Below are 95,057 nucleotides of genomic sequence, written 5' to 3'. Positions count from 1 at the left end.
TACCCCGCGAAATATCCTCACGCTCAGCCAACGTCAACCCGCGACCACGCATCAACACTCTCCCTCACCTGGAACCACACATCATCCCAAGCGAGGCACTGACCCCTTTACCCCAAGCAACGACAACCCTCCGACCGACATTAACCCGGAAGAACTGAACCGCTGGCTCTTCAATGCTGACACCGTCGATAAAGTCCTCAAGCAGCTGATGGAGCAAGGGCACAAGGTTGCCGGTGGGGATCGCCTCGGAAAGACGATAATTTTTGCTAAAAACGCCGAACATGCTGAATTTATTCGCGATCGTTTTGACCGTGCTTATCCTGAATACGCTGGCCACTTTGCTCGCGTCGTCACCTACCGTACTGAGCACGCTGATACCTTGATCGCAGACTTCGGCGACCCAACTAAATCCCCCCATATTGCAATCAGTGTTGACATGCTCGACACCGGTATCGACGTACCAGACGTAGTGAACGTGGTTTTCTTCAAACTTGTCCGGTCAGCCTCCAAATTCTGGCAGATGATTGGTCGGGGAACCCGCTTACGACCTGACATATTCGGACCTGGATCTGATAAAAAGAACTTCTATGTCTTTGACTTTTGTATGAACCTCGAATATTTCAGTCAGCCCGGAGCCGGGTCCGAAGGGTCAGTGCAGAAATCGCTCGGTCAACGGCTCTTTGAGGCGCGCTTAGGTCTGGTGTCAGCGCTAGACCAAGCAGACCAGGACAAAGAATTACGTGAAGAGACCGCACGTCATCTACACGGCATTGTCGGAAGCATGAATATCGACAACTTCGTTGTCCGGCCTGAACGGGAATGGGTAAGGCGGTATGCAGCTTGGGAAGCCTGGCAACACCTGACTGTGGCGGAGGCGGGGGAGGTCGCGGCACACCTGGCTGGCTTGCCATCCGCGGTGCGGGACGACGATGAAGACGCCAAACGTTTCGACCTGCTGATCTTAAAAATGCAACTGGCTGTGCTTGACAGTGACCACTTGGCCATGGAGCGGCTGCGACGGCGAGTGCAAGCGATCGCCGCTACGCTGCTCGCCCAGACCACTATCCCGATCATCGCTGAATGCCAGGCGTTGCTCGCCGAAGTCGCCGATGATGAATGGTGGGTCGACGTCACGTTGCTAATGCTTGAACATGCCCGGAAGCGACTGCGCGGCTTAGTCCGACTCATGGAAAAAAATCATCGCTCTATCGTCTATACGAACTTTGCTGACGAGCTTGGCGAAGTGTCCATCGTTGACTTGCCCGGTGTCGCCGTCGGCACTGATATGGAGCGGTTCCGAGCAAAAGCTCGGGCCTATTTGAAGGACCATGACGATAATGTCGCCCTGCAGAAACTGCGCCGCAACAAACAGTTGACCCCTACCGACCTCGAAGCGTTGGAAGCGATGCTGGTCGCATCGGGGGCGGGCGGACCAGAAGATATCGCTCGAGCTGGCGAGGAAGCCCAGGGGCTTGGCCTCTTTATCCGCTCCCTCGTAGGACTAGACCGTCAGGCAGCCACTGAGGCATTCTCAGAGTTCTTGACTGACTCCCGATTCAGCACCGTCGAAATCCGGTTCATTCAGCTGATCGTCGAGCAACTCACAGCCAACGGAGTGATGGAGGCCCGCCGACTCTATGAGGCGCCCTTCACCGACGTTGCCCCCACCGGACCCGACCTGCTCTTCAACGACAACGACATTGACCGCATCGTGTTTGTACTTGACCAGGTGCGACTGCATGCTGCGGCGGAGGAGACAGTCGCCTGAGGTCTCCGCTCAGCGCGGATTGCGAACTATTCATACGCTTTCGCGAGGTGATCCACAGCCCGTCCTGAACAGCATCAATCGTCCACAGCTGTGGAACCTCGCGTCCCCGTGACAGCGGGGATTTATTGCCACGGTGGGCGGCATGCGACCGATGAGCGCCACCCCACCTCCGGCTGACCGTGTCGAAGCGCTGCTGCGTGGCGCTGCCGATCAAGGCCGTCGACGTACCACTGATGACGAGATCATCGAACGGCAACAGTGTCGACTGTGCGGATACGCCATAAAATATCAAAGCTAAGGCTCACTTCTTCTCTTGCGAAAGAGGAGGCCTACTCCCATCCAGGTGAAAAACTGCCGATCAGGATCCTGATTTTTCCCATGATGTCATTCCTCTTCGCGTTAAATTCCGGTAGGCGCCTCGAGGGGCATGTGCACTGAAGTCGGTAGTTGCGGCGGCGAAATCCCTGAAGAGCTGCGCCTCTGTGAGGGTGGTCAGGTGGTCTGTCCGGTACGCCGAGATGTACTGCAACCCAGCCCAAGTGTCCGCCATCAGGCACGAAGACGGGGCCGTGCCTGACCGAGTCGACTCGGATGTCCTCCACAACCCTCCTGAACAGCATCGATCATCCACAGCGGTGAACCCCGCGTCCCCGTGACAGCGGGGATTTATTGCCACGGTGGGCGGCATGCGACCGACGAGCGCCACCCCACCTCCGGCTGACCGTGTCGAAGCGCTGCTGCGTGGCGCTGCTGATCAGGTCCGTCGACGTACCACTGATGACGAAATTGTCGACCTGGACGACTCGGCTGCTGAGGTGGCCAGACCAGCGTTGCAGGTGCGTCGGGTCGCTGAGCAGCCGCCACCACGACTCCATCTCCCTGAGGTGATTCGCGCGGCGCGGGTGCGTCCCGCCTGGGGGGCAGCTGCTGGGGTCGCTGTGATCGCGGTCGTGGTTGCGGTGGTCTTGGGGGTGCGCGTGTGGGTGACCCGCCACGATGCCACTCCGACACCGATACCTGCTGCGAGTGGCGCCACCGCTGGCGCGCTGGCCTCCAGCAAAGCGGCTGCTACGGCGACTGCCAGCGGCGGAAACACCGGAAACACCAGTAACAGCGTGGTGGTGCACGTCATCGGTCAGGTCGCCACCCCCGGCGTGGTCCGTCTGCCTGCCGGGTCGCGGGTATCTGATGCGCTCAAAGCCGCTGGTGGAGCGACCACAACGGCTCGTCTTGACGCCGTTAACTTGGCGCGGGTCCTCACCGACGGTGAGCAGATCGTCGTCCCTGCCCCCGGGGAGAGCGTCCCCCCGCCAGCAGCGCCCGTCGGTGGCGCGGCCCGGCCCGGTGGGGGCGCCCCAGCAGGCGGGAAGATCGACCTCAACACTGCCGACGCGGCCGCCTTGGATGCGCTCCCTGGGATTGGCCCGGTCACCGCCGCCCGCATCGTCGATTGGCGTCGCGAGCACGGCCGATTTTCCACAGTGCAGGAACTGCAAGAGGTCCCCGGGATCGGCCCGAAATTGTTTGCGCAGGTCGCACCGCTGGTCACGGTATGAATCAGGTGGCCGCCGTTGACCCGGCGACCCGACTTGACCTGCGGTTGGCGCTGCCAGCGGCGATCGCGTGGGCATGCAGTGCTGCGCTGTTGCCGACCGGCCCGACAGTGATCGTCGCCGCAGCGGTCAGTGCGGCCGCGCTGGCGTTCATCGCGTGGGTACGTCGGCGTACCGGACGGCGGACGTCACTGATCACGATCAGCGGCGCTGTCACCGCGCTGGTCTTGACTGCTGCGGCAGCACAGACTGCTGTCAGTGACGCCGGGGGTGTGCGTGAGCTTGCCGCAGTGCGCGCAGTCGTCACGGTCGAAGGCCGCGTCGGATCTGACCCGCGTGTCCTGCGGGCTGGTCCGGAACGCCGCGCCGACCGGGTCCTTTTCAGCCTCGACGTGGATTCCGTTGACGGGCGCGGACGACGTACGCCGGTGGCCACGCGAATCCTGGTCAGCGCCGACCCGAGTTGGGCGACTCGGCGGTGGCGCGAAAAGATTCGCGTCACTGGGCGCCTCGCTCCACCCTCGGATTCCACCGACGTAGTAGCTCTGTTCACTCCGACCGGTGCTCCAGAGATCCTCGCTGGACCCGGAGCGGTCGTCGATGTCGCCGACCACGTCCGAGGGCGGCTGCGGGAAGCGACTGCGGTGCTGCCAGCTGACGCTGCTGGGCTGCTTCCTGGCCTGATAGTGGGGGACACCAGCGCCACCCCAGATGTCCTGCTTGAAAACATGAAAACCACGGGGTTAACCCATCTGTCTGCCGTCAGCGGTTCCAATGTCGCGGTGGTGCTATCTGCCATCACCGGATTGTCCGGGTTGCTCAGAATCCCACGCCGCTATCGACCAATCTTGGCTGCGATCTCTCTCGCCGCGTTTGTCGTGCTGGCCCGTCCCGACCCCAGCGTGATCCGTGCGGCCGTGATGGGCACCATTGGCTTGGTGGGGATGCACACTTCACGGCGCGCAGCGGGCATGCCCGCCCTGTCGGGAGCCGTGGTCCTCCTCCTGGTCATCGACCCCTGGTTGGCTCGGTCGTTTGGCTTTGCGTTGAGCGTCCTCGCGACCGCAGCGTTGCTGATCCTGGCGCGCCCGTGGGGTCAGGCGCTTGGCGCGCGGTTGCCGTCACGATGGGCTTTCCTCGGGGAAGCGGTGGCGATTCCAGTGGCTGCTCAACTGGTCTGTGCGCCATTGATTGTGGTGCTGTCCGGTCAGATCAGTGTGGTGGGGGTCGGCGCCAACCTGCTCGCGGCTCCGCTGGTGGGTCCGGCGACGCTGGCGGCGGTGGCGACGGCGGTGGTGGCGGTCGTTCATGTAGGAGCGGCAGCACTGCCTGCCTGGGTGGGTTGTCTGCCCGCGTGGGGCATCGCCCAGGTCGCGCACCTGGGGGCGAGCCTGCCGTATGCGACGGTGCCGTGGCCGGCTGGCACCGTCGGGGCGTTGTCTTTGGCGGCGCTCACTGCAGTCGGGTTGGCTGCGGCCCCACGGATTATGTGGTGGGTCCGGCGCCGTCGGGGCGCCGCCGTCGGAGCTCTGCTGGTGGTGGCAGCTGGGGTGGCTCCAACCCCGACTGCGGGGTGGCCGTTGCCGCAGTGGCGGTTTGTGGCCTGCGACGTCGGTCAGGGGGATGGGCTGGTCATTCGTTCTGGGGAACGCTCCGCAGTGGTGGTGGATGTGGGGCCACGCGGCGGTGACATCGCCGGGTGTTTACGTCGCCTCGACGTAGATCGGATCGACGCGGTCCTGCTCAGCCACCTGCATGAAGACCACAGCGGGGACCTGGAGTCGGTGCTGGCGGGCTGGCCGGTACGGGAACTATTTGTCAACCCCGTCGATGAACCAGCCGCTGACGCCCGACGGGTCCGGGAGCTCGCGGCACGGCACGGTTTGCCGGTGCAACGAATCACCGGCGGTGACTCCCTCACCTGGGAGCAGGCCCACGCGACGGTCCGCACCCCCCGGCGCCGTATCGACTCGGGGTCGGTCCCTAACAACAACTCAGCGGTCCTGGACGTCGACGCTGCCGGATTGCGGCTGCTGTTGATGGGTGATGCGGAACGAGAAGAAGCTGCCGACGTACGACGTGAATTGGTCACGGCAGGCGCTGACGGACCAGTGGATGTGGTGAAAGTCGCTCATCACGGGTCGGCGAACGCTGATCACGAACTGCTGCGCCGTCTGCCCACCCGGCTGTTTGTGATCTCAGTGGGCGCTGACAACACGTATGGGCATCCGTCGCCGTCAGTCATGAGTGTCATCGGGGGCACCGGCAGCCAGGTACGTCGTACCGACCGAAACGGTGACGTGCTGGTCGGGGTCCGTGCCGGGGAGATGGTCGTGACCGTACGCCGGTGAGTGGCGATCAGGGGTCAGACCGCCGCACTGTGGCGGCAGCTGATCCGGGTAGCGCTTTCAGTCAAGGCCGTCATCGTGGCTTCCACCGCAGGCACCCGCCGCAGGTCAGCGGTGGTCACTGCCCATACGGTACGCCGCGAAGCGGGCTTGATGGGCAGGACCGTGACGCCAGGATTGGAGGCGGAACTGAGGATGAGATCAGGGATCAGGGCCACCCCTAATCCGGCTGCGACAAAACCGAGGACAGCGACGTAATCCTCCGTTTCGAAGGTGACCCGTGGGGCGAAACCTGCGTCCTGGCAGACCTGCACCAGGTGGCCGCGGCAGCGGGGACACCCGGCGATCCACAGTTCGTCGGCGAGATCAGCAATGTCTGCGCTGTCCTGTCCTGCCAAGCGATGATCCGCTGGGACCACCAGATGCACCTCGTCGTCGAGGAGCCGTTGTGACTCAAATAGGTCGAGGTCGGTTTCGCCGCGGCCGAGGTCGGTCCCTTCATAGGTGAACGCCACCGCAATATCGCAGTCACCGGCGCGCAATGCCGCCAACGATTCGGGGGGCTCAGCTTCTGCAAAACGCACGCTGACGTCGGGGTAGCGCCGACGTACCAACGCCAGCGCTTGTGGCACGAGCGTCGCTGAACCGGAGGGGAAAGCCATCAGACGCACCCGACCGGTGCGTAAGCCTGCGATGGCGGCGACTTCTTCCTCTGCGGCGTCGATGGCTGCGAGGACACTGACGGCATGACGGGCGAGCACATGCCCTGCTTCGGTGAGTCGGACACATCGTCCGACCCGTTCCACTAACGCGGTGCCGGTGCGTTGTTCGAGACGGCGCACCATTTGGGAGATCGCGGGCTGGGAATAGCCCAGCGAAGAGGCTGCGGCCGTGAAGCTGCCTTCGTCAGCGATGGCCTTCATCACTCGGAGCCCAGCCGCATCGATCATTGGCCGAGGATAACCCAGGGGGTCAGGCATGGTGAGGACGTGCGATGCCGCTCTCGGCGGGGTCACATTCGTCGCAACACTGCTGTGACGCGACCCAAGATCGTTGCCTGATCGCCGAGGATCGGTTGGTAAGCGTCGTTGTGGGGGATCAGCCAGACGTGACCGTCTCGTCGACGGAAGGTCTTCACTGTGGCCTCGCCGTCGATCATGGCAGCGACGATCTCTCCGTTTTCGGCTGCGGGCTGGTGACGCACCACTACCCAGTCGCCGTCGCAGATAGCGGCATCCACCATGGAATCGCCGCTGACCTGAAGCAGGAAAAGTTCTCCGTCTCCGACGAGTTGGCGGGGGAGCGCGAAGACGTCCTCAATGCTCTGCTCGGCGGTAATGGGTGCGCCAGCGGCGATCCGACCGACCAGCGGGACGAGGGCAGTGGGGGACTCACTGTCTCGAGAGGGGCGGTCTTCCCGGCGAGAGGTGTGGCTGCTCGGGCGAGTTTTGGTGGCACTAGCACGAGCGACGGGTACGCCGGTGTGGACGATCTCGATGGCGCGCGGCCGGTTGGGGTCACGGCGCAAAAAACCCTTGCGCTCCAGGGCAGTGAGTTGATGGGCGACGCTGCTGGGGCTGGTCAATCCGACGGCCTCCCCGATCTCCCGCAGACTCGGAGGGTATCCGCGACGGTCGACAGCGTGCCGGATCACGTCCAGGATTTTTTTCTGGCGTTGAGTGAGTCCGACCCCGGGGTCGCGCTCCGGGAGCCGGTGGATCTTCGCCATGGTTTTCTCCTGCGCACCAGTACGTGTCGTCGTCGGTCAAGGCCTGCCCAGGGCTGAGATCACCGGCAGGGTCACCGCCTGAATCATAAGACATCAGTTCGATCATGCCCGTCGACGAGGCTGCTTGCGGCGTGGTCTTATTCGTATGCCTGTTCGATCGTACTGATGTTCGATGATGCGGTGTGAATTCGAGGTGCCCCTCCGGCTTTCGAAGGGCTGGGGAGCTGGATGGTGAGTGAAGATCTTCCGGGTGCCCAATTTCTCCGCGGGGAGTCCTGATCGTGGCATGCTGATGCTGGCCTGATCCGACGGGGCGACACGCCCGGTGGCGTCATCGCAACGGGGGGTCTGGGGTGTGTCATGGGTGGCTGCGGGGTGATCTGAATGGTGCTGATGGTCATGGGAATCGGGCTGTTTGGGGGTCCTTTGGTGGGCTGCTGAGGATCCGCGAACCGCTGAGCGGCAAGCTTGCTCTCACCGAGCCAGACCCCTACGATCACTAGATGTAGTGGTGACATCGATGTGAGTCATCCACATGTAGTCCCCAGAGAATGTCGAGTTCTCCACAGGATGTCCACAAGGCCATCCACAGGCGTCATCCCGCCGAGATCGTACGACGAGGGGGCGTCCCGACACGCGCGACAGCTTCGCCGTACGTGCGTCGAGATGCGTCCGGGGAGTACGTCGTCATGCCCGAATGCACCCGTCCGGGCCGGTTCAGCAAGGAAGAGGAGGGGCCGTGCACTGTCCGTTCTGTCGTCACACCGACAGCAGAGTCGTGGACAGCCGTACCACCGACGACGGCACCGCCATTCGGCGTCGTCGCCAATGCCCCTCCTGCGAGCGCCGATTCACCACTGTGGAGACCGCCAGTCTGGCGGTGATCAAACGCTCCGGGGTGAACGAACCTTTCAGTCGCAGCAAGATCGTCACCGGACTACGCAAAGCCTGCCAAGGACGGCCAGTCAGTGAAGACGACCTGGCACGACTGGCGCAACGCGTCGAAGAATCAGTTCGTGCTCGCGGGCAAGCTGAAATTGATGCCCACGAAGTCGGCCTAGCTATCCTCCCGCCGCTGCGGGAACTCGACGAAGTGGCCTATCTGCGCTTCGCCTCGGTCTATCAGGCCTTCGACAACCTTGAGGACTTTGAGAAAGCCATCGCTCTGTTGCGCGCCGAACGCGCCGGTGCCGATGACCTTTGAGGTCGAAGACCCCACCTGCACAGACAACACCATCACAGGTCGGAGCTGCGCCCTGACCTGCCCCGCCCACATGAAGTCGCAGATGTCGACGGAAGGATTCACACGATGACGAAGACGACAGGCGCGCGCGCCGCAGCCAAACAGGCCAGCGGCAAGGGGGTGCGCGTGGAGCGCATCTTCACCACCGAAGGAGTGCACCCCTACGACCAGGTCACCTGGGAAAAACGAGACGTCGTTCAGACCAACTGGAAGACCGGCGAGACGATCTTCGAGCAGCACGGCGTGGAGTTCCCTGATTTTTGGTCGGTCAACGCCAGCACGATTGTCACCACGAAATATTTCCGGGGCGCGGTGGGCACCGACCAGCGTGAAGCGTCGCTGAAAACGCTCATCGACCGAGTCGTGAAGGCCTACGCCGCTGCTGGCCGCACTCACGGTTATTTCGCGACCGACGCTGACGCGCACATCTTCGAGCACGAACTCACCTACGCGCTGCTGCACCAGGTCTTCAGCTTCAACTCGCCCGTGTGGTTCAACGTGGGGACGGCCAGTCCGCAGCAGGTCAGCGCCTGTTTCATCTTGTCCGTGGAGGACTCGATGGACTCAATCCTTAATTGGTACAAGGAGGAGGGGTTCATCTTCAAGGGCGGTTCCGGCGCCGGGTTGAACCTGTCTAGGATCCGATCCAGCAAAGAACTGCTCTCCTCGGGTGGCACCGCGTCCGGCCCAGTGAGCTTCATGCGTGGCGCTGATGCCTCCGCAGGGACGATCAAATCCGGTGGCGCCACCCGCCGTGCCGCAAAAATGGTGGTGCTGGATATCGATCACCCGGACATTGAGGAATTCATCGAGACCAAAGCGCGCGAGGAAGACAAGATCCGCGCGCTGCGGGACGCTGGTTTCGACATGGACCTCGGCGGCAAAGACATCGTGTCTGTGCAGTATCAGAACGCCAACAACTCGGTGCGAGTCTCTGATGAGTTCATGCGGGCGGTGGAGGCTGGTTCCGCGTTCGGTCTGCGCGGCCGCATGACTGGTGAGGTCATCGAGGAAGTCGACGCACGTGGCCTGTTCCGCAAGATCGCTAAAGCGGCTTGGGAGTGCGCGGACCCCGGCATCCAATACGACGACACCATCAACGCCTGGCACACCAACCCAGAAACGGGTCGGATCACCGCCTCCAACCCGTGCTCGGAATACATGTCGCTGGACAACTCCAGCTGCAACTTGGCCAGTTTGAACCTGTTGAAATTCCTCCGCGAGGACGACACCTTCGACGCTGTCACCTTCGCGAAGGTCGTCGAACTGGTCATCACCGCGATGGACATTTCGATCTGCTTCGCGGACTTCCCCACTGAAGCCATCGGCCGGACCACCGTCGACTACCGTCAGCTGGGCATCGGTTACGCCAACCTGGGCGCGCTGCTCATGGCCACCGGACACGGATACGACTCCGACGGGGGGCGCAGCCTCGCCGCGACCATCACCAGTCTGCTCACCGGCGCGGCGTACCGTCGCTCTGCGCAACTGGCCGGGGTGGTCGGGCCGTACGCCGGATATGCCCGCAACGCCGATGCCCACCAGCAGGTCATGCGGAAACACCGGGAAGCTAACGCTGTCCTGACCACCTTGGACGGGATGGACGGGGCCATCCACGCCGAAGCCACCAAAGCCTGGGACGACGTCGTCACCATCGGTGCCGCCGACGGATTCCGCAACGCTCAAGCGTCAGTGCTCGCCCCGACCGGGACCATCGGCTTCATGATGGACTGCGACACCACCGGCATCGAACCGGACTTCTCCCTGGTGAAGTTCAAAAAACTCGTCGGCGGCGGATCCATGCAGATCGTGAACCTGACCATCCCGCGAGCGCTACGCAAACTGGGCTACCAGGAAGAGCAAGTCGAAGCGATCGTCGAATACATCGCCGAAAACGGCCACGTCATCGACGCACCCGGGCTGAAGTCCGAACACTACGAGGTGTTTGACTGCGCGATGGGTCGCCGAGCGATCTCCCCGATGGGCCACGTGCGGATGATGGCGGCCTGTCAGCCATTCCTATCCGGCGCGATCAGCAAGACCGTGAACCTGCCCGAGACCGCGACAGTTGAAGACATCGAAGACGTCTACCTGCAGGGATGGCGCTCGGGCGTGAAAGCGCTCGCGGTGTATCGGGACAACTGCAAGGTGGGTCAACCGCTGTCCGATGCTAAGGCGGAGAAGAAGACCGCCGCTGCGGATGAGGTCGTCTCCGGGCAGGTCGCCGTAGAAAAGATCGTGGAATACCGCCCGGTGCGTAAGCGCCTGCCGAAGCGGCGCAGCTCGGTGACGACGTCGTTCACTGTTGGCGGCGCCGAGGGTTATTTGACCGCGTCAAGCTACCCCGACGATGGTTTGGGGGAGATCTTCCTGAAGTTCGGGAAGCAAGGGTCAACGCTGGCTGGGTTGATGGATGCGTTCTCGTTGGCGGTGTCCGTGGCTTTGCAGTACGGCGTGCCGCTGGAGACGTACGTCGAGAAGTTCACCAACCTGCGCTTTGAACCTGCAGGATTGACTGACGACCCGGACATCCGCATGGCGCAATCCATCATGGATTACGTTTTCCGCCGGTTGGCGCTGGACTACTTGGACTTTGAGACCCGGTCGTTCTTGGGGATTCACACCGCGCAGGAACGGTCCCGCCAGTTGGAGACCGGTTCTTATGCACCTCAGGTCGGTGAAGATGATGAGGAAATCGAAGAGGAGCTGGAGAACTACTCTCAGACCGTCGCGGAGAAACCGCGCCATGAGAAAGCCACCAGCAAGGCTCGGTCATTGGAGATCACGTCCGGTAGCGGTGTCGCGGCGGCCCGGGAAGTTGATGCGCGGATCCACAGTTCAGCTGAGCTGATGGAACGGTTCCAAGGCAAAGGTGCAGATGCGCCGATGTGCATGACGTGTGGCACGAAGATGCGTCCAGCGGGAAGCTGTTATGTCTGTGAGGGGTGCGGTAGCACCTCTGGCTGCAGCTGATAGCGAGCCATATTCTCAACGGATGCAACGGTGGGGCCGTCCCGACATGGGGCGGCCCCACCGTTCCGTTACAGATCTGATGCCCGAATCACCCATCCACCGTTGTGGACACGTGAGCTCATCGCGGGCACGGTGTCACGCGGATGTCACCGATCGCCCGCAGCGTACCCAAGGTCTCGCACGAGGTCGCACGCCTGGGCCGGACACTGAATAAACGCTTCAGCGACATCCTGGCCCTACTTCGGATGACCCTGGCACCAGCAACGACCCCACAAAAGCCATCAATGGCCGTCTGGAACACCTGCGCGTCATCGCCCTAGGCTTCCGCAATCTCACCCACCACACCACCAGCAGCATCCTCGAAACCGGCGGGTTCAAACAGCACCTTCACCGTTGATGGGGAAGAGCCTGATTACTGCTAGTAGCAGTAGGCTGGATAGCATGAACATATGTTTGACACCCATTGACTCCGACCTCGACTCCGAAAACATTGTCGAGTTTCTTATAGGCAATCAATTCCCATATCATGTTGTGGAGCAACCCGCTGAGGAAGATGCCCGAGCCTTCCTGGCGAGTGGCGTTTTTAGTCGGCCGGAGAACGCTGCCTTCTGGATTCAGATCGATTCTAAGCGTGTGGGAATTATCAACTTCCAAGATATGCTCGATGGCAATCCAATGATTGACATTCGCCTCGATGGTCAATGTCGAGGCAAGGGCATCGGTGCCATTGCTCTTGGCGTGGGAACCTCCTGCATCTTCACTGAAAACCCTAACATTGATAGAATCGAAGGAAACACGCGCATCGACAATGAAGCGATGCGCAGGATCTTCACCAAAAATGGATACGTAAAAGAAGCGCACTACCGCGATGGGTGGAGAGTTGAGGGCGCCATGCCCCTTGATTCGGTGTCCTACGCGATAATCCGACGGGACTGGATGACAGGGGTGGTCACTCCGGTCAATTGGAACTCCTGACGGGCAGAGTCGCTACGTCCGGCAGCTGCGCTTCCGACCGCCCGGGTGATGTCGTCCCATGAAGTCATGGTGACGAACCTATGTCATGGGATCAGGCGTCATCTTGAACGAATCGGACGCTTTGCCTCAGGGGCCGAGGGCCGCGGAGGCTGCGGGGTCACCATTGGACGGATTAGGCCGCCAGATTTCTTCAGAACGCCACCTGAGCAGGTCCTCGCGGTGACACAGTGGAAGCCACGGCCCGTCGACGGCGTACGTCGATGACAGGTGACGTGTGTGCGTCTCCCTGCCCTCTCGTTCTGCTGTGCCCCTGGGGCCGTCCTGGCGTCCACTTCCGAGGAGCATCAACGGCGATGTCCTACGACCTGATTGACCTGAACCCGCACCCGCTGGTTCGCGCACTTGACAAACCAGCTGAAGAGTTCACTAAAGCTGACATCATGACATATGTGCGTAGCGCCGGGATTCGCATGATTAACTTGCGATATGTGGCCGGGGATGGGCGGTTGAAAAAACTGAACTTCGTCATCAACTCTGCGGCACATCTTGACCGGATCCTCAGCATGGGTGAACGGGTCGATGGGTCTAGTCTTTTTACGGCGATCAGCGCAGACAGCAGTGACCTCTATGTCATGCCTCGGTATCGGACGGCGTTCCTTAATCCTTTCACTGAAGAGCCCACTCTCGACCTGTTGTGTTCATTTTTTGATGCTGATGGACAGCCGCTCTCTAGTGCCCCGGAGCAGATCGTCCGAGCAGCTCAGAGTAGTTTACGGCGGCGTACTGGGGCGACCATGGAAGCGCTCGGCGAGTTGGAGTATTACATTTTTTCTGAGGTTGATTCGATCTATCCGATCGTGGAGCAGCGTGGATATCACGAGTCGCATCCGTTCTCCAAGTGGGGAGTGATTCGTCGAGAAGCGATGATGCATATCGCCAGCATCGGCGGCCAGATCAAATACGGGCACGCCGAAGTGGGCAATATCGTCCACGACGGCGTCGAAATGGTGCAGGGAGAAATCGAGTTCCTCCCGGTCCCTGTGGAAGATGCTGCTGACCAGTTGGTCCTCGCGAAATGGGTGTTGCGGGAGGTGGCTTACCGCAACGGTTTAGAGGTCAGTTTTGCCCCGAAAATCATCGTTGGTCAGGCCGGTAGTGGGCTGCATGTGCACACCCGATTGGTGCGTGACGGCCGGAATCTGTTGACCACCCCGGACGGTCTCAGCGACGATGCATTGCGGGTGATCGCTGGTTTCCTCGACAGCGCACCGAGCCTGACCGCCTTCGGCAACACGGTACCTACGTCGTACCTGCGGTTGGTGCCGCACCAAGAAGCACCGACAAATATCTGTTGGGGCGACCGGAACCGGTCGGTGTTGGTGCGAGTCCCGCTGGGATGGAACGGGATCGGTGCATCCATGGGGCAGTCGGCAAATCCAGGCGAACCTGCAGAGTCGTTCACGGCACCGGTTTGTGACCCGCAAACCGTTGAGTTGCGCAGTGGCGACGGGTCAGCCCACGTCCATCTCTACCTCGCGGCGATGACTGTCGCAGCCGCCCACGGACTGACCGACCCGGGAGCGCTCGAGGCAGCTCGCGCCTGGTACGTCGATCGGGACGCCAGCCAGGTGGAGGGTTTGGCGCAGCTGCCAGATTCCTGTGCCCGCTCAGCAGAAGCCTTGTCGGCCCACCGGGCGCGCTATGAGCAGGACGGAGTGTTTCCGCCAGAGGTCATCGACGCCACGATCCGCACGTTGCGGGCGTACGGCGACGACCGACTGTCTGAGCGGTTGTACGGCGATGCCGGAGCCCTTAACGCCTTAGTCCGGGAGCATCTGCACTGTGGCTGACACCCCGCTCGTCACGGCTGACACCCCGCTCGTAACCGTGAGCTCCGTTGAGGCGTCACGGAGTTGCTCGCGGCATCGTTATGCTGACGGGGGTGACGTGCACCGACGCACGGCCCACGAAAGGTGACGACATGGCCAACAACCGTCTCCCGGTGCCCGAGGGGTGGCGTAACGCGGACCTCTATCTGGAGCCCGCCCTGGACCGGGTCTGGACCGCACTGCGCGACACGCGCACCCCGGAACGTCTCGCCCGGTATTACTCCCCGGACGCCAATTTCGCCGGATCGACCTTCCTCTATCACGGCGAGTCCGACCCAGAGGATCTCACCCATGAGGACCTACTGGCCGTCACCTTGCTGGATGTGAAGATCCCACCTCGGACGGTGCGTTCGCTGCTGGAGTCCGGTCCGACCCGCAATCGGGTCCTGGAGTTGCTCAGCGCGGACCGCTTGCCGTTGGACGCGAAACTTGAGGAGGCCACCCCCGAGCTCCTTGAGGCGATGGTCCAACTCTACGAATTCCTTCGGGGGTTGGTGCCGCCGACCCGTGACCGGTATGAAGTGAACTGGGCCACAGCTGCCAAGATCTGCGCCCGCAAACGCCCCAACCTGTTCCCGGTGCGTGACGAAGTGGTCTGCCGCTATCTGCGGTTGTGGCCGTCGCGCTACCAGGTCGACTGGCAGGTCTTCGCGTGGATCATGGGGCATGACGATGTCCGGGACCAGCTGGAAAAACTGATCCGACGTACCGCTGACGTGTCGGGCACTGATGTGGGCGACCCCGGCACCCTGCTGCGGCACCTTGACGTTGCCGTCTGGATGCACGCACCACATCGCTTCTGAACGCGGAATGACCCCCGGGGTGGTCGCTGTCGAGGAGGCAGCGTCCCCCGGGGACTTTCTCCTCAGCGATGCTCGCCGTGCGAGGTCCCGCGGGATGAGCTGGGAGAGCTGCGTCGGGGTAGCGACGTCAGCCGGGATAGCCGGGACTGCTGCTCCGCTGTGAGTCGGTCTCGTTCCCGGGCGCGTTCCTCCACGTCCAGATTTCGCAGCACACCTTCTACGCCAGCGAGCACTGACCCGCGGAGCAGCCACGCCGCTGGATTCTCCCGGCCGTCGACGAAATACAGGTCGGTGAGGATTGCTCGGGTCTCCCGCAAAATCTCCAACGTCTGCGCCAACGATTCCTCCGCCTGCTCCTCATGGCCTTCCGCTTCGGCAACGACCAAAGACCCGAACGCCTCCACCGCGTCCCCCATATCCACCAGCACCACGGCAAAAGCGGACCGTAACTCTTCGTCGTAGCCGACATGTCTGGCTGACGGATGACCCGCAGTGACGGGGATCTCATCCTCCAACGAGGCATACATCGTGCGCAGCGACAAGATGGTGCGCTCCAACGCTGCCAGCCCAGATCGCAACCGAGGGACCACATCCATGCTCCCCAACGCTCGTGGATTGAGCCGACGGTTCTCCTCGACTTGGCTTACCGCCTCCCCGGCCCGATCCACCAACGGCAAGAGCGCCGCTGTGTCCTGCTGCCACCGGGACACTCGGTGGCGGTCGATGCCCTCGGTCATCTGCTCACCCGCTCGTCGTACGGTGCGGGCGATGCCTCGGGCGACGTTGTGTACGGCCTGACCGGCTCCGGCGGGGGCCACCGAGGGCGGCAAGATCATGGAGAACGCCGCGCCGACCCCAGCACCGATGAGGGTGTTGAGGATTCGGGTCTCCGCAGCCAGGTCGTGGGCAGACACTCCGAGGATCAACATGGCGCTGATCGGAGCTTCGAGAAGGTTGTCTCCTAATCGCAGGACGTGACCGATGAGCAGAGACGCCCCGATCACCAGCCCGAGACTCCACCAGGACAGGCCGACCCAGCTGGACACGGCGATGGCGACGAGTACCCCGGTGAGGACCGAGAGGATCCTCAGCACACCCATCTTCATCGTCGCGTAGGTATTGGTCTGCACGACCAGCAGCGCGGTCAACGGCCCAGTCAGGTCGCTCAGGTTGGGAGTGACGGTCACGGCGAGGAGATACGCCAAGACCGCAGCACTGGTGAGCCGGGCCACAGTGACCACGACCGGGGCGCTGCGTCGGGGCAGGACATCGTCGGTGGCGTGGTCGGTGCGCCATCCTGGCCGCAACGCTCCACGGAGGTGTCGCAGTGGTTCAGTGAGCACACGCGCAGGATCCCACGGCCACTTGGGAGAATGCGGGCATGGCCACCATCGCCCTTTCTGAAGCAGACGAGGAACGACGTCGAGGATTCGTCCGAATGAGACGTGTCGCGACCGGTCTGCTGATCGCTGCTGCAGCGGTATTCGTGATCACTTTGCACCAGGATGGGCTGCTGGCTTATGTCAACGCCGCCGCCGAGGCGGCCATGGTGGGGGCGCTGGCTGACTGGTTCGCGGTGACGGCGTTGTTCCGCCACCCGATGGGCATCCCGATCCCACACACCGCACTGGTTCCCAAAAAGAAAGACACTTTCGCTCACGGACTGGAAGATTTCGTCACCGGGAACTTCCTCACCGGGGAGGCTGCGAGGGAACGGTACGTCGCTGCGGATGTCACTCGGCGGCTGGGTGTGTGGTTGGACGACCCGGCGCATTCGCGGCGGCTTGCCGACGAGACCGCGGGTCTGCTCGCCCGAGCGTTGACCCGCGTGGAACCCGGCGACGTCCGTGGGCTTGTGGAGCATTCCCTGGTGCCTCGGTTGGTCGCTGAACCGGTCAGCCCGTTGGCGGGAGCGTTGCTAGGAGAGGTTGTTGACGACGGGATCCACCACTCGCTCGTCGATATCGTCGTCATTGAGGCGCATACCTGGCTGGTGGAAAACCCGGAAACGTTCATGGCGATCATCGGGGAACGGGCGCCCACCTGGATGCCGAACTGGGTCAACGACATCGTCGCTGACCGGTTGCATCTGGAGGCGGTCACCTGGATCCGGGATGTGCGCGACAATCGCGGCCACCGGGTCCGGCAGGCTCTTGACGACCTGCTGCGTGATCTCGCCCGAGACTTGCAGGAAGACCCTGCGACGATGGCGCGAGCCGAGACCATCAAGGAGCGCCTCCTGACGCACCCGCAGACCGCGGACACCGCGATGTCGGTGTGGGAGGTGACCCGCACCGCCTTGCAGCGCGCTTTGGAGGAAGAGCACAGCGTGTTGCGGGAACGCATCGCCAAAGAGCTTCGCCGGTTGGGGGAGCGGCTCGTCGCCGAACCTGAGCTGCGCGCTCGGGTCGACGAACGAGTCGGAGACACCGTGGCCGACCTGGTTGACACCTACGGCGCAGAACTTGCTCCGATCATCTCCCAGGTCATTGCCCGATGGGATGGCAAAGAGGCTGCTGAGAAGATCGAGCTGCACGTGGGGAGGGACCTGCAGTTCATTCGGATCAACGGGACCGTGGTGGGTGGGCTGGCCGGTCTGGTTATTCACACCGTCAGCAAGCTGCTAGCGCCCTGATGCACCGACCTCGGGGGCAGTTCGCGGACGAGCCGCCCCGAGGGTCTCGGCGTTAAGAGGTCACCGGGGCTCGGCGTACATCTCCTCGATCAGGTGAAGGTAGTGCTCTTCCACAGCGCGCCGACGAACTTTCAAGGTGGGGGTCAGGTCGCCCGATCCCATGGTCAGCGGCGCGGGGAGCAGCCGGAATCGTTTGATCTGTTCGTACGGCGCAGCTTCTGCGCCGACCGCGCGGATCAGCGCGGCATAGGTTTCTTTCACTTCGTCACGCTCGATGAGGGTGGGCAAGTCTTCCTCCGGCCAGCCGCGGTCGCGGGCTAGCCGCTGCAGGGTTTCGACGTCTGGTTCGATGAGGGCGACGAGGTAGCGACGATCGTCACCGACGATGACTGCCGAAGCGATCAGTGGGTCAGCGGACAGCGCGGATTCGATGGGGCCGGGGGCGACGTTTTTGCCCTGCGCGGTAATGATGAGGTCTTTGATGCGGTCAGTGATGTAGAGGTATCCGTCCTGGTCAAGGTGTCCCACGTCACCGGTGCGGAACCAGCCGTCAGTCCAGGATTCCTCGGTCAGATCGGGGCGCTTCCAGTAGCCGTGGCAGACGTTGGTGCCGCGGACGTGGATTTCTCCGTCGTCGGCGATGCGTACCTCACAGCCGGGAATTGGCTTGCCTGCTGACCCGATTTTGGTGCGTCCCGGAGCATTGCAACTGACCATCGGGGAGGTCTCAGTCAGACCGTAGCCTTCGTAGATGTCCAGACCTGCGGCGAGGAAGAATTCCACGACTTCCCGACGTAGCGGTGCGCCGCCGCAGGCCATCACGGCTTTGCGGCCGCCCACCGCATCCCGCACGTGATGCAGCACCATTCGGTCCGCTAGTCCGTTCGCCAGTGAGAGGTACGTCGGGACCGGACGTCCCTGACGGATCCGACGTTGGGTCGCCAACCCGATGGCGACTGCCCGGTCAAACAGGCGACGTCGCGGCCCGTCACCGGCCATGTCCTGAGCGACGGTGAAGACTTTTTCGTAGAGACGTGGCACCGAACAAAAGACGTCGGGGCGGATTGTCACCATGGCGTCAGCCACTGACCGTGGGTCTGTGACATAGACGTTTTCCACGCCGCAAGAGAGCACCACATAGGTCCACCCGCGTTCGTAAGCGTGCGACAACGGCAAGAAGCACATACTGCGCATGCCAGGTTCCAGCCGGTAGAGCTGGTGGATCGCCGCAACCTGGGCGAGCATATTGCCGTGGGACAGGCAGGCGCCCTTGGGTTCTCCGGTCGTCCCGGAGGTGTAGATGATCGTGAACAGATCGTCCTCGGCGAGCTGCGCGGTACAGGCATCCAGGTCGGACAGCTCCTCAGCGGTGGGTTCCGGACCGTGGAACGCCTCAAGGTCACTGAGGCCCACCACGTCACGCAGGGTGGGGATCTCAGCGCGCACCTGAGCCAGCCGGTCAGCCTCGCTGTTGCCGCCCACGAAGGCGAGCACAGCTTCGGAATCGTTGAGGATATGCCGCACCTGAGCTGCGCTGGACGTCTGGTAGAGCGTCACACTGATCGCACCGACCTGGAGCAACGCCAGATCGACGAGGGTCCATTCTGGGCTGTTTCCCCCGAAGATCCCGACCCGATCGCCTTTTCCTACCCCGCAACGCCGCAAAGCGACCCCGAGGTGTCGAGCCCGGGCCCACATCTGGGCGTACGTGAGCTGTGTCCCGGATTCACCTGCGGGCAGACTCAAGGCCCGCTGGTCGGGGTGGGTGTGCACGGATGCAGCGATCAGCGCAGGCAGGTGGGAGAAGGCCATGGGTACCTCGATCTCGGTCAAGAACCTATCTACGGAACCGTAACCTACGTGAGCGTAAGTTGTATTGCCCTTCCCATCACACCGTGGTTGTCAACAGGTGGCGGCCGCAGGTCTTACGATCGTTCGAGTCCCGCGTGAGGCGGGCTGAAGCCAGGGAGGACAGGCATGACCGGACGGTCCCGACGAGCGCACACCCGTGCGGTGGCACTCGTGACGACGGGCGTCACCGCAGCAGTCCTGGCAGGATGCTCTGCCGGCGCCGACCCCGAAGGCACCAGCAACGGCGACGGCGCCGGGCTGACCGTCGGCATGGCGCTGGCACCACCCACCCTCGACCTGGGTGCCACCGACGCCGCATCAGTCCCCCAAGCGTTGCTGACCAACGTCTACGAAGGACTCGTGCGCGTCGACCAGAACGGGCGTATCACCGGCAGTCTCGCCAAAGCGTGGCAGGTCTCTCCGGACCGGTCGACCTACACCTTCGAGCTCGTCGACAACGCCAAATTCTCCAACGGCGCCGTCTTCACCCCCGAAGACGTCAAGTTTTCCGTGGAACGCGCCAAAAACCGGTGGACCAACGCTGCCGCAGCCACCATGCGCAACGTCAAGGACGTCAAAATCCTCTCGGGTAAAACCGTGCAGATCGTCCTCGAAAAACCCAGCAACGACTGGCTCTACCGGATGGCAGCGACCCGTGCCGGCGCGATGTTTTCTCGTACTGGCGTCACCGACCTCGCCAAGAAACCCGTCGGCACCGGCCCCTATACCGTTTCCAAATGGGTGCCCGGACAATCGCTCACGCTGAACCGTAATCCCGACTATTGGGGACAACGCCCCCACTATGAGCGGGTCACCTTCAAATACATGACCGACACTTCAGCGCTCACCAACGCGATGCTCTCTGGTGGGATCAACATCCTCTCCGTCGTCCAGCCAGACGCCCTACCCCGGTTCTCCGACACCGGCCGTTTCCGCACGATCGAAGGCACCACCAACGGCGAAGTTGTCCTGTCCTTCAATAACGCTAAAGGGGCCTTCGCCGACAAAGCTGTCCGCCAAGCCGCCCGAGCAGCCATCGACCACCGCAGCCTCCTCGACAAATGTTGGGGCGGCAAAGGCACCCTCATCGGCAGCATGGTCCCTCCCACCGACCCCTGGTATGAAGACCTCACCGGAGTCGCCCCGTACGATCCTGACAAAGCCAAGTCACTGCTCGCCGACGCCAAAAAACCCCACCCGGCCATCCGGCTGCGCATTCCTAACGCGCCCTACGCCGTCTCGTGCGGGCCTGTGGTAAAGAGCCAGCTCGAACAAGTTGGCTTCACCGTGACCATGGACACCATGGAATTCCCCACCTGGCTGACCAAGGTCTTCCAAAACAGTGACTACGACGCCTCCATCGTCGCCCACGTCGAACCCCGCGACATCGGCACTGTCTTCGGGAACTCCGACTACTACTTGCACTACCAAAATAGCGCCGTTACCGACGACCTCACCGCCGCCGACACTGGCGACGAAACGACCCAAATCACCAAAATGAAAGAAGCCGCCAAAATCATCTCCGAGGACGCCGCCGCAGATTGGTTGTTCCTCATGCCCAACCTGATGGTCACCGACACCTCCGTTGCCGGACTGGCCAAAAACCAGCTCACCGAGTCATTCGACCTCACCGCACTCAGTCGCGACTGAACCCGACATGGCCTGGACCCTGGGACGACGTGTAGGGGTGCTGCTGGTGAGCTTGCTCGCCAGCAGCGTGATCGTCTTCGGCTTCATGAACATCCTCCCCGGCGACCCAGCTCGCGTCAGCCTGGGAGTCTCCGCGACCGAAGAATCAGTAGCCGCACTCCGACACGACTACGGCCTCGACCGTCCCCTCATCCAGCAATACCTCAGCTGGATCCAAGGACTCGCCACCGGAAACCTCGGACACAGCTACGTCTCCGGCGACCTCATCGCCCCACGACTCCTCGACGCGCTCGCCGTCACCACCTGGCTCGTGCTGACAGCTCTCCTCATCGCCCTCCTCATCGCCGTACCCACCGGCACCCTCATGGCGATACGCCGACGCCACCTTGACGGGGCAATCCTGACGGCCCTGTCACAACTAGGCGTCGCCATTCCCGCCTTCCTCGCCGCGATGCTGCTCGTCGCCCTCCTATCAGTGCACTGGCGACTTCTCCCCTCCTCCGGATGGGTCGCACCGTCCACCAACCCCATCGGCTTCCTACGACACCTCGCGCTCCCCGCGTTCTCCCTCGGACTCGTCCAATCCGCTGTCCTCTCCCGCTACCTACGCAGCGCCGTCCTCGATGTGCTCCGCGAGGATTACCTACGCACCGCCCGCGCCAAAGGGCTCACCTCAGCCCAAGCGCTGATCCGACACGGACTGCGCAATGCCGCCGTACCAGTCGTGACGATCGTCGGGATCCAACTGTCCGCCATGCTCGTCGGCGCCGTCGTCATCGAACGCGTCTTCGTCGTCCACGGCATCGGTAGCCTCCTCCTCGACGCTGTTGGTGCCCGCGACCTCATCCTCGTCCAGGACATCGTCATGACCCTCGTCGTCATCGTCTTGACGGTGTCCTTCATCACCGACCTGCTCTACACCCTGCTCGACCCTCGCTTCCGGGACGCGTCATGAGCCGCCGGCCCGCCCACACCAACATCCCCCTGACCCTGGGGCTGATCCTGGTCAGCTCGCTCGTGCTGATGGCCATGACCTCCTGGCTGTGGACCCCCTACGATCCGATCCTGGTGGACAACACCCCACGGCTCCTCCCGCCCTCCACAGAGCACTGGTGCGGCACCGACACGCTCGGCCGAGATGTGTTTAGCCGACTCATGCACGGCAGCCGCACCACCCTGCTCGTCGGAGTGGTCTCCGTCGGCGTCGCCGCCCTCGTCGGCGTCCCCCTAGGCGTCCACGCCGCAATGAGCCGCCACCGATTCCTCGAGCAACTCGTGATGCGCACCAACGACATCCTTCTGGCCTTCCCCGCCCTCCTCCTGGCCATCATGTTCGCTGCAGTATTCGGCGGCAGCACCACCATGGCCATGCTCGCCATCGGTATCGCCACCATCCCCGCCTTCGCCCGCCTCGCCCGATCGGGCACCCTGCACGTCATGAACACCGACTATGTGCTGGCCGCCAGAGTCGCTGGTCGACGCCCCTGGCGAATCGCCCTCAGCCACGTCCTGCCCAACATAGCCGGGACCGTCATCGTGCAATCCTCGGTGTCCTTCGGAATGGCTGTCCTCGCCGAAGCAGGCCTGTCCTACCTCGGCCTGGGCACCCCACCCCCCACACCCAGCTGGGGCCGCATGCTCCAAGAAGGCCAGGACTACCTCGCCACCCAACCCCTCCTGGTGCTCTTCCCGGGCGCTGCCGTCGCACTGGCCGTCCTCGGCTTCAACCTCCTCGGCGACGGCGCCCGCGACCTCCTCGACCCCCGAATCGACGACCGGCCATGACCCACCCCGCACCAAAGCCGTTGCTCACCGTCCGGGGGCTCACCATCACCCACCGCGACACCGTCCTCGTCGACAGCATCAACCTGTCTATCGCCCGCGGTGAACGGGTCGGCCTGATCGGGGAATCCGGCTCCGGCAAAACCCTGACTGCGCTCGCCGTGATGGGTCTCCTGCCCGAATCGCTGCGGGCCACTGGGACGGTGGAGTTACAGGGTGAAGGAGGTGACCTCCTCGCCCGTACCGAGCGTGAACTCGCCCCGCTTCGGGGGCGACGCCTCGGGATGGTGTTTCAGGAACCGATGACAGCGTTAAATCCGACCATGCGGGTGGGTAGGCAGGTCGCGGAAGCGTTGCGCATCCATGGCGACGCGTCCCGGGGTGGGCGTGACGAGGTCGTTGCTCTGCTGCGCGAGGTACGGTTGCCCGACCCAGAGCAGGCGGTGCGCGCCTACCCCCACCAACTCTCTGGAGGACAGCGGCAGCGCGTGGTGTTGGCCATGGCTTTGGCTCATTCGCCGGATCTGCTCATCTGTGACGAACCGACCACCGCCTTAGATGTGACAGTTCAAGCGAATGTGCTGGACCTCATCGTGGCCGGAGTGCAGGAGCGTCACACGGGGCTGTTGTTCATCAGCCACGACTTGGCGGTGGTGGCGACGACCTGTGAACGCGTCATTGTGATGCGCGACGGAAAAATCGTCGAGTCCGGTGAGGTAGGGCAGGTGTTGACCTCACCTCAACATGAGTACACTCAGGCGCTCGTTGCTGCCTCTGATCTGCGAGATGTCGACGAACGCGGCCGCCTTCGGGTCCTTCGCCCTGGTGATGTCGCGGTGGCCCCTCCGGTGACAGCTTCGGTGTCATCCGTTTCCGCGGACAGAGATACGCTGCCCGCTCCGCTGCCCGGGCCGGGTGATGAAGCATCGCCGTACGTCGAGATCAGCGGGTTGACTCGCGTCTATCGGCGACCGCGAACTGCGTGGCGCGGACCGGCTCCCCAGGTTGTGGCATTACGCGATGTCGATCTGACCATGCGTCGCGGCGAACGGTGGGGGATTGTCGGGGAATCAGGGTGTGGCAAATCGACCTTGCTGCGGCTGTTGGCCGGTCTGGATCGTCCAACGGCCGGGACGGTTCACGTCGACGGGCAGCTGGTCAGCGGTCGCCCGGAGTCCGGGTTGGGCTTCTTGCGGCGTCAGTTGCAGATGGTCTTCCAGGACCCCAGAGGGTCGTTCGATCCACGGCGCACCGTGCAGTCCAGTCTGCGTGAACCGCTGGTCGCGGTGGGATCCGCCGACCATCACGCGCGGATTGTTGAGGTGTTATCCGCGGTAGGGATCGATCCGGTGTCGGCGCAGCGATATCCGCACCAGTTTTCTGGGGGGCAGCGCCAGCGGCTATCGATCGCTCGGGCAATTGGTCCCCGTCCGCAGATCTTGCTTGCCGACGAACCGGTCAGCGCGTTGGATGTGTCGGTCCGTGCGCAGGTATTGAATGTGTTGGCAGACCTCGTCGAGGAAATGGGCCTGACGATGGTGTTTGTCTCGCATGACCTGTCCGTTGTCAGACATGTGTGCGAGCGTGTGGCTGTGATGAAAGCTGGGCAGGTCGTCGAAGTGGGGACGACCGAAGAGATCTTCACCGCGCCGCAGCAGCCATATACGCGGCGACTGTTAGCGAGCGTCCCGACAGTGGAGCGGGCGTTGGCTGGGGTGAGCGCGGCGGATCTGGCTGCGGCGCGGGAGCAGGAGCACCCCGGCGGGGAGGGCTGAGATGTTCGCCCGAGGCGGTCGGGTGGTGCTCTCGCCGACGGATCTGAGCACGTTCCTGGGGTGCGCGCATGCGTCGTCATTGGATCTGCAGGTGGCTCGGGGCGAACGGTCACGTCCTGCGGTCGGGGTGGACGAGCAGTTGCGATTAATTGCCGATCAGGGGATGGCGCATGAACGGGCCTATGTGCAGCGGTTGCGGGATCGTGGGCTGGAGGTCGTGGAGATTCCTCGCGATCAGGATCTCGAGCTTGCGGAGTCTTGGACGGTCGCAGCGATGCAAGCGGGGGCGGATGTCGTCTACCAGGGCACGTTGTTTGACGGGACGTGGTTGGGCTATGCGGATTTCTTGATCCGTCGGGATGGGGTGCCCTCGTCTCTGGGTGACTGGTGTTACGACCTGGTTGATACAAAACTGGCGCGTCATCTGTCTGCTGCTGCGTTATTGCAGTTGGCGACGTACGCGCGCCGTGTGGAGACGTTGCAGGGTCGGCCGCCGGTGTCCTTGACGGTGGTGACTGGGGACGGAGTGGAGCGACCCTTCCGGGTTGATGATGTGGCGGCGTATGCCGCCCGGGCCCGGGCCGGCTTGGAATGGTTTGTCGCGGCAGGTGACCTGTTGGGGATGGATGGCGACCTCGCGGTCGGGAGCGCCGATCAGCTGCAGACTCGTCCGGAGCCGGTGGCGCAATGTGCCCGTTGTCGTTGGCATGATGAGTGTGCGGCGAGGTGGCAGGCGCAAGACGACCTGTCTCTGGTCGCAGGGATGCGTCAGGGACATCGAGCTGCGTTGCGAGCGGCTGGGATTGACACCGTTGCGGCGTTGGCGGCTCATCCGGGGGCGCAGGAGGCCCCAGTGCCGGGGATCTCTCGGGCGATGGTTGACAAGTTGGGGGCGCAAGCGCGGATCCAGGTGGCAGAGCGGATCGACGGTCGGGCCAGGTATGAGTTGCTTCCGCATGTGCCGGGGCGAGGTCTGGCTCGATTGCCGGCGCCTGATCCGGGAGATCTGTATCTGGACTTTGAAGGTGATCCTTTTGCCGGAGACGGGGCTGGGCGGGAATATCTGGCCGGTGTTTATGACCGGGAGGGTGGTTTCCACACCTGGTGGGCCCATGATGAGGCGGCTGAAGCGGAGTTAGTGTCCGGGTTGTTGAGATTCCTGGTTGAGGCGTGGCAGCAGCATCCGGGGATGCATGTCTACCACTATGCGCCGTACGAACAGAGCGCATTGAAGCGGCTGACTGGCAGGTATGGCGTGGGAGAAGCGGACCTGGATGCGTTGCTGCGCGGTGGCCGGTTTGTAGATCTGTATCAGGTGGTCAAACAGGGGCTGATCATCGGGAAGCCGTCGTACTCCATCAAAAAGATGGAGGACTTGTATTGGGGTCATGTGCGGCATGGCGAGGGGGACGAGGTCGCAGATGCCTTGAGCTCGGTGGTGGAATATGAGCGGTATCTGACCAGTGGTGATGAGCAGATCTTGACCCGGATCGCGGAGTACAACCGGGAGGATGTGCGGTCGACGTTGGCTTTGCACGACTGGTTGGAGGAGCGTCGGGACGAGTTGGTAGCGCACGTCGCTGACGTCTCGGGGCCGCCGGTGGAACGGCCGGTGGAGGTGGAGTCCACGACGGCGGGGGAGTCACCGGCGGCCGCCGCGGAGCGGGATCTGGCGGATCGGCTGGTGGCCTCGGGGCATGACTTGTTTGCGGGGTTGGTGGGATGGCATCGTCGTGAGGACCGGCCGGACTGGTGGGATTTTTTCCGCCGGGCGGAATCCTCCGATGACGAATTGGTCGACGATGCGGCGGCAGTGGGTCGGGTGAGTGCGCCGGAGCCAGCGGGGGAGAAACTGACCAAAACGGGGCGGGTGAGTAGCCGGCTGTGGCGGTATGGTTTCCCGCCGCAAGCCGCTCGGCTCGAGGTCGGCAAAGCGTTGTACGACGTGGATGCGCGGTCGAGTTGCGGCACGGTTGTGCGAGCCGATGGGGACGCGGGATGGGTGGTGCTTGCTAAGGCGGCATCTGCGGATCCGGCGGTGCCCCGTGGGCTGATGCCGCCGGGACCGATCGACAATGCGGTGTTGCGCGAGTCCTTGTCTCGACAAGGTGAGGCGTTGTTGGCCGGGGGGCGACCGGCGGGGGCGGCGTTGGTGGACCGGATTGTCCCGTCGGGGTTGGCCTTGTTGCCGGGGGAGAGCCCCGCGGAGGCTGTGGTGCGGGTCGGGTCGGCCTTGGATGGGGAAGTGTTGGCGGTGCAGGGGCCACCGGGTGCGGGAAAGACGTATGCGGCATCTCGGCTGATTCGGGCGTTGTGGGAGTCGGGTTTGCGGGTGGGGGTGACGGCTCAGTCTCATGCGGTGATCCGCAATCTGCTGGGGGAGATTGGTTTGCCTGCGTGGCACAAGGTCGGTGGTGCGGTCGCTGCGGACCAGGATCCGTCAGGGGTGGTGGAGGTCGCTGACAATGGCGCGGTGGCTGCGGGGTTGGCGGATGGTTCGGTGCGGCTGGTGGGGGGGACGGCGTGGTTGTGGGCGCGTCCGGATCTGGCGGAGTCGGTGGATGTGTTGGTGATCGACGAAGCGGGTCAGTTCTCGTTGGCGAATGCTGTCGCGGTGGCTGGGGCTGCCCGGTCGGTGGTGTTGTTGGGGGATCCACAGCAGTTGACGCAGCCGACAAAAGCAGAGCATCCGTACGGCGCTGGGGTGTCGGCGTTGGGGCATCTGATCGGGGATCATGAGGTGATTCCGCCGGATCGGGGATTGTTCTTGGATGTGACGTATCGGATGCATCCGGTGATCACGCAGTTTTGTTCGACGGTCAGCTATGAGGGGTTGTTGCGGTCCGCGCCGGGTCGGGAGCGGCAGCGGGTGGATGCGCCGGGGGTGTTGGCTGGATCGGGGCTGCGGCAGGTGCCGGTGGTGCATCACGGCAATGTGCAGGACAGTCCGCAGGAGGCCCAGGTGGTGGCGCGTCTGGTAGCGGATCTGTTGCAGGGCTCATGGGTGGACGCTGAGGGGGTGCGTCATCCGATGGGCGGTGATGATGTGTTGGTGGTGGCGCCGTACAACGCGCATGTGGATCGGCTGCGGGCGGCGGTTCCTGCGGGGGTGCGGGTGGGCACGGTGGATGCTTTTCAGGGGCAGCAGGCGCCGGTGGTGATTTATGCGACGGGGAGTTCGAGTGCGGCGGAGGCGCCGCGGGGGGTGTCTTTCTTGTACGACGTGCATCGGTTGAATGTGGCAGTCTCGCGGGCGCGGGCGTTGGCGGTGTGGGTGGGGTCACCGGCGTTGTTGGAGGCAGTGGTGGGGACCCCGGAGCAGGTGCGTCTGGTGAATGCGTTGTGCACGTTTGCGGCGGGTGCGTCGGAAGTGTCTGTTCCCTGATTGTTCAGGGTTGCGTTGGGGCTGTGGGGTGTTGCTGTCATCGAGGGGGCTCTTTGCGCCACCCACCCTTGCATATAAATGCAAGGAGCCGCATAATCATTGCATGACAAAGGTGCTCACATCCCTGCCCACCGGCCACAAGGTCGGGATCGCATTCTCCGGAGGCCTCGACACCTCCGTGGCGGTCGCCTGGATGCGTGAGAAGGGCGCTGTGCCCTACACCTACACCGCCGACATCGGCCAGTACGACGAGCCAGACATTGCCTCCGTCCCGGGGAGAGCCCGACGATATGGCGCGCAAGAGAGCCGGCTCGTCGATTGCCGACAGGCCCTCGTCGAGGAAGGGCTGGTAGCCCTCGTCTGCGGTGCCTTCCACGTGCGCTCCGCCGGGCGGCTCTACTTCAACACCACCCCCATCGGCCGGGCCGTCACTGGGACCATGCTGATCCGGGCAATGATGGCCGATGACGTTCAGATCTGGGGCGACGGATCGACCTTCAAGGGCAACGACATTGAGAGGTTCTACCGTTACGGTCTGCTGGCCAATCCTCAACTGCGGATCTACAAACCGTGGCTAGACACCGCATTCGTCCACGAACTCGGTGGTCGCCATGAGATGAGCCAGTGGTTAGGCGAGCGTGGGCTGCCCTACCGCGACTCTCAGGAAAAGGCCTATTCCACAGATGCCAATATTTGGGGAGCTACCCACGAAGCCAAACGGCTGGAGCATTTAGACACCAGCCTGGAGGACGTCGTCGAGCCCATCATGGGGGTGCCCTTCTGGCGTGATGACGTCCAGATCGCCACTGAAGACGTCTCAGTGACCTTCGATCGGGGGCGGCCGGTGGCGATTAACGGCCAAGAGTTCACCTCAGCGGTCGAGCTGGTCCTAGCCGCCAATGCCATCGGTGGCCGGCACGGCTTGGGGATGTCCGACCACATCGAAAACCGCGTCATCGAGGCCAAATCCCGGGGTGTCTATGAGGCGCCCGGGATGGCGCTGCTGTTTATCGCCTATGAGCGGCTGGTCAATGCGATTCACAACGAAGACACCATCGCTACCTATCACGCTGAAGGCCGCCGACTTGGCCGCCTTATGTATGAAGGTCGCTGGTTGGATCCGCAGTCACTGATGTTGCGAGAGTCGCTACAACGGTGGGTGGCGTCAGCAGTGTCTGGGACGGTGACGGTGCGGCTTCGTCGAGGGGAGGACTACTCGATCGTGGACACCCGCGGCACGACGTTCAGCTATCACCCGGACAAGCTGTCTATGGAACGCACCGAATCCTCGGCATTCGGACCGACGGACCGGATCGGACAGTTGACAATGCGCAATTTGGATATCGCTGACAGTCGTTCCCGATTGGAGCAGTACGTCGCGATGGGGTTGTTGGGCACTGCCCAGGCAGGCGGGTCAGGCCTGGGACTGGCGACGACAGACCTGGTGGGTCGGTTGGAGCCGGGCGGGGCCGAAGCCATTGCGACCCGATCAGCGAAGGATCTGCGGGACGATGAAGCTCTGGATGAGGCGGCGATGGAGTTCGGCGCCGACTGAGCAGCCAGGTCAGTAGAGCGGGCCGACCGGTGGCTTTAGGGCTGAGGGCCGGCCCGCTCAGGGAGGTGAATGCCTGATCAGCGGGGGAAAGCCCGCACCAGAGCCATTCCGGTCAGGGCGGCAGCGACCGCGAAGCGGATCAGCCGATCATTCATCGTGGTCCGAGACCAGGCCGCGACCGTGCTGGCCACGATCCCAATCGCAATGACCAGCGTGAGGGCGGCTCCGACGCCTCCGCCGATGATCAGCCCGACCACGGCGACAGCTAGAGCTACCGCGCCACTGATCGCCACCAGTCGTTGGCGATTCCGATGGCTATCGACGGCATGCTCATGGGCATCGGTACTGCAACAGGCCGGAGCAGGTGCGGGGACAGGCGGCAGCTCGTCCGGCAGGTCGCTGGGGCGCGGAACGGCGGGGTCGGTCACGGGCGTCAGCCTACTCATCGTGCTGCGAGGCATCAGCGGTGTCTGGGACACTAGTTTCACCATGACCAGTGCCCTCGCGGATCCTCCAGTTCCTGACCCTGCTCCCACCCCAGTTTTGCCTGCGTTGCGGCTGGGTCGGGTGGTCGTCCCGACTCCAGTGATTTTGGCGCCGATGGCAGGGATTACGAACCGGGCGTTTCGTCGATTGTGTCGGGAGTCAGTCGCCGAGCATGCCGCACACACCGGGATCGACGGTTCAGGATGCCTCTATGTCAGCGAGATGATCACGACCCGAGCGTTGGTGGAACGCACCCCGACGTCAATGCGGCTCATCACCCACGACCCGCAAGAATCACCACGGTCAGTGCAGTTGTACGGCGTCGACCCGGCGACAGTGCGGGCCGCCGTACGAATGATCGTGGAAGACGATCTCGCCGACCACATCGACCTGAATTTCGGGTGTCCGGTGCCGAAAGTGACCCGAAAAGGCGGCGGTGCGGCGCTGCCGTGGAAGTCGACACTCTTCGGTCAGATCGTCTCAGCAGCGGTCGGCGCCGCGCAGGCCGCCGATATCCCAGTGACCGTGAAAATGCGTAAAGGCATCGACGAAGACCACCTGACATATCTGGAAGCTGCCCGCATTGCCGAAGATGAAGGGGTCGCGGCGATTGCCTTGCACGGCAGGACCGCATCGCAGCATTATTCAGGTCAGGCAGATTGGACTGCGATCGCCCGCTTAAAAGACGCCGTAACTGGTACCCCAGTATTAGGGAATGGCGACATCTGGTCCGCAGAAGACGCACTGCGCATGGTCCAGCAGACTGGGTGCGACGGCGTTGTTGTCGGGCGTGGCTGCCTGGGGCGGCCGTGGCTGTTCGCTGATCTCGCCGCCGCTTTCCAGGGGTACGACGTGCGGGTGCGTCCCAATCTGGGCGACGTAGGCCGCACCCTGGGCCGTCACGCCCGGTATCTCGTCGATTTCCACGAGGGCAACGAATTCAAAGCATGCCGGGATATCCGCAAACATATCGCCTGGTATCTCAAAGGTTTTCCCGCCGGTCACGACGTACGACACCGGTTGGCATTGGTAGAAAGCCTCACCGATCTGGACGCATTGATTGACGACCTGGACCCTGACCAGCCCTGGCCGGGCGCAGACGCGGAGGGACAGCGGGGAAGAGCTGGATCAGCCAAAGCGGTCAGCCTCCCCGAAGGCTGGTTAGACGGTCGTGAACTCAGCCCAGCTCATGAAGCTGCGTTAGCCCAGGCCGAACTATCCGTCTCCGGGGGCTGAAAAAGATCAGCCCAGAGACGCTTCCACAGCCCGCCCGGCGCCGGTCTCCACCGGACGGGACGGATCAGTGATCCAGTCCGACCACGATCCGACATACATCGCCGCAGACATGTCCAACTCACACACCGCCAGGGCCAACGCGACCAGGCTAGAAGCTACCCCGGAACCGCAGTACGTCGCGACAGGACGAGACCCGTCCACGCCCACCTCAGCAAAGCGCGACCGTAACTGATCGACCGGCAGCAAAGTGCCATCTGCGGCGAGCAAAGACAACGCCGGCAGATTGACCGCGCCGGGAATGTGACCACGAATCAGATCGACAGGGTCGCTTTCCCCACGGAATCGCTCCGGGGAGCGGGCATCAATCAGCACCCCTTCAGCGGCATACAAGGCGGCCTCGTCAGCGTCCACCACCCGGCCTACCCCACGGCCCAGATCAAAATCGCCTTCTTCGATGGTGCGCAACCCGCTCTCCACCGGCAACCGATGCGCAGTCCAATGACGCAACCCACCATCAAGGACCGCCACATCAAACTTCCCAAAGTGACGCAGCACCCACCAGCAGCGGGCCGCAGCCACACCGTGGCCATCGTCGTACACCACCACCATGCGACCGTTGTCCACCCCGGACTCGGCCATGTCCAATTCAAAATCATCGGGGTGGGGCATCGGATGGCGACCGCCGTGACCATCGGAAGCGGTGCCAGACAGGTCACGTTCCAGGTCGACGAACAACGCACCAGGCAAATGCCCCTGCATATAGTCATCAAACCCGGCGTCGTAACCCAATGACCATCGCACGTCGAGCAGCAACGGGGCGCTGCCCGGGCCGCTACGCAGCAGTGCAGCGAGTTCGAGCGGTGAGATCAAGGGACGCTGGTCCATGCGGTAACAGTAAACGGGCAGGTCCACCGGAACCGAACACCCCACGACGCCGCGCGCGCCGGTGTCGCCGGACGGGGCCCTCCCGGCGCTAGAACACGACATCCGCAGGTCGTACGGCCCCGTTGTCGCCCACCCCCTCTAGAGTGCGGGACGTGACCGTGTACGACGCAGCGGACCGGGCTCGTTGGCTGCCCGAAGATCCAGCACAGAAACGCTCCGACCGCGACGACTTCGCGCGCGACCGAGCACGATTGGTGCATTCCGCAGCATTACGACGCCTCGCCGATAAAACCCAGGTCCTCCAACCCGACACCGACGACTTCATCCGCAACCGACTCACCCACTCCCTGGAAGTGGCCCAGATCGGCCGGGAACTCGGTGGCGCACTCGGGTGCTCAGCAGACGTCGTGGACACCGCTTGCCTCGCCCACGACCTGGGACACCCACCGTTTGGCCACGAAGGCGAACGGGTGCTACATCAGCTCAGTGCCACCATCGGCGGATTCGAAGGCAACGCCCAAACCTGGCGCCTACTGACCCGCCTGGAAGCAAAGCGCTTCCGCGCCGACGGACGCTCCGTCGGACTGAACCTGACCCGGGCCAGCTTGGACGCCGTCACCAAATACCCCTGGCAGGCAGGCCACGGACCAGCAACCACCCACAAATTCGGCGTGTACGACGACGACCTGGACGTCTTCACCTGGACCCGAGCAGAGACCCCACCGGCCAGCCCCGACACCATTCCGCCATCATGCCTCGAAGCACAAGTGATGGACTGGGCCGACGACGTGGCCTACTCAGTGCACGACGTCGAAGACGGAGTCGCCGCTGGCCTCATCGACCTCCGCATCCTCGACAGCCCCCTCGACCTCCAGCCGGTGTACGAGGTCGCCCGCGACTGGTATGACCCCACCCTGAGCGACGACGCCCTGCAGGACGCCACCGATCGCATCCGCGCCAGCGGCGCCGTCCCCGACCAGCCTTATGACGGCTCCCGGCGAGCGCTCGCCGCATTGAAAGACATGACCAGTCGATTCATCGGGCATTTTGTCGCCGAGGTCGAAGAAGCCACCGTTGCGTCGTACGGACCTGGACCGCACCGTCGATACGCGGCCCAACTGGTGATCCCCGTGTCGACCCGCACCGAATGCCTCCTGCTGAAAGCGCTCGCCGCGCATCTGGTGATGCGTTCTCCGGAGCGACAGGCAGTGGTGGCGCGTCAGGAGGACATCATCGGGGAGTTGCATGGATTCTTCCTGGCTGATCCGGTGCGGCGAGTGGATCCGGTGTTTCGCGTGGATCTGGAAGAAGCACAGGACGATGCGGCGGTGCATCGGGTGGTCGTGGATCAGATTGCGTCACTGACTGACTCTCGGGCTGCTGCCCTGTGTGCGGTGTCGCGGCAGGGTCGACTTTAGACTCGCCCCAGGACCAGGAGGTGGGTAGGTGACCGGACGCATCCGTGAGGAGGATGTCCAAGCCGTCAAGGAACGGGCCGATCTGGAAGCGGTGGTCCGGGAACATGTGACCTTGCGCACCGCGGGGATCGGGTCGTTGAAGGGGTTGTGTCCGTTCCACGACGAGAAAACTCCGTCGTTCACGGTGCGCCCTTCGGTCGGCAGTTGGCACTGTTTTGGGTGTGGCGAGGGTGGGGATGTCATCGCCTTCGTGCAGAAGATCGATCATCTGACGTTCCCTGAGGCGGTGGAGCGCCTCGCTGGCAAGAGTGGCGTCGAGTTGCATTACGAGGAGGGTGGGCCTCCTCGTGAGGAAGGTGTAGGTCGGCGTACTCGTCTGGTGGAGGCGCATCGGGTCGCGGAGGAGTTTTACACCGAGGTGTTGCTCCGGGGGCGGGAGGCGCGGCCGGGCCGTGATTTCTTGCGGGCGCGGGATTTCAATTCGACCGCAGCGACGCGTTTTGGGATGGGTTTTGCACCCCGGGGTGGGACGGTCCTGGTGGCGCACCTGCACGGGAAGGGTTTCTCTGAGGAGGAGATGGTCACTGCGGGACTGGTGGGTCGCGGTCAGCGGGGGCTTTATGACCGGTTTCGGGGGCGGCTGCTCTGGCCGATTCGGGATATCACCGGTGACACCGTCGGTTTTGGGGCGAGACGCATCTTTGAGGATGATCGGATCCAAGCGAAGTATCTCAACACTGCGGAGACCCCGATTTATAAGAAAACTTCGGTGTTGTACGGCTTGGATTTGGCTAAACGCAGCATCGCTCGGGACCGGACTGCGGTGGTTGTTGAGGGGTATACCGATGTGATGGCTTGCCATTTGTCCGGGGTGGAGCATGCAGTGGCGACCTGTGGCACGTCGTTTGGGGTGGATCACATCAAGATGCTGCGGCGCATCATGCGTGATGAGCAGGGCGGTGCGCCGGCGCGGACGATCTTCACTTTTGATGGGGACGCGGCAGGTCAAAAAGCCGCGATGAAAGCTTTTGAGGAGGACCAGCGCTGGGCCAGCCAGAGTTATGTCGCGGTCGCGCAAGGCGGGCAGGATCCGTGTGAGCTGCGTTTGAGCGGTGGGGATTTGGCGGTGCGGGGGCTGGTGGAAGACGCGGTGCCCATGTTCGAGTTCGCGATGCGGACTGTGCTGGGACGACATGACCTGCGAACCGCGGAGGGGCGGGTCGCAGGGATGCGGGCGGTGGCTCCGGTCATCGCCCGCATCCGGGACCAGGCGTTACGCCCGGAGTACACCCGCACTGTCGCCGGGATGATTGGGGTGGACATTGAGCAGTTGGCGATGGAAGTCGCCAAGGCTGCTCGGCAGCCCATTCCGTCGAGTGGCGCGGCTGTCGTTCCTGAGGCAGCGCCGGTCGTGGACCCGTCAGATCCATTCCCTCCGCCTGATGTGCGGGTGCCGGCGGTGGCAGTGGCCCAGCTGTTGTTGCAAGTGTTGCTGCAATATCCGCGTCAGGTACCGGTGGCGGAGGTGCAGCAGATCGAACCGGGCTCTTTTGTCTCACCGGCCCATCGTGCGGTGTTCGCCGCAATGCAGCAGGTGGGCTGGCAGCAGGCTCAGATCGATTCAGGAGCAGCGTGGGTGGCTCATGTGGTGGCGGCCACTCCGGAGCCGGTACGTCAGCTGGTGGTGGCGTTATCAGTGGCGGAGGTGCGTACCCGTCGGGATCCGCAGACTGGTGAGGTGGATCAGCGGTACGTCGACGACATTGTGTTTCGGATGCAGGAGATGACGTTACGGCGGGCGATCGATGATGCGACGGTGGCCTTGCGCCACTTGGAGCAGCATGACCCGCAGCAGGCGCGGGCAGTGGCGATCGATTTGACGGCGCGACAACAGCAGTTGGCGCAGCTGCGGTCCAAGTTCGGGTGAGGCGAGGAAGGCCGGTGCGGTGGGTGTTGTCGATGGGTGAGTGTGCAGCGGGCGGCGCGTGTGGGGGGTGGTTTCGGTGAAGTTGCCGTGGCGTCGGGTTCCGCCGTTACCCCAGGAGGTCCTCGACCAGTTGGCTTTGGGGCCAGGGGACCGTGTGTTGGCGTGGGGGGTGGACACCGCGACCCAGGCGTGGGTTGTCGCCTCGGTGTATGCGTTGCATCAGGTGCCTGCCGGGGTCGGCGACGGGTCATCGCCGTCGGCGGTGGCGGCGGCAGGGTCACTGCGGTGGCGTCGTCCGTGGTGGCACGTTGCTGCGGGAGCGTGGGAGCCACGCACGCGGACGATCACGGTGACGTGGGCTGACGGAAGCCGACCTTCGATGTGGTCGTTTGAGGGCGAGCGGGTGGTTCTGGCTGCGGTGGTGCAGGACCGCGTCACAGCGAGCGTGGTGGTGAGCGTGCCAGCCGCAGCGGGGGAGCGAGAGCTGGGGCGAGTCTCGTTGCGAAAGGACCTCGAGCGCGGGACGCTCATCGATCAGGTGGTGCCCCGTCGTGGCGTTGACGTCACTGACCCTGAGGTGCGGGCAGCTTTCGATGCGATCGTCGCTGACCTGCGTGAGCAAGCCGGTATCTGAGATCCGCTGAGGTCGGGGACAGTTGCTCGCAGACCAGGGCATACGTTGAAGGCCCGGACACCATGACGGTGGCCGGGCCTTCACTGTTGCTCCCCCAATTGGACTCGAACCAATAACCCTTCGATTAACAGTCGAATGCTCTGCCAGTTGAGCTATGGGGGACTGACAGCAGTGAGACTCTAACAAAAGTTCTGCCCAGTCGCGAAACTGAGCTGATCCCATCGGCCCGATCATGCTCCTTGTCTGCTCTGACCTCGTCTCATGTCGCGTCCCTTGGCAGCGTCGGGGCGGATCTGCCATCCGGGGGGTGTCCCTGCGCGCAGAGCCCAGCACGCCTGCTCCTCGACCACGAGACCTTCCTGCGTCCTCGTCCTCGCGGGCCGTGCCACTCCGCGGCCTCGCTCACAGTGCTTCCCGCAACTACCCCCACCGCAGTGACCCCAATCCAGATGATTTCAAACATACATTCAGGGAAAACTCAGATATAGGTAGACAAACGATCAATAATTGTGGATTCATCTATCTGGGATTTTTGTTGAAAGTGATACACGTTGCCGTATTTGCTGTTATTGTTCCTGCAATGCGCATGGTTGCCGGAGAGCAACTATGTGGGTGCCGTTAATTTTAAGGCGGCTGAAGGGATTGGTGTCACGGATTTTTATATGCTTATTTTTAGTATTGTAAAGTGTTTCATACTATGACAAGTAGGTTCACCTTGAAGCCATCGACGCAAGGCGTTTTCTATGTGTTTTCTTTCCTAGTTCCATTCACTATGGTAGCTGGTTTTCAGAGCTTCAGGGGGAACCATGAGTGGGATCAAAGGACTTGCATTCTAGGAGCCATTGAGGGCGTGTTAGGTTTGCTGATGTTCCTTGATAGTGGGGGATTGCGGCATACTCCCAGCCAGGGGACTACGAAAGCTAGGGAAGAAGGTGCTGTGAAAGAGGAGGCACCCGGGAGTTGATGAGAGTCTCTATGTGATGGCATGGAAGAAGTCAATTCCATGGGGGGCAATGTTGGTGCGACGCGGCGTCGCGTCAGCATTGCCCCCAGCGCAGGTGCATATCGCCCCCACTGCAGGTGAACAGCGCTCTGGCCTGCTTGTGTGGGGATAGGGGAAGTGTGCGACTGCAGCCAGGGTGGTGAGGGCTTGGTGGGGCAGGCGATCAGCCGTCACCAGTTCCGGTAGCACCTCATCACGGGCGTATCGACAGACGGATGTGATCTCCGTCAGTTTCTTCCGCTCCGAACTGCTGACATGGCGGATGCGGAGAGGGCCTTGTCCGTTTCTTGTCCGCAGAGAAAGTTCGTCAGGATCGATTCTGAGCGCGGGGAAGCCAACGGGGGGCTGCGGAGATCATCAGAAGTGACCAAGGAGGCCGACGGTACTGATGGGACCCACGTCGCTAGGGTGACACACATGCGCACAGCGAATGTGATGGTGATTGGTGCAGTGTCGGTGCTGGTGCTGACTGGATGTGGGGGAGGGGAGGCGTCGTCATCTCCACCACCGCCAGCTCAGGCGGCGTCCTCCACTGGCGGGTCGGCTGCTGGGTCTGCGTCGACCAGTGCAGCGACGGCGGGGGGTGCGCCAGTCGATAAATCGAGTGCTGCAGCGACCTTTGGGAAGACCGTCACCAAAGACAAGGTGTCATATACAGTCAGTGCGCCTGTGGCTGGCAAGCCGGGAGCATCGTCAGTGTCTGACGGCACTACTAAGCCCACCAAAATGGCGGTAGTCAATGTCACGGTCAAAAATGACAGCGCGCAAGCGATCAGTCCTACGTCGTTGACTATCAAGGCGACGTCAGGTGGGGAGACGCTGCGGGCAGTCCTAGACGCTCAGCAGCAGATCAAACCGCCGACAGCTGAGATCAAACCTGGTGGCTCGACCACATGGAAGGCGGCTTTCGTGGCGGATGTCACAGCGCCGATTGCAGTCCAGGTGTCGATGATCATGGACACGGTGGCGGTCTTCCGTCAGTAGCCAGCTGAGGTGTCTGGTGTGGGGGTGCGAGGTGCTCTCTGTCATCGACTGCCGGGTGCCTTGCCGTAGCATATCGAATATCGTTAGTATCGATGATCGATATGTCGCAGAGTGAGGAAGTCGCATGTCCTCAGTACCTCAGGACGGCCCGCTGATGGGGAAGAAGAGCCGTTATCGCACTGAAAATATCCGGAGCATCAGTGTCGTCACGCTCTTGGTTGCCGGGGTGGTGGGGCTGTATGCCGCTGGTGTCATGTGGGCAACCCTGACGTCAGGGGTGTGTGTTCTGAGTTTGTCGTCACCTGCGTTGCCTGACCCTGCAACTACACCACGGTGGGAGGGAGCTCCAGGAGCAACGCTCATGTGGCCCTACCATGTCGGAGTTGATGTCAGTCGTATTCCTGGCGTGATCGCGGTCGTCGTGCAACTCGGCGCAGCACTGACTCCGGCCTGCTGGGCCCTATCGCTAGCCGCCCTAGGCGCATTCATGAGGCAGGTCGCGCGCGTTCGCTCAGTGTTTGATCCATCAGTAGAGCGGGCCTTGCGGATTTTCATGTGGTCGGTGATAGGAGTGGCATTGGTGCCGACTGGGCTCACTCTGCTGGGTTCACAGTTGGCAGTGAACTCCCTGGGGTGGCACTCGGCGGTATCGACCGACCTCAGCAGTATCTGGCTACCCCTCGGGTTCTTCTATCTCAGCTGGGTCTTCATGTTCGTGCTGCGTCATGGACGTCGATTGGTAGATGAGCTTGACGGGGTGATCTGATGCCAGCAGAAGAGTCCCGAATCATCTGCAACATCGATGCTCTCCTGAGCGAGCGGGGCATGACCCTGGCTGAACTCTCAGATCAGGTGGGTATCAGTGTGGTGAACCTGTCAGTCCTGAAAAATAACCGCGCGAAAGCGATCCGTTTCAGCACGCTCACTGCGATCTGTGACGCTCTGAATGTCAATCCTGGTGATGTGCTTAGTGTGGATCCGTCACCGTGATCGAGGCTCTGCCGGTCCAGGGCGAACTGTGGTGATGATCGCCCTTGCCATGCTCATGAGCTAGATTCATGATGAACGCATCCCACGCTCTGAACGAGCCGACTCATATTGCTGATATGGGTGGCCCTTTGTGGCAAAGATTCTTCTCCAGGGAGGGGACCGCCGTAAAAAACGGTCCACCCTGGGTGGGTGATGGTGGGCCAGGTCGGGCTTGAACCGACGACCGACGGATTATGAGTCCGCTGCTCTGACCGACTGAGCTACTGGCCCATGCATGCTGAGCAGGCGTAGGGGACCTGACCAGCCTCCGACGCCGGATGACCTCAGGGAGGGTCGGACGTCGGGTTCAGAGCCTACCTCGTCCGCGCGCGCTGCGACGCCACCTGTCCAAGAGCGTGATCGGACCCCCACCTCATTGCCCGTCCTTAAACCGGTGGTGTCGACAGGACCCGTCGGCGTACTCTCGCTCTTCGGATCACATGGGCCCTGCAGGTGAAGGACATCGGGGGGGGGTCGGGCTGCGACGCCGTACCAGGGGGCTTGATGCCCTGCAGCGTTGCCGCGATCTGAGTGGACGGAGGAAAATGAGGATGATGACGACGGAATTCCCGGTGTCGCTGCCCGGAGCACCGCAGGTGTCGATGTGGGCTCACCCGGAGGACGTTGAGCCAGCTGCTCAGCAGCAGCTTCGCAATATCGCTGCGCTGCCGTGGACACATCGAGTGTCGGTGATGCCAGATGTGCACTTGGGTAAAGGCGCCACGGTGGGCAGTGTGATCGCGATGAAGCAGGCGGTGGCGCCGTCAGCGGTCGGGGTGGATATCGGATGCGGGATGACGGCGGTGCAGACGTCGCTGACCAGCAGCGACCTGCCAGATGATCTGCGATCGCTTCGGATGGGCATCGAGCAGGTTGTGCCCTTGGGGCCGCACGCCCACGAGGGGACTCCAGCGTTGTCAGCGAAGGACCGACAGGTGCGCGCAGCGGCGCAACGATTGTTTGACGGGTTTGCTTCGTTGCGGGCGCCGAGGATTGCTGATCGGGAGTTTCGCGCAGTGCACCAGTGCGGCACTCTCGGTGGAGGCAACCATTTCATTGAGGTCACTGTCGACGACAACGACCAGGTATGGGTGATGCTGCATTCGGGGTCACGCAATATTGGCAAGGAGATCGCCGAACGGCATATCGCGACGGCCCGCACCTTGGAACACAATCTGGGCCTGCCAGATCGTGATCTGGCAGTGTTCCTCGCCGGGAGCGAAGAGATGTCGGCGTACCTCCATGACGTGTACTGGGCGCAGGAGTATGCCCGCATCAACCGGGCCGTGATGATGGAGTTGGTGCAGCAGGCCGTCGTTCAGGTCCTGCCGCAGGTGACGTTCGGACAGGTGGTGTCCTGCCATCACAACTACATCAGCGAGGAGACGTACGACGACGTGGACGTCATCGTGACCCGCAAGGGCGCGATTCGGGCTGGTCGAGGCGATCTTGGATTGATTCCCGGTTCGATGGGCACCGGGTCGTACGTGGTTCGTGGCATGGGCAACACTTCGGCGATGAACTCGGCGTCACATGGTGCAGGGCGGCGCATGTCGCGCTCGGCGGCGCGACGGACCTTCACCGTCGAAGACTTGGTGTCGCAGACCGCCGGGGTGGAGTGCCGTAAGGACGCCGGGGTGTTGGACGAGATCCCTAGTAGTTACAAGGACCTCGAGGCAGTCATCGAGGCGCAGACGAGTGGTGAGCAGCCACTGGTTGAGGTAGTGACCCGTCTGCGCACCGTGTTATGCGTCAAGGGGTGATCTGCCCGGAGATAGACCAACGGCCCGTCGCCTCCCCGCAGGGAGACGGCGGGCCGTCTGGTGTTCCGGTCGCCCGGAGGGTGATCACGCGTCGGCGAGTGTCAAGCCGATCGTCGAGAGCAGTTCGTACGGCGGGATGTTGGTCCCGCCAGCTGCAATGGCCAGCAGCGCCGAGGCGAGGCTCGCCATGGCACTGGTCAGGATCAACGGATCCTGGTCTTCCATTTCACTGCGCAGCAGCTCGACGTACTCGTTGACACTGCATCCCCCGTCCATGCTCTGGACGCGCGCCGTCAAGATCGCCATGGCACTCTGCATACCTGGTGCCGGCGCCTGAACGAAGCCGCTCATAGGCCCCCATTTCCTCATGCCGGTCGCTCACTTCCCAGGGTGAGTTCCCGGCTCTTATCCCCAATGCCGCTAGTGAACCTTGATCTTGAGCGGTTGTCCAACTGGGACGGGTGCATGGATGCAAGGCTCCATGGGATGCCGTTTTCACCTGCGGTTCTGTCGAGCGGGACCGTCTCGGGGGGAGGACATGTGGGAAAGCGCCGTCGTGTCGCGGGGGTGTGTCTTGGTGTGTCCGGACCCCTCGGGCACAATGAACCGGATAAGCGCACATAGTTGTTCGTACGCCGAAGGGCCATTGGTCACGTTTTTGTCGTACGTTGGGTGAGCGTCGCAGGACACGACGTTCTCGGTGATGTTGCAGGCCGTTGGGGAAGACGTCCCTCGCAACTCACAGGAGGATCCGGATGTCTGTCGCGGCGCACGCTGCCCTGACCCAGGGCGTGGTGTATATCCACTCCACGCCTAGCTCGTTGTGCCCGCACATTGGCTGGGCGATCGAGTCGGTCCTCGGGGCGTCGGTGAAACTGTCGTGGACTCAGCAGCCGCTGGGTCGCACGTTGATGCGTGCTGAGCTCACGTGGTCTGGGGTCCCGGGCACAGGAGCTCACCTGGCGAGTGCGCTACGCCGCTGCCAGGATGTTCGCTTCGAGGTGGTGGAGGATCCCAGCGCGGGAGTAGACGGAGCGCGCTGGACGTACACGCCGTCGCTGGGCGTGCATCACACCATCGTCTCCACCAATGGCGACACTTTGATCAGTGAGAACCGGCTGCGTGCCGCATTGGCGGCAGGTGACCCGTCCAGTGTGCGGCGCGAGCTGGAGATCGCGTTGGGTTCTCCGTGGGATACCGAACTGGAACCATTCCGCCATGCCGGGGACAATGCTCCCGTGCGCTGGCTCCATCGAGTCAGTTGAGTGTCGTCGTCCCGGTCCGGTCTGGGCGGTGACGACGGTGGCAGTCTGGCTTGATGGGCTGCGCAGAGGGACCGGCCCCATGGGGATGGGGGCCGGTCCTGTGCGTGTAAGGGAGTGGGATCGGGTCAGCGGCAGCGCCGGAACGCCAGTGCGACGTTGTGACCGCCGAAACCGAAGCTGTGATCCAGAGCGACGATATCGCCGTCAGGAAGGGCTCTGGGGGTGTCGGCAACGATATCCAACGTGATGTCCGGGTCACGATGGTCAAGGTTGATGTGCGCCGGGGCGGTCCCTTCGTGCAGGGCAAGGATCGTGAAGATCGCTTCGAGTGATCCTGCAGCACCGAGCAGGTGTCCAGTCATGGATTTGGTGGCGCTGACGGCGACCTGATCGGTGTGTTTCCCTAAAGCGGAGCGGATGGCTTTGCTTTCGGCACGGTCACCTACTGGGGTGGAGGTGGCATGCGCGTTGATGTGGGCGATGTGGTTGATGTCGATGTTGCCGGTGCGGATGGCTTGGGTGATGGCAGCGGCGGCTCCGATGCCTTCAGGTTCGGGTGCTGCGACGTGGTGGGCGTCGGTGGTCACCCCGGCACTGACCAATTCGGCGTAGATGGTGGCGCCTCGGGCGATGGCGCTGTCGTAGCTTTCGAGGACGACGACGGCGGCTCCTTCACCGATGAGGAAGCCATCCCGGTCCGTGTCGAAGGGCCGGGAAGCTCGGACGGGGTCGTCATTGCGGGTAGAAAGTGCCTGCATAGCGGCAAACCCGCCGATGGGAAGTGGATGGATCGCGGCTTCGGTGCCGCCAGCGACGACGACATCGGCGCGGCCTTCTCGGATCATCTGCAGCCCTTGGGCGATGCCTTCAGCTCCGGAGGCGCAGGCACTGACAGGGGTGTGACCACCGGCGCGGGCGTCGAGTTCAAGGCTGACGGTGGCGGTGGGGGAGTTCACCAGCAGCATCGGTACGGCGAGCGGGAAGATGCGGCGCGGCCCCTTGGTTCGTAGGTTTTCCCACTGGTCGACGAGGGTGTGTACGCCGCCGACGCCGGTGCCGATGGAAACGGCGAGGCGTTCCGGTGCGACGTCGGGGGTCCCCGCGTCGGCCCAGGCCTCTCGTGCGGCGATCAGGGCGTACTGCGCGCAGGGGTCTTGTCGGCGGGTTTCCACTTTGGTGAGACGTTCCGCGGCTGGTACGGCGAGCGTGGCGCCGATGGTGACGGGAAGGTCATAGGTCTGGACCCAGTCGTAGGGCAGGGTGCGTGCGCCAGAGGTCCCGGCGAGCAGGGCTTGCCAGGTGCTGCGGACGTCACCGCCGAGCGGGGTGGTCGCTCCGAGGCCGGTGACGACGACACGTGGGGGCGTGGTGGGGCTCATGGAGGTACTCCTGGTCGCTGCGGTGGGTGAGCTGCGCGTCGTGGTAGCGATGCGGTGGTGCTTGGTCGGGATGTCCGGGTGTGGACACGACCGGGTACGGCGTGCTCGGCCTGACGGTGTCGTCATGACCGGGCACGCCGTGGGCACCGCAGCGTTTCAGCCCTGGGCGGAGCTGATGAAGGTGACGGCGTCGCGGACGGTTTTGAGGTTCTTGACTTCGTCGTCGGGGATTTTCACGCCGAACTTTTCCTCGGCGTTGACGACGATGGTCATCATGGACAGCGAGTCGATGTCCAGGTCTTCAGTGAACGACTTGTCCAGTTGGACGTCGTCGGTGTCCAGTCCGGTTTCTTCGTTGACGATGTCCGCTAGTCCGGCCAGGATTTCCTGTTCGTTCATGCCCATGTCGTTCTCCTTCGCTGGGCCCTCGTGGGGCGAGGGCGAGTCAGTGGTGCTGTCGGTGCCCGATTGACCCGTCGGGCGGCGGGAACTTGTCAGGGCAGCTGGACGACCTGGGCGGCCCAGGTCAGTCCGGCGCCGAATCCGATTTGCAGGGCAAGGTCTCCGGGGTGAGCCCGGCCACTGCGCAGCAGAGCCGCTGTGGCTAAAGGAATCGAGGCGGCTGAGGTGTTGGCCATGTCGGTGATGTCATCAGCAATGACGACGTGGTCTGGGAGGCGCAGTTTCTTGACCAGGGTGTCCACGATGCGCGTGTTGGCTTGGTGGGGGATGAAGACCTGGATGTCCTGGGCGGTCACACCGGCGGCAGCAAGGGCACGTTCACACAACGGAGCCACCGCAGTCGCTGCCCATCGGAACACGGAAGGACCTTGCATGTCGATGAACGGCCAGAGCGAGTCGGTCACGGTGGCGTCTGGCCGAGCGGGATCTCCTGGCATGTCAAGGGAAGCAGGAGCGTAGCGTTCTTGCGCTTCGGTCCAGCTGACTGACTGACTGATCATGGCGGACCCGGAGCCATCGGATCCCCAGGTGGTGGCGCTAATCCCTGGTGTGGCTGAGGGCCCAATCACGGCAGCGCCAGCGCCATCTCCGAAGATGAAAGCGGTGCCCCGGTCGCCCAGGTCTCGATAGTCGGAGAGTTTTTCCACCCCGACCACGAGGACGTGTTCGGCTCGACCTGATCGGACCATGTCGTCAGCGACCGCGACGCCGTAGCAATATCCGGCACAGGCCGCGGACAGGTCGAAAGCGGCGGCATTCTTGGTGCCGAGTCGTTCGGCGATCATCGGCGCCGCTGCGGGGGTCTGGTAGGGGTGGGTAATCGTCGCGCAGATCACCGCGTCGATGTCCGAGCCGGTCAGGTCGGCGTACGTCATCGCGGCGCGCGCTGCCTGGGTGCCCATGTCGACGACTGATTCGTCAGGCGTGGCCTGGCGGCGTTGCTGGATTCCGGATCGATCCTGGATCCACTCATCGGTGGAATCGATGTGGCGACACAATTCTTCATTGCTGATGATCCGAGCGGGCCGGTAGTCACCGATGCCCAGGATGCGGGTGTACGCCGGCCCGCGCAGGGTACGCAGTAACACCACGTCAGCGCACCACGGACAGACCGCTGTGTTCCAGCACCACCGCACGTGCAGCGTCGAGGTCGTCAGGGGTATTGACTGCGACGGTTTTGACGCCTTTCATGCCTCGTTTGGCTAGTCCACTCAAGGTGCTTGCCGGGGGTACTTCAATGACCGCAGTAATCCCACTATCCAGCAACGTCTGCATGACTAAATCCCATCGCACAGGTCGAGCGACCTGTGCGACCAGTCGGGTCACCAGATCCTTGCCGTCGCGGACCAGCTGGCCGTCTCTGTTGCTCACCACTGGAATCACGGCATCGCGGACGTCGTGGATGGCGGCAGCAGCCTGCAGATCAGCAACCGCAGGAGCCATGTGGGCGGTGTGAAATGCCCCGGCGACTTTCAGTGGGATGACCCTGCTGCGGGTCGGTGGGTTCTGGGCGAGCGCTTCTAGATCTGGCAGGGTCCCGGCCGCGACGACTTGACCGGCCCCGTTGATATTGGCTGCGGTGAGCCCTCGCTGTTCTAGGCAAGCAAGGACCTGCTGGGGGTCGCCGCCGAGGACAGCGCTCATCCCGGTAGGAGTGTGCGCGGCGGCTTTTGCCATGGCCCGACCTCTGGTGGCAACCAAGCTCAGCGCCTGATAGGGGCTCACGGCACCTGCTGCGGCGAGGGCCGTGAATTCGCCAACGGAGTGCCCGCTGTAGCAGGCTGGTTCAGGAGTGTCCGCGAGGAGCAATGGCAACACTGCTAGCCCTGCTGCGACAATCAATGGCTGGGCGACCGAGGTGTCTTTGATGGTTTGTTCGTCGGAGACGGTGCCGTGCGCGATGAGGTCGGTCTGGGCCGCGTCGGACAGGATCGACAGTCGATCGGAGACTCCGGGGATGTCGAGCCAGGGCTGGAGAAAACCGGGGGTTTGTGAACCTTGTCCCGGACAGATGATGGCGAACACGCGTCCAGCCTGTCCTAGCGATCGCCGGACCCGCAGGTGCGACAGACACAGGAAAACTTCAGCATCTTTGGAGGAACCCGACAAATCTGCCAGTTGAGGGCCGACGATCTCGCTGATGAAGCGCTTCAGCTGGACATCGTCACTGGTGGGGTGACTCTTTCCTCAGAAAAGGCCATGTCAACAACTTTTATAGTCGCGATGACAATCCATATAGTTGAGGTGACTCATGCGTAGGGCTAAGGAGTCCCCAACCTGTGGTGGGGCCGTTGCGTGTTGTGGTGCCGATAGCAATTGGGTTGACCGCAGCGCTCTTCGCTGTCGTTCACGCTCTGCTTCTGGCTGTGTCTTCTCATCAGGTGGGAGTAGGGAGGTCCTCGGCATCGGATGATGCGGATGTGGCTGCCTCGTCAAGACGTCCCACAGCCAGTGCGGTTTGCAGGACATACGCCTCACGGGGCGCCGTGGGGTCATATCCGGTGAGCGCGGTGATCCGGCCCAGCCGGTAGCGCACCGTGTTGGGGTGGACAAACAAGGCCCGAGCTGTCGCTTCGAGGCTTCGCCCGCAGGCGAGGTACGTCGTACAGGTCTCTTCGAGGCTGGCTCCGCTGGCTTTGCGTAGCGGTGTGAACACATGCCGGATGAGATACGACCGGGCGCCGGTGTCTCCGACAAGGACCCGTTCGGGCAGGAGATCATCGCTGCGCACTGGGCGGGGAGCTCCAGCCCAGGCCGGTGCGGCGCGTAACGCGGCGGCAGCTGCTCGTGCTGATCCGCGGGCGGAATGCAGCCGAGAGACGCGAGGACCGACGACGACCGGACCAGGTCCAAACGCTGGAGCCAGTGCGGTGGCGATCTGCTCGGGGTCGGTGACGCCACCGGCGATGACAATCAGACGGCTTTCCTGCGCTGAAATCAACAGGTCTACGCCCACCCGTCCAGCAGCTGTGCGCATCCGCTCAAGAGCACGCTCACCGGCATCGGTGGGGACGGCGCCCATCACCACGACGACGCCTTCGGTGCGATCCCAGCCGAGTGCCGCCGCGCGGCTGGTCAGTTCATCAGGACTTTCACCGCGAACCACAGCGTCGACGACCAGCGACTCCAAGCGAGCATCCCACGCCCCTCGGGTTTCGGCTGCTCCGGCGTATACCTGGGCGGCAGCAAAAGCGATATCCCGGCTGTATCGCAAAACGTCTTCGCGGAGTGCGGTTTCTTCACCGGCTGCGGCAAGTTCGGGAATGTGGTCCTCGACGACGTCGACGACTGTACGCAGTAAGTCCAAGGTCTGACGCAGCGAAATGGTGCGGGTCAAGCCGCGGGGGGCAGCAGCGAAGATTGACGCCGTGGCGTGATCATCGGTCTTGTCGGTGTCAGAGTGCACATACCAGTCGACGAATGATGCGAACCCTGACTGGACAACAGTGCCGACCCAGGACCGTTCTTGGGCGGACAAGTCGAGATACCACTCCAGGTGGGATTCCATATGGCGGTACGCCGCCGTGGTTAGCCGTCCCGCAGACCGTTCGACGGCACGGCTGGTCTCCTCACTGGCGCGTGGACTCCCCATTGGCAGGAGTGTACGGCGCGCCGGTAGCTGAGCCACCGGCGCGCCGTAGGACACTTCATCCTGAGGGATATCTCAGGCGTCGCCACCGGCGTTGCCGGAATTGCCAGCTGTCACGTCGAGCAGGCGGTATTTCTCAGCGGCTGCGGCTGGGACACCAGCGTCGATCTTGCCTTGGTCGGCGAGGAGCTGCAGGGCCCGGACGGCCATTGAGGGGCCGTCGATGTGGAAGAACCGGCGCGCTGCCTGGCGAGTGTCGGAGAATCCGAACCCGTCAGCACCTAGTGGGGCGAAGTCGCCTGGCACCCAGCGGGCGATGGCGTCCTGCAGGTCGGTCGCGAAGTCGCTGGTCGCCACCACCGGGCCGGACCGCTCGGCGAGCCGACGGGTGACATAGGGCACCTTCGGCGTGTCGCCGGGGGTGAGGAAGTTTTCCTCGTCACACGCCATGGCTTCGCGGCGCAGCTCAGTCCAGCTGGTGACCGACCACACGTCAGCGGTGACGCCCCAGTCGCTGCGCAGCAGGTCCTGCGCCTCCAATGCCCACGGCACGCCCACGCCGGAGGCGAGCAGTTGCGCCCGAGGAGCCTCGTCAGGATTGGACCCTTCGGGCAGTTCGCCTTCCTTGAGCAGATACATGCCCGAAAGCAGACCCTCAACGTCCAGGTTCTCTGGCTCGGCGGGCTGCACGATGGGCTCGTTATAGACCGTCAGGTAGTAGATGACGTCTTCAGCGTTGTCGCCGTACATCCGACGCAGACCGTCCTGAACGATGTGGGCGATCTCGTAGCTATAGGCCGGGTCGTAGTGGACGACAGCAGGGTTGGTCGCCGCGAGCAGCGGGCTGTGACCGTCCATATGCTGCAGTCCCTCACCGGTGAGGGTGGTCCGCCCGGCGGTGGCTCCGATCAGGAAACCTCGGGTCATCTGGTCAGCGGCGGCCCAGATCGCGTCGGCGGTGCGCTGGAATCCAAACATCGAATAGAAGACATAGAACGGCACCATCGGCTCACCGTGGGTGGAGTACGACGACCCGGCGGCGGTGAACGCTGCCAACGATCCCGCCTCGTTGATGCCCAGGTGCAGCATCTGACCCTGTGGGGATTCCTTGTAGGCCAGCATCAGCTCCGCGTCGACCGAGGTGTATTTCTGGCCGTGCGGGTTGTAGATCTTGCTGGTGGGGAAGAACGAGTCCATCCCGAAAGTACGGGCCTCATCCGGGATGATCGGGACGACCCGCTTGCCGAATTCCTTGTCCCGCATGAGTTCCTTGAGCAGCCGCACAAACGCCATGGTCGTGGCGACCTGTTGCTTGCCGGAGCCCTTCTTGATCGCGGCGTACGCCGAGGTGTCAGGCAGGTGGATCGATTCAGTCGGGACACGCCGCTGGGGGACTGCGCCGCCCAGTTTGCTCCGCAGCTCGAGCATGTAGTCGATGCGCTCATCGTCCGTTCCCGGGTGGTAGAAGGGGGGACGGTACGGGTCGGCTTCGAGCTGTTCGTCGCTGATCGGGATGTGCAGGGTGTCGCGCAGGTCCTTAAGGTCCTGCAAGGCCAGCTTCTTCATCTGGTGGGTGGCGTTACGCCCCGCGAAGTGCTGGCCGAGGGTGTATCCCTTGATGGTGTGGGCCAGGATGACGGTGGGCTGGCCGTTGTGCTGGACGGCCTGCTGGTAGGCGGCATACACCTTGCGGTAGTCGTGGCCGCCTCGCTTGAGCTTCCACCAGATGTCTTCGTCGGTCCAGTTTTCCACGAGCTTGAGAGCTCGCCGGTCCCGACCGAAGAAGTGCTCGCGGACGAAGGCGCCGTCGTTGGCGCGGAAGGTCTGGTAGTCGCCATCCGGGATGGTGTTCATCACATGGACCAGGGCGCCCTGGTGGTCGGCGGCGAGGAGTTCGTCCCAGCCTCGGCCCCAAATGACCTTGATGACATTCCAGCCAGCGCCCCGGAAGAAGGCTTCCAGCTCCTGAATGATCTTGCCATTGCCTCGGACCGGGCCATCCAAACGCTGCAGGTTGCAGTTCACTACGAAAGTGAGGTTGTCGAGCTCCTCCATGGCAGCCCACTGCAGGGCGCCGCGGCTTTCGACCTCGTCCATTTCGCCGTCGCCGAGGAACGCCCAGACGCGCTGGTCGCTGGTGTCCTTAATGCCCCGGTTGTGCAGGTACTTGTTGAACTGTGCCTGGTAGATCGCGTTGATCGGGCCCAGGCCCATCGACACTGTCGGGAACTGCCAGAACTCCGGCATGAGGCGCGGGTGCGGGTAGCTCGGCACTGACTGGATGCGTCCGTCGACGACGTGGCTCTTCTCCTGACGGAAACCGTCGAGCTGAGCCTCGGTGAGGCGACCTTCGAGGAAAGCGCGAGCATACATACCGGGGGAAGCATGGCCCTGGAAAAAGACCTGGTCACCGCCGCCGGGGTGATCCTGGCCACGGAAGAAGTGGTTCAGGCCGACTTCGTAGAGTGTCGCGGCGGAGGCGTACGTGGAGATATGGCCACCGACACCTACGCCTGGGCGCTGCGCCCGGTGCACCAAGACCGCCGCGTTCCAGCGAATGAGGCGGCGGAACGCCCGCTCTTGGTCCTCGTCGCCGGGGAACCAGGGCTCGGCTTCGACGGGGATGGTGTTGATGTAATCGGTGGTGGTCAGCGAAGGCACACCGACGTGCTGCTCACGGGCATGCTGGAGGAGGCTGAGCATGATGTATCGGGCCCGCTGCTCACCTTTGTCCTTGATGAGCTGATCCATCGATTCAAGCCATTCCTGCGTCTCTTCCGGGTCGATGTCCGGGAAGCGGCTGGGTAGGCCGTTGATCATGGGGCCGGCGTCCTCGATCGGCACGTGGGGTCCTTCCGTCAGGCAGGTTGGCGTAAGTCCTATCCTTCCATCACGACAGGACAAAGGTCACATGCGGCCCTCTCGGACGGCCGGGCATGCTTGGAAATCCGTGTGGCAGAAGCGATACGGGGGGCTCAGGGGGTGCCAAAACCCGGGTCCAGGGGAGCAGTTCCAGCGAGGGTGCTTGCGCAATCGACCAGGAACCGATGAACTTATCGGCACGTACATGGCTGCTGTCACCGGACAGCGGCAAGTGAAGGAGGTGCGCGCGTGGGCCTGACCGCGGCGAATGCCGGTGCGGTGGCCAAGCTCGGCTTTATGCCGAAGCAGGTGGTGCTGGAGCTCGGTTACGACGACGATGTTGCCGACGAGCTTCGGGGGCAGATCGAGGACATCCTGCAGGTCCCGTTGGAGGACGAGGAGTACGACGATGTCGTCGACGCGGTCCTCCTGTGGTGGCGTGACGATGACGGCGATCTCACCGATGCCTTGGTCGATGCGTTGACCACCATGGAAGAACAAGGCTTCATCGTGTTGCTCACCCCGAAGGTGGGGCGACCGGGTGAGGTGGATGCCAGTGATGTTGCCGAAGCGGCTACGACTGCCGGGCTGCAAGCATCGGCGAGTCTGAACCTGACGTCGGAATGGTCGGCCACGCGGCTGGTTGCTCCCAAGTCAGCTCGGCGCTGATCTGAGAGGTCGCTGATCTGAGAGGTCATCGCGCCGAGATGCTCGTTGGGGGTGGTTCTGCCACGCTTGCCCCATGACTTCTGGCGTGGTGTCTCCCGGTGACTGGGCTCCCGAGTTCGTTCTGAGCGATCAGTACGGGCGGGTGATGCACTCTTCCGTCCTGATTGCGCAGCGCCCTCTCCTCGTGGTGTTCTTCCCGTTTGCTTTCTCTGGGATTTGCACCGGTGAGTTGCGTGAGCTCCGGGATGAGCGGGAGCGTTTCGACCATCCCGGGGTTCACTTCGTGGCGATCTCCTGCGATCCGATGTACGCCCTGCGGGCGTGGGACGACGCCGAGGGCTTTTTCTTCCCGCTGTTGTCAGATTTCTGGCCGCATGGCGAGGTGGCCCGCCGATACGGTGTCTTCGACGATCAGGACGGCGCTGCGCGACGCGGCACCTTCCTGATCGGTCAGGACGGCAAGATTTTCTGGTCGCTGATGGAGGATCGAGGCACAGCACGGGACTTCTCCGGGGTTGATGCGGCGGTGGCTGCCCTGGCGAGTTGACGACGTATCTGAGACGGCGCGGTTGGTACCGGGCCGCCGAGCTGGCACAATGGACCGACGCCGCCGGTCTGTGACCGGCAAGGGCCTGTAGCTCAGTTGGTAGAGCACCGCGTTTACACCGCGGTTGTCGTCGGTTCGAACCCGGCCGGGCCCACGTGAGTGACGTACCGGACCATGCCGTACCTCCGTACGGGCCGAGCGGAGACGCACCCGGAGACGTGCTCCTACGTGATGTCCTCCAGGTGATTGAGGAGCTTTACCCGAAGGACAGCGCTCAGTCGTGGGATCGGGTGGGTGTCGTCACCGGTGACTTGGACCAGCCCATTCGTCGGATCCATCTGGCCGTCGATCCAACGCTAGAGGTGATTGAGGAAGCTCGCGCTGCTGGCGCTGACCTTTTGATGACCCACCACCCACTGCTGCTGCGGGGGGTGCACTCTCTGGCTACTCATACGGCCAAGGGCGCCGCAGTGACGGCCCTGATCGTTGCGGACATGGCCTTGGTGACAGCGCACACCAACGCCGATGTCGCTGAGCCTGGGGTCTGCACCGCCCTAGCCCAGGCGGCGGGGGTCACGCAGATGCGCCCCTTAACTCTGGAAGAAGGCCGTCCGATGGGGCGCATCGGCAGTCTGGGCGAGTCGATCAGTCTCGCGGAGTTCGCATCTCGGCTTGCTTCGGCGTTACCAGCTACCCCCGTCGGCGTCCGTGTCTCCGGACCGCCACAGGCACCAGTGACTACTGTCGCGGTCGTTGGCGGCGCGGGAGACTCCCTGCTCGACGAGGTACGCCGCAGCGGCGCCGACGTCTATGTCACCGCTGATCTACGCCACCATCCTGTGGTGGAATCCCGGGAGGAATCCCGAGGCGGGCCGCCGTACCTCGTGGACGCTGGCCATTTCGCCACCGAATGGCTCTGGCTGGAGGAGGCTGGGCGCCGCATCATCGACGGTCTGGGCCCTCGCGGCGCCGAGGTCGACACCTTTGTGAGCCGTATCATCACCGACCCATGGACATTCGTCGTGGGCACCGCCGGACCCGATGACGTGCCCGGGACGACAGGGATCGACCAGGGAGGACTTCGGTGAAGGCCGAACACGAACGGCAACTACGTCTGTTGGATCTGCAGGCCCTGGACACTCGATTGGCGCAAATCGCCCATCGGCTGGCCAAACTGCCCGCTCAACAGCGCGTTGACGAGCTCTCCCGCGCACGCAACGCTGCGGAGTCCGACCTGGTCAAAGCCAAGATGCAGGCGTCGGACGTGAGTCGTGAGGTCACAAAAGCTGAAGCAGACGTCCAGGTGGTGCGGGATCGAATGGCCCGTGACCAGGCCCGCTTGGATGCGGGGGTGTCGGCGAAGGAAGCTCTGTCCCTGCAGCATGAGTTGGAGTCATTGACACGACGGCAGGCCGCTTTGGAGGACGACCAGCTCGACGTCATGGAACGGGCTGAAGCCACCGCTGGACTCGTCGCCTATGTCGAGGGTTGCCTCCACGACGTCGCCACAGAACTCGCCGAAGCCGTCGCCGTGCGCGACGAAGCGCGATCTGCGTTGGAGACCGAAGCAGAGCAGGTACGGCGTCGTCGCGCTGACATGACCCCGTTGATCGGCGATGACCTTTTGGCTCTCTACGAGAAGATCCTGGCGCAGACCGGGATGGGCGCAGCTGCGGTCCTCCACCGTCGATGCGAGGGATGCCGGTTGGAACTGCTCGGTGACGATGTCGCTCGCATCAAAAAAGCCCCGGTCGACGAGGTGGTGCGCTGTGAGGAGTGCCGTCGCATCCTGGTGCGCACCGCCGAATCCGGTCTGTAGATATTCGCTTCGGCTGTGTCAGCCGAAGCACTCCCGTGATGGTGCGGTGAAAGGTGAAGCGTGACCGACCAGATGGACAGACCGGTCATCGTCGAAGCAGACGGTGGGTCTAGAGGGAACCCCGGTGTCGCCGGGTATGGCGCACTCGTGCGAGACGCGGCGACTGGGCACCTCTTGGCTGAACGAGCAGCACCATTGGGGACGGCCAGTAACAATGTCGCTGAATATTCCGGGCTGATCGCGGGCCTAGAAGCAGCAGAGGAGATCGCTCCTTCAGCCGATGTCGAAGTCCGCATGGATTCCAAACTGGTCATCGAGCAGATGTCCGGTCGATGGAAAATCAAGCACGAGGACATGAAACGGCTGGCATCTCAAGCCCGTGAGCTCGTGGCCCGGCGACGCCAAGCCGGAGGCACGGTGACCTTGACCTGGGTCCCGCGAGCCCACAATAAAGCTGCTGACGCATTGTCCAACGACGGCATGGACGGCCGGACCATCGACCGAAATCATGAGCTAACAGCACCGCTCTCCTCTGATCAGGCCCCACCGAGCGAGGGACAGCTCACTGAACTCGCCGAGGAAACACCGCCCCTTGTGCCTACGGATGGTCTGACCGGACGTGCCAGGATCACCCCCCGAGCACCTGACATGTCAGCCAAGCCAGCTCGAATCGTCCTGGTCAGACATGGCCTTACCGAAGCCACCCAGGCTGGTCTGCTCGATGGCCGGGATGGCACTGACTCCCCGCTGACGCCTGAAGGTACCCGTCAGGCGCATGCTGCGGCAGTGGCTGTTGCTGGGTTCCTCGGCGACGGACCAATCCGGGTAGTCACCTCATCGCTGGCCCGCGCGAGACAAACTGGCGCAGCGGTCGCGGCTCGGTTAGGAGTCACCCCAGAGGTCGACGACCGTTGGGATGAGCAATCATTCGGTGACTGGGAGGGGCACACCGTCGCCCAGGTATGCGCCCAGGATGCTGATGGCTATGCGCAGCTGCGCTCCGATGACACCTACGCTCGTCCCGGCGGGGAATCCCGCTGCGACCTGCGTTCCAGGGTGCTGCAGGCCTACGACGACCTAGTCCGCGATGCTCTCGATGACGGCCGCCCGGTCGTCGTCGTCGGTCACCGGGCTGCGATGCTGATCGTGCTCGCCGAGGTGATCGGCCTCACATCACCATGGTCGATGGCGATGTCCCCGGCATCGCTCACCTCGCTGCGGACCTGGTCCGACGGCGGCGTCCTGGTCGAATTCGTCAACGACACCTCTCATCTGCGGGGCTGACCGGACTGGCAACCTGGACAGATCACTGGCGGCTGGAGCCTCGTAGGGTGTGTGCATGGCTCAGCGTCGACTCGTTCTCGGACCTGCTCACCCACCTCAGCCCCACGGCTCCCTCAGCGTCGGGGATATTCCCGACGTACCCTCGCGGGCTGACGCTGACCATGACGAGCTGAGGGAAGCGTTTGCGGCGATCCGTCGCCGCCTCGCCGTACCAGGTGACTTCCCAGCCGAAGTCCTCGCGGAAGCAGAACGCGCCGCCCAGAGCGAGCCACCGGCGTGGATCGACATGACCGGACTGCCGTTCATCACTATCGACCCGCCCGGCAGCATGGATCTCGACCAAGCGCTGCACCTGCAACGACATGACCAGGGTTACCTGGTGCGATATGCCATCGCCGATGTCCCCTCCTTCGTTGCCCCCGGCGGTGCGATCGACCAGGAAGCCCGACGGCGAGGCGAGACCATCTACCTGCCGGACCGGGCCGCGCCGCTGCACCCGCCTCGACTCTGCGAAGGTGCCGCCAGCCTGCTTCCAGGGCAAGACCGGCCAGCTTTCGTGTGGCAGATCACCCTAGACGCGCACGGCCTCCCCGTTGATGTCGATCTACGACGTGCCACGATCCGTAGCGCTGCTCGACTCGACTACGGCAGCGTCCAACATGACCTTGACCAGGGCACGGCCGACCCGATGCTCCTCCTCCTCGCCGAGATCGGGCTGCTGCGCATCGAACAAGAAATCAGCCGGGGCGGAGCCAGCCTGCCCAAACCCGAGCAGGAAGTCATCACCACCGAGACCGGATATCAGGTCCGGTTTCGCCCACCGGCCCCTGTCGAGGACTGGAATGCCCACATCTCGCTGCTGACAGGGATGTCTGCCGCGGACATTATGCTGCGTGGCGGCATCGGCATCCTGCGCACCATGCCAGCCCCCGACACGACCCGAATGGACCGGTTCCGCAGGCAAGCCACCGCTCTCGGGGTCCACTGGCCAGAGGGCCAGACCTACGGCGCCTTCCTCCGCCACCTCGATCACAGCGACCCCCACCACGTGGCGCTGATGCACGCTGCGACATCACTATTCCGCGGCGCCGGATACACCCCTTTTGACGGGACGCTGCCTACCCACACTGAACATGCAGCGCTCGCTGCGCCGTACGCGCATGTCACGGCGCCGTTACGGCGTCTCGTGGACCGGTTCGGCCTCGTGGTCTGTGCAGCGCTGTGTGCCGGCGAGGACGTGCCGGAGTGGGCCAGGCACGCCCTTCCTCAGCTGCCTGAGGTGATGAGTGCCAGCGGCCGCCTCTCCGGGGCAGTGGAGCGTGCCTGCACTGATGCCGTTGAAGCCGCGGTCCTGGCGCCAATGGTGGGCCGGAGTTGGGATGCTGTTGTCGTGGAGTCTCGTGGTGACGAAGGCTGCACTGTCCAGATCACCGACCCGGCTGTGGTGGCGAGATGCCCGCAGCAGGCGGCGCCGGGAAGCCGGGTGCAGGTCACCTTGACCGGGGTGGATGTCCTAGAGGGACGTAGCTCTTTTGTCATCAGCGACTCCTCCCGCAGCGGCGACCAGGATGGAACCGCGGGGAAGGATGGTGCCAGTGACGTCCACTGACCTTGTGGGACGTGCGGATTGGGAATCGGTCATTGCGCACGCGGCTTTTCCGGCGGTGCTGGCCACCGACCTTGACGGGACCTTGTTGCGCTCTGACGGAAGCGTTTCAGATTTCACCCGCCACATCGTGCGTCGCTATCTGCTCGCTGGCGGGGAGCATGTGATGGTGACAGCCCGACCGCCTCGATGGCTCACCGCAGTGGCACCGATGGTGCCTGCTGGCGGGGTGATTCTCGCGGCGAATGGGGCGTTCGTGGTGTCCGCTGGGGATGGTGCCATTGTCGAGCAGCACACTTTCGTCCCGACAGCAGTGACAGAGCTTGTCACCCGGTTGAAGCAGCATTTCCCGAAGATGGTGTTAGCGGTTGAAAGCTCGACTGGTCTCGTGCGGGAGGCAGGTTTTGCCGCTGATCCGCGGGACGATCCCAGCCTGGTGGTCGATGACCTGCGGGATTGGTTCGCCGGTGCCGATGGCAGCGGCGGCGGGAAGCTATTGGGGCGCTGCCCGGATGTGCCCGGTGACCAGGTGTATGCCTTGGTGGGTGCGGTGGTGGAGGATCGGGCGCATTTGGCGTTCTCGGGCGCAGCTGGGCTGTTGGAGTTGACCTCCCCGGAGGTGACCAAAGCTCGGGCATTGGCCCGGTGGTGTCAGGATCGAGGTCATATCGCTGCGCAGGTGTGGTCGTTCGGTGATATGCCCAATGACTTGCCGATGCTGGGCTGGTCAGGGTTGTCCTTCGCGCCGATTAATGCCCACCCGCAGGTGGCAGCGAAAGTATCTGCTGTCATTCCCCATCATGACGAGGACGGGGTGGGGCAAGTGGTGGCACGGTGTATGTCCCTAGCAGCCGGTTAATCGGGCCGAGGTCACGGATCCCTCGCTGATGGCGTTATGATGACCGCGCGGATGAGTCGGCTGGACGGTCGCGTCGACAGCCACCCCCGGCTTAGGCCGGTAGGGTCTGTCGCCGAGGAACGTCCGGGCTCCGTAGGGCAGGGTGGTGGCTAGCGGCCACCCGGGGCGACCCGCGGGACAGTGCCACAGAAAACAAACCGCCTGTCATGATCACGCCAGTGATGATGACAGGTAAGGGTGAAACGGTGCGTGTAAGAGACCACCAGCACGCCAGGTGACTGGCGTGGCTCGGTAAACCCCACCCGGAGCAAGACCAGACAGTGCACGTTTGAGGGCTGCCCGCCCGAGTGCACGGGTAGGTCGCTGGAGGTGGCTGGCAACAGTCACCCGAGATGGATGACCGTCCTCGACAGAACCCGGCGTACAGGCCGACTCATCCGCCTTGTCTGAGACGCCACGCCGAGATCGGCGTACCTGCAGGTTGTCTTGTCTCTTCTAGGCTGATCGATCGTGCAGCCTTCACGCCCCCAGCGCGCGCTACGAGCCGTTGCGCTGATCTTGCTCACCGCAAGTGCGCTTTCCTGTTCTGGCCCCTCACCGTCCCCCTCTGCTCCAGGGGAGTCGGCTCCCGCTGGCGCCAGTGCTACGACAACGACGGATAACCCACCAGGGTGGTCAGCAGCGGTCCGCGCGGAGAACGCCAGATCCGGCGACAAGGACTGGTACGCCGATGAGAAATTCCGGGGACGCCCTGGCCTGGCTGCTTTCCTCGACCGAGTGTCAGTGCGGCCAGGGGAGGACGTGGGAGTCTATGTCTCCGGCAAACCCGGACCGGTCACGGTGGTCGCCTATCGGATGGGAGAGTACGGCGGGGCTGGCGCTCGACAGCTGTGGAGCGGACAGGCCACAGCATCTGAGCAGGGAAAAAGCACTGATCTTGGCCAAGCTGCCGCGGAGATCACCGGGGCTGGACCGACCTCCACCGATGTCGCGCCGTGGGCGCGCAGTGCCACCGTGCCCACGAAGGATTGGCCGGAGGGGGCCTACCTGATCGCGGTGACCTCTCCCGGAGCGGGAGCGACTCGATACGTCCCGCTGACCGTGCGGAGCGCACACGCTCGGGGACGGATGTTGCTGGTCAGCTCAGTGTTGACCTATCAGGCTTACAACGACTGGGGAGGGCACAGCCTCTATCACGGCCCAGACGGCAGCCTGGCCTCCCGAGCTCGGGCAGTCAGTTTTGACCGGCCGTACGCCGCTGAATCCGGTGCGGGGCAGTTTTTTTCGATGGATCTACCGATTATTCGTGCCGCAGAAGCATCTGGCCTGCCGCTGGCCTGGGTGACCGACTACGACCTGGCGGTGCAACCCGACCTGGTCGACGGAGCTGCTGGAATCTCCTTCGGAGGTCATAGCGAATACTGGACCGCGGCGATGCGCGCTCGAATGATCGGGGCTATCAGCCAGGGCACGAATTTTGCGTCGTTCGGGGCGAACACGGCGTACTGGCGGATCCGGATGATCGGCGCCGCATCGGGTCCGGCGAGTGTGGCCGGACGCCGGGATGGTCGTCCCCGAGTGATCTATGCGACAAAAGACGCCGCTGAAGATCCGCTTGCCGGTAGCGATCCGGTCAACGCCACCACGAAGTTCCGTCACCCCCCACACGAGGTGGCCGAGTCCGAACTGGCCGGAGTGGCTTATGACTGCAATCCAGTCGCCGGGGACTGGACAGTGACCGACCCGACCTGGTGGGGTTACCAGGGGACTGGAGCGGTCGCTGGGACGCGCCTCAAAGGGGTCGTCGGTAACGAAATCGACCGCGCCTACACCGGTTCGCCCACGCCGGGGCCACGACAGGTGGTCGCGTACGGCACCGTCGACTGTCGGGGCGCGAGCACGGCATATACCGGGCTTTACACGACTCATCCCGCTGGTGCGGGGATCTTCGCTGCCGGAACTCTCGGCTGGCCGCGCGGACTGACGTCTCCGGACGCGGACACCGCCCGGATCAGCACCGCCATCACGCGTCGCATTCTCAGTGAGTTCGCGAGCGCGAAGGCAGGTGCTCGACATCGGGCGCGGGACAATCTTGCGTCGTATTGGCTGCCGCCGACCCGCACGACGACGTACGGCGGGTGACCTGGCTTCCCGGGACCGTTAGTGACAGGCCCCGGGGAGCCGACATCACCAGGAGGTGTGGCGGGGGCGCCCTTCGTCGTACCCGGTGACGCTCTGCAGGCCGACGACGGCCCGCGCATGGAATTGCCCGATGGTCTCGGCGCCGGCGTAGGTAAAGGCGCTACGCACTCCGGAGATGATCTGATCCATCAGATCTTCCACCCCGGGGCGGCCTGGTTCGAGGTACATCTTGGACGAGGAGATCCCCTCCTCGAAGAGTGCAGCCCGGGCACGGGAGAAGGCGCTGGCTTCCCGGGTCCGGTTGCGTACGGCGCGGGCCGAGGCCATGCCGAAGCTTTCCTTGTAGAGCTTCCCGTCAGCATCACGCAGCAGGTCTCCGGGGGACTCGTAGGTCCCGGCAAACCATGAGCCGATCATGACGCTGGCTGCTCCGGCGGCAAGTCCTAGGGCCACGTCGCGGGGATATTTGACGCCGCCGTCCGCCCAAACTGCGGCACCGCAGTCCTTCGCTGCGGCCGAGCACTCCAGGACCGCGGAGAATTGGGGACGTCCTACTCCAGTCATCATGCGAGTGGTGCACATTGCGCCAGGCCCAACGCCGACCTTGATGATGTCCGCGCCGCTTGCTGCGAGGTCACGGGCGCCGTCAGCAGCGACGACGTTTCCTGCAGCGATGGGGATCCGCCGACCGGTGGCTGCTGCGTGCTCGTCGCGGGCGGCGCGCACCACCGACAGCGCTTCGATCATGCGTTCTTGGTGTCCGTGAGCGGTGTCGACGACGAGGACATCCACGCCGTAGGACAGCAGGGTGCGGGCGCGGCCAGCGACGTCCCCATTGATGCCGACCGCAGCGCCGACCATGAGCCGACCGTCTGGATCCAGTGCTGGGGTGTAGATCGTGGAACGCAGGATGCCACGTCGGGTGAGGACCCCGAGCAGCTGGTCGCCGTCGACGACGGGGGCGATCCCCAACCGGTGGGCATGCAGCTCGTCGAAGGCTGCGTCGAGGTCGACGTCGGGGGAGAGGGTGATCAGGTCGTGGCTCATGACTTCGCCGACGGTGGAGAACCGGTCGACTTCGTGGCAGTCCTGTTCGGTGATGATCCCTACCGGGTGTCCGTCGTCGACGACCACAGCTGCGCCATGTGCCCGTTTGCCGAGCAGCGCAAGGACCTCTGCGACCGGCGCATGGGGGGTGATCACGATGGGTGTTTCAAACACCGGGTGGGCGTTTTTGACGCGACGAACTGTTTTTTCTACCGCGCCGTCAGCAATGTCCTGCGGGATGATGGCGATGGCTCCTCGACGCGCCACTGTCTCGGCCATCCGTCGCCCAGAGACCGCGGTCATGTTGGCGACCACGATGGGCACCGAAGTGCCGACGCTGTCCGGCGTGGTCAGATCCACATCGAGCCGGGAGGCGATCGAGGACCGCGAGGGCACCATGAAGACGTCGTTGTAGGTCAGGTCGTGCGAGGGGCGCTGCCCGTTGAGGAATTCCACGACCGCCATGGTAGGTGGCGACGGGCTGTGACGCCCGTCGCCACCTCTGGAATGGTCAGTGTTGCGTGGCCTGCACCGCGAACCATGCCGCGCCCACGATCCCGGCGGCATTGCGCAGGGTGGCCGGGATGATCGGCGTCTGCAAGTCAAGCAGCGGGAGGAACTTATGAGCTTTTTTGCTCACGCCGCCACCGACGACGATCAGGTCAGGTGAGAGCAGCATCTCGACGTGGGCGAAATAGGTTTGCAGTCGGGCCGCCCACTCGGGCCACTTCAGCTGTTCCCGGTCACGCACCGCAGCGGAGGCGCGGGTCTCCGCATCGACCCCATCGATCTCCAGGTGGCCAAACTCGGTGTTGGGGACAAGGACTCCGTCGACCAGTAGGGCGGTGCCGATCCCCGTCCCCAACGTGGCCAGCAGCACCGTGCCAGGGGCGCCCTTCGCTGCCCCGTAGTGCAACTCGGCGATCCCGGCGGCGTCGGCGTCATTGAGCACACTCACTGGACGTCCCAGGCGTTCGCTAAAGAGTGCGTTGACATCGATGCCGATCCACGACTTGTCGATATTGGCGGCGGATCGCATGATGCCCCCACGGACGATCCCAGGGATCGTCACCCCCACCGGAGAATCGCCGGTGTACGACGCGAATTCCTCAGCCACTCGGGCCACCACATCCGCCACGGCCTCCGGGGTGGCTGGCTGTGGCGTCTCGATCCGCAACCGATCAGCGACAAACTCACCGGTCTCCAAGTCGACCGGCGCACCTTTCACGCCGCTACCGCCAATGTCGATGCCAAGAGGAAAAGAAGGGCTGACCATCGAAAGGTGTCCTTTCCGGGGCGGAGCTGCGTGTCAGCGGTGAGCGTACACGCGGCCGAAGTAATCAGGGCAGCGTCAGGATCTCAGCCCCGGACGCTGTCACCAAGATGGTGTGCTCGAATTGCGCTGACCGACGAAGGTCGGCGGTCACCACGGTCCAGTCGTCGTCCCACAGATCCCATTCCGGCGTACCGAGATTCAGCATCGGCTCGATGGTGAAGGTCATGCCTTCTTCCAGAATTGTGGCGTAGCCGGGAGCGGCGTCGTAATGCGGGACGATCAACCCTGAATGGAAGGTCGTGCCGATGCCGTGCCCGGTGTAGTCCCGGACCACGCCGTAGCCAAAACGGCGAGCGTAACTTTCGATGACCCGGCCGATGACGTTGAGCTCCCGGCCCGGGCGGACCGCTTTGATCCCTCGGCGCAGCGACTCGCGGGTCACTTCGACCAGGGTCGCGGACTCCTCGTCGATCTCACCGACCGGGAAGGTCGCGTTGGTGTCGCCGTGCACTCCGTGAATGAAGCAGGTGACATCCAGGTTGACGATGTCTCCCTCCAGGAGCGCCCGGTCGTCAGGGATGCCGTGGCAGATGACCTCGTTCACCGAGGTGCACAACGACTTCGGGAATCCGCGATAGCTCAACGGTGACGGGTAAGCGCCGTGGTCACAGAGGTATTCGTGCACCACTCGATCCAACTCGTCGGTGGTGACTCCGGGTGCGACGGCCTCCCCGCCCGCCTGCAGAGCGCCGGCGGCAATCCGCCCGGCAATCCGCATTTTTTCGATCGTCTCGGCATCCTTGACTTCGCTGCCCTCAAACGGGCGGGGTTCGGGACGGCCGACGTACTCGGGGCGGGCGATCGACGAGGGGACCGGGCGGCCTGGGGTCACCAGGCCGGGAGTCAATGGTGCGCTGGACGCGGTGGCGGGCATGGGCCGATTGTGCCAAACCTCTCCCGAGTCGCTCGATAGCGGTCCACGGTGCGAGGCATCAGCGGAATGACGCCATCGGCTGCGGATCACGGACTACGGTGCATCCCTGAGGGATACGGTCGGGCGGGTCGATCGTCGACATGGACCTGGAGGAATGGTCATGGCGTACTGGTACAACATCAACACCGGTCAGGTGGAGGAAGACGGGCACACATCCCGGAAAGAAAATCTGATGGGGCCTTATCCCACGATTGAGCAGGCCACAGCTGCTCTGGACCGGGCTAAGGAGCGCACCCAGGCCTGGGATGAGGAGGATCAACGCCGGGCGCAGGAGGATGACGCTGATCGGTGACGCAGCTGATGCCGGTCCCCGCAGAGACCGGCATCAATGCAGTGGTCGCGGGCCGGAACGACCCGTCACCGACGTCGGTCAGATTTGGGTGAGCCGATGCATGGCGGCGTCCCAACGTGCCACCAGGGCTTCTCGGTCCATGTCTTGAGTCAGATGTTCGTGGCGCAGCGTCAACATGGTGCCTTCGCCTTCGGCAGCCATTTGCAGATCCACCATGGTCGCAGGGGCGTCGGCGTCTGCATGCCAGGAGACTCGCACCTGTTGTTCAGGGTGGTAACTCCGCGTGACGCCGTACGTGCCATCGGCGGCATGCCAAGAGTCTCCCTTGCCGCCCAGCATGGCGCCCTCACCGAGGAAAGCTTCGATGCCTTCTCGTTCGGTCAGGCGTCGCCACACCTCGCCCAGAGGGCGAGGGACGTGCTGGACGACCTCAATGGTGTCGGCCGGCTTGGCGTCGGCCTCGGAGATCTCGTTCGAAAGAGTCATGTTGTCTCCTCGAGTCCTCACCCGCCGGGCGGTCCACCACGGCGGGAACTGCGCGTGTCTTCACCTCATCACTTTCCGACGCATCGCACAACGGGTTCGCCGGTGCGAGTCCCGAGGGGCGGACGTGGCGAGAATCACCGTGGGCTGACTCCCGAATCGGGAACGATTCGGATGCCGCCCGTGACGCCACCATGGTCGATACGGCAGGATCACCTCCATGGATCGTCAGGAGGAGTTTGTCCTGCGCACCCTTGAGGAGCGCGATATCCGGTTTGTGCGCCTGTGGTTCACCGACGTGCTGGGCACGTTGAAGTCGGTGGCGGTCGCCCCAGCCGAGTTGGAAGGCGCGTTCGAGGAGGGGTTGGGCTTCGACGGCAGCGCCATTCAGGGTTTTGCTCGGGTCACTGAGTCAGACATGCTGGTCAAACCAGACCCTGCGACCTTCCAGATCCTGCCGTGGCGAGACAGTCCTCCCGGCACAGCGCGGATGTTCTGCGATGTGCAATTACCTGATGGGTCACCGTGCCTGGCAGATCCCCGCTATGCACTGCGGCGCACCTTGGCTAAAGCTGCCGATATGGGTTTCAGTTTCTACACTCACCCGGAGATCGAGTTCTTCCTTTTCGAGCAAGATCTGCGACTGGGGGAGCCGCCGGTCCCGATTGATCATGCCGGTTATTTCGATCACTCAGCGCATGCCGCAGGCCAGGATTTCCGGCGGCGAGCCATCACGATGTTGGAATCGATGGGAATCTCGGTGGAGTTCAGCCACCATGAGGGTGCCCCTGGGCAAAATGAGATTGACCTGAGATATGCCGATGCTTTGTCGACAGCAGATAATATCATGACATTCCGGACGGTCATCAAAGAGGTCGCGCTGGAGCAGGGGGTGTTTGCGTCGTTTATGCCCAAGCCGCTGGCCCATGTTCCCGGGTCGGGTATGCACACTCATCTCTCCTTGTTTGAGGGAGACAAGAATGTCTTCTATGAGGCTGGTGCGCGATACCAGTTGAGTAAAGTGGCGCGGCAGTTCATTGCCGGGATTCTGCGGCATGGTGCTGAGATCACGGCGGTGACCAACCAGTGGGTCAATAGTTATAAGAGGCTGTGGGCGGGCGACGAGGCTCCGGCGTACGTCTGCTGGGGTCACAACAATGGGTCCGCCATGGTCCGGGTGCCCATGTATAAGCCCATGAAGGGCAATAGCACCCGGATTGAGGTGCGGTCTTTGGATCCGGCCTGCAATCCCTATCTGGCGTTTGCAGTGTTGCTGGCTGCGGGTCTGAAAGGGATTGAGGAGGAGTATGAGCTGGGGGATGAGGCGGAAGACGATGTGTGGAGTTTGACTGCCGCAGAGCGCTCCGCTTTAGGGATTGAGCCATTGCCCAGCTCGCTGCATTCAGCGATCACGGTGATGGAAAGAAGCGAATTAGTAGCGCAGACATTAGGTGAGCAGATCTTCGAGGTGTTCCTGCGTAATAAGAAAGCTGAATGGGACGAGTACCGGGCGCAGGTGACACCGGTGGAGCTGACTCGGCTCCTACCTAATCTGTAGGGGTTGTCGATGGAGCGGCAGGCCTCGGTTGGCGCGCATCTGGTCCGGTTGGGTTTTCGAGATTCGGGTCGGGTGGCAGGGTTGTTGGCCTCGCCTGCGATGCAGGGCTTGGTGTCCTTTCCGGATGACGACAACGGACTGTTGAGAGTGGTGTCGGGGACTGCTGATCCCGACACCGCGGTGTTGGCGCTGGTTCGCCTGTTGGAGTCGGTGGACCGGGCAGAGGCGTCGGAGGTCCGCCGGGACGAGTTGTGGGAGATGCTCTCCACGGCGGGTCCCGGCCGGGACCGATTGGCTGCGGTGTGTGGGGTGTCCAGTGCATTAGCCGATCATCTGGTCGCCCATCCTCAGCATTGGGTGCGAGTTGCCGAGGCGCTTCCGCTGGGGGCGCCAGAACGAGTACGCCGGCTGGTGCGCGCGGTGGACCCGCATCATCGAGGCGCTCATACGGCGTACGACGCCTTGCGGATCGCATATCGCGAGCAGTTGGTGGCGATCTGCGCGGCAGACGTGGTGGCCCCGGACCCGCGGCAGATGCTTCCTGCGACGGCAGCGGCGTTAGCTGACTTGGCGGCGGCAGCCTTGGAAGCAGCATTGGTGATCGCGGCGCAGGAGCATCCTCGGGAAGCGGCTGCGGCTCGGCTGGCGGTGATCGGCATGGGCAAGTGCGGGGGGCGCGAACTGAACTACATCTCTGATGTTGATGTGGTCTTTGTCGTGGAGCCAGCTGGGTCGGCGTCCGAGGTGGAGGCGGTTGCTGCGGCCACGATCCTGGCGTCGGCGGTGATGCGGGCGTGCGCGGTGCCCACCGCGGAGGGGTCGTTGTGGCAGGTCGACGCAGCGTTGCGGCCTGAGGGGAAGCAAGGGCCGCTGGTGCGCACGGTAGCCAGCCACCTGGCGTATTACCGCCGATGGGCGAAGACCTGGGAGTTTCAGGCGCTAGTGAAGGCCAGGTGTGTCGCGGGGGATCAGGAGGTGGGGCGGTCCTACCTAGAGGCGGTGCGGCCGTTGGTCTGGCAGGCCGCGGGACGGGATCGTTTTGTTGAGGATGTCCAAGCCATGCGTCGCCGGGTGGAGGCGCATGTGCCGGCGGCTGAAGCCAGTCGTCAAGTCAAGTTGGGTCCTGGTGGATTGCGGGACATTGAGTTCTCGGTGCAGTTGTTGCAGCTAGTACACGGTCGGACTCACGAATCGTTGCGCTCGGGGAGCACATTGGAGGCGTTGGCGGCGCTTTCTGAGGGTGGGTACGTCGCCAGGGAGGACGCTGCACGCCTCGACGCGGCGTACCGGTTCTTACGCAGTATGGAACATCGCATCCAATTGCATCGGATGCGGCGGACTCATCTGATGCCGACGGCTTCGGCTGATCTGCGGCGTCTAGGGCGGTCGATGAATCTGCGCAGCCAACCGGCAGAGCAGGTAGTCGCTGCCTGGCATGACGAAGCTCGTGAGGTGCGGCGTCTTCACGAGAAATTGTTTTATCGGCCACTGTTGGCAGCTGCGGCCCGGTTGACGACTGACGAGGTGCGGTTGACCCCGCAAGCTGCGCAGGAACGGCTTAAAGTATTGGGCTTTCGTGATCAGGCCGGGGCAATGCGCCATTTGGAGGCTTTGACGCGGGGCTTTGACCGGACTGCGGCGATCCATCGACAGTTGTTGCCGGTGATGTTGGGGTGGTTCGCTGATGAGGCCGATCCTGATGCTGGTCTGTTGGCGTACCGCAAGGTCAGCGAAGCGTTGGGGCGCACTCCGTGGTATATGAGGATGCTCCGAGATTCTGCCGAGGCCGCTGAGCAGGTCGCTCATGTTCTGGCGAGGAGCCGATTCGCTGGTGATTTGTTGGTTCGTATCCCTGATGCGGTGCGTTTGTTTGGCGAATCGGAGGGGATGACGCCGCGGACGCGGGATCAGCTGGTGGCGACGATGCGATCGGCGATCACTCGCAAAGATGGCCCGGATGAGGCGGTGGAAGCCGCTCGGATGATTCGCCGGGCAGAGCTGTTCCGGGTGGCGGTGGCTGATTTGACTGGCGCTGTCAGTGCTGAGCAAGTGGGTGAGGCCTTGACTGACCTGGCTGAGGCTTTGCTGGAGTGTGCTTTGTATGTCGCGACTAAACGGGTCGGTCTGGAGCGTGGCACGCCAGTTCCTGCAGATATCGCGGTGATCGGGATGGGGCGCTTCGGAGGTCGGGAAATGAGTTATGCCTCCGATGCTGACGTGCTTTTTGTGCATCGTCCTCATCCAGGCGCTGACGAGCAGGTGGCTGCATCGGCGGCATCAGCGGTGGTGGTGGAATTACGGCGGGTCTTGGGGCTGGCTGGGCCGGATCCTCAGCTCGACTTGGATGCGGATCTTCGTCCTGAGGGCAAGGCCGGCCCGGTGGTGCGCACTGTGGAGGGGTACCGGGGATATTACGAGCGGTGGGCGCAGACGTGGGAGTTTCACGCGCTACTGCGCGCTCGCCTAGTCGCCGGTGATCCGCAGGTGGGAGCGCAGTTCATCGAGATGGCTGACCGGTGGCGATATCCCGATGCGGGGGTGACCGTCGTACAGGAGCGGGACATCCGCAGGTTGAAGGCACGGATGGAATCGGAGCGCCTACCGCGGGGCGCGGATCCGCGAGGCCACGTGAAGTTGGGCCCGGGTGGCTTGTCAGATGTGGAGTGGACGGTTCAACTGCTGCAGTTGAGGCACGCCAGCGAGCATCCGGGATTACGGGCGACGGGGACGCTTCCCGCTCTCGAAGCGGCGGTCGCTGCGGAGGTGTTGTCTGCTCACGATGCGGCGGTGTTGCGGGAAGCGTGGGTGGCATCGTCGCGAGTGCGTGATGCGGCGATGTTATGGCGTGGCCGGGCGACGGATTCGTTGCCCTCCGATGTCCGCGATGCTGAAGGCATTGCCCGAATTATGGGTTTATCTGCGGGACAAGGTTTTACATTGACCGATGATGTGCAGCGCTCGATGCGCCGTGCACGAATGGTCACGGAGCGACTCTTCTACGGCCGCGACGAAGCGTCGTGAACAGGGCATACGGCGCAGGCAGGTAGCCTGGTAGGGCGACGGGAACGTCCGTCGGCAGGATCGGAGAGGGCCCTCATGACCGTACGTGTGTACCTTCTGGACGACCACGAGATCGTCCGACGAGGACTGCGTGAGCTGCTCGAGTTGGAAGAGGACATCGAGATCGTGGGGGAGTCCGGATCGGCGGAAGAAGCCGAACGGCGGATCCCGGCGTTACGTCCTGATGTCGCAATACTGGATGCGCGCCTCCCCGACGGGTCGGGTATCGAGGTATGTCGTCAGGTTCGTGCGGTGGATCCATCGATTGCTGGTCTGATCCTGACCTCGTTTGATGACGAGCGCGCGCTGGCGTCAGCGGTCTTAGCTGGAGCTGCCGGGTATCTTCTTAAAGACATTCACGGTTCGGACCTGGTCGAGGTGATCCGTGCGGTGGCCCGCGGCGAACGTTTGCTCAGCGAAGCTGACGTTGCCGGGTTCCACGAGTCCTTGTCGCTGGGGACCACCACTGACCCGAGGTTGCGCAGCCTGACCCCGCAGGAGCGTCGCATCCTGTTGCACGTGGCCCAAGGAATGACGAACCGCCAAATCGGGCAGGAACTCTTCCTCGCGGAAAAGACAGTCAAGAACTACATCACAGCAGTTCTGGCCAAGCTCGGCATGGAACGACGTACTCAGGCAGCTGTTTTCGCGGCAACTCACGCTGAGGAGCTTCAAGACCGTCCCTGAGGCGGACCGGCTGATGATCGACATCGACGAAAGGGGAGGTGTCGGCGTCGAATGGTAAGTCCTTTCAACAGGTGGACCACTGTTCGGCGGGAATATCCGAAAAACAGAACGAATCCCAGTTCAGGGCTTGGTGACTGGGGACTTTTGACCCTGCCAGGGTGGTCGGGAGCCCACGAATCATGGGTGACATGACGACGACCCATCGGCCGCACCCGGCCGCCAAACGGCCCGCAGTGGGTGACGTTGTCGCAGGACTCGTCGGTGACGACACCACCTCCTCGGTGACCAGAGCTGCGGTCCGCGAGGCGATGGCCAGAGGTGCGCGGGTACGTTTCCTGCAGGTGTTGCGCGACGGGATGACTCCGGAGGAGCGAGCCGCCTGCGACGAAGCCACATTCACCGCAGCGTTGCGGGCCCTGCGCGAGGCCCCCCGACTTCCCGTCACCTTCGAAGTCGTCGACGGAGAACCTGCGCCCACGTTTGTCCGGCGCAGCGAAGGGGCCAGTGTCCTCGTCGTCGCGCAAGATCAGCCCGCCGAAGATGATGGTGTCGCTCGCTATTGCCTGTCCCACGCGCCATGCGACGTCTTGACCGTCCATCCGGAGAGCAAGGCACCAGCCAGGATCTGAGTGACTGCCAACGCCGCCCCATTGGACTAAGAAGCACTTCCGGTAGCCTGACAGCCCCACACACCTGGCAGAAATGTGACGACATTCACCCCAACTGCCTCAGCGTCACCATCGGGCAACAGCCCAACTCGCCACCAGGCCTGATTCCCGCTGGTAGGTGGTGCGCCCAGCACAGGCATGGCATGAGCGCCCCGTCAGGTCGCATACGATCGAATCGTGTCCGATGCTGTGGAATCGTCAACCGCCGGCCGGTTGGCCCCTGTGGCGGCCCTAGATATCGACGACCTGCTCGCCGAGATCAGATCCCGAGCCGCCGGAGCTCAACAATCCCAGGAACGACTCGCAGGACTCCTGGATGCCGTCATCGCGGTCAGCTCGGACCTCGACCTCCCGACCGTACTCTCCCGCATCGTGTCCTCCGCCTGCGCGTTGGTGGACGCGTCGTACGGCGCACTCGGCGTGGTCGACGAATCAGGCAGACACCTTGTGGAATTCATCACCCACGGGATGGAAGAGGGGGCGCAGGTCATGTCCGAACCCCCGACCGGACAGGGAGTCCTCGGGTTGCTCCTCAGCGACCCGGTGAGTCTGCGGCTCTCCCACGTCAGTGCACATCCCTCCTCGCTGAAAACCCTGCCGCCCGGTCATCCGCCCGTCGATTCCTTTGTCGGCGCCCCTATTCGGGTCCGTGACCATATCTTCGGCAATCTCTATCTGACCCAGAAAAAAGGCGCTCCCGAATTCAGCGAGGAAGACGAACAGCTCATCGCAGCCCTCGCCGCCGCTGCGGGCATTGCCATCGACAAAGCCCAGCTCTACCGGCGCGCCCGTCGCACCCGAGACTGGGCCCGCGCCGTCGGTGAACTCACCCAGACCCTGCTCGAAGGACGCAATGAGCATGGCGCCCTCGCCCGGATGGTCAAACGAGCCCGCGACCTCGGCGACGCCGAACTCGCCCTCGTCGCCACCATGCAAGACGACACCGGCACTCTGATGATCCGGGCCGTGGATGGCATCGACGGAGTCTCTGATGCACTGGTCCACTCCACGCTGCAGAGCGCCCGCTGGCGCATCGTCCTCGCCAACCGGGTCCCGCTGCTCCTGATGACTGACGCCGAAGACGCCCACGTCGGTGAGCTATCCGCCGAAATCCGCGACCGGGCAGGACTGTCTCCAGTGGGCGCCAGCGCCATCGTGCCCATCATCGTCGGTGACGTCGAACTCGGACTCATCGTGCTCTGCTGGCCTGCTGACGGACTCCGCGACGCCCTTGACACCATCGAATCGCTCACCAGCTTCGCCGAACAGATGGGGCTAGCCCTCGAAGCCGCCCGAGCTCAACGATCTCGCTCGCGCACCGTTCTCCTCGAAGACCGTGACCGCATCGCTCGCGATATGCACGACCACGTCATCCAACGCCTCTACGCCACCGGCCTGTCTTTGCAGTCAGCAGCCCGGCGTACCGACGGCGTGGTCCGCGAACGCATCGACACCGCGGTCGATCAACTCGACGCTGCGGTCAAGGATATTCGCCAGGCGATCTTCGAACTCCATCATCAGATCCCCGAGGGCGGCCTTGGCCCTGAACTTGAAGCGATTGTCGAAAGCGCTTCTGAAGGATTTGGTTTTATCCCTGATGTGACCTTTGAGGCGCTCGCGGATATCCCCATGGAATATGAAGCTGATGTGCTGGCGGTGGTGCGGGAGAGTTTGTCCAATATCGTGCGGCATGCGCATGCCACAGATGCGCATGTCTCGGTCAGCGCTGTCGATGACATTGTTATTACGGTCCGGGATAATGGCATCGGCATTCCTGAGGGAGCCGCCCGTTCTGGTCTGGTGAATTTGCGAGAACGCGCTGAGGCACGCGGGGGTAGTTGCCATGCCACCGGTCTCGATCCGGTAGGTAGTGAGGTGATGTGGCGGGTGCCTCTGCCTGGCAGGCTTCTGCACCTGCGGGAGCGGTGACCACGTCGGGTACGTCGCCAGGGGAGTTACCAGCGCAGCAAAGCGAGTCCGACGGCCATGCCGCCGCCGAATCCGGCGAGGAGGACCAGATCGTCTCGGAGTAGGAGTCCTTGCCGGTCTGCTTGGTCCAAGGTGATGCCGACGGAGGCGGCACCGGTGTTGCCATAGATTTCCAGGGTGCGATGGGTCTGGGCAGCGCTCAATCCGAGCGCAGGGACGAGATCGTCCAGCATCATGCCGTTGGCCTGGTGCGGGACAAAGTGGGACACCTCGCCCGGGTCGATGCCAGCGTCATCGAAGAACGCTCGTACCAGCGGGGGGAGTTCGGTGAGGACGAAGTCCTTTACTGCTCGTCCTTCCATGGTGAAATAGGCAAGTCCGGTCTCGTAGTGAATGTCCGACAGCGGAATGCGGCTGCCGCCAGCCGGCACGATGATTTTGTCGTTCAGTGCGCCAAAGGTGTGCAGTTTGGTGGAAATTACGCCATGTCGGTCGTCGTCGCTGGGGCCGAGGACCACCGCGCCTGCACCGTCACCAAAAAGGATGACCGTACGTCGATCTTTGGGGTTAAGGATTCGGCTATAGACGTCAGCGCCGATCACGAGGGCATATCCGTCAACGGCCCACAGCATCCTGGCCACGGTCGACAGGGCAAACACGAACCCGCTGCACACGGCGTTCATATCGAAGGCGGCGGCCTGTCGAGCTTGTAAGTGATGTTGCACGTAAGCGGCAGTGGGAGGTTGGGGATGGTCAGGGGTGGAGGTTGCCACCACGATGTAGCGCAGGTCGTCAGGGTGCAGCCCGGCAGACTCCAGCGCCTGACGTCCGGCCTCGACGGCCAGATCAGAGGTGGCTTGATGAGAGTCGACCCACCGGCGTTCCCGGATGGCAGTTTTGGTGCGAATCCAGGCGTCATCGACGCCGGCAGGTGCCCCGACCTCGTCGTTGGTCACGATCCGTGACGGCACAAAAGCTCCGGTGCCCCAAACAGCCACGCCCATGACCGGCTCCTCTCTGTGGTTCCTCCTCACTGTGTCATCACCAGATCGGCTCACGGTCAGCAAGAGAATGCGGCGGTCGTCACAGCCGGGAGTTTCCTGTGTCCGAGCACCCATCCTGGCGAGGGACAATGGCCCGTGGCGGCACCCTGAACTCCACCGACGGCCGCCTTCGACACCCGAAACGGATCACCATGACACGACCCCGCCGACCGTGGCGAGGACTGGCCGGGCCCGGACCCGCCGACCAGGACTCGACTTTGCCGGCTGTGCCCGAACCGCAGGATCTCCCAGACAGCGTTTCTGACGCGGTGGAGCCGTTACCTGCGCCGTCACCTGAACCTGCGTCAACTCCGATGACGCAGACTCCGGTGACGGTCATTTCCCCCGCTCCGTTGACTGGGAGTGCACCGCAGTCATCGGTGTCTCGATCTGCTGGGCGCGGCCGACGGTTGATGTCACGGCTTCTGGCCAAGTCAGGATTGACGTCGCACCGTCAGCCTCCAGTGGATCTCACCGGGTGGACCGTGGCGGAATATCTCGTCGAACGGGACCGTGACAAGAACGACCCATTCGTGCAGCGGCGGGCCGGACATGAGGCGGTTTCGCTGATCAACCGGATGTCCGGCGTGCTCCCTGCCGGGGCGGTGCCGGTGGCTCGGGCGATCACGGATGCAGCGCCACCGGTGGGGGAGCGGGTGGTCCCGGCGCTGCGTGACGTCCTGGATCGGTATCTCCCCGAGACTTTGCAAGCGTTCAACGCGGAAGCCTTGCCTGAACTGCGGGTGCGGGCAGAGCATTTGCTCACCACACAACTCGACCTGTTGTATGACGCCACGGCAGCGCTACTGCACGCACAGGTCGACGATGACGACCGGGACTTGCAGGTCCAGGCGGCGTTCTTGCATGAACGGTTCGCTGGGATGGCTCCAGGACGGTTGGACCTGGCGCCATTGTCGGGTACGACGAGCCGGTCTCGGACTGCTGCGGTGTATGTCCCGGATTTGCCGTCAGCGATGCGCCGCCCTTCATTGGCGATGCCTCCCGTCGAAGGGCGGACCCATGTCCGGCATGACATGCAGCCGGTGGTGCTCTTCGGTGGGGACCGGGCTGGTAACACTCGATTCAAGTTGCGCATGGCACTGCCCAAAGGACATGTCGCGACTGTCGGGGTGGTCTCGGAAACGTTGCAGGGTGTGGTTTGTTTTGATCAGACTTCCAACCGACGGTTCTTCACCCTTCGGCGCGTCACTGGTTTTCCGGCTGCCCAGGTCGATCTGGGGTTGCGGCTCAACACCTTCGACGTACGTCGGTTCATGGTGTATGCCAGCACGACCCAGCAGGCGGACCCGACGTCCACGGTCCTTTTCATGCGACGAGGTTCAGAGCAGGCGGACTTGCCCACGTTGTTGACGAACGATCCGCGAGTGCCATTGACGGTGATTGCCACGGGCGTCGACGTCCAGGGGGGGATCATGGTCCGCAACGAGTCGACGCTCTTCCCCGATCTGCGGACAGCGTGCACCGCTTTTGGGTTTGATCAGGTGGCTTGGTTGGATCAGGACACTCCGGTGATCTGAGCTCAGTTCGGTATGACGAAGGCGCCGTCGTCTCCCCGGAACAGGGGAGCGACGGCGCCTTCGAGACGTCAGATCGATCAGATGTCGTAGTACATCTCGAACTCGTGGGGGTGTGGACGGAACCGGATCGGGTCGACCTCGTTCAAGGTCTTCCATTCGATCCACGTCTGAATCAGATCTTCGGTGAAGACATCTCCTTCTAGGAGATAGTCGTGGTCGTCCTGCAACGCCTGCAACACCTCGGGAAGGGAGCCAGGCACCTGCGCAATGGCTTGGTGCTCCTCCGGAGGCAGTTCATAAAGGTCTTTGTCGATCGGCTCTGGCGGCTCGATGCGGTTGCGGATGCCGTCGAGTCCGGCCATCAGCTGCGCTGCAAACGCGAGATACGGGTTGGCAGATGGGTCAGGAATGCGGAATTCGATCCGCTTGGCTTTGGGAGAGGTGCCAGCGATCGGGATACGAATGCAAGCGCTGCGGTTGCGGGCCGAGTAAACCAGGTTGACTGGGGCTTCGTAACCCGGCACCAAGCGGTGATAGCTGTTCACTGTGGGATTGGTGAAAGCTAAAAGTGACGGCGCGTGCGCCAGCAAACCACCGATGTACCAGCGGGCCAGGTCAGACAGGCCGCCGTACCCCTGCTCGTCATAGAACAGCGGTTTGCCGTCCTTCCACAAGCTCTGGTGGGTGTGCATCCCCGACCCATTGTCGCCGAAAACCGGCTTTGGCATGAACGTGGCGGATTTACCTTCGTTCCAGGCAACATTTTTGATGACGTATTTGAACTTCATCATGTCGTCGCCGGAATGCAGAAGCGTGTTGAACTTGTAGTTAATTTCCTGCTGACCAGCGCTACCGACCTCGTGGTGGGCACGTTCAACATCGATGCCGACCTCGTCCAGGACAGAGCACATCGTGTCGCGGATGTCGGCGAAGTGATCGACTGGCGGGACCGGGAAGTAGCCGCCCTTGACTCGAGTCTTATATCCCTTGTTGCCTTCGGCATATTCACGGCCGCTGTTCCAGCTGGCTTCGACGGCGTCGATGTAGTAGAAGCTGGCGTTCGCTGCGGTCTGGAAGCGGATGTCGTCGAAGACGAAGAATTCAGCCTCTGCGCCAAAGTAAGCGGTATCAGCGATGCCGGTGCTCTTCAGATAAGCCTCAGCCTTAGCGGCGATATTGCGCGGGTCACGGCTGTATGGCTCGTCAGTGAATGGGTCCACGATGGAGAAGTTCATGATAAGCGTCTTCTCCGCGCGGAAAGGGTCAAGATAGGCGGTGGTGATATCCGGCAATAACTTCATGTCGGACTCGTGGATCGCCTGGAAACCACGGATTGAGCTACCGTCGAAGGCTTGCCCGGTCGTGAAGAAGTCCTCGTCGACGGTTTTTGCCGGCACATTGAAATGCTGCATTACCCCGGGAAGGTCGCAGAAGCGGATGTCGACGAATTTGACGTCCTCAGCTGCGATGAAGTCCAGGACTTCTTGCGGTGTAGTGAACAAGACCGACCTCCTCGTCCAGGCGGCTCACGCATCTCGTGAACCCCGGGCTGTCCACCGCCGACAGTAGGGCGGGTGGGTTTCTCGACCATGACCCCTATGTTTCCCAAGTGTTACACGGGGGAGTTCTCAGCGTCATCGGTGGCAGACCTAGCCCCACGGCGGTGTCGACGTCGCTAGGGTGACGGACGTGGTCAAACGTGAAGACATCGCCTCGTGGTTGCAGGGTCCACCCGTTGCCGGGGAGAAGGATCTGCCGGACGGAACGACGGAGCCTGCTGGTGTCCGTTTGGGTTTCCCGGCCACCGGGCAGGGGTCTATCGGGCGGATGTCGCGTCGAATCCCGGCGCTTCTGATCGACTGGTTGGCCTGTCAGGCCATTGCCATGGCTTTCTTCGACTATCGGGTCGGGGGCGGTGGCGGCAGCGGGTCGTTTGCGCCGTTGATGGTCTTCTTCGTGGAAAACGTGCTGTTGGTGGGCACGTTAGGGAGCACCTTGGGGCATCGGCTGTGCGGTTTGCGGGTGGTCACCGTTGATGGTCGGTACGCCGGAGTACGGCGTGCCTTATGGCGGACCGTGTTGTTGTGTCTGGTGGTGCCTGCCGCGATCTGGGATCGGGACAACCGGGGAATGCACGACCGGCTAGCTGGCACCGTTTTGGTGCGCAACTAGCCGGTCGGATCAGGCTGACACGGGGGCAAGATCAGCGAGGACGCATTCCTTTGCTCCGCATCTTGGTGGGGTCAATGCCTTGGGGGATGGGTGGCCGCTGACCCCCGATAGAGCGCAGGCGCTTGTCGATCTGCGGGACCTCGTGCTTGGTCAGCACCTTGTCAAGGCCATTCATTTTCTTGATCAGGTCTTTGGTGGCGATGACATCTGGCCCGTTCCCCGTACCGACCCGGAAAGTGTGCACCGGTACGTTGGGAATCAACCGGGCCGTGCGTTTGCGTTCCGCGGAGAGCATCTTCATCGCTCGTCCTGTCGGTCCCTCGGCGATGAGCACCACACCTGGCCGACCAACGGCTCGGTAGACCAGCGCGGCCTGCATCGGGTCGCGGGACCCACCGGTGTCGGCAGCGATCGGTTCTTGCTGGTAGCTCCAGCCTCGGCGGATGCTACCTAGGGCAGCGCCGACTTCACCACGCTGCCCAGAGATCCTGCCGTACGCCCCAGCTTCCGCTTTGCGAGCCAGTAGCCATAGACAGGGCAGCACCGCCAGCATCAGGAAGATCACCGTCATGTACACCGGATGCCCCATCGCCGCGCCGAGGAGATACCCGGCAGCGGTGAAGAGGATCACGATTCCGGCCAGATAGAACGGCAGCCGCGGGTCAGCGGACCTGGCCAGGCTGAAAACCTGCCGGAACTGGTCGAAGCGGGTCGTCAGGGACGTGCGGGTCCTGGCCAGGAATCCTGGCCGGTTGGGGTCCTTGGGTGCGCGCGCCATGGTGCGGTGGGTTCCTTCTTCTGGTGCCGGATGAAGAGCGATGTGGAGGTCAGGCGCTTCGGTCAGTGACCTGCAGGATACTGCTGGCCTCCTGTCGTGCGGGCGCATGTTCAGTGGCTGTCAAGTGGGACAGGTGATCCGGAACGGGGCGACCGGCCCGGGTCATGGCTTGCGCCCACAACCGCCCAGCCCGGTACGACGAACGCACCAACGGCCCCGCCATGACTCCGGCGAAACCGATCGAGGTGGCGTACTCCGACCAGCGCACGAACTCCTCAGGTTTGACCCATCGGTCGATCGGGTGGTGCAGCGGTGACGGACGCAGATATTGCGTGATGGTGAGAATGTCACAGCGGGCGTCGTGCAGATCACGGATCGCTTGGGCGATCTCTTCCTCCTGCTCACCCATGCCCAGAATCAGGTTGGATTTGGTGACCAGGTCAGCGTCTGCGGCCATGGAGATGACCCGCAGGGATTTTTCGTAGGTGAACGCCGGGCGGATCCGTTTGAACAGTCGGGGCACGGTCTCGACGTTATGGGCGAAGACCTCTGGGCGGGCGTCGAAGATCTTTCCGACGAGTTCCGGACGGGCTCCGAAATCTGGAGGCAGGATCTCTACCCCGGTCTGGGGGCTGATCTCGTGGATGGCCCGCACGGTATCGGCGTACAACCCGGAGGCGCCGTCTGCCAGATCATCCCGGGCGACGCCGGTGACTGTCGCATAACGCAGACCGAGGTCACGGACAGACTCGGCGACCCGGCGGGGTTCGTCCAGGTCTAGGTCGGCGGGTCGGCCGGTGGCGATGTCGCAGAAGTCGCATCGACGGGTGCAGACGTCACCACCGATGAGGAAGGTCGCTTCTCGGTCTTCCCAACATTCGAAGATATTGGGGCAGCCGGCTTCCTGACACACCGTGTGCAGTCCGCCCTTCTTGACCAGACCGCTCATCGCGGTATATTCCGGCCCCATCTTCGCGGTGGTACGGATCCAGGACGGCTTGCGCTCGATGGGGGTCTGCGCGTTGCGCGCTTCGACCCGCAAGAGGCGGCGGCCGTCAGGTGCCACAGACACAGACGACTCCTTCGTGCGGTGACGGGAACGTTCCCGGGTCGGGCGACGGCCCGGGAGGACGGTTTCCTAGCGTACCTGGGACACTGGTCAGGGCACGTCACGCCTGGCAAAAGACCACCAGCCGAGCATGAGTACCAGTGCTGTCAACCCCACGAGTACCCCGCAGCCTTGGGCGAACCAGATGGTCTCACTGAACCAGCTGTAGCTGGGGGATCCATCCGCGTTCTGTCCATACCGTGAGAAGTGGAACTGCCAGCTGCCCTTGGCGAAGGCTTGGACGTTGTTGAGCAGCGTCCACCGAGCGTATTCGGACAGCATCGAAGCGCCCCAAGAGTCCACCACTAGCAGAGTGAACGATGCGCCCAAGACCGCGGCAGAATGCCGCAACACGAAGGCTGTTGCCGCCCCTCCCAGCGCGGTGAGCACGGACAGCCCCACCACGCGGGCTGCCGCAGTCGCCACGTCCTGAATGGCTTGGCCAGATACCGCGAGGGACATGCCGTGGATCTGAGCAGTTGCCGCCATCGCTGCGAGCATCACGATAGTGAGAGTCGCAGTGCCGATCAGCACCGCGGTGGCTGTTGCCGTGATTTTGCTGAGGAAAACCCGACTGCGTCGTGGCTCATGCAGCAGATATGTCGAGATCGAGCCAGTGCTGAATTCTGCTGCCACCCAACTCGCACCGAGGAACAAACTGAACATCCCCAGCAGTAGCGCTATGTCTCCCAACGTGGACGAGGCGATCTCGTGGAACGGGGGGATGCGGCGGATGAAATTCTCTGGGCGGGGTGCGATGTCAGAGCAGTCGATCCTGGTCTGTGGGAACCTGCCGTTAACATCTTCCTGCGCTTGGCGGCAGGCAGCTTTCTCCTGCTCACCGTGCTCCTCAAACTCGGCTTTGGCCTGAGAGAACGCCTGGTCCGCCTGTCGTTGCTCAGCTGGTGAGACTGGCATGGTCTGTTGCCAGGTGTCAGTGAGCATCATGGCGAGGAGCAGCACCGACAGGAGTGCCACCATCCAGGTCAACGGTCGGCTGCGGATCCGTGTGAGTTCAACGCGCCAGAGCCGCATCATGACTGCCTCTCGGGGTCGACATTGTCCCGGCGGCTCCTGCTAAACCACCCTTCTGTCGAAGCTGGTGTACCGGGGGGACCCTGCACCGCATCCGTTGACGTGATGTGGAGGAACGCCGACTCCAGGTCAGCGCGAATCGGCACTAACTCCTGGACGTAGAGATGTTGCCCCGCCAAGATCCGAGTGATCCGGGCGGGATCTGTGGCCGACTCCACCATGAGAGCATCTGCCTCCGTGGCGACGACGTACCCTGCGTGCTCTAATACCCTGCGTGCCGCCACCAGATCAGCGGTGACGACCCGGACCCGATCAACAGTGACGCCGGCGAGGATCTCGCCGACGGTGCCCTGCCCCAGGATTCGACCCCGCCCCACGATGGACACCGTGTCCGCCACTTGCTGGACCTCACCCAGCAAATGACTACTCACCAAGACGGTGCGCCCTTGGTCACCGAGATCCCGCATCGTCCGGCGGATTTCTTTGATTCCCGCTGGGTCTAATCCGTTGGTGGGTTCGTCAAAGATCACCAATTCTGGGTCCTTCAACAGAGTCGCCGCGACCGCCAGGCGCTGAGTCATCCCTAAGGAATAGCTCTTGACCGCGTCCTTGGCTTGCTCGGTCAACCCGACCTGTTCCACGACCGTACCCACCCTGCTCCGGGACACTCCAGCGGCATCGGCTAGCAGTTCGAGGTTGCGCTGTCCGGTGAAAGTCGGAAACATCCGCGGCCGTTCTACGATCGCCCCGATCCGGCCCATCACCAACGGCAAGTTCCGCGGGATGGAATGACCAAAGATCGACATCACACCGGCATCTGGACGAGCCAGCCCCAACAGCATCCGCAATGTTGTGGTCTTACCTGATCCGTTCGGCCCTAAAAAAGCGTGGACCCCTCCGAGCGGGACCTGCAGATCGAGACCTTCCACCGCGACCACCCGGCCACGCCGCTGCCAAAAGGTCTTACGCAACCCCTGGGTGTCGATCGCCCACGGCGACGCGCCCCCGGCCCTATCAGCCATGAAGCCCTCCCCGTCCTCCGCGTCGGCGCGGTCGGGACGTTCACAGACTAGACAGCTACCAGGGACCCGCCACGTTGGCGCGCCGAAAGCGATTCGCGTCAGCTGATGGCAGCCTGCTGGCCGTCGAGGACCTCTGCCAGATGACGTTCCACCGAAGGCACCAACTCGGCGACTCCGACCTGACGCCCCAGCTCCAGGCTGAGGTTGCTCACTCCCGCGTCGGTAATCCCGCATGGCACGATCACCTGACCCCAGGACAGGTCGCAGTCGGCGTTCAAAGCGAACCCGTGCATCGTGACTTCTTGGCTCACTCGGATACCGATCTGCCCAATTTTGCGTTCTGGTCGTGAGCCTGACGCCGGGAGCCAGACACCGCTGCGTCCCTCGACACGTATCGTTTCTAGACCCAGTTCGGCGCACACCGACATCATCACCTGTTCGAGTCGGCGTACGTGAGCCACCACGTCAACTGGATTGCCTAGTCTCACAATCGGATACCCCACCAATTGGCCAGGGCCGTGCCAGGTGATCTTGCCCCCACGATCCACGTCCACCACGGGCGTGCCGTCCAGCGGACGCTCATGCGGCTCGGTCCGTTTCCCCGCCGTATAGACCGCAGCGTGCTCCAACAACAGCACCGTATCGGGCAACTCCCCAGCCACCACCTTGGCATGCACCTGACGCTGGTGATCCCAGGCCGCACGGTAATCGACGTAATCAGGGGCAAAGCCGAGGTGCTCAAAACGCATGTGAGCAGACTACGTGCCCGATCTGCCCCCGACCGCCACCACCCCACCCGACTGGATCGGCATCACCTGTGGAAAACTCCTGACGCTCCGCAGATCCCCCGGCATAGTGGTCCACCGACGAAGGGGGACCCATGACCGATCGCGAAGCCGCACCGTGCTCCACACCTGTCGACATCGGACCGGACCGAGTCGACGACCCCGCCCCGCGTATCCCCGGCCTCACCGTGCAACGGTGCCGGGGTCACGGCGCGACTGGAGCCGTTTATACCGCGCGAAGAGACCTGGATGGCTGGACCTGCGCCGTCAAGGTGATCTCGACACCCCACAGCGCTGATCCCCGGATACGTCGAGAAATCGACGTCCTCACTGCATTCCGCTCCCCAGGGCTGATTCGTCTCCATGAGGTCGTCTCCACCGACGACGGACGACTCGCGCTCATCCTGGACCACCTCGACGCAGGCGTCCTACGCGACCTGCTTGCCCGACGTGGGCGGCTCCTCGAACGCGAAACCCTCGGTGTCCTGCGTGCGATCCTCCCAGCCCTGCAGATGCTGCACGCCGGGGGCATCACGCACGGCGACATCAGCGCCAGCAACATCCTTGTCAATCACTACGGGCGAGCAGTACTCAGCGACCTTGGCAGCGCCCGATTGGTCGGAGATCACCACGACAGCATCTATGGCACCCGCGGATACACCGCACCAGAACTACACCTGACCGGTCAGGTCACCCCCGCCACCGATATGTACGCCCTCGGAGCAGTCTGTTGGCTCATGTTGGCCGGGGCCATCCCCCCTGACCGCTTCCACCGCAAGACTGCAGTGGCCACCTTCCCCGACATTGACACCCGCCTCGCCGAGCTGATCGACGCCTGCCTCAGCGCACATCCCACACAACGACCCGACGCCGCCCATGCCCGGCAGCTATGCGCCTCCCTTGGTGCCGACGAACCTCTGGCGCTGCCGGACGCTCCAGACCTTGGTGGCTCATTGACCCACCGGATCAGAGAGGACAGAACACCCCGCCCAGCGCTCCTCACCGGCAGCGCGGACCTTGACCGACTCAGTGCTCCTGCCCCCGGCGACAATGAACCCCCCGCAGGCTCGCTCGAAGGCCGCCACCGAGGCGCCGACCCCTCCACCGCCGAAGTCCTGCTCACCCGCAGCGTCCGTGCAGCCAACGCCCGCGGCGTACAGATCGCGGGCTCAATCGCCATGGGAGTCCTCCTGGGAACAGCTGCTTGGCATCTGGCCGGCCGGGAACTCTTCGCCCAAGCGGCGCCCGCGCCAACACCGACAACCATCACCATGCCCACGGCACCACCACCCACCGCACCACAACACCCTTCACCCCCTACGACCTCCACCGCCTCCGGACCGTCTCCCACCGACGTAGCTGCCGCGACGGACCTACTCCATCGGCTGTTACAGGAGCGCGCTGCCGCATACGCCGAGGCCACTCCCGATCGTGTCAACCAGTGCTATGACCCCAGCACCACTGTTGCTACTCAGGCCCGCGCCGACGTCCTTCAACTCCACCACCACCGCCGCCGATACCTCGGGCTGTCCTACGCCGTACGGTCCGTCACGATGCCGACTTCCGGCCCCTTCACCCAGGGGGAGCCCCTCCAGCTGATCGCCACCGTCGACACCAGCGCCTACCGCGTCCAGGACGATGCCGAGCCGCACACCAGTCATCGCCGCCCCGAAACCCCCGGAACCCCCTTGATGTACACCCTCCGGGAAACGCCACAGGGGTGGCGCATCACGGAAATCAGCCCCGTGACGAGCCACCCCTGAAGCAGGAGTGCTACGCAGCATCACACCTCGAAAGCGCCACCCTCAAGGCGAGCCTTCAAAGCGGAAAGGAAACGACCCGCGTCCGCACCATCAACGACCCGGTGGTCATAGGTCAGGCACAGATACATCATCGAGCGGATCGCGATTGACTCTCCACCCAGGTCGTCGGTCACCACGACCGGACGCTTGGTGATCGCGCCGGTCCCGAGGATGCCCACCTGGGGCTGGTTGATGATCGGCGTGTCCATCAATGACCCGTTGCTGCCGATGTTGCTGATGGTGAACGTCCCACCACCCAACTCGTCCGGTCCCACCTTGTTGGTGCGGGTCCGCTCCGCCAGGTCAGCGATCTTACGGGCCAAACCGGCGATGTTGAGGTCACCGGCTTCTTTGATCACCGGGACCAGCAAGCCTCGCTCGGTGTCCACCGCGATACCCAAGCGCTCGCTGGCGTGGTAGACGATCTCCTCGCCCTCCACGCTGGCATTGAGCTGCGGGTAAGCCTTCAGCGTCTCTACCGTTGCTAGGGCGATGAACGGAAGAAATGACAGCTTCACCCCTTCGCGCTGCTGGAAGTCGCCCTTCACCTTCGCGCGCAGTGCCGCCACCCGCGTCATGTCGACCTCTACCACGGCAGTCAACTGGGCAGAGGTCTGCAACGACTCCACCATGCGCTGCGCGATGATTTTGCGCAGACGGGACATCTTCTCCGAGGTGCCGCGCTTGGCAGAAACCTGCACCGTCGGCGCAGTCGGCGCGGCAGCAGCAGGAGCGGCGGCCGGAGCTGCGGAAGGAGCCGGAGCACTGGCTGCCTGGCGGGCAGCAGCGGCGTCCAGCACATCCTGCTTACGAATCCGCCCGCCCACGCCAGTCCCGGTGAGGGTGCTCAAGTCGACACCATTGTCCGCGGCCAGCTTGCGCACCAGTGGCGTCACATAGCTGGTCGGGTCGTCGCTAGCTGGCTTCGCAGTCTCAGTCGGAGCCGATGGGGCTGCCGGGCGGGCCGCGGGAGCTTCAGCCGCCGGTGCTGTCGGGGCCGGAGCAGCCGGAGCTGGGGCGGCTGGAGCCGACGCAGGCGCTGCCGGAGCCGGAGCAGGTGCTGTCGCCTCGACCTGACCACCGATCACGGCAAGATCGGCGCCGACCGGAACGGTCTCGTCCTCACCCACCAGGATCTTGGTCAGTTTCCCCGCCACGGGGGACGGAATCTCGGTGTCCACCTTGTCGGTCGAGACCTCCAGCAGAGGCTCGTCGACACCGACCTCGTCGCCTTCCTGCTTCAACCAGCGGGTGACGGTCCCCTCGGTCACGGACTCACCCAACGCAGGCATCGTCACGGTCTCGCCGCCGCTCACGGAGCCAGACTCAGCCGCGGCAGGCGCCTCGGCAGCTGCCGGAGCAGCGTCACTTTCGGTGTCAGCATCAACTGGGGCAGATTCAGCCTCAGCAGGGGTAGACGGCGCGGCATCGCCATCACCAATCACGGCAAGATCGGCGCCGACCGGAACGGTCTCGTCCTCACCCACCAAAATCTCTTGCAGGGTCCCGGCAACAGGCGAGGGGATCTCGGTGTCCACCTTGTCGGTCGAGACCTCCAGCAGGGGCTCGTCCATCTGGACGGAGTCACCCACGTTCTTGAGCCAACGGGTGACGGTCCCCTCAGTGACGGATTCGCCCAGGGCCGGCATGGTCACGCGCTCGGACATCGACAAGCCTTTCCTCATTGTGCGGTGCTGACCCCCAGTCTAGGGGCAAGAGTCCCGAGTCACTCGTGGGCATGCAGTGGAGCCCCCGCCAAGGCCATGTGCGCCTCCCCGAGAGCCTCGTTCTGAGTGGGATGCGCGTGTAAGAACGCGGCCACTTCCTCCGGGTGCGCCTCCCAGCCGACGATCAACGTCGCCTCGCCGACCTGCTCACCCATCCGCGCCCCGATCATGTGCACCCCAAGCACCGGACCGTCGACCTGACGGACCACCTTGACCAGCCCGGATGTCCCCAAAATCTGGCTCTTGCCGTTCCCCCCGAGGTTGTATTCATAGCTGGTCACGGCCTTCTCGCCGTACTTTTCCTGAGCGCGAGCAAAGGTCAGACCCACCGACGCGATCTCCGGGTCGCAGTAGGTGACTCGCGGGATCCCGCTCTCCACGATGGGGGTGGGCTCCAGCCCCGCCAGATGCTCAGCGACCAAGATCCCCTGGGCGAATCCCCGATGCGCCAGCTGCAACCCCGGAACGATATCCCCTACCGCGTACACCCCAGTGACCGACGTCCGACACCATTCGTCAGTCACCACATATCCGCGGTCCATGGCGATCCCAGCTTCGGCGTACCCCATCCCCTCGGTCACCGGGCCGCGTCCCACCGCCACCAACAACACATCCGCCGAGACCGAATCCCCCCCAGCGAGCTGCACCTGCACCTCGTCGTCATCCTGAGTGACCGACTCCACCGACGTCCCGGTACGGACGGTGATCTTACGACGCCGGAACGCGCGCTCCAGCTGAGCGGAGATCGCTTCATCTTCCGCCGCGACCAGACGGGGCAGCGCTTCGACGACCGTCACCTGAGCGCCCAAGCTGCAGAAGACCGACGCAAACTCCACCCCGATGACCCCACCGCCCAACACCACGACCCGTTGGGGAAGCTCTTGCAGCTGCAAAGCCTGATCGCTCGTGATCACCCGACCCCCCATGGGGATGCCTGGCACTGTCTTCGCCATCGAGCCGGTGGCCAGCACCACCGAACGCCCGACCACGCGACGCCCGTTGACCTCCACGGTCCGTTCCGCGACCAGCCTGCCCTCACCGGCCACTACGTCAATCTCTGCAGCTTTCACCAGGCCTTGCAGACCCTTGTACAACCGGGAAATCACCCCGTCCTTATAGGTGTGCACCGCAGGGAGATCCACACCGTCCAGCTCCGCTTTCACGCCATAGCGAGCGCTGTGCCGTACCGTGTCCGCGACCTCAGCTGCGTGCAGCAATGCCTTCGTCGGGATGCATCCTCGATGCAAGCAGGTCCCGCCCAGCTTGTCCTTTTCCACCAGAACGACGCTGCGGCCCAGTTGCGCAGCCCGCAATGCGCAGGCATAGCCGCCGCTGCCCCCTCCCAGTACGACGACGTCGACGACCTCCTGCGGGGAAGTGGGTGCGCTCATGGCCAGGTCCTCTCTCAGTGATGGGGGAGCCCGGCATCCGACGGCACGCCGGTGTCTCGTCCCGCGCATCCTTTCAGACCATCAGTACCCGACGTGCCCGGTTTGCCCAAGGAACAACCGAACCCGTTCCATAGCAGCTGCTCGTCGCGGTCACGGGCGGTGCTCTGCCGCCTTCATCGCCCGCTCCAACACGGTCGAAGCCACCGCCTCTCGAGCCATTGGCCCAAAGTGGGTGCCGTCCGGTCGAGCCAACAACTCCTGGGGTGGTGGGAACGACCCGCCCACTGACAACGGCAAATGGTCGTCACACGGGTTGGCGTCGTTACGGCAAAACACATCAGAGATCGTGATCAATCGGACCCGTGGATCGTGGGCCGCCTTTTCCTTCAACAGCCCGATCCACTGCTGGCGAACCTGATCCTCAAAACGCATCCGAACGTAGAATCCAGCGCACCCACCGCCCATGTCCTTCTGGTCAGGTCGGCAATCTGCTGCGGTCTGCAGGCCGGTCGGCTCCGGCTGGACCACAATCAACGTCGCCCCGCGTGCGGTCAACCTGGCTACCGCTGCGTCGAGGACATCTCGGTGCGCCTGTTCAAACCCCGGGTCTGACGCCCGTAGTGGCTTGTCGTCGGGACCCCACATGTCGGCGTATTCGTATCGCGACCACCACAGCACCACCGACGGGTTATCCGCGTCGATATGCGCTTTCTGATCCGGGATGACACCTCGACAAATCGGGCCATCCTCTACTCCACCAAATCGCGGAGTCTTAGGGTTGTACGGGGTGTCATCAGGATTCACTGTGATAATGCCGGAAGCGCCGCACCCGCCGTGTGAGCCATTAATCACGCTGAGGCCCGACCGCTGACCCGCCGCCGCGAAGGCGGCATTCAACTGCAGAGGAACGCTGTCACCAACCAATAGCACTTTCCCTGGAGTTGGCTCACTTCGTTGACTAGTCTCTGCCACTGCTCCCGCGGTGCCAGCATGCCATGGCGTCGCACCCAAGAGCACCGGAATCACGCACACTGCCGTCACCCCTGCGACCCCGGTCTGCAGAATCCGTCGAGGACGGACCTGCCGGAACCAGCCCGATCGCAATGGCATTTCCACCAGGTGGTACGACGCTGCAGCCGTCGCAGTCGTCGCTGCTACCACCACCACCGAACGCCACGGATCGAAGGTGCCCTCCGGCAGCAGCCACAACGCCCACGGCCAATGCCACAGGTATAGCCCATAAGAGATCCGCCCCAGATATGCTGCGACCGGATGAGCAAAGACCGCCCCGACGCCCTTGTCCTGGGGGACAAACACTGCTCCCGCGACGATCGCCAGCACCGCCACGGTCGTCGCTACCGCACCCCCGAAGAAATACCCTGCCGATGGCGCGCCGGTGCCTCCCATGAGCGCTACCGCCGCGGCTAACCCCAGGCAACCCAACACCATTGACCAGGCGGCATACCGCGACACCCACCGCCCCACCCGGGGGCGTAACACTGCGGCGGCAAACACGGCCCCCAACAATGGCTCAAACATTTTTGTGTCAGTGCCCATGTAGGCACGGTCTGGTCCGGCATCCATAAACACTCTGGCCATCGCCACTGCTGACCACAATGCGCACAACGAGCCGGTGATCATCACTGCCGCGGTAGTCCGGTGCCGAGCCCCCGCCACGTCTCGACGAGCATGTCGACCTGAACTCATCGACGCCAACAACATCGCCACCACTGACAAAATCAGCGGCCACACGACATAAAACTGTTCTTCCACCCCTAGCGACCACAAGTGGATCAATGGCGAGGTCGTCCCGTCGTATGCAAAATAACTGCTCGTGGAGATGAAATGCCAGTTCCCGACATACAACAATGACCACAACAGATCTGCGCCCAACGCTGGGCGGCGGAACTCTGGTGCTGCGGTCAACGACCAGATGCCCACCACCAAGAAGAGCAGCAAGGCGGCGGGCATCAATCGAGCCATCCGGCGAGCCCAGAAACGCACTAAATCGATCCGACCGTGCGCCACGATGTCACGCAATAGCAACATCGTGATTAAGAAGCCCGAAAGCACAAAGAACGCATCGACACCCAAATAACCGCCAGCGAATCCGGGCACTCCTAGGTGGTAAAGAATAACCAGCGCCACCGCCAACGTCCGGACACCGTCTAAGGCATCCACCCGGTTCGCAGGGACCGGCGCCTCGTCATCGGCGCCTGGTAGAAAACCAGCCACCGGCTCCACCTGCGCGTCAACGACCCGCACCGGACCTGTCGGACGCACCGGTGACAGCGCCGGGTCGTCCGGTGTGGCCACCTGCATGGCCTCACCGGACGACCGCCCCGGGAGCAATGTGGCCTTCACCACAGCCGGCAGCCGACGCCACCGGGCGGGAACAGGCCGCGATGATTGTTCGCTCACCGAGACCGTTCCTGTCCGCAACGACTCAACCGCCAGCGTGGGGTCACGATCGCGACTCCGCGAGACCAACCAACGTGCGCACCGCAAACCCAGTCCCGCCCCGAGGGGTATACCCGTGCGGCTGGTCATCGTTGTACGCCGGCCCGGCGATGTCCAGGTGGCCCCACAGCTGCGGGTTGCCCTGCGCATCCACACCGACATACTCCCGCAGGAAGGCCGCCGCCAAGCTCGCCCCGCCGGACCGATCGCCGTGATGCTTGCGATCTGCGACCGGTGACTCCAAGCCCTTCGCAATTTCCTCAGGAATAGGCATCGGCCACATCGACTCGCCACCCGCGGCAGCAACCTGAGCCAGCTCGGCACGGAATGCGTCGTTGTTGCTCATGATCGCTGCCGTGCGCTTGCCCAATGCCACGATCGCTGCGCCCGTCAACGTCGCCACGTCCACGACCACGTCCGGGCGGCGACGGGAGGCCAATACCAAACCGTCAGCCAGGATCAACCGACCCTCAGCGTCCGTATTGATGACCTCACAGGTGCTCCCGTCCGCCATCGTGACGATGTCCCCCGGACGCTGCGCCCGACCGCCGGGCATGTTTTCCGCCAAACATAACCAACCGTCCACCGCGATCGGCAGCCCTAGCCGAGCGATGGTGTACACGGCTGCCGCCACCGCAGCAGCACCTGCCATGTCGCACTTCATGTCAACCATGCCATCAGCTGGCTTCAAGCTCAATCCGCCAGAGTCGAAGGTCACGCCCTTGCCGACGTACGACAGGTGACCTTTCGCGCCCTCCGGGGCATACGCCAGGTGCACGATCGCCGGGGGATTCTCCGAGCCCTGGCCCACACCCAGGATCCCGCCGCAGTGCTGCTCCGCCAACGCATCAGCGTCATGGATAGTGACCTGCACCCCCGCCGGGGCTTCCTGGCGCGCCCGCTCAGCAAAACGCATCGGCACGAGCATATTCGGAGGAGTGTTGACCAGGTCACGGGCCCAATGCACGCCCTGCGCCAGCACCTCCGCCCGATGTATCGCGGATGCAGCCCCTTCCACATCAGCGGCACCCACCAGGACAACTTCCGCCACCGGAGTGGAACGCGCCGCCTTCGCGGCCGTCGTCGCCCGATGCGCCGTAAAGGCATAAGCACCCAACGCGAAACCCTCGGTGATGGCGGCCATCGTGGCTGCATCACCGGCAGGCAGCAGCACCGCGACCTTTTCCCGACCGCCAGTCGCCCGAGCTGCCACACCAGCAGCACGACGCCACCGCTCCGCCTCAACGACGTCGCCCTTCCGCTCGCCGAGACCAGTGAGCAGCACACTCGGAGCAGATAACCCGGCGACGCCGGGCAATGGCACCACCTCGTCCGCCGTACCACGGGCGCGGACGGTCTGTGCCGCAGCAGAGACCGCCTGACGGACCGGTTCTGCTATATCGCCGAGCAACTCCGCCCGGTCGTCTACTGAAGCCGTGAATACCACGAGCACTTCAGCGTCTTCCTCGTGTGCGGCGTGCGCGGACAGCGTGAAGGAGGTCACAACTCTGCCTTTCAGGAGGGGAAAACGGATGGGATAGGGCAACCCTGCCAACCGCCTGATTATCCGACACCGCCACCGATAGCGTGACCTCTATGAGCGACACGCAACTTCTGACCTCCCCGCTGGACGGCCGACACCGCGCACTCGGCGCGAAGATGGCCGACTTCGGCGGGTGGGAAATGCCCATCGAATACCCCGGTGGCGGGGTCCTTCGGGAACACCAAGCCGTCCGCGAACGCGTCGGCATCTTCGACGTCTCACACTTGGGCAAAGCCTTGGTGCGCGGGCCTGGCGCGGCAGAGTTCGTCAACAGCTGCTTCACCAACGACCTGCGCAAGGTCACCCCGCCGAAAGCTCAGTACACGATGTGCTGTGACCCTCAGACTGGCGGCGTCGTCGACGACCTCATTCAGTATTTCAAATCTGAAGACGAAGTCTTCCTGATCCCTAACTGTGCCAACACCACCGAAGTGGTCCGCCGGATGCGGGAGATGCTTCCTGCCGAGTTGACGTTGACCGACCAGCACCGGGAGTACGGCGTCATCGCCGTCCAAGGCCCGCAGTCAGCTGAGGTCGTCGCCGCTCTCGGGCTTCCCACCGAGCTGGAATACATGTCCTACGCCGACGCGACCTGGCATGACGCGCCCATGACCGTCTGCCGGACCGGGTATACCGGAGAGAAGGGCTACGAGCTGGTCATGCCCTGGGACAAAGCAGCCGAGATGTGGGACGCCCTGATCGAGGCGATGACGCCGTACGACGGTCTGCCCTGCGGGTTGGGCGCCCGGGACACCCTGCGCACTGAGATGGGGTATGCGCTGCACGGGCACGAACTGTCCATGGACATCACCCCCAATATGGCTCGGGCAGGCTGGGCCGTCGGCTGGAACAAGCCCGACTTCTGGGGCAAGGACGTCCTGGCTGCGCAGAAAGCCGCCAAGGAATGCCGACTGTCCTGGGGACTACTGGTGGAAGGGAAAGGAATCCCGCGCAAGGACTGTGCGATTAAGAACGCCGAAGGCGTCGAGATCGGAGTCGTCACGTCCGGGACCATGTCCCCGACGCTGCGTCAAGGCATCGCTTTGTGCTTGCTGGACCGCGGCGTGACCGCAGGGGACCGCGTGGTGATCGATGTGCGTGGCCGTGAGATTGCTGCGGTGGTGGCTAAACCGCCGTTCGTGCGGACCCAGGTCGCTGACTGAGCTCGTCCTCAGAGGTGGGCCTGGGACGGAGTGTGGACTCCGTCCCAGGCCGGCCTGCTGTCTTGGCCTCAGTCCCCGATGCGGCAAACAGGTCTGGTCGAGGCGGTCCGGTGATGGTCGGTGCTGTTGAGAGATCCAGGACCCGCCCCGCCACGACCCACAGCACGTGAGTGCACTCGGTGGACACCGCGACATTGACCATCCCCAGCAAATCCCGGAATAACCGACCCGACGGATGGTCTGGGACGACGCCTAACCCCACTTCGTTGGATACCAGCACCACCGGTGCCGGTGCCGCACGCAATGCCAGACACAGCCGGTCAGCGGCGCTCTGCACCACAGTGCGGGCCCGATCCCGTTCGGACCAGGTGCCGCTGTCGTCGACTAGTCGTGTCACCCACGTCCCCAGGCAGTCCACCAGCATGGGTCGGTCCGTCGAGGCTACGGCGCCAGGCACATCCGCAGTCTCTATTGTCGTCCAATGCTCCGGTCGTCGCTTCTGATGGACAGCGACTCGGGCCGCCCATTCGGGATCCTGGACCGGGTCAGGCACTGGCCCAGGAGCCACATAAGCCACCCCCGGATCCGCGGGTGCGCCCGCCATGATCTTTTCGGCGTACGCACTTTTGCCGCTGCGCACCCCTCCCACGATCAGAACACTGGTCATCGGCAGGTCACCGGCATTGATGGTCCTTGGGGATCGTGATGGTGTGTGCTGGGCGATTTCACTGCTCGTGCGACACGGTGGGACCGCCTTTGCGACGACGCCACAGCCAGGCGCTGCCGCCTACGACAGCGACGATACCGGCGGCCACCACCGTCAATGTCCGCTTGGACGGGCCAGGGTTGGGTGCCTGATCGCCGTTTTGGGGGTCTTCCGGCTTGGGCTGCTCCAGTGGGGCCGACACGGAAATGTCGACCTTGTCATCTGGTGACGCCGCGGCAGTGGGGATCGAGGCGACTGTCTCAGCGCAATTCTTGCCAGGAGGGTAGTTGTCGATAGCGCAGACTCGCCCGCCATCGTCAGTGGGTTGGGCGACGGCGGTGAGTACCTGGCTGCTGGAGGCGCTGCTGGGCACGAGAGCGCAACGAGCAATCGGAGACGGTGGTGTCGCGTCAGAGGGTCCATCAGATTTGCGGCCGTAATCGACGACGACCCCGATTCGTTTCTTGCCTGCCTCACCGGCGGTTTTCCCGCAAATGTCGGCGAAGGTGGGTTGCGTGCGTGGCGGGCGAGGCTGGTCTTTGGGTGCGGTGACAAACCGCCACCCGTCGACGGTCCCCTCAGCGGGAATCACCGAGTACGGGCCTTTGTCGACAGGAGCCCATTCCTGTCCTTTGTCTTTGTCCTTAGCGTCTTTGTCTTTCTGGCTGAAAAACACCCAGGATCGCTGACCGGCGCCATGTGCCGACTCGGACGGGCTGGGAGTCGTGGTCTCTGCGACGGCTGGACCTGGGACGCTGGCCAGGACGAGGAATGCCACGCCGAGGCTGGGTAGGAGCGGACGGATGACAGGGGACGAACTCGACGACAACGGGATGACCTCCTCGAGCGGACGCGCCCTCCCGCTGGTCACGACAGATCGCAAGCCGCCCTCGTACGACGGAGACGACACTGGCATCGTGGCCCGGTGGTGTCAAAGGACCGGGCCGGGGTGGCGCGACATTCTGTGATCAGTGCCACCTTGGCAGGGACTGATCAGGCACCCAGCGAGGCGTTCTGCAGGGCCTGCACCGCTTCTGGGGGGCCATCGAGATCCACCCGGGTGTGCTTTCCCCGGCCAAAGGCAAACAACATCAACTCTCCGGGAGCACCCGTGAGGGCGACGTCGCCGTCCTTAGTTGCTGCTTTGACCTGTTTGGTCCCATAACCCTCAGCGTGCAGCCGCACTCCGACCGGTGCGGCGCGGAACAACAGGAGCCCGGCTTGGCGCAGTCGGGACCACAACGCCAGCGACATGTCTGCGTCGAGTTCCCTGGGATGCTCGGCAGTCCCCTCTGGTTGGGCTCGCAGGATGTCTTCGTGGTGGACAAAGAACTCCGCCAGGTTGATCGCGTCATCCACCGCAGGGACCCGCAGCGGAGTCCATGGGCGGGGCCCTTGACGCACCATGTCGACCAGAGCGGCCCAGGACTGGGTGGCGTAATCGTCCTGCACCCGTTGAGTGTGTCCGGCGAGCGCGGGGATCACGACCCCGGCTGCGGCGTCGGGACGGCGTTCCCGCATCACCAGGTGTGCGGCCAAGTCACGGGTGGTCCAGCCGTCACACAAGGTCGGAGCTTGTGGCCCGAGGCGGGTGAGGGTGGAACACAGGGCTGCACGTTCGATCTGGGCGAGGCCGGTCATGGCCCCAGTCTGGCAGCCCGCGGGCTCGAGGCGGGTATGTCGGTGCTGTCGGTGGGGCAGCGGAGCAGACCTGGGGGATGGGGAGGCAGAATGGGCGCCGTGACCGACGATTCCCGACGCCACGACAGCATCCTTGATCCCGCACTGGTGGCCCGGTTGCGCCATGACCGGGATGGCCTGGTTGCTGCGGTGGTTCAGCAGCATGACACCGGTGAGGTGTTGATGGTGGCGTGGATGGACGATGAAGCGTTACGACGGACGTTGACGACGGGACGGGTGACTTTCTGGTCTCGCAGCCGTGGGGAGTATTGGCGTAAGGGGGATACCTCGGGGCATGCCCAGTGGGTGCGCTCGGTGCATCTGGATTGTGACGGCGATGCCTTGCTGGTCCGGGTCGATCAGGTGGGTGTGGCGTGTCATACCGGTGCACGGACGTGTTTTCACCACGATTTAGGCGCTGTGGTGGGGGAAAACACTGCCGGGGAGGGCGCCCGATGAGTGCGGGAGCGTCGATGGCGGCGCCGTACCTGGGCTACGGGAAGACGTGGCCAGAGGCCGACGAATTTATGGTGTGGGCGTCGCAGCGGCCGGTGGTTCCGGTGGTGCGGAGGTTGTTGGCCGATGGGGAGACCCCGGTCGGGGTGTATCGCAAGTTGGCTGGCGGTCGCGCCGGGACTTTTCTGCTGGAATCGGCTGAGCACGGCGGGGTGTGGTCGAGGTATTCCTTTGTGGGGGTGTCTTCTCGGGCGGTGTTGACAGAGTCTGGTGGGTCGGCGCGTTGGTGCGGTGATGTTCCTGCGGGTTTGCCGACTCAGGGTGATCCGGTGTCGGTGTTGCGGGACAGCCTGGCGGCGTTGACCTGTCCGCCGATCCCTGGGCTGCCACCGTTGACCGGTGGTTTTGTGGGGTATCTCGGGTACGACGTGGTACGCCATTGGGAGCGGTTGCCTGAGACGACCGTCGATGATCTTCAGGTGCCGGAATTAGCGATGATGCTGGTCACAGACCTGGCGGTGGTGGATCACCACGATGGGTCGGTGTATCTGGTCGCGTTGGTCATTGATGAGGGCCAGGATCGGGGCGAGGCGTATCGGCACGCTCAGGCGCGATTGGATGCGATGACTGAAGCGTTGTCGGTGCCGGCTGCCAGCACTGTCGCGATCATTGATGACGAGCTGCCTGGCACGTGGGGGGAGCCTGCGCCGACGAGCACGGTGGATCGGGACCGTTTTGAGGACATGGTCCGTGCCGGTCAGGAGGCGATCCGGGCGGGCGAGGTGTTCCAGGTGGTGCTTTCGCAACGTTTTGGAGTGCCCTGTCCGGCGGATGCGGTGGACGTGTATCGGGTGTTGCGGACGTCGAATCCCAGCCCGTACATGTATGTGTT

At 63.4% G+C, this 95,057-nt stretch carries 76 protein-coding genes, 3 tRNA genes, 1 other RNA gene and 1 pseudogene (1 of these 81 running past the window's edge); 48 read left to right on the top strand and 33 right to left on the bottom strand.

All coding sequences use genetic code 11. The features are described from left to right. The 4 genes from KEM60_RS13020 to KEM60_RS13005 form a co-directional block, all read left to right on the top strand. Positions 1–1,768, top strand: a 1,768-nt coding sequence (locus KEM60_RS13020) for a type I restriction-modification enzyme R subunit C-terminal domain-containing protein (protein ID WP_255574613.1), incomplete at its 5' end; no start/stop codon positions are given. Between the two features lie 142 nt (positions 1,769–1,910). After that, complete coding sequence (locus KEM60_RS13015; RefSeq protein WP_219108005.1) at positions 1,911–2,066, top strand: hypothetical protein; 156 nt, start codon at positions 1,911–1,913, stop codon at positions 2,064–2,066. 388 nt (positions 2,067–2,454) lie between these two features. After that, a complete protein-coding gene (locus KEM60_RS13010) occupies positions 2,455–3,324 on the top strand; it encodes a helix-hairpin-helix domain-containing protein (RefSeq protein ID WP_219108004.1) in 870 nt (289 codons plus the stop codon). Next, the gene (locus KEM60_RS13005) at positions 3,321–5,672 is read left to right on the top strand and encodes a ComEC/Rec2 family competence protein (RefSeq protein WP_219108003.1); all 2,352 of its coding nucleotides are present in this window, start codon (positions 3,321–3,323) and stop codon (positions 5,670–5,672) included. The genes KEM60_RS13010 and KEM60_RS13005 overlap by 4 nt, the downstream gene beginning before the upstream one ends. Before the next feature lie 14 nt (positions 5,673–5,686). Here the strand turns inward: KEM60_RS13005 and KEM60_RS13000 are convergent, their stop codons facing one another. Together KEM60_RS13000 and lexA are read right to left on the bottom strand one after the other, a co-directional pair. Next, on the bottom strand, positions 5,687–6,619 hold the full coding sequence (locus tag KEM60_RS13000) for a LysR family transcriptional regulator (RefSeq protein WP_219108002.1): 933 nt from the start codon (positions 6,617–6,619) through the stop codon (positions 5,687–5,689). A gap of 62 nt (positions 6,620–6,681) precedes the next feature. Further along, positions 6,682–7,398, bottom strand: a complete 717-nt coding sequence (lexA, locus tag KEM60_RS12995; protein WP_219108001.1) for a transcriptional repressor LexA — start codon at positions 7,396–7,398, stop codon at positions 6,682–6,684. Between the two features lie 739 nt (positions 7,399–8,137). Between lexA and nrdR the strand changes: the two genes are divergently transcribed. The 6 genes and pseudogenes from nrdR (at position 8,138) to KEM60_RS12970 (ending at position 15,281) form a co-directional block, all read left to right on the top strand. Beyond that, a complete protein-coding gene (nrdR, locus tag KEM60_RS12990) occupies positions 8,138–8,602 on the top strand; it encodes a transcriptional regulator NrdR (protein ID WP_219108000.1) in 465 nt (154 codons plus the stop codon). Positions 8,603–8,707: 105 nt separating this feature from the next. After that, positions 8,708–11,614, top strand: coding sequence for a vitamin B12-dependent ribonucleotide reductase (locus KEM60_RS12985; protein ID WP_219107999.1), 2,907 nt, complete (start codon positions 8,708–8,710; stop codon positions 11,612–11,614). A 152-nt stretch (positions 11,615–11,766) separates the two neighbouring features. Further along, positions 11,767–12,011 (top strand): annotated as a pseudogene (locus tag KEM60_RS16655) (transposase); the annotation flags it as partial. A gap of 44 nt (positions 12,012–12,055) precedes the next feature. Next, complete coding sequence (locus tag KEM60_RS12980) at positions 12,056–12,589, top strand: GNAT family N-acetyltransferase (RefSeq protein ID WP_219107998.1); 534 nt, start codon at positions 12,056–12,058, stop codon at positions 12,587–12,589. A 353-nt stretch (positions 12,590–12,942) separates the two neighbouring features. Beyond that, positions 12,943–14,439 carry a glutamine synthetase family protein gene (locus KEM60_RS12975; RefSeq protein WP_219107997.1) on the top strand — a complete coding sequence of 499 codons (1,497 nt, stop codon included), beginning with the start codon at positions 12,943–12,945 and terminating at the stop codon, positions 14,437–14,439. Positions 14,440–14,570: 131 nt separating this feature from the next. Then, positions 14,571–15,281 carry a DUF6308 family protein gene (locus KEM60_RS12970; protein ID WP_219107996.1) on the top strand — a complete coding sequence of 237 codons (711 nt, stop codon included), beginning with the start codon at positions 14,571–14,573 and terminating at the stop codon, positions 15,279–15,281. Positions 15,282–15,343: 62 nt separating this feature from the next. Here KEM60_RS12970 and KEM60_RS12965 read toward each other — a convergent pair whose 3' ends face one another. Next, a complete protein-coding gene (locus KEM60_RS12965; protein ID WP_219107995.1) occupies positions 15,344–16,624 on the bottom strand; it encodes an aromatic acid exporter family protein in 1,281 nt (426 codons plus the stop codon). Positions 16,625–16,662: 38 nt separating this feature from the next. Between KEM60_RS12965 and KEM60_RS12960 the strand changes: the two genes are divergently transcribed. Then, the gene (locus KEM60_RS12960) at positions 16,663–17,916 is read left to right on the top strand and encodes a DUF445 domain-containing protein (protein WP_219107994.1); all 1,254 of its coding nucleotides are present in this window, start codon (positions 16,663–16,665) and stop codon (positions 17,914–17,916) included. 60 nt (positions 17,917–17,976) lie between these two features. Here KEM60_RS12960 and KEM60_RS12955 read toward each other — a convergent pair whose 3' ends face one another. Further along, complete coding sequence (locus KEM60_RS12955; RefSeq protein WP_219107993.1) at positions 17,977–19,749, bottom strand: long-chain fatty acid--CoA ligase; 1,773 nt, start codon at positions 19,747–19,749, stop codon at positions 17,977–17,979. Between the two features lie 144 nt (positions 19,750–19,893). Here KEM60_RS12955 and KEM60_RS12950 point away from each other — a divergent pair, with 144 nt between their 5' ends. The 6 genes from KEM60_RS12950 (at position 19,894) to argG (ending at position 29,914) form a co-directional block, all read left to right on the top strand. Then, entirely contained in the window at positions 19,894–21,417 is a 1,524-nt protein-coding gene (locus KEM60_RS12950; RefSeq protein ID WP_219107992.1) for an ABC transporter substrate-binding protein, read from the top strand. 7 nt (positions 21,418–21,424) lie between these two features. After that, a complete protein-coding gene (locus tag KEM60_RS12945) occupies positions 21,425–22,372 on the top strand; it encodes an ABC transporter permease (protein ID WP_219107991.1) in 948 nt (315 codons plus the stop codon). After that, entirely contained in the window at positions 22,369–23,202 is an 834-nt protein-coding gene (locus tag KEM60_RS12940; RefSeq protein ID WP_219107990.1) for an ABC transporter permease, read from the top strand. Before KEM60_RS12945 ends, KEM60_RS12940 begins: the two co-directional genes overlap by 4 nt. Further along, the gene (locus tag KEM60_RS12935; protein ID WP_219107989.1) at positions 23,199–24,974 is read left to right on the top strand and encodes an ABC transporter ATP-binding protein; all 1,776 of its coding nucleotides are present in this window, start codon (positions 23,199–23,201) and stop codon (positions 24,972–24,974) included. Before KEM60_RS12940 ends, KEM60_RS12935 begins: the two co-directional genes overlap by 4 nt. 1 nt (position 24,975) lies before the next feature. Next, a complete protein-coding gene (locus tag KEM60_RS12930; protein WP_219107988.1) occupies positions 24,976–28,359 on the top strand; it encodes a TM0106 family RecB-like putative nuclease in 3,384 nt (1,127 codons plus the stop codon). A 103-nt stretch (positions 28,360–28,462) separates the two neighbouring features. Then, positions 28,463–29,914 carry an argininosuccinate synthase gene (gene argG / locus KEM60_RS12925; RefSeq protein WP_219107987.1) on the top strand — a complete coding sequence of 484 codons (1,452 nt, stop codon included), beginning with the start codon at positions 28,463–28,465 and terminating at the stop codon, positions 29,912–29,914. 77 nt (positions 29,915–29,991) lie between these two features. Here the strand turns inward: argG and KEM60_RS12920 are convergent, their stop codons facing one another. Then, on the bottom strand, positions 29,992–30,342 hold the full coding sequence (locus KEM60_RS12920) for a hypothetical protein (RefSeq protein ID WP_219107986.1): 351 nt from the start codon (positions 30,340–30,342) through the stop codon (positions 29,992–29,994). A gap of 61 nt (positions 30,343–30,403) precedes the next feature. Here KEM60_RS12920 and dusB point away from each other — a divergent pair, with 61 nt between their 5' ends. Then, positions 30,404–31,636, top strand: coding sequence for a tRNA dihydrouridine synthase DusB (gene dusB / locus KEM60_RS12915; protein WP_219108230.1), 1,233 nt, complete (start codon positions 30,404–30,406; stop codon positions 31,634–31,636). 6 nt (positions 31,637–31,642) lie between these two features. On the opposite strand, the gene KEM60_RS12910 is transcribed toward dusB, so the two are convergent. Beyond that, positions 31,643–32,521: a sulfurtransferase gene (locus tag KEM60_RS12910; protein ID WP_219107985.1), complete on the bottom strand. Its 879-nt coding sequence runs from the start codon at positions 32,519–32,521 to the stop codon at positions 31,643–31,645. 152 nt (positions 32,522–32,673) lie between these two features. On the opposite strand from KEM60_RS12910, the gene KEM60_RS12905 reads away from it, so the two are divergent. The 3 genes from KEM60_RS12905 to KEM60_RS12895 all read left to right on the top strand — a co-directional run bounded on the left by KEM60_RS12905 (position 32,674) and on the right by KEM60_RS12895 (position 36,500). Next, positions 32,674–33,939, top strand: a complete 1,266-nt coding sequence (locus KEM60_RS12905) for a deoxyguanosinetriphosphate triphosphohydrolase (protein ID WP_370626366.1) — start codon at positions 32,674–32,676, stop codon at positions 33,937–33,939. Between the two features lie 28 nt (positions 33,940–33,967). Continuing rightward, a complete protein-coding gene (gene dnaG, locus KEM60_RS12900; protein ID WP_219107984.1) occupies positions 33,968–35,866 on the top strand; it encodes a DNA primase in 1,899 nt (632 codons plus the stop codon). A gap of 76 nt (positions 35,867–35,942) precedes the next feature. Then, positions 35,943–36,500: a hypothetical protein gene (locus KEM60_RS12895; RefSeq protein ID WP_219107983.1), complete on the top strand. Its 558-nt coding sequence runs from the start codon at positions 35,943–35,945 to the stop codon at positions 36,498–36,500. An 89-nt stretch (positions 36,501–36,589) separates the two neighbouring features. Here KEM60_RS12895 and KEM60_RS12890 read toward each other — a convergent pair. Further along, a tRNA-Asn gene (locus KEM60_RS12890) sits at positions 36,590–36,662 on the bottom strand. A 1,258-nt stretch (positions 36,663–37,920) separates the two neighbouring features. On the opposite strand from KEM60_RS12890, the gene KEM60_RS12885 reads away from it, so the two are divergent. From KEM60_RS12885 to KEM60_RS12875, 3 genes are all read left to right on the top strand, one after another. Continuing rightward, positions 37,921–38,487 carry a DUF5067 domain-containing protein gene (locus KEM60_RS12885; protein WP_219107982.1) on the top strand — a complete coding sequence of 189 codons (567 nt, stop codon included), beginning with the start codon at positions 37,921–37,923 and terminating at the stop codon, positions 38,485–38,487. Positions 38,488–38,611: 124 nt separating this feature from the next. Then, the gene (locus tag KEM60_RS12880; protein ID WP_219107981.1) at positions 38,612–39,253 is read left to right on the top strand and encodes a hypothetical protein; all 642 of its coding nucleotides are present in this window, start codon (positions 38,612–38,614) and stop codon (positions 39,251–39,253) included. Beyond that, positions 39,253–39,477 (top strand): helix-turn-helix transcriptional regulator, encoded by a 225-nt coding sequence (locus tag KEM60_RS12875; RefSeq protein ID WP_219107980.1) that lies wholly within the window; start codon positions 39,253–39,255, stop codon positions 39,475–39,477. The genes KEM60_RS12880 and KEM60_RS12875 overlap by 1 nt, the downstream gene beginning before the upstream one ends. Before the next feature lie 193 nt (positions 39,478–39,670). On the opposite strand, the gene KEM60_RS12870 is transcribed toward KEM60_RS12875, so the two are convergent. Then, positions 39,671–39,747, bottom strand: a tRNA-Ile gene (locus KEM60_RS12870). A gap of 320 nt (positions 39,748–40,067) precedes the next feature. Here KEM60_RS12870 and KEM60_RS12865 point away from each other — a divergent pair. Further along, entirely contained in the window at positions 40,068–41,279 is a 1,212-nt protein-coding gene (locus tag KEM60_RS12865) for an RtcB family protein (protein WP_370626365.1), read from the top strand. 84 nt (positions 41,280–41,363) lie between these two features. Here KEM60_RS12865 and KEM60_RS12860 read toward each other — a convergent pair whose 3' ends face one another. Beyond that, on the bottom strand, positions 41,364–41,630 hold the full coding sequence (locus KEM60_RS12860) for a hypothetical protein (protein ID WP_219107979.1): 267 nt from the start codon (positions 41,628–41,630) through the stop codon (positions 41,364–41,366). Positions 41,631–42,034: 404 nt separating this feature from the next. On the opposite strand from KEM60_RS12860, the gene KEM60_RS12855 reads away from it, so the two are divergent. After that, positions 42,035–42,544 (top strand): DUF3145 domain-containing protein, encoded by a 510-nt coding sequence (locus KEM60_RS12855; protein ID WP_219107978.1) that lies wholly within the window; start codon positions 42,035–42,037, stop codon positions 42,542–42,544. 125 nt (positions 42,545–42,669) lie between these two features. Here KEM60_RS12855 and KEM60_RS12850 read toward each other — a convergent pair whose 3' ends face one another. From KEM60_RS12850 to aceE, 6 genes are all read right to left on the bottom strand, one after another. After that, positions 42,670–43,923, bottom strand: coding sequence for a beta-ketoacyl synthase (locus KEM60_RS12850; RefSeq protein WP_219107977.1), 1,254 nt, complete (start codon positions 43,921–43,923; stop codon positions 42,670–42,672). Positions 43,924–44,079: 156 nt separating this feature from the next. Then, entirely contained in the window at positions 44,080–44,328 is a 249-nt protein-coding gene (locus KEM60_RS12845) for an acyl carrier protein (RefSeq protein WP_219107976.1), read from the bottom strand. Between the two features lie 89 nt (positions 44,329–44,417). Next, positions 44,418–45,476, bottom strand: a complete 1,059-nt coding sequence (locus KEM60_RS12840) for a beta-ketoacyl-ACP synthase III (RefSeq protein WP_219107975.1) — start codon at positions 45,474–45,476, stop codon at positions 44,418–44,420. Position 45,477: 1 nt separating this feature from the next. Next, positions 45,478–46,410 carry an ACP S-malonyltransferase gene (locus tag KEM60_RS12835; RefSeq protein ID WP_219107974.1) on the bottom strand — a complete coding sequence of 311 codons (933 nt, stop codon included), beginning with the start codon at positions 46,408–46,410 and terminating at the stop codon, positions 45,478–45,480. A gap of 352 nt (positions 46,411–46,762) precedes the next feature. Further along, complete coding sequence (locus tag KEM60_RS12830) at positions 46,763–47,977, bottom strand: CdaR family transcriptional regulator (RefSeq protein ID WP_255574611.1); 1,215 nt, start codon at positions 47,975–47,977, stop codon at positions 46,763–46,765. Between the two features lie 72 nt (positions 47,978–48,049). Further along, entirely contained in the window at positions 48,050–50,794 is a 2,745-nt protein-coding gene (gene aceE, locus KEM60_RS12825; protein ID WP_219108222.1) for a pyruvate dehydrogenase (acetyl-transferring), homodimeric type, read from the bottom strand. Positions 50,795–51,085: 291 nt separating this feature from the next. Between aceE and KEM60_RS12820 the strand changes: the two genes are divergently transcribed. From KEM60_RS12820 to KEM60_RS12775, 10 genes are all read left to right on the top strand, one after another. Further along, positions 51,086–51,505: a DUF3052 domain-containing protein gene (locus KEM60_RS12820; RefSeq protein ID WP_255574609.1), complete on the top strand. Its 420-nt coding sequence runs from the start codon at positions 51,086–51,088 to the stop codon at positions 51,503–51,505. Positions 51,506–51,578: 73 nt separating this feature from the next. Then, positions 51,579–52,052 (top strand): peroxiredoxin, encoded by a 474-nt coding sequence (locus KEM60_RS12815; protein ID WP_219107973.1) that lies wholly within the window; start codon positions 51,579–51,581, stop codon positions 52,050–52,052. An 81-nt stretch (positions 52,053–52,133) separates the two neighbouring features. Further along, positions 52,134–52,206: transfer RNA gene (locus tag KEM60_RS12810), tRNA-Val, on the top strand. 1 nt (position 52,207) lies between these two features. After that, the gene (locus KEM60_RS12805; protein WP_219107972.1) at positions 52,208–53,140 is read left to right on the top strand and encodes a Nif3-like dinuclear metal center hexameric protein; all 933 of its coding nucleotides are present in this window, start codon (positions 52,208–52,210) and stop codon (positions 53,138–53,140) included. After that, positions 53,137–53,871 carry a zinc ribbon domain-containing protein gene (locus tag KEM60_RS12800; protein WP_219107971.1) on the top strand — a complete coding sequence of 245 codons (735 nt, stop codon included), beginning with the start codon at positions 53,137–53,139 and terminating at the stop codon, positions 53,869–53,871. The genes KEM60_RS12805 and KEM60_RS12800 overlap by 4 nt, the downstream gene beginning before the upstream one ends. 60 nt (positions 53,872–53,931) lie before the next feature. After that, the gene (locus tag KEM60_RS12795) at positions 53,932–55,155 is read left to right on the top strand and encodes a bifunctional RNase H/acid phosphatase (RefSeq protein WP_304502175.1); all 1,224 of its coding nucleotides are present in this window, start codon (positions 53,932–53,934) and stop codon (positions 55,153–55,155) included. A 55-nt stretch (positions 55,156–55,210) separates the two neighbouring features. Further along, positions 55,211–56,764 (top strand): RNB domain-containing ribonuclease, encoded by a 1,554-nt coding sequence (locus KEM60_RS12790; protein ID WP_219107970.1) that lies wholly within the window; start codon positions 55,211–55,213, stop codon positions 56,762–56,764. Beyond that, positions 56,751–57,620, top strand: a complete 870-nt coding sequence (locus KEM60_RS12785) for an HAD family hydrolase (RefSeq protein WP_219107969.1) — start codon at positions 56,751–56,753, stop codon at positions 57,618–57,620. Before KEM60_RS12790 ends, KEM60_RS12785 begins: the two co-directional genes overlap by 14 nt. A 52-nt stretch (positions 57,621–57,672) precedes the next feature. Next, positions 57,673–58,060: RNase P RNA component class A (gene rnpB / locus KEM60_RS12780), an RNA gene on the top strand. Between the two features lie 70 nt (positions 58,061–58,130). Further along, positions 58,131–59,762, top strand: coding sequence for a N,N-dimethylformamidase beta subunit family domain-containing protein (locus KEM60_RS12775; protein WP_219107968.1), 1,632 nt, complete (start codon positions 58,131–58,133; stop codon positions 59,760–59,762). A gap of 45 nt (positions 59,763–59,807) precedes the next feature. Here the strand turns inward: KEM60_RS12775 and KEM60_RS12770 are convergent, their stop codons facing one another. From KEM60_RS12770 to map, 3 genes are all read right to left on the bottom strand, one after another. Then, positions 59,808–61,265: a GuaB1 family IMP dehydrogenase-related protein gene (locus KEM60_RS12770; protein WP_219107967.1), complete on the bottom strand. Its 1,458-nt coding sequence runs from the start codon at positions 61,263–61,265 to the stop codon at positions 59,808–59,810. A 55-nt stretch (positions 61,266–61,320) separates the two neighbouring features. After that, complete coding sequence (gene ppgK, locus KEM60_RS12765; protein ID WP_219107966.1) at positions 61,321–62,085, bottom strand: polyphosphate--glucose phosphotransferase; 765 nt, start codon at positions 62,083–62,085, stop codon at positions 61,321–61,323. A gap of 64 nt (positions 62,086–62,149) precedes the next feature. After that, on the bottom strand, positions 62,150–63,019 hold the full coding sequence (map, locus tag KEM60_RS12760) for a type I methionyl aminopeptidase (RefSeq protein WP_219107965.1): 870 nt from the start codon (positions 63,017–63,019) through the stop codon (positions 62,150–62,152). Between the two features lie 160 nt (positions 63,020–63,179). On the opposite strand from map, the gene KEM60_RS12755 reads away from it, so the two are divergent. Beyond that, on the top strand, positions 63,180–63,371 hold the full coding sequence (locus KEM60_RS12755; protein ID WP_219107964.1) for a methionine aminopeptidase: 192 nt from the start codon (positions 63,180–63,182) through the stop codon (positions 63,369–63,371). Between the two features lie 78 nt (positions 63,372–63,449). Here KEM60_RS12755 and KEM60_RS12750 read toward each other — a convergent pair whose 3' ends face one another. Beyond that, on the bottom strand, positions 63,450–63,857 hold the full coding sequence (locus KEM60_RS12750; protein ID WP_219107963.1) for an SRPBCC domain-containing protein: 408 nt from the start codon (positions 63,855–63,857) through the stop codon (positions 63,450–63,452). Positions 63,858–64,074: 217 nt separating this feature from the next. Here KEM60_RS12750 and glnA (KEM60_RS12745) point away from each other — a divergent pair, with 217 nt between their 5' ends. The 5 genes from glnA (KEM60_RS12745) (at position 64,075) to KEM60_RS12725 (ending at position 71,756) form a co-directional block, all read left to right on the top strand. Next, on the top strand, positions 64,075–65,412 hold the full coding sequence (gene glnA, locus KEM60_RS12745; RefSeq protein WP_219107962.1) for a type I glutamate--ammonia ligase: 1,338 nt from the start codon (positions 64,075–64,077) through the stop codon (positions 65,410–65,412). Positions 65,413–65,421: 9 nt separating this feature from the next. Then, on the top strand, positions 65,422–68,433 hold the full coding sequence (locus KEM60_RS12740) for a bifunctional [glutamine synthetase] adenylyltransferase/[glutamine synthetase]-adenylyl-L-tyrosine phosphorylase (RefSeq protein ID WP_219107961.1): 3,012 nt from the start codon (positions 65,422–65,424) through the stop codon (positions 68,431–68,433). A gap of 75 nt (positions 68,434–68,508) precedes the next feature. Next, positions 68,509–69,159 (top strand): response regulator transcription factor, encoded by a 651-nt coding sequence (locus KEM60_RS12735; RefSeq protein ID WP_219107960.1) that lies wholly within the window; start codon positions 68,509–68,511, stop codon positions 69,157–69,159. 188 nt (positions 69,160–69,347) lie between these two features. Continuing rightward, positions 69,348–69,788: a universal stress protein gene (locus tag KEM60_RS12730; protein ID WP_219107959.1), complete on the top strand. Its 441-nt coding sequence runs from the start codon at positions 69,348–69,350 to the stop codon at positions 69,786–69,788. Positions 69,789–70,004: 216 nt separating this feature from the next. Next, positions 70,005–71,756, top strand: a complete 1,752-nt coding sequence (locus KEM60_RS12725) for a GAF domain-containing protein (protein ID WP_255574608.1) — start codon at positions 70,005–70,007, stop codon at positions 71,754–71,756. Positions 71,757–71,782: 26 nt separating this feature from the next. On the opposite strand, the gene KEM60_RS12720 is transcribed toward KEM60_RS12725, so the two are convergent. After that, entirely contained in the window at positions 71,783–72,760 is a 978-nt protein-coding gene (locus KEM60_RS12720) for a 3-oxoacyl-ACP synthase III family protein (protein ID WP_219107958.1), read from the bottom strand. A 98-nt stretch (positions 72,761–72,858) separates the two neighbouring features. On the opposite strand from KEM60_RS12720, the gene KEM60_RS12715 reads away from it, so the two are divergent. Further along, positions 72,859–74,337, top strand: coding sequence for a hypothetical protein (locus KEM60_RS12715; protein WP_219107957.1), 1,479 nt, complete (start codon positions 72,859–72,861; stop codon positions 74,335–74,337). 77 nt (positions 74,338–74,414) lie between these two features. Here the strand turns inward: KEM60_RS12715 and glnA (KEM60_RS12710) are convergent, their stop codons facing one another. Further along, positions 74,415–75,839 (bottom strand): type I glutamate--ammonia ligase, encoded by a 1,425-nt coding sequence (glnA, locus tag KEM60_RS12710; protein ID WP_219107956.1) that lies wholly within the window; start codon positions 75,837–75,839, stop codon positions 74,415–74,417. A gap of 187 nt (positions 75,840–76,026) precedes the next feature. On the opposite strand from glnA (KEM60_RS12710), the gene KEM60_RS12705 reads away from it, so the two are divergent. Then, positions 76,027–76,509, top strand: coding sequence for an RDD family protein (locus KEM60_RS12705; protein WP_219107955.1), 483 nt, complete (start codon positions 76,027–76,029; stop codon positions 76,507–76,509). A gap of 31 nt (positions 76,510–76,540) precedes the next feature. Here the strand turns inward: KEM60_RS12705 and KEM60_RS12700 are convergent, their stop codons facing one another. The 5 genes from KEM60_RS12700 to lipB all read right to left on the bottom strand — a co-directional run bounded on the left by KEM60_RS12700 (position 76,541) and on the right by lipB (position 81,201). Next, positions 76,541–77,287 (bottom strand): DUF4191 domain-containing protein, encoded by a 747-nt coding sequence (locus KEM60_RS12700; protein WP_219107954.1) that lies wholly within the window; start codon positions 77,285–77,287, stop codon positions 76,541–76,543. A 49-nt stretch (positions 77,288–77,336) separates the two neighbouring features. Continuing rightward, positions 77,337–78,359: a lipoyl synthase gene (lipA, locus tag KEM60_RS12695; RefSeq protein ID WP_219107953.1), complete on the bottom strand. Its 1,023-nt coding sequence runs from the start codon at positions 78,357–78,359 to the stop codon at positions 77,337–77,339. 87 nt (positions 78,360–78,446) lie between these two features. Beyond that, complete coding sequence (locus tag KEM60_RS12690; RefSeq protein WP_219107952.1) at positions 78,447–79,433, bottom strand: ABC transporter permease subunit; 987 nt, start codon at positions 79,431–79,433, stop codon at positions 78,447–78,449. Then, positions 79,430–80,452 (bottom strand): ABC transporter ATP-binding protein, encoded by a 1,023-nt coding sequence (locus KEM60_RS12685; RefSeq protein WP_219107951.1) that lies wholly within the window; start codon positions 80,450–80,452, stop codon positions 79,430–79,432. Before KEM60_RS12685 ends, KEM60_RS12690 begins: the two co-directional genes overlap by 4 nt. Positions 80,453–80,550: 98 nt before the next feature. Beyond that, entirely contained in the window at positions 80,551–81,201 is a 651-nt protein-coding gene (gene lipB / locus KEM60_RS12680) for a lipoyl(octanoyl) transferase LipB (protein ID WP_219107950.1), read from the bottom strand. Between the two features lie 131 nt (positions 81,202–81,332). On the opposite strand from lipB, the gene KEM60_RS12675 reads away from it, so the two are divergent. After that, positions 81,333–83,000: a serine/threonine-protein kinase gene (locus KEM60_RS12675; RefSeq protein WP_219107949.1), complete on the top strand. Its 1,668-nt coding sequence runs from the start codon at positions 81,333–81,335 to the stop codon at positions 82,998–83,000. Positions 83,001–83,020: 20 nt separating this feature from the next. Here the strand turns inward: KEM60_RS12675 and sucB are convergent, their stop codons facing one another. The 4 genes from sucB to KEM60_RS12655 form a co-directional block, all read right to left on the bottom strand. Beyond that, positions 83,021–84,706 (bottom strand): 2-oxoglutarate dehydrogenase, E2 component, dihydrolipoamide succinyltransferase, encoded by a 1,686-nt coding sequence (sucB, locus tag KEM60_RS12670; protein WP_219107948.1) that lies wholly within the window; start codon positions 84,704–84,706, stop codon positions 83,021–83,023. Between the two features lie 59 nt (positions 84,707–84,765). Continuing rightward, complete coding sequence (lpdA, locus tag KEM60_RS12665) at positions 84,766–86,157, bottom strand: dihydrolipoyl dehydrogenase (RefSeq protein WP_219107947.1); 1,392 nt, start codon at positions 86,155–86,157, stop codon at positions 84,766–84,768. A 150-nt stretch (positions 86,158–86,307) separates the two neighbouring features. Beyond that, entirely contained in the window at positions 86,308–88,578 is a 2,271-nt protein-coding gene (locus KEM60_RS12660; protein ID WP_255574607.1) for an acyltransferase family protein, read from the bottom strand. A 43-nt stretch (positions 88,579–88,621) separates the two neighbouring features. Continuing rightward, positions 88,622–90,121, bottom strand: a complete 1,500-nt coding sequence (locus tag KEM60_RS12655; protein WP_219107946.1) for a leucyl aminopeptidase — start codon at positions 90,119–90,121, stop codon at positions 88,622–88,624. Between the two features lie 92 nt (positions 90,122–90,213). Here KEM60_RS12655 and gcvT point away from each other — a divergent pair, with 92 nt between their 5' ends. Beyond that, positions 90,214–91,323 (top strand): glycine cleavage system aminomethyltransferase GcvT, encoded by a 1,110-nt coding sequence (gcvT, locus tag KEM60_RS12650; RefSeq protein WP_219107945.1) that lies wholly within the window; start codon positions 90,214–90,216, stop codon positions 91,321–91,323. Here gcvT and KEM60_RS12645 read toward each other — a convergent pair. The 3 genes from KEM60_RS12645 to KEM60_RS12635 all read right to left on the bottom strand — a co-directional run bounded on the left by KEM60_RS12645 (position 91,286) and on the right by KEM60_RS12635 (position 93,670). After that, positions 91,286–91,990 (bottom strand): bifunctional adenosylcobinamide kinase/adenosylcobinamide-phosphate guanylyltransferase, encoded by a 705-nt coding sequence (locus KEM60_RS12645; RefSeq protein WP_219107944.1) that lies wholly within the window; start codon positions 91,988–91,990, stop codon positions 91,286–91,288. The two genes, gcvT and KEM60_RS12645, sit on opposite strands and share 38 nt — an antisense overlap. Before the next feature lie 58 nt (positions 91,991–92,048). Continuing rightward, positions 92,049–92,900 carry an SCO2322 family protein gene (locus tag KEM60_RS12640; RefSeq protein WP_219107943.1) on the bottom strand — a complete coding sequence of 284 codons (852 nt, stop codon included), beginning with the start codon at positions 92,898–92,900 and terminating at the stop codon, positions 92,049–92,051. 122 nt (positions 92,901–93,022) lie between these two features. Continuing rightward, positions 93,023–93,670 (bottom strand): TIGR03085 family metal-binding protein, encoded by a 648-nt coding sequence (locus KEM60_RS12635; RefSeq protein ID WP_219107942.1) that lies wholly within the window; start codon positions 93,668–93,670, stop codon positions 93,023–93,025. Positions 93,671–93,769: 99 nt separating this feature from the next. On the opposite strand from KEM60_RS12635, the gene hisI reads away from it, so the two are divergent. Then, positions 93,770–94,168 (top strand): phosphoribosyl-AMP cyclohydrolase, encoded by a 399-nt coding sequence (gene hisI, locus KEM60_RS12630; protein WP_255574604.1) that lies wholly within the window; start codon positions 93,770–93,772, stop codon positions 94,166–94,168. Then, positions 94,165–95,057, top strand: the 5' portion of a protein-coding gene (locus KEM60_RS12625) for an anthranilate synthase component I (protein ID WP_219107940.1). 664 nt of this gene lie beyond the right edge of the window; only the first 893 of its 1,557 coding nucleotides appear in the window; the start codon lies at positions 94,165–94,167; its stop codon lies beyond the right edge, outside the window. The genes hisI and KEM60_RS12625 overlap by 4 nt, the downstream gene beginning before the upstream one ends.

This window comes from Austwickia sp. TVS 96-490-7B (genome assembly GCF_019331795.1).
Taxonomy (GTDB): domain Bacteria; phylum Actinomycetota; class Actinomycetes; order Actinomycetales; family Dermatophilaceae; genus Austwickia.
Note: the sequence above shows the minus strand (reverse complement) of the source record. Positions and strands in the feature narration are given on the sequence as shown.

Coding starts and splice junctions, on each gene's coding strand:
- KEM60_RS13015 (WP_219108005.1), top strand. CDS start 1,911: ATGCGACCGATGAGCGCCACCCCACCTCCGGCTGACCGTGTCGAAGCG.
- KEM60_RS13010 (WP_219108004.1), top strand. CDS start 2,455: ATGCGACCGACGAGCGCCACCCCACCTCCGGCTGACCGTGTCGAAGCG.
- KEM60_RS13005 (WP_219108003.1), top strand. CDS start 3,321: ATGAATCAGGTGGCCGCCGTTGACCCGGCGACCCGACTTGACCTGCGG.
- KEM60_RS13000 (WP_219108002.1), bottom strand. CDS start 6,619: ATGATCGATGCGGCTGGGCTCCGAGTGATGAAGGCCATCGCTGACGAA.
- lexA (WP_219108001.1), bottom strand. CDS start 7,398: ATGGCGAAGATCCACCGGCTCCCGGAGCGCGACCCCGGGGTCGGACTC.
- KEM60_RS12985 (WP_219107999.1), top strand. CDS start 8,708: ATGACGAAGACGACAGGCGCGCGCGCCGCAGCCAAACAGGCCAGCGGC.
- KEM60_RS12980 (WP_219107998.1), top strand. CDS start 12,056: ATGAACATATGTTTGACACCCATTGACTCCGACCTCGACTCCGAAAAC.
- KEM60_RS12975 (WP_219107997.1), top strand. CDS start 12,943: ATGTCCTACGACCTGATTGACCTGAACCCGCACCCGCTGGTTCGCGCA.
- KEM60_RS12970 (WP_219107996.1), top strand. CDS start 14,571: ATGGCCAACAACCGTCTCCCGGTGCCCGAGGGGTGGCGTAACGCGGAC.
- KEM60_RS12960 (WP_219107994.1), top strand. CDS start 16,663: ATGGCCACCATCGCCCTTTCTGAAGCAGACGAGGAACGACGTCGAGGA.
- KEM60_RS12950 (WP_219107992.1), top strand. CDS start 19,894: ATGACCGGACGGTCCCGACGAGCGCACACCCGTGCGGTGGCACTCGTG.
- KEM60_RS12945 (WP_219107991.1), top strand. CDS start 21,425: ATGGCCTGGACCCTGGGACGACGTGTAGGGGTGCTGCTGGTGAGCTTG.
- KEM60_RS12940 (WP_219107990.1), top strand. CDS start 22,369: ATGAGCCGCCGGCCCGCCCACACCAACATCCCCCTGACCCTGGGGCTG.
- KEM60_RS12935 (WP_219107989.1), top strand. CDS start 23,199: ATGACCCACCCCGCACCAAAGCCGTTGCTCACCGTCCGGGGGCTCACC.
- KEM60_RS12930 (WP_219107988.1), top strand. CDS start 24,976: ATGTTCGCCCGAGGCGGTCGGGTGGTGCTCTCGCCGACGGATCTGAGC.
- argG (WP_219107987.1), top strand. CDS start 28,463: ATGACAAAGGTGCTCACATCCCTGCCCACCGGCCACAAGGTCGGGATC.
- dusB (WP_219108230.1), top strand. CDS start 30,404: ATGACCAGTGCCCTCGCGGATCCTCCAGTTCCTGACCCTGCTCCCACC.
- KEM60_RS12910 (WP_219107985.1), bottom strand. CDS start 32,521: ATGGACCAGCGTCCCTTGATCTCACCGCTCGAACTCGCTGCACTGCTG.
- KEM60_RS12885 (WP_219107982.1), top strand. CDS start 37,921: ATGCGCACAGCGAATGTGATGGTGATTGGTGCAGTGTCGGTGCTGGTG.
- KEM60_RS12880 (WP_219107981.1), top strand. CDS start 38,612: ATGTCCTCAGTACCTCAGGACGGCCCGCTGATGGGGAAGAAGAGCCGT.
- KEM60_RS12875 (WP_219107980.1), top strand. CDS start 39,253: ATGCCAGCAGAAGAGTCCCGAATCATCTGCAACATCGATGCTCTCCTG.
- KEM60_RS12865 (WP_370626365.1), top strand. CDS start 40,068: ATGATGACGACGGAATTCCCGGTGTCGCTGCCCGGAGCACCGCAGGTG.
- KEM60_RS12860 (WP_219107979.1), bottom strand. CDS start 41,630: ATGAGCGGCTTCGTTCAGGCGCCGGCACCAGGTATGCAGAGTGCCATG.
- KEM60_RS12855 (WP_219107978.1), top strand. CDS start 42,035: ATGTCTGTCGCGGCGCACGCTGCCCTGACCCAGGGCGTGGTGTATATC.
- KEM60_RS12850 (WP_219107977.1), bottom strand. CDS start 43,923: ATGAGCCCCACCACGCCCCCACGTGTCGTCGTCACCGGCCTCGGAGCG.
- KEM60_RS12845 (WP_219107976.1), bottom strand. CDS start 44,328: ATGGGCATGAACGAACAGGAAATCCTGGCCGGACTAGCGGACATCGTC.
- KEM60_RS12830 (WP_255574611.1), bottom strand. CDS start 47,977: ATGGGGAGTCCACGCGCCAGTGAGGAGACCAGCCGTGCCGTCGAACGG.
- aceE (WP_219108222.1), bottom strand. CDS start 50,794: ATGATCAACGGCCTACCCAGCCGCTTCCCGGACATCGACCCGGAAGAG.
- KEM60_RS12815 (WP_219107973.1), top strand. CDS start 51,579: ATGACTTCTGGCGTGGTGTCTCCCGGTGACTGGGCTCCCGAGTTCGTT.
- KEM60_RS12790 (WP_219107970.1), top strand. CDS start 55,211: ATGGCTCAGCGTCGACTCGTTCTCGGACCTGCTCACCCACCTCAGCCC.
- ppgK (WP_219107966.1), bottom strand. CDS start 62,085: ATGGTCAGCCCTTCTTTTCCTCTTGGCATCGACATTGGCGGTAGCGGC.
- map (WP_219107965.1), bottom strand. CDS start 63,019: ATGCCCGCCACCGCGTCCAGCGCACCATTGACTCCCGGCCTGGTGACC.
- KEM60_RS12755 (WP_219107964.1), top strand. CDS start 63,180: ATGGCGTACTGGTACAACATCAACACCGGTCAGGTGGAGGAAGACGGG.
- KEM60_RS12750 (WP_219107963.1), bottom strand. CDS start 63,857: ATGACTCTTTCGAACGAGATCTCCGAGGCCGACGCCAAGCCGGCCGAC.
- glnA (WP_219107962.1), top strand. CDS start 64,075: ATGGATCGTCAGGAGGAGTTTGTCCTGCGCACCCTTGAGGAGCGCGAT.
- KEM60_RS12740 (WP_219107961.1), top strand. CDS start 65,422: ATGGAGCGGCAGGCCTCGGTTGGCGCGCATCTGGTCCGGTTGGGTTTT.
- KEM60_RS12735 (WP_219107960.1), top strand. CDS start 68,509: ATGACCGTACGTGTGTACCTTCTGGACGACCACGAGATCGTCCGACGA.
- KEM60_RS12730 (WP_219107959.1), top strand. CDS start 69,348: ATGACGACGACCCATCGGCCGCACCCGGCCGCCAAACGGCCCGCAGTG.
- KEM60_RS12720 (WP_219107958.1), bottom strand. CDS start 72,760: ATGGGCGTGGCTGTTTGGGGCACCGGAGCTTTTGTGCCGTCACGGATC.
- KEM60_RS12700 (WP_219107954.1), bottom strand. CDS start 77,287: ATGGCGCGCGCACCCAAGGACCCCAACCGGCCAGGATTCCTGGCCAGG.
- KEM60_RS12690 (WP_219107952.1), bottom strand. CDS start 79,433: ATGATGCGGCTCTGGCGCGTTGAACTCACACGGATCCGCAGCCGACCG.
- KEM60_RS12685 (WP_219107951.1), bottom strand. CDS start 80,452: ATGGCTGATAGGGCCGGGGGCGCGTCGCCGTGGGCGATCGACACCCAG.
- lipB (WP_219107950.1), bottom strand. CDS start 81,201: ATGCGTTTTGAGCACCTCGGCTTTGCCCCTGATTACGTCGATTACCGT.
- KEM60_RS12675 (WP_219107949.1), top strand. CDS start 81,333: ATGACCGATCGCGAAGCCGCACCGTGCTCCACACCTGTCGACATCGGA.
- sucB (WP_219107948.1), bottom strand. CDS start 84,706: ATGTCCGAGCGCGTGACCATGCCGGCCCTGGGCGAATCCGTCACTGAG.
- lpdA (WP_219107947.1), bottom strand. CDS start 86,157: ATGAGCGCACCCACTTCCCCGCAGGAGGTCGTCGACGTCGTCGTACTG.
- gcvT (WP_219107945.1), top strand. CDS start 90,214: ATGAGCGACACGCAACTTCTGACCTCCCCGCTGGACGGCCGACACCGC.
- KEM60_RS12645 (WP_219107944.1), bottom strand. CDS start 91,990: ATGACCAGTGTTCTGATCGTGGGAGGGGTGCGCAGCGGCAAAAGTGCG.
- KEM60_RS12635 (WP_219107942.1), bottom strand. CDS start 93,670: ATGACCGGCCTCGCCCAGATCGAACGTGCAGCCCTGTGTTCCACCCTC.